106 protein-coding genes, 1 other RNA gene and 2 pseudogenes (2 of these 109 cut by a window edge) are annotated in these 115,343 nt (G+C 57.4%); 41 read left to right on the top strand and 68 right to left on the bottom strand.

Annotated elements, in window-relative coordinates; genetic code table 11:
• Nucleotides 1-1,904 carry the 5' portion of a DUF6351 family protein gene (locus tag ABNH18_RS00825; protein WP_349380990.1) on the bottom strand. Its footprint begins 718 nt before the window's first position, so 1,904 of the gene's 2,622 nt are visible here — the first part of the coding sequence; the start codon lies at nt 1,902-1,904; its stop codon lies beyond the left edge, outside the window.
• A gap of 281 nt (nt 1,905-2,185) precedes the next feature.
• Here ABNH18_RS00825 and ABNH18_RS00820 point away from each other — a divergent pair, with 281 nt between their 5' ends.
• Nucleotides 2,186-3,622 (top strand): phospholipase D family protein, encoded by a 1,437-nt coding sequence (locus tag ABNH18_RS00820; protein WP_349380989.1) that lies wholly within the window; start codon nt 2,186-2,188, stop codon nt 3,620-3,622.
• A 164-nt stretch (nt 3,623-3,786) separates the two neighbouring features.
• On the opposite strand, the gene ABNH18_RS00815 is transcribed toward ABNH18_RS00820, so the two are convergent.
• From ABNH18_RS00815 to ABNH18_RS00800, 4 genes are all read right to left on the bottom strand, one after another.
• Nucleotides 3,787-4,089 (bottom strand): hypothetical protein, encoded by a 303-nt coding sequence (locus tag ABNH18_RS00815; protein WP_349380988.1) that lies wholly within the window; start codon nt 4,087-4,089, stop codon nt 3,787-3,789.
• An 18-nt stretch (nt 4,090-4,107) separates the two neighbouring features.
• On the bottom strand, nt 4,108-4,497 hold the full coding sequence (locus tag ABNH18_RS00810) for an MmcQ/YjbR family DNA-binding protein (protein WP_349380987.1): 390 nt from the start codon (nt 4,495-4,497) through the stop codon (nt 4,108-4,110).
• 198 nt (nt 4,498-4,695) lie between these two features.
• On the bottom strand, nt 4,696-6,276 hold the full coding sequence (gene prfC / locus ABNH18_RS00805) for a peptide chain release factor 3 (protein ID WP_349380986.1): 1,581 nt from the start codon (nt 6,274-6,276) through the stop codon (nt 4,696-4,698).
• Nucleotides 6,277-6,343: 67 nt separating this feature from the next.
• On the bottom strand, nt 6,344-6,679 hold the full coding sequence (locus ABNH18_RS00800) for a DUF2834 domain-containing protein (RefSeq protein WP_349380985.1): 336 nt from the start codon (nt 6,677-6,679) through the stop codon (nt 6,344-6,346).
• A 153-nt stretch (nt 6,680-6,832) separates the two neighbouring features.
• Here ABNH18_RS00800 and ABNH18_RS00795 point away from each other — a divergent pair, with 153 nt between their 5' ends.
• Nucleotides 6,833-7,258 (top strand): hypothetical protein, encoded by a 426-nt coding sequence (locus ABNH18_RS00795; protein WP_349380984.1) that lies wholly within the window; start codon nt 6,833-6,835, stop codon nt 7,256-7,258.
• 164 nt (nt 7,259-7,422) lie between these two features.
• Here ABNH18_RS00795 and rimI read toward each other — a convergent pair whose 3' ends face one another.
• The 8 genes from rimI to ABNH18_RS00755 all read right to left on the bottom strand — a co-directional run bounded on the left by rimI (nt 7,423) and on the right by ABNH18_RS00755 (nt 16,000).
• Entirely contained in the window at nt 7,423-7,896 is a 474-nt protein-coding gene (gene rimI, locus ABNH18_RS00790) for a ribosomal protein S18-alanine N-acetyltransferase (RefSeq protein WP_349380983.1), read from the bottom strand.
• Entirely contained in the window at nt 7,886-8,695 is an 810-nt protein-coding gene (locus ABNH18_RS00785; protein WP_349380982.1) for a hypothetical protein, read from the bottom strand. Before ABNH18_RS00785 ends, rimI begins: the two co-directional genes overlap by 11 nt.
• Nucleotides 8,696-8,804: 109 nt before the next feature.
• Nucleotides 8,805-10,352 carry a 2-isopropylmalate synthase gene (locus ABNH18_RS00780; protein ID WP_349380981.1) on the bottom strand — a complete coding sequence of 516 codons (1,548 nt, stop codon included), beginning with the start codon at nt 10,350-10,352 and terminating at the stop codon, nt 8,805-8,807.
• Between the two features lie 103 nt (nt 10,353-10,455).
• Nucleotides 10,456-12,183: a DUF3592 domain-containing protein gene (locus ABNH18_RS00775; RefSeq protein WP_349380980.1), complete on the bottom strand. Its 1,728-nt coding sequence runs from the start codon at nt 12,181-12,183 to the stop codon at nt 10,456-10,458.
• Nucleotides 12,143-12,745: a rhombosortase gene (gene rrtA / locus ABNH18_RS00770; RefSeq protein ID WP_349380979.1), complete on the bottom strand. Its 603-nt coding sequence runs from the start codon at nt 12,743-12,745 to the stop codon at nt 12,143-12,145. Before rrtA ends, ABNH18_RS00775 begins: the two co-directional genes overlap by 41 nt.
• A gap of 305 nt (nt 12,746-13,050) precedes the next feature.
• On the bottom strand, nt 13,051-14,697 hold the full coding sequence (groL, locus tag ABNH18_RS00765; RefSeq protein ID WP_349380978.1) for a chaperonin GroEL: 1,647 nt from the start codon (nt 14,695-14,697) through the stop codon (nt 13,051-13,053).
• A gap of 114 nt (nt 14,698-14,811) precedes the next feature.
• Entirely contained in the window at nt 14,812-15,102 is a 291-nt protein-coding gene (gene groES, locus ABNH18_RS00760; protein ID WP_349380977.1) for a co-chaperone GroES, read from the bottom strand.
• Nucleotides 15,103-15,298: 196 nt separating this feature from the next.
• On the bottom strand, nt 15,299-16,000 hold the full coding sequence (locus ABNH18_RS00755; protein ID WP_349380976.1) for a HugZ family pyridoxamine 5'-phosphate oxidase: 702 nt from the start codon (nt 15,998-16,000) through the stop codon (nt 15,299-15,301).
• Between the two features lie 119 nt (nt 16,001-16,119).
• Between ABNH18_RS00755 and ABNH18_RS00750 the strand changes: the two genes are divergently transcribed.
• The 10 genes from ABNH18_RS00750 (at nt 16,120) to ABNH18_RS00705 (ending at nt 26,373) form a co-directional block, all read left to right on the top strand.
• On the top strand, nt 16,120-16,881 hold the full coding sequence (locus ABNH18_RS00750) for an SDR family oxidoreductase (RefSeq protein ID WP_349380975.1): 762 nt from the start codon (nt 16,120-16,122) through the stop codon (nt 16,879-16,881).
• A 130-nt stretch (nt 16,882-17,011) separates the two neighbouring features.
• Nucleotides 17,012-17,308 carry an MGMT family protein gene (locus ABNH18_RS00745; RefSeq protein ID WP_349380974.1) on the top strand — a complete coding sequence of 99 codons (297 nt, stop codon included), beginning with the start codon at nt 17,012-17,014 and terminating at the stop codon, nt 17,306-17,308.
• Nucleotides 17,309-17,389: 81 nt separating this feature from the next.
• Complete coding sequence (locus ABNH18_RS00740) at nt 17,390-18,934, top strand: AmpG family muropeptide MFS transporter (RefSeq protein ID WP_349380973.1); 1,545 nt, start codon at nt 17,390-17,392, stop codon at nt 18,932-18,934.
• A gap of 105 nt (nt 18,935-19,039) precedes the next feature.
• Nucleotides 19,040-19,990: a GGDEF domain-containing response regulator gene (locus tag ABNH18_RS00735; RefSeq protein WP_349380972.1), complete on the top strand. Its 951-nt coding sequence runs from the start codon at nt 19,040-19,042 to the stop codon at nt 19,988-19,990.
• Between the two features lie 72 nt (nt 19,991-20,062).
• The gene (locus tag ABNH18_RS00730; protein WP_349380971.1) at nt 20,063-20,938 is read left to right on the top strand and encodes a ketopantoate reductase family protein; all 876 of its coding nucleotides are present in this window, start codon (nt 20,063-20,065) and stop codon (nt 20,936-20,938) included.
• 69 nt (nt 20,939-21,007) lie between these two features.
• Entirely contained in the window at nt 21,008-22,969 is a 1,962-nt protein-coding gene (locus tag ABNH18_RS00725; RefSeq protein ID WP_349380970.1) for a TonB-dependent receptor plug domain-containing protein, read from the top strand.
• A gap of 92 nt (nt 22,970-23,061) precedes the next feature.
• Nucleotides 23,062-23,637, top strand: a complete 576-nt coding sequence (locus tag ABNH18_RS00720) for a cob(I)yrinic acid a,c-diamide adenosyltransferase (RefSeq protein WP_349380969.1) — start codon at nt 23,062-23,064, stop codon at nt 23,635-23,637.
• A 219-nt stretch (nt 23,638-23,856) separates the two neighbouring features.
• Nucleotides 23,857-25,212 (top strand): ATP-binding protein, encoded by a 1,356-nt coding sequence (locus ABNH18_RS00715; protein WP_349380968.1) that lies wholly within the window; start codon nt 23,857-23,859, stop codon nt 25,210-25,212.
• Nucleotides 25,209-25,892 (top strand): response regulator, encoded by a 684-nt coding sequence (locus ABNH18_RS00710; RefSeq protein ID WP_349380967.1) that lies wholly within the window; start codon nt 25,209-25,211, stop codon nt 25,890-25,892. The genes ABNH18_RS00715 and ABNH18_RS00710 overlap by 4 nt, the downstream gene beginning before the upstream one ends.
• A gap of 172 nt (nt 25,893-26,064) precedes the next feature.
• Nucleotides 26,065-26,373: a hypothetical protein gene (locus tag ABNH18_RS00705; RefSeq protein ID WP_349380966.1), complete on the top strand. Its 309-nt coding sequence runs from the start codon at nt 26,065-26,067 to the stop codon at nt 26,371-26,373.
• A gap of 157 nt (nt 26,374-26,530) precedes the next feature.
• Here ABNH18_RS00705 and aceF read toward each other — a convergent pair whose 3' ends face one another.
• The 5 genes from aceF to ABNH18_RS00680 all read right to left on the bottom strand — a co-directional run bounded on the left by aceF (nt 26,531) and on the right by ABNH18_RS00680 (nt 35,026).
• A complete protein-coding gene (gene aceF / locus ABNH18_RS00700) occupies nt 26,531-28,267 on the bottom strand; it encodes a dihydrolipoyllysine-residue acetyltransferase (RefSeq protein WP_349380965.1) in 1,737 nt (578 codons plus the stop codon).
• Nucleotides 28,268-28,319: 52 nt separating this feature from the next.
• A complete protein-coding gene (aceE, locus tag ABNH18_RS00695) occupies nt 28,320-30,992 on the bottom strand; it encodes a pyruvate dehydrogenase (acetyl-transferring), homodimeric type (RefSeq protein ID WP_349380964.1) in 2,673 nt (890 codons plus the stop codon).
• A gap of 325 nt (nt 30,993-31,317) precedes the next feature.
• The gene (locus ABNH18_RS00690; protein WP_349380963.1) at nt 31,318-32,166 is read right to left on the bottom strand and encodes a hypothetical protein; all 849 of its coding nucleotides are present in this window, start codon (nt 32,164-32,166) and stop codon (nt 31,318-31,320) included.
• Complete coding sequence (ampD, locus tag ABNH18_RS00685) at nt 32,163-32,729, bottom strand: 1,6-anhydro-N-acetylmuramyl-L-alanine amidase AmpD (RefSeq protein ID WP_349380962.1); 567 nt, start codon at nt 32,727-32,729, stop codon at nt 32,163-32,165. The genes ABNH18_RS00690 and ampD overlap by 4 nt, the downstream gene beginning before the upstream one ends.
• A gap of 50 nt (nt 32,730-32,779) precedes the next feature.
• Nucleotides 32,780-35,026 carry a DUF1631 domain-containing protein gene (locus ABNH18_RS00680; protein ID WP_349380961.1) on the bottom strand — a complete coding sequence of 749 codons (2,247 nt, stop codon included), beginning with the start codon at nt 35,024-35,026 and terminating at the stop codon, nt 32,780-32,782.
• Between the two features lie 229 nt (nt 35,027-35,255).
• Here ABNH18_RS00680 and ABNH18_RS00675 point away from each other — a divergent pair, with 229 nt between their 5' ends.
• Both ABNH18_RS00675 and nadC read left to right on the top strand, forming a co-directional pair.
• Nucleotides 35,256-36,593, top strand: a complete 1,338-nt coding sequence (locus ABNH18_RS00675; RefSeq protein WP_349380960.1) for an alanine/glycine:cation symporter family protein — start codon at nt 35,256-35,258, stop codon at nt 36,591-36,593.
• Between the two features lie 107 nt (nt 36,594-36,700).
• Nucleotides 36,701-37,561, top strand: a complete 861-nt coding sequence (gene nadC / locus ABNH18_RS00670) for a carboxylating nicotinate-nucleotide diphosphorylase (protein ID WP_349380959.1) — start codon at nt 36,701-36,703, stop codon at nt 37,559-37,561.
• Between the two features lie 57 nt (nt 37,562-37,618).
• Here the strand turns inward: nadC and ABNH18_RS00665 are convergent, their stop codons facing one another.
• Entirely contained in the window at nt 37,619-38,044 is a 426-nt protein-coding gene (locus ABNH18_RS00665) for a pilin (RefSeq protein WP_349380958.1), read from the bottom strand.
• 268 nt (nt 38,045-38,312) lie between these two features.
• Between ABNH18_RS00665 and ABNH18_RS00660 the strand changes: the two genes are divergently transcribed.
• From ABNH18_RS00660 to ABNH18_RS00640, 5 genes and pseudogenes are all read left to right on the top strand, one after another.
• Nucleotides 38,313-38,846, top strand: a complete 534-nt coding sequence (locus tag ABNH18_RS00660) for a nucleotide sugar dehydrogenase (protein WP_349380957.1) — start codon at nt 38,313-38,315, stop codon at nt 38,844-38,846.
• 29 nt (nt 38,847-38,875) lie between these two features.
• Nucleotides 38,876-39,541: a UDP binding domain-containing protein gene (locus ABNH18_RS00655; RefSeq protein WP_349380956.1), complete on the top strand. Its 666-nt coding sequence runs from the start codon at nt 38,876-38,878 to the stop codon at nt 39,539-39,541.
• Nucleotides 39,534-40,793, top strand: coding sequence for a lipopolysaccharide biosynthesis protein (locus tag ABNH18_RS00650; RefSeq protein WP_349380955.1), 1,260 nt, complete (start codon nt 39,534-39,536; stop codon nt 40,791-40,793). Before ABNH18_RS00655 ends, ABNH18_RS00650 begins: the two co-directional genes overlap by 8 nt.
• An 88-nt stretch (nt 40,794-40,881) precedes the next feature.
• Nucleotides 40,882-41,385 (top strand): annotated as a pseudogene (locus ABNH18_RS00645) (DDE-type integrase/transposase/recombinase); the annotation flags it as partial.
• A gap of 160 nt (nt 41,386-41,545) precedes the next feature.
• Complete coding sequence (locus ABNH18_RS00640; protein ID WP_349380954.1) at nt 41,546-42,709, top strand: glycosyltransferase; 1,164 nt, start codon at nt 41,546-41,548, stop codon at nt 42,707-42,709.
• Nucleotides 42,710-42,740: 31 nt separating this feature from the next.
• On the opposite strand, the gene ABNH18_RS00635 is transcribed toward ABNH18_RS00640, so the two are convergent.
• The 4 genes from ABNH18_RS00635 to ABNH18_RS00620 form a co-directional block, all read right to left on the bottom strand.
• Nucleotides 42,741-43,904: a glycosyltransferase gene (locus ABNH18_RS00635; RefSeq protein WP_349380953.1), complete on the bottom strand. Its 1,164-nt coding sequence runs from the start codon at nt 43,902-43,904 to the stop codon at nt 42,741-42,743.
• A gap of 117 nt (nt 43,905-44,021) precedes the next feature.
• Complete coding sequence (locus tag ABNH18_RS00630; protein WP_349380952.1) at nt 44,022-44,873, bottom strand: glycosyltransferase family 2 protein; 852 nt, start codon at nt 44,871-44,873, stop codon at nt 44,022-44,024.
• Nucleotides 44,836-46,788, bottom strand: coding sequence for a hypothetical protein (locus tag ABNH18_RS00625; RefSeq protein ID WP_349380951.1), 1,953 nt, complete (start codon nt 46,786-46,788; stop codon nt 44,836-44,838). The genes ABNH18_RS00630 and ABNH18_RS00625 overlap by 38 nt, the downstream gene beginning before the upstream one ends.
• Nucleotides 46,789-46,847: 59 nt before the next feature.
• Nucleotides 46,848-47,270, bottom strand: coding sequence for a pilin (locus ABNH18_RS00620; RefSeq protein ID WP_349380950.1), 423 nt, complete (start codon nt 47,268-47,270; stop codon nt 46,848-46,850).
• Between the two features lie 633 nt (nt 47,271-47,903).
• On the opposite strand from ABNH18_RS00620, the gene pilB reads away from it, so the two are divergent.
• The 5 genes from pilB to ABNH18_RS00595 all read left to right on the top strand — a co-directional run bounded on the left by pilB (nt 47,904) and on the right by ABNH18_RS00595 (nt 52,820).
• On the top strand, nt 47,904-49,613 hold the full coding sequence (pilB, locus tag ABNH18_RS00615) for a type IV-A pilus assembly ATPase PilB (RefSeq protein ID WP_349380949.1): 1,710 nt from the start codon (nt 47,904-47,906) through the stop codon (nt 49,611-49,613).
• Between the two features lie 2 nt (nt 49,614-49,615).
• Nucleotides 49,616-50,839 (top strand): type II secretion system F family protein, encoded by a 1,224-nt coding sequence (locus ABNH18_RS00610; protein WP_349380948.1) that lies wholly within the window; start codon nt 49,616-49,618, stop codon nt 50,837-50,839.
• Nucleotides 50,840-50,903: 64 nt separating this feature from the next.
• Nucleotides 50,904-51,713, top strand: coding sequence for a prepilin peptidase (locus ABNH18_RS00605; RefSeq protein WP_349380947.1), 810 nt, complete (start codon nt 50,904-50,906; stop codon nt 51,711-51,713).
• Nucleotides 51,714-51,789: 76 nt separating this feature from the next.
• On the top strand, nt 51,790-52,383 hold the full coding sequence (coaE, locus tag ABNH18_RS00600; RefSeq protein WP_349380946.1) for a dephospho-CoA kinase: 594 nt from the start codon (nt 51,790-51,792) through the stop codon (nt 52,381-52,383).
• Nucleotides 52,384-52,619: 236 nt separating this feature from the next.
• On the top strand, nt 52,620-52,820 hold the full coding sequence (locus tag ABNH18_RS00595; RefSeq protein ID WP_349380945.1) for a DNA gyrase inhibitor YacG: 201 nt from the start codon (nt 52,620-52,622) through the stop codon (nt 52,818-52,820).
• A gap of 143 nt (nt 52,821-52,963) precedes the next feature.
• Here ABNH18_RS00595 and ABNH18_RS00590 read toward each other — a convergent pair whose 3' ends face one another.
• The 4 genes from ABNH18_RS00590 to ABNH18_RS00575 form a co-directional block, all read right to left on the bottom strand.
• Complete coding sequence (locus tag ABNH18_RS00590) at nt 52,964-53,908, bottom strand: Nudix family hydrolase (protein WP_349380944.1); 945 nt, start codon at nt 53,906-53,908, stop codon at nt 52,964-52,966.
• Between the two features lie 318 nt (nt 53,909-54,226).
• On the bottom strand, nt 54,227-55,450 hold the full coding sequence (argJ, locus tag ABNH18_RS00585) for a bifunctional glutamate N-acetyltransferase/amino-acid acetyltransferase ArgJ (RefSeq protein WP_502876768.1): 1,224 nt from the start codon (nt 55,448-55,450) through the stop codon (nt 54,227-54,229).
• A gap of 200 nt (nt 55,451-55,650) precedes the next feature.
• Nucleotides 55,651-58,365, bottom strand: a complete 2,715-nt coding sequence (secA, locus tag ABNH18_RS00580) for a preprotein translocase subunit SecA (RefSeq protein WP_349380942.1) — start codon at nt 58,363-58,365, stop codon at nt 55,651-55,653.
• A gap of 173 nt (nt 58,366-58,538) precedes the next feature.
• Nucleotides 58,539-59,471, bottom strand: a complete 933-nt coding sequence (locus ABNH18_RS00575; RefSeq protein WP_349380941.1) for a M23 family metallopeptidase — start codon at nt 59,469-59,471, stop codon at nt 58,539-58,541.
• 100 nt (nt 59,472-59,571) lie between these two features.
• Here ABNH18_RS00575 and ABNH18_RS00570 point away from each other — a divergent pair, with 100 nt between their 5' ends.
• Nucleotides 59,572-60,015 (top strand): hypothetical protein, encoded by a 444-nt coding sequence (locus ABNH18_RS00570; protein ID WP_349380940.1) that lies wholly within the window; start codon nt 59,572-59,574, stop codon nt 60,013-60,015.
• 252 nt (nt 60,016-60,267) lie between these two features.
• On the opposite strand, the gene lpxC is transcribed toward ABNH18_RS00570, so the two are convergent.
• The 20 genes and pseudogenes from lpxC to rsmI form a co-directional block, all read right to left on the bottom strand.
• A complete protein-coding gene (gene lpxC, locus ABNH18_RS00565; RefSeq protein WP_349380939.1) occupies nt 60,268-61,182 on the bottom strand; it encodes a UDP-3-O-acyl-N-acetylglucosamine deacetylase in 915 nt (304 codons plus the stop codon).
• A 109-nt stretch (nt 61,183-61,291) separates the two neighbouring features.
• Nucleotides 61,292-62,458 carry a cell division protein FtsZ gene (gene ftsZ, locus ABNH18_RS00560; RefSeq protein ID WP_349380938.1) on the bottom strand — a complete coding sequence of 389 codons (1,167 nt, stop codon included), beginning with the start codon at nt 62,456-62,458 and terminating at the stop codon, nt 61,292-61,294.
• A gap of 143 nt (nt 62,459-62,601) precedes the next feature.
• Complete coding sequence (gene ftsA, locus ABNH18_RS00555; RefSeq protein ID WP_349380937.1) at nt 62,602-63,837, bottom strand: cell division protein FtsA; 1,236 nt, start codon at nt 63,835-63,837, stop codon at nt 62,602-62,604.
• Between the two features lie 13 nt (nt 63,838-63,850).
• Nucleotides 63,851-64,627, bottom strand: coding sequence for a cell division protein FtsQ/DivIB (locus ABNH18_RS00550; protein ID WP_349380936.1), 777 nt, complete (start codon nt 64,625-64,627; stop codon nt 63,851-63,853).
• Nucleotides 64,620-65,543: a D-alanine--D-alanine ligase gene (locus tag ABNH18_RS00545; protein ID WP_349380935.1), complete on the bottom strand. Its 924-nt coding sequence runs from the start codon at nt 65,541-65,543 to the stop codon at nt 64,620-64,622. Before ABNH18_RS00545 ends, ABNH18_RS00550 begins: the two co-directional genes overlap by 8 nt.
• Nucleotides 65,536-66,960, bottom strand: a complete 1,425-nt coding sequence (murC, locus tag ABNH18_RS00540; protein ID WP_349380934.1) for a UDP-N-acetylmuramate--L-alanine ligase — start codon at nt 66,958-66,960, stop codon at nt 65,536-65,538. The genes ABNH18_RS00545 and murC overlap by 8 nt, the downstream gene beginning before the upstream one ends.
• Complete coding sequence (gene murG, locus ABNH18_RS00535; RefSeq protein ID WP_349380933.1) at nt 66,950-68,023, bottom strand: undecaprenyldiphospho-muramoylpentapeptide beta-N-acetylglucosaminyltransferase; 1,074 nt, start codon at nt 68,021-68,023, stop codon at nt 66,950-66,952. Before murG ends, murC begins: the two co-directional genes overlap by 11 nt.
• A complete protein-coding gene (gene ftsW / locus ABNH18_RS00530) occupies nt 68,020-69,177 on the bottom strand; it encodes a putative lipid II flippase FtsW (protein WP_349380932.1) in 1,158 nt (385 codons plus the stop codon). The genes murG and ftsW overlap by 4 nt, the downstream gene beginning before the upstream one ends.
• Nucleotides 69,170-70,495, bottom strand: a complete 1,326-nt coding sequence (gene murD, locus ABNH18_RS00525; RefSeq protein ID WP_349380931.1) for a UDP-N-acetylmuramoyl-L-alanine--D-glutamate ligase — start codon at nt 70,493-70,495, stop codon at nt 69,170-69,172. The genes ftsW and murD overlap by 8 nt, the downstream gene beginning before the upstream one ends.
• Nucleotides 70,496-70,512: 17 nt before the next feature.
• The gene (gene mraY, locus ABNH18_RS00520) at nt 70,513-71,595 is read right to left on the bottom strand and encodes a phospho-N-acetylmuramoyl-pentapeptide-transferase (protein ID WP_349380930.1); all 1,083 of its coding nucleotides are present in this window, start codon (nt 71,593-71,595) and stop codon (nt 70,513-70,515) included.
• Nucleotides 71,595-72,956, bottom strand: a complete 1,362-nt coding sequence (locus tag ABNH18_RS00515; RefSeq protein ID WP_349380929.1) for a UDP-N-acetylmuramoyl-tripeptide--D-alanyl-D-alanine ligase — start codon at nt 72,954-72,956, stop codon at nt 71,595-71,597. The genes mraY and ABNH18_RS00515 overlap by 1 nt, the downstream gene beginning before the upstream one ends.
• On the bottom strand, nt 72,953-74,425 hold the full coding sequence (locus ABNH18_RS00510) for a UDP-N-acetylmuramoyl-L-alanyl-D-glutamate--2,6-diaminopimelate ligase (protein WP_349380928.1): 1,473 nt from the start codon (nt 74,423-74,425) through the stop codon (nt 72,953-72,955). The genes ABNH18_RS00515 and ABNH18_RS00510 overlap by 4 nt, the downstream gene beginning before the upstream one ends.
• On the bottom strand, nt 74,422-76,143 hold the full coding sequence (locus ABNH18_RS00505) for a peptidoglycan D,D-transpeptidase FtsI family protein (protein WP_349380927.1): 1,722 nt from the start codon (nt 76,141-76,143) through the stop codon (nt 74,422-74,424). Before ABNH18_RS00505 ends, ABNH18_RS00510 begins: the two co-directional genes overlap by 4 nt.
• The gene (gene ftsL / locus ABNH18_RS00500; protein WP_349380926.1) at nt 76,140-76,406 is read right to left on the bottom strand and encodes a cell division protein FtsL; all 267 of its coding nucleotides are present in this window, start codon (nt 76,404-76,406) and stop codon (nt 76,140-76,142) included. Before ftsL ends, ABNH18_RS00505 begins: the two co-directional genes overlap by 4 nt.
• Complete coding sequence (gene rsmH / locus ABNH18_RS00495; RefSeq protein WP_349380925.1) at nt 76,406-77,344, bottom strand: 16S rRNA (cytosine(1402)-N(4))-methyltransferase RsmH; 939 nt, start codon at nt 77,342-77,344, stop codon at nt 76,406-76,408. Before rsmH ends, ftsL begins: the two co-directional genes overlap by 1 nt.
• Nucleotides 77,344-77,784, bottom strand: a complete 441-nt coding sequence (mraZ, locus tag ABNH18_RS00490) for a division/cell wall cluster transcriptional repressor MraZ (RefSeq protein ID WP_349380924.1) — start codon at nt 77,782-77,784, stop codon at nt 77,344-77,346. The genes rsmH and mraZ overlap by 1 nt, the downstream gene beginning before the upstream one ends.
• 344 nt (nt 77,785-78,128) lie before the next feature.
• Complete coding sequence (locus tag ABNH18_RS00485; RefSeq protein ID WP_349380923.1) at nt 78,129-78,623, bottom strand: oxygen-binding di-iron domain-containing protein; 495 nt, start codon at nt 78,621-78,623, stop codon at nt 78,129-78,131.
• A 32-nt stretch (nt 78,624-78,655) separates the two neighbouring features.
• Nucleotides 78,656-78,919: pseudogene (locus ABNH18_RS00480) on the bottom strand (oxygen-binding di-iron domain-containing protein); the annotation flags it as partial.
• Nucleotides 78,920-79,075: 156 nt separating this feature from the next.
• An RNA gene (gene rnpB, locus ABNH18_RS00475) (RNase P RNA component class A) lies at nt 79,076-79,454 on the bottom strand.
• A 57-nt stretch (nt 79,455-79,511) separates the two neighbouring features.
• On the bottom strand, nt 79,512-80,339 hold the full coding sequence (gene rsmI, locus ABNH18_RS00470; protein ID WP_349380922.1) for a 16S rRNA (cytidine(1402)-2'-O)-methyltransferase: 828 nt from the start codon (nt 80,337-80,339) through the stop codon (nt 79,512-79,514).
• A gap of 79 nt (nt 80,340-80,418) precedes the next feature.
• Here rsmI and ABNH18_RS00465 point away from each other — a divergent pair, with 79 nt between their 5' ends.
• From ABNH18_RS00465 to ABNH18_RS00450, 4 genes are all read left to right on the top strand, one after another.
• Nucleotides 80,419-82,299 (top strand): penicillin-binding protein activator, encoded by a 1,881-nt coding sequence (locus tag ABNH18_RS00465; RefSeq protein WP_349380921.1) that lies wholly within the window; start codon nt 80,419-80,421, stop codon nt 82,297-82,299.
• Nucleotides 82,280-82,666 carry a YraN family protein gene (locus ABNH18_RS00460; protein WP_349380920.1) on the top strand — a complete coding sequence of 129 codons (387 nt, stop codon included), beginning with the start codon at nt 82,280-82,282 and terminating at the stop codon, nt 82,664-82,666. Before ABNH18_RS00465 ends, ABNH18_RS00460 begins: the two co-directional genes overlap by 20 nt.
• Before the next feature lie 67 nt (nt 82,667-82,733).
• The gene (locus ABNH18_RS00455) at nt 82,734-83,321 is read left to right on the top strand and encodes a phosphoheptose isomerase (protein WP_007150375.1); all 588 of its coding nucleotides are present in this window, start codon (nt 82,734-82,736) and stop codon (nt 83,319-83,321) included.
• Complete coding sequence (locus ABNH18_RS00450) at nt 83,321-83,908, top strand: BON domain-containing protein (protein WP_349380919.1); 588 nt, start codon at nt 83,321-83,323, stop codon at nt 83,906-83,908. The genes ABNH18_RS00455 and ABNH18_RS00450 overlap by 1 nt, the downstream gene beginning before the upstream one ends.
• Nucleotides 83,909-84,025: 117 nt before the next feature.
• On the opposite strand, the gene ABNH18_RS00445 is transcribed toward ABNH18_RS00450, so the two are convergent.
• From ABNH18_RS00445 to rplM, 7 genes are all read right to left on the bottom strand, one after another.
• Complete coding sequence (locus ABNH18_RS00445; RefSeq protein ID WP_349380918.1) at nt 84,026-84,433, bottom strand: ClpXP protease specificity-enhancing factor; 408 nt, start codon at nt 84,431-84,433, stop codon at nt 84,026-84,028.
• A 2-nt stretch (nt 84,434-84,435) separates the two neighbouring features.
• Entirely contained in the window at nt 84,436-85,074 is a 639-nt protein-coding gene (gene sspA, locus ABNH18_RS00440) for a stringent starvation protein SspA (protein WP_007148462.1), read from the bottom strand.
• Nucleotides 85,075-85,168: 94 nt separating this feature from the next.
• Nucleotides 85,169-85,825: a cytochrome c1 gene (locus ABNH18_RS00435; protein ID WP_349380917.1), complete on the bottom strand. Its 657-nt coding sequence runs from the start codon at nt 85,823-85,825 to the stop codon at nt 85,169-85,171.
• Complete coding sequence (locus tag ABNH18_RS00430; protein ID WP_463671046.1) at nt 85,825-87,108, bottom strand: cytochrome b; 1,284 nt, start codon at nt 87,106-87,108, stop codon at nt 85,825-85,827. Before ABNH18_RS00430 ends, ABNH18_RS00435 begins: the two co-directional genes overlap by 1 nt.
• Entirely contained in the window at nt 87,105-87,692 is a 588-nt protein-coding gene (gene petA, locus ABNH18_RS00425; protein ID WP_349380916.1) for a ubiquinol-cytochrome c reductase iron-sulfur subunit, read from the bottom strand. The genes ABNH18_RS00430 and petA overlap by 4 nt, the downstream gene beginning before the upstream one ends.
• Before the next feature lie 214 nt (nt 87,693-87,906).
• Nucleotides 87,907-88,302, bottom strand: coding sequence for a 30S ribosomal protein S9 (gene rpsI, locus ABNH18_RS00420; protein WP_007149663.1), 396 nt, complete (start codon nt 88,300-88,302; stop codon nt 87,907-87,909).
• An 11-nt stretch (nt 88,303-88,313) separates the two neighbouring features.
• Entirely contained in the window at nt 88,314-88,742 is a 429-nt protein-coding gene (gene rplM, locus ABNH18_RS00415) for a 50S ribosomal protein L13 (protein ID WP_349380915.1), read from the bottom strand.
• A 272-nt stretch (nt 88,743-89,014) separates the two neighbouring features.
• Between rplM and ABNH18_RS00410 the strand changes: the two genes are divergently transcribed.
• The 4 genes from ABNH18_RS00410 to ABNH18_RS00395 all read left to right on the top strand — a co-directional run bounded on the left by ABNH18_RS00410 (nt 89,015) and on the right by ABNH18_RS00395 (nt 93,227).
• Nucleotides 89,015-90,052 carry an aldo/keto reductase gene (locus ABNH18_RS00410; protein WP_349380914.1) on the top strand — a complete coding sequence of 346 codons (1,038 nt, stop codon included), beginning with the start codon at nt 89,015-89,017 and terminating at the stop codon, nt 90,050-90,052.
• A gap of 209 nt (nt 90,053-90,261) precedes the next feature.
• Entirely contained in the window at nt 90,262-90,888 is a 627-nt protein-coding gene (locus tag ABNH18_RS00405; protein ID WP_349380913.1) for a TetR/AcrR family transcriptional regulator, read from the top strand.
• Nucleotides 90,885-92,510 carry a phytoene desaturase family protein gene (locus ABNH18_RS00400; RefSeq protein WP_349380912.1) on the top strand — a complete coding sequence of 542 codons (1,626 nt, stop codon included), beginning with the start codon at nt 90,885-90,887 and terminating at the stop codon, nt 92,508-92,510. Before ABNH18_RS00405 ends, ABNH18_RS00400 begins: the two co-directional genes overlap by 4 nt.
• A 3-nt stretch (nt 92,511-92,513) precedes the next feature.
• Nucleotides 92,514-93,227, top strand: coding sequence for an SGNH/GDSL hydrolase family protein (locus ABNH18_RS00395; RefSeq protein WP_349380911.1), 714 nt, complete (start codon nt 92,514-92,516; stop codon nt 93,225-93,227).
• 258 nt (nt 93,228-93,485) lie between these two features.
• Here ABNH18_RS00395 and ABNH18_RS00390 read toward each other — a convergent pair whose 3' ends face one another.
• The 5 genes from ABNH18_RS00390 to ABNH18_RS00370 form a co-directional block, all read right to left on the bottom strand.
• Entirely contained in the window at nt 93,486-94,151 is a 666-nt protein-coding gene (locus ABNH18_RS00390) for an outer membrane protein (protein WP_349380910.1), read from the bottom strand.
• A 160-nt stretch (nt 94,152-94,311) separates the two neighbouring features.
• A complete protein-coding gene (locus ABNH18_RS00385) occupies nt 94,312-95,592 on the bottom strand; it encodes an OmpP1/FadL family transporter (RefSeq protein WP_349380909.1) in 1,281 nt (426 codons plus the stop codon).
• A 211-nt stretch (nt 95,593-95,803) separates the two neighbouring features.
• The gene (locus ABNH18_RS00380) at nt 95,804-96,949 is read right to left on the bottom strand and encodes an acyl-CoA dehydrogenase family protein (RefSeq protein WP_039926894.1); all 1,146 of its coding nucleotides are present in this window, start codon (nt 96,947-96,949) and stop codon (nt 95,804-95,806) included.
• A 165-nt stretch (nt 96,950-97,114) separates the two neighbouring features.
• Nucleotides 97,115-98,197: a cell division protein ZapE gene (gene zapE / locus ABNH18_RS00375; RefSeq protein ID WP_155133511.1), complete on the bottom strand. Its 1,083-nt coding sequence runs from the start codon at nt 98,195-98,197 to the stop codon at nt 97,115-97,117.
• Between the two features lie 111 nt (nt 98,198-98,308).
• Nucleotides 98,309-98,941: an alpha/beta hydrolase gene (locus ABNH18_RS00370; protein ID WP_349380908.1), complete on the bottom strand. Its 633-nt coding sequence runs from the start codon at nt 98,939-98,941 to the stop codon at nt 98,309-98,311.
• Between the two features lie 116 nt (nt 98,942-99,057).
• Between ABNH18_RS00370 and ABNH18_RS00365 the strand changes: the two genes are divergently transcribed.
• Nucleotides 99,058-99,582 carry a Z-ring associated ZapG family protein gene (locus ABNH18_RS00365; RefSeq protein ID WP_349380907.1) on the top strand — a complete coding sequence of 175 codons (525 nt, stop codon included), beginning with the start codon at nt 99,058-99,060 and terminating at the stop codon, nt 99,580-99,582.
• 120 nt (nt 99,583-99,702) lie between these two features.
• Here the strand turns inward: ABNH18_RS00365 and ABNH18_RS00360 are convergent, their stop codons facing one another.
• On the bottom strand, nt 99,703-100,578 hold the full coding sequence (locus ABNH18_RS00360; RefSeq protein ID WP_349380906.1) for a diacylglycerol/lipid kinase family protein: 876 nt from the start codon (nt 100,576-100,578) through the stop codon (nt 99,703-99,705).
• Between the two features lie 30 nt (nt 100,579-100,608).
• Complete coding sequence (locus tag ABNH18_RS00355; protein ID WP_349380905.1) at nt 100,609-101,364, bottom strand: Nif3-like dinuclear metal center hexameric protein; 756 nt, start codon at nt 101,362-101,364, stop codon at nt 100,609-100,611.
• Between the two features lie 311 nt (nt 101,365-101,675).
• Here ABNH18_RS00355 and ABNH18_RS00350 point away from each other — a divergent pair, with 311 nt between their 5' ends.
• Entirely contained in the window at nt 101,676-102,773 is a 1,098-nt protein-coding gene (locus tag ABNH18_RS00350; protein WP_349380904.1) for a trypsin-like peptidase domain-containing protein, read from the top strand.
• 155 nt (nt 102,774-102,928) lie between these two features.
• On the opposite strand, the gene ABNH18_RS00345 is transcribed toward ABNH18_RS00350, so the two are convergent.
• The 7 genes from ABNH18_RS00345 to ABNH18_RS00315 form a co-directional block, all read right to left on the bottom strand.
• Complete coding sequence (locus tag ABNH18_RS00345) at nt 102,929-104,524, bottom strand: DUF4139 domain-containing protein (RefSeq protein WP_349380903.1); 1,596 nt, start codon at nt 104,522-104,524, stop codon at nt 102,929-102,931.
• Nucleotides 104,525-104,771: 247 nt separating this feature from the next.
• Nucleotides 104,772-105,899, bottom strand: a complete 1,128-nt coding sequence (gene hisC, locus ABNH18_RS00340) for a histidinol-phosphate transaminase (RefSeq protein WP_349380902.1) — start codon at nt 105,897-105,899, stop codon at nt 104,772-104,774.
• Between the two features lie 65 nt (nt 105,900-105,964).
• Nucleotides 105,965-107,266, bottom strand: coding sequence for a histidinol dehydrogenase (gene hisD, locus ABNH18_RS00335; RefSeq protein ID WP_349380901.1), 1,302 nt, complete (start codon nt 107,264-107,266; stop codon nt 105,965-105,967).
• 178 nt (nt 107,267-107,444) lie between these two features.
• Entirely contained in the window at nt 107,445-108,089 is a 645-nt protein-coding gene (hisG, locus tag ABNH18_RS00330; protein WP_349380900.1) for an ATP phosphoribosyltransferase, read from the bottom strand.
• A gap of 17 nt (nt 108,090-108,106) precedes the next feature.
• Nucleotides 108,107-109,369, bottom strand: a complete 1,263-nt coding sequence (gene murA, locus ABNH18_RS00325; RefSeq protein WP_349380899.1) for a UDP-N-acetylglucosamine 1-carboxyvinyltransferase — start codon at nt 109,367-109,369, stop codon at nt 108,107-108,109.
• Nucleotides 109,370-109,424: 55 nt separating this feature from the next.
• Entirely contained in the window at nt 109,425-109,679 is a 255-nt protein-coding gene (locus ABNH18_RS00320) for a BolA family protein (RefSeq protein WP_349380898.1), read from the bottom strand.
• Between the two features lie 127 nt (nt 109,680-109,806).
• Nucleotides 109,807-110,463, bottom strand: coding sequence for an MlaC/ttg2D family ABC transporter substrate-binding protein (locus tag ABNH18_RS00315; RefSeq protein ID WP_349380897.1), 657 nt, complete (start codon nt 110,461-110,463; stop codon nt 109,807-109,809).
• 206 nt (nt 110,464-110,669) lie between these two features.
• Here ABNH18_RS00315 and ABNH18_RS00310 point away from each other — a divergent pair, with 206 nt between their 5' ends.
• From ABNH18_RS00310 to ABNH18_RS00285, 6 genes are all read left to right on the top strand, one after another.
• Nucleotides 110,670-111,638, top strand: a complete 969-nt coding sequence (locus ABNH18_RS00310) for a KpsF/GutQ family sugar-phosphate isomerase (RefSeq protein ID WP_349380896.1) — start codon at nt 110,670-110,672, stop codon at nt 111,636-111,638.
• Entirely contained in the window at nt 111,639-112,142 is a 504-nt protein-coding gene (locus ABNH18_RS00305) for a KdsC family phosphatase (protein ID WP_349380895.1), read from the top strand.
• Nucleotides 112,139-112,696 carry an LPS export ABC transporter periplasmic protein LptC gene (gene lptC, locus ABNH18_RS00300; protein ID WP_349380894.1) on the top strand — a complete coding sequence of 186 codons (558 nt, stop codon included), beginning with the start codon at nt 112,139-112,141 and terminating at the stop codon, nt 112,694-112,696. The genes ABNH18_RS00305 and lptC overlap by 4 nt, the downstream gene beginning before the upstream one ends.
• Nucleotides 112,671-113,255 (top strand): lipopolysaccharide transport periplasmic protein LptA, encoded by a 585-nt coding sequence (gene lptA, locus ABNH18_RS00295; RefSeq protein ID WP_349380893.1) that lies wholly within the window; start codon nt 112,671-112,673, stop codon nt 113,253-113,255. Before lptC ends, lptA begins: the two co-directional genes overlap by 26 nt.
• A complete protein-coding gene (lptB, locus tag ABNH18_RS00290) occupies nt 113,252-113,977 on the top strand; it encodes an LPS export ABC transporter ATP-binding protein (protein WP_349380892.1) in 726 nt (241 codons plus the stop codon). Before lptA ends, lptB begins: the two co-directional genes overlap by 4 nt.
• 361 nt (nt 113,978-114,338) lie before the next feature.
• Nucleotides 114,339-115,343, top strand: partial view of an RNA polymerase factor sigma-54 gene (locus tag ABNH18_RS00285; protein ID WP_349380891.1) — the 5' portion only. 459 nt of this gene lie beyond the right edge of the window; only the first 1,005 of its 1,464 coding nucleotides appear in the window; its start codon is at nt 114,339-114,341; the stop codon falls past the right edge of the window.

Genomic DNA, 115,343 nt, shown 5'->3' with positions numbered 1-115,343 from the left:
GCTTCGGTGGTATAAATCGTATCGCCAAACAGCGGGGCCGGACCGTACCAGATCACCTGGTTATCCGCGTGCCCCTGCGCCCTTTCCAGTCGCGCGCGCATCTGCCAGGAATGATAGGCATCGTGGGCAATGCCCGGATCCGGACCTCGCAAATCAATAATCGGTACATTGGCCAGATGCTCGGCCGTATTGATGGCACCGGTTCGGTAGGCATTTTTCAGTGTCCGGCTGTCGGCTACGGTGCGCTCCGGCTGATAATCGATATCCACGCTCAGCCCACCGATTTCACGATTCACTTTCAGGAACTGCTCACCGGTAATGACCCCGTTTTGTAAGGCGCCCAAACCGTACTGCACCCCCACGTTATCCAGCGGGATGCCACCGAACCCCCGCGATAGCATTTGTTCGTTGGCGCTCCAGACCGCCGCCTCACGCAGGCCAAACTGGGATTTCATGTAATCCAGCAAACCACAGCGTAATCCATCAGGCGCCTCTTGAGCGTCATACACTGTGACCCCATCTTGCAGACCCGGGCAGCTATCCTGATCCGGGTACGCCGCCGGGAAAAAGGCCAGGTCCGACACCAGCGGGTTCAACGGCAGATGGCCATAGAAAGCCGACCATTGCACAGCGGGAATCACCCCGGAACTCAACAGCTGGGTAACCACCTGCTGGAATCCCTGAGGGTCGCTGGGCAATTGGTTGCCAAAGTACTGGCTAAGCAAATTGTAATCGGCAAACTGGGTGGCGGTGGTCCACACATCCGGGTAAGAGCACTGCACAATCAACCCTTGGTAAATCCCCGGATAGGCATTGGCCACATGCTGCTGAGTGATCGAGCCACCGGAGCAACCGGTACCGATGGTGTACCGGATTTCACCGTACTGCTCGACAATACGCTCCTTCCCCATCATCAAGGATTCCGCTGCTGTGACCAGGTTGGCGTTGTGCCCAAGGTTGCCTTGCGCCGTGGACAGCGTCATAAAACCCCGCCCAAGGGCGGTGGTGATACTGTCGCCCAGTAACAACTCCGCCCCCTCTGGTGCGGTACCCGCGATATCCCCCTGAGGCGGGTTACCCATGCCATAACTCACCCCCACATTGCCGCCGTGGTGAATCAACAATTTTCCATTCCACTGAGGCTGGGGACTAACAGCGGTCCAGGGTTGGTCCGGTTGATAGAGCGACATAATCAGGTAACGATCACGGTTCTGCACGCCCTCTTCCATGCGAACAATGAACGGCACCTCTACTCCGGCATCGGTGGTGATTTGCGCAATCTCATCCTGTGCGGGTGGGTTCGCCGGGTCATAGGACTGAAACGCCCCTGGCAGCCCCGGGTTCTGTGGATCGAAATTGGTCAGCAGTGTCTGCAACTTGTCGGCTGGCACATACTTGAACCGGTATTCAGCCGGCTGGTTACACTGGGCGTCCACTGCTGCCGCATTGGTGCATTGCCAGGGCTGAATTTGGGGCCCGGAAATGACCGGTCCACCATGGGGGTGATTCATGATCGTCCGCTTCAGTACTGAGGCATCCGCCAGCTCAACGCTGAGCTGGTTGGCACCCAGCACCAACCCATCAATCAGGCCTTTCAAACTTCCCGCGTCGGTTACGCTCAGCTGGCCGGTGATCTCGTTATCGCCTAGCCGTACCACAGCACCCTCCAGCAAGGCCGGGTCCGCAGCCACCACTTCAACCAGAGCATCGCCACCGCTAATCAGGTCCGCCCTATTGGAAAGCACCCGAATATCTCCCTCACCGGCAACCGGCTCGGCGGGAGCATTGGGGGAAGGCTCAGCAGGAGGGTTAGTGGTCACGGGGATCGAAGACGAGCTTCCGCCGCCGCAGGCTGACAGCAACATGGCCAGGCTGGTGAAAAGAGAAATCGCAAAGGCTTTCATAACAGGCTCCTTCCGGGCGCCAGCGGTGGCGCACGGGAATCAGCGTGGGCGCTGACTGTTCTTGTTAAGATCCACGACATACGCACGGGTAGGCCTTGATTGTCAGAGAGATACGGACGCCACACTGTTGTGGCACCGTAGTGCCATAGTTACCGTGGCAGCGGCATTCTTTGCAGAATGTTGCACGATTGTGCCAAATCAAAGAAAAACAGATGACATGTGCGAATGGCGCCCCGCTTATTAGCTGATAAGGTAGCCCCATCGAATGCACTGGACTACCTATGACCCGCCTGAAAATCGCCCTGCTGATGTTGGTTGCCCTGACCGCCAGCACCGCCCTCTGGCACCGCTACAAACCGCTTCCTCCGGGATTGAATACGCAAGGGGAAACCCATGCGGTGTACGGGCTCAAGCTGCTGATAGACGACACCTGGGAAAGCGGCAACGGTGGCGAAAGCACCCGGCTTAGCCGACAACATATCTTCGACGAATTCTTCCGCTTAATCGGCCAGGCGGAAAAACTCATCGTGATCGACATGTTCCTGTTCAACGATTTCCAGGGCACCGCCACCGACAGTTACCGGGCACTGTCCAGCGAACTCACCGACGCGCTGCTGACCCAACGCACCCGCCACCCGGCCATGCCGATTATGGTGATTACCGATCCCATCAATACGTTGTACGGCGGACTCCGCAGCAAGCACCTTACCCGCTTGAAGCAAGCCAACATCACCGTCGTCACCACGCCCCTGCCAACACTGCGCGATTCCAACCCCAGCTGGTCCGGCCTGTGGAGAATGTGCTGCCAATGGCTGGGCAACAATCCCGATAAGGGCTGGCTACCCAACCCCATGGGACCAGGCACGGTGCCGCTACGTAGCTATCTTTCGTTGCTTAACTTCAAGGCTAACCACCGCAAGACCCTGGTAGTGGATGAAGGCAAACACTGGACCGGCCTGGTGACTTCGGCCAACGCCCACAATGGCAGCAGCGCCCACAGCAACATCGGGCTGCGCTTTCAGGGCAATGCGGTTAACGACTTGCTGGCCAGTGAATTAGCCGTGGCAGAACTGACCAATACCCCGCTGCCCAAGCTACCCACCTTGTCAGCGCAACCGGCTGACCCGGCCGCCGACGCGCGCCTGCAACTGCTGACCGAAGGCGCCATTCGCGATGCCCTGCTCGCCACCCTCAACCACAGCCAGGCTGGCGACCAGGTGGATGTGTCCGTGTTCTATCTGTCGCACCGCCCGCTGATGGAGGCCCTGCTCGCGGCGCAACAACGGGGCGTACAACTGCGCGTTCTGCTGGACCCCAACAAGGATGCCTTCGGGCGTGAGAAGAACGGGATCCCCAACCGCCAGGTGGGGAAGGAATTGCACAACGCAGGCATCCCGGTGCGCTGGTGCAACACCCAAGGTGAGCAATGCCACACCAAGATGCTGTTACGTCGCAGCGCGAACAGTGCCGAACTAATTCTCGGCTCGGCCAACTACACCCGTCGCAATCTGGATAACCTGAACCTGGAGAGCAGCGTTCGCCTGATCGCTAGCCCCGAGCACGCCATAATGCAACAGGCCAGCGATACCTTCGAACGGCGCTGGGAAAATCGCTACGACGAAAAGCACAGCACCGACTACGAGGTGTATGCGGATGACTCGGTGTGGAAATATTGGTTGTATCGGGGAATGGAATTCAGCGGCTGGAGCAGTTTTTAGGGGTAGACGCCGTAGGAGCGCCACTTGAGGCGCGAACGCTCAGGTCCGAGTGGCGAGAAACGAGGCACGAGGGGAAAAAACTTTTCGAAACTCGAACCTGGTCCCTCGCTGCTAATGCAATTCGGGTGCAAGCACGTTCTACAGTGGCAATAAAACGCTGGCGGTTATTCTGTCGCCGGAGATTCTTTCACCGGCCGATTGCGATGCCAGTCTAGGCCGGCGACGGCGCCATTGATCAACCAGGCCGCGGCAACCAGGCCACCGGCCATGGGCCAGCCCCAGTTTTTTGGCAGCAATTCGGTGCCGGGAACGAACAACAGAAACAGCACGGTTTCCAGTAACGCCAACAACACCGGCGCGGCTAATCGGGCCGGGTAGTGCAGCTCCACACCCAACCAGCGCAACCCCGCCGCGCCCATGCTCAGGCCCAGCCAGATAATAATAATGCCACCGATCACTACTGCCATTGCCGTCTCCCTGCCTGTTCAGTTCTGGCCGCCATAGAGTGCTTCACGTCCGTGGCGCACTTCCATGCCTTTACGCACTTTTTTCGACAAGCCGTTGATCACCAATGCGAAGGAATGGTCAATCATGCGCTGAATCTCCCCTTCAGGAATGGAGCCATCCAGCTTGATCGTATTCCAGTGTTTCTTGTTCATGTGGTAGCCGGGCAGCACGGCGGCAAAAATATCCCGCAACGCCAAGGCTTGGTCCGGATCGCACTTCAAATTCATGCGCCCTTCGCCACCCTCCCGCCCCAGCGTTGCGAACATCTTGTCGCGCACTTTCATCACCGCCACATCCGGGCCAAAAGGAAAGTCTTCTCGCGCCTCGGGCTTGCCCAACAGATAGGTTCGTACCGCTTCAACATCCATGTCGATCACCTTTTATGTAGAAGCGTCGTTGGCGGCGCGAAAAAATCAGGCCCAAGCGACAAGCTACAAGGCACGATCTATACATCCACAAACCCAAAGGCCGTGCCCGCGCGTATGGTTGCTACGCGAGATCAAGCCTTGAACATACACTGCGCTGTCTGGCGTTGTAGCTTGAGACTTGTCGCCTGTCTCTGCCCCTTAAATTTCCCGTGTTTCGCGGAAACGAATATCCGGATGACGTTCCTGGGCCAGTTGCAGATTCACCCGCGTCGGCGCCAGGTAGGTCAGGTGTCCGGCACCGTCACGGGACAGGTTGTCGTAGGCCTTGCGCTCAAAGGCAGACAGCTCTTTATCGCTATCCGCTTCCACCCAGCGAGCCGTAGCCACGCTCACCGGCTCATAACGGCAATCCACACCGTACTCGCCCTTCAACCGCGCCGCGACCACATCAAACTGCAGGGTCCCGACCGCACCAAGAATCACATCGTTATTACGCAGCGGGAAAAACACCTGAGTGGCGCCCTCTTCCGCCAGCTGGGTCAGCCCCTTGTGCAGCTGCTTGCTTTTGAGCGGATCATTCAAGACAACGCGCTGGAACAGTTCCGGGGCGAAGTGCGGAATGCCGGTAAAGGCCAGCTCTTCGCCTTCGGTGAAGGTGTCGCCGATCTGGATGGTGCCATGGTTATGCAGGCCGATAATGTCACCGGAGAACGCTTCTTCCACATTGTCCCGTTCGCCTGCCAAAAAAGTCAGCGCATCTGGAATCCGCACATCCTTGCCGGTACGCACCTGCTTGAGCTTGATGCCCTTCTGGTACTTGCCGGAACAAATGCGCATGAAGGCAATACGGTCCCGGTGACGGGGGTCCATGTTCGCTTGGATCTTGAACACGAAACCGGTCATTTTGCTCTCATCAGCCTGCACCGTGCGGGCGGTGGCATCGCGAGGCTGGGGCGGCGGCGCCCACTGCACCAAGCCATCGAGCATATGATCAACGCCAAAATTACCCAGCGCAGTACCAAAGAAAACCGGAGTCAATTTACCGGCCAGGAAACGCTCCAGATCAAACTCGTGGCTGGCGCCCTGCACCAGCTCCAGAGTGTCACGCAGCTCTTCCGCGTAGTCGGCACCCACGGCCTCATCCAGCTCCGGATTATTGAGTCCTTTCACTTCGCGCACGTCCTGTACGGTGTGACCCTGGCCGGTTTTGTACAGCACGGTGGTGTCAGTGAGCAGGTTGTAGACGCCCTTGAAGCTCTTGCCCATACCAATGGGCCAAGTGATCGGCGCGCACTCGATATTAAGCACGTCCTCGATTTCATCGAGCACATCGATGCCATCGCGCACATCCCGGTCCAGCTTGTTGATGAAGGTGAGAATCGGGGTATCGCGCAGCCGACACACTTCCATTAGCTTGACGGTCCGCTGCTCCACACCTTTGGCGGCATCGATCACCATCAACGCCGAATCCACCGCGGTCAGGGTGCGGTAGGTATCTTCAGAGAAGTCCGCGTGGCCCGGGGTGTCCAGCAGATTGACGGTGGCGTCCTTGTAGGGAAACTGCATCACCGAGGTGGTCACGGAAATGCCCCGCTCCTTCTCCATCTCCATCCAGTCGGAGGTGGCGTGTTTACCGGACTTCTTGCCTTTCACGGTCCCTGCGCTCTGGATCAGGTTTCCGTACAGCAGCAGCTTTTCGGTAATAGTGGTTTTACCGGCGTCCGGGTGCGAAATGATCGCGAAGGTGCGGCGCTTGGCCACCTGGTCTTGCAGGCTCATGGGGCTCAATCTCTGACTGGGTATTTCGAGGGCGCGAGTATAACAGCCTTCGCGGCCTCATTTCCCGTCAGACCAGCCCGGAGCCTTTCAGTTGTCGCTGGCGCATCAGCAGGTACAGGGCAAACCCCACCGCCACCCCGGGCACTACGCCCAACAGCAAGGCCAGCCAACCGCCGCGCACCTGATAGCGCTGGCGCTCAAACAGCACCCAGATCGCCAGAATCACCCAGCACAGGATCACGTCAGTGGAATAGCCGGCCGCATAGGGATTAACGAAGCCTCCCGCAGCCGCCGCCAGGATATCCGGGTTCGCCATGAGCGACGGGATGACCAGCACCGCAAAGGCACCGCAGAAGATCAGCGCCACCATGATCAGCAAACGGCGAAACAGGCTTTCGGACATGGGCAATCCCTCCTTGGTAAATTTTCCTGTTCCCCTATCGTTGGCATTCGTTGGCCCTGTGTCCAGCTTTTACATGGCTAAACATGTGCCCATTGGGTCAACGCCTAAAGCGATGCTAGAGTGAGCTTTCCTCTTTTCAATCAGGACAAAGCCATGCCTGCCACCGTTCGTTGCGTTCACATTGTGACAGCCCTGCTCGCCCTTACTTTATTGAGTGCCTGCAGCCGAAGCCCCGATGCCGGCGACGCCCAAAAAGCGCTGGAAGCGGAAATGCGCAACGCCCACCTGGACGGTCTGCTGGAGGTCACCGATGTGGAAAAACACAACGGCTATGAAGATGGCGATGGCCGCTACACCGTGGAAGTCAGCTACAGCCTGGAAGCACAGGAAGACCTGGAGGGATACACCAACCAGGTAAAAGGTAACGAAGAACTCTCCGGCCTGGACCGGTTCGCCATGATCATGGCCCTGAGCGCGTTGCGGGTGGAACACGGTAATTTCAAGAAAGGCGACACCTTCCAGCGCCAGCAGGTAATCCACTTCCGGGACACGGAAAAAGGCTGGATGCCGTTGAAATAAAACATCGCCTCACGCAACAAGCTTCACGCTGCAACGCGGTTTGGGAACGGTGCCACCCGGCAACCGCCCTGCCCGCGAGAATCAGTTCAAAGTGAAAAGTCGAAAAGAGTAAACCGGGAGCGCTTTTCCGGCCTCCCTATCGCAATTGTGTAGCGTGTAGCTGCTTATTTATGGCCCGAGGCCAGCAGGCACTGCATCAGCACCGCATCCTCGTGGCCATCCCCCCGGCGGTAATAATTTTTGCGTGTCCCGGATACCGTGAAATCCAGTGATTGGTACAGCGCTCGGGCACTGTGGTTGCTTTCCCGCACTTCCAGGTAGATCACACTCATGGCATCACGCTGGGCCGCCACAATGGCGTTTTCCAGTAGCGTTCGGGCTAGCCCTTGACGCTGGCGGGCGGGCGCCACGGCGATATTGAGCACATGGGTTTCATCGAGAATACGAGATAGCACCAGGAACGCCACCGGCTGCCCCGCCACCTCCAACACCTGGCACAGGTAGTGGGGGTTGCCGAGGCAATCGACGAAATGGTTGCGGCTCCAAGGCGTCAATTGCGCCGCCGTTTCAATTGCCAGCACGGCCTCCAGATCGGCCTCCTGCATGGCCCGCATGGGGCCGGCGTGATCAAACGCCATCGTAGCCGTGGGCCTGCATGGCTTGCCAGCTGGCTTTCTTGTGCTGCACCGGGTCTGCCAACATTTCTGCCAGGCTGCTAATCACCAGTGCCGGCAACCGGCCCAGCTCGAAAGGCTGGTACCGGGGCTGCCCGAACATCGCCTGAGCCACGGTTTCAGGCAGGCACAATAACACCCGCTCACCTCCACTTTGTTCACTAAGCCCGGCCACAAAGGCGGACAACGCCTGGGCAGCTTCCTCCGCCGGCATGGGCTGCTCCGTCAACGGACAGAAGAACCGGCGCGGACGTTGCGGGCGCCCCTGGAACAGGGCCAGCAGGTTCGCCATCAACGGGGCTTCGAAACGCCCCAGCCCCGGTGCCTGGCTGTCTTCCTGGGCACATAGCAACCAGGTGGTGCCGCCCAGGTGCGCTTCCAGCGTAAATGTCAGCCCTTTCACTTTCGCCTTGGCGGGCGCTGGTGCTTCCTCTGTAGCCACCTCCCTGCGAGACGGTTCCGCAGGCTTGGCAGACGGCGCTTTCGCCAATGCGGCGGCGGCCGACCCTTCAAGCGCTTGCTCAGCACTCGCTGGTGCCGAGCTGGGTTCAGCCGTAGAGGCTGGGGCGTGAGAGTCCTGTGCAGGCCCCCGAGACGGCACCGCCACATCAACGGCCAGGCCTGCCGATGCCGGTGCGCTGGCCGGCTCGTCCACCGGCCAGTCCAGCTCCGGCGACGCCGCCGCGCCAGGCAATGGCACACGGGCCACCCAGGGCGTCAGCCCCATGGCTTTGAGATAACTCTGCCGCTGCGCTTCGTTCATGGCGTACCTCCGGTGTCGCCAGACGCCGGACACACCGCGCCCCACGCAAGAAGAGCACCACCGACTTCCTTGCCGTCAGGCCTCAGGCATCCGGCATCCGGCAGCTTCTTCATACATCCGCCGCCTGCGGGTGGGCTCTTTCCACACCAGCTGCAAAATGGTTGAGGGCATTCAGGTAGGCCTTGGCTGACGCGGTAATGATGTCCACATCGGCACCATGCCCGTTAACGATACGACCGCCCTTTTCCAACCGCACGGTCACTTCCCCCTGGCTGTCGGTGCCAGCGGTAATGGCATTAACCGAATACAGCTGCAGGGTACTGTGACTGTCTGCCAGCTTCTCTATCGCCTTGAAGGCCGCATCCACCGGGCCGGCCCCGGTGGCCGTGGCGTCCTGCTCGGTGCCATCGATGGACAGCACAATACGCGCTTGCGGGGTTTCGCCGGTGCGGGCGGAGGCGTCCAGCAAAACCAGTTTGAAACGTTCCTGTTCCACTGCGCGCTTGGTGTCGCTAACCAGCGCCTGCAGGTCCTCGTCGAACACTTCGTGCTTCTTGTCCGCCAGATCCTTGAAGCGCAGAAAAGCTTCATTCATGGCTGTTTCCGACGCGAACACGATACCCAGTTCATCCAGGCGTGCACGGAAGGCTGCCCGACCGGAGTGCTTGCCCAGCACCATACGGTTGGTGTGCCAGCCCACGTCCTCGGCGGACATGATTTCATAGGTCTCGCGGTGTTTGAGCACCCCGTCCTGGTGAATGCCGGATTCATGGGCAAAGGCGTTGGCGCCAACGATGGCCTTGTTCGGCTGCACCGGGAAGCCGGTAATCTGCGACACCATTTTCGAAGTCGGCACGATTTCGCGGGTGTTAATACGGGTGTCCACATTGAACAGATCCTGGCGAGTCTTCACCGCCATGACGATCTCTTCCAGCGAGGCGTTACCGGCCCGCTCACCCAGCCCATTGATGGTGCATTCCACTTGCCGCGCGCCGGCCTGTACAGCCGCCAGGGAATTGGCCACCGCCAGCCCCAGATCGTTATGGCAATGCACAGAAAAGACTGCCTTGTCCGCATTGGGGATGCGCGTGAGCAGCTGGCTGATGGTATCGCCAAACTGCTCAGGAATGGCATAACCCACGGTGTCCGGAATATTGATCGTGCGTGCACCGGCATCAATCACCGCTTCGATAATACGGCACAGGAAATCAATCTCGGAACGGCCCGCATCTTCACAGGAAAACTCCACGTCGCCCATGTGATTGCGCGCATGCTTGACCGCCGCTACCGCATGTTCGATCACCTGATCCGGCTCTAGCCGCAGCTTGTGCTGCATGTGAATCGGACTGGTCGCGATAAAGGTGTGAATACGCCCGGACTCAGCTCCGGCCAGCGCTTCCGCCGCCCGGTCAATATCCGCCGCCTTGGCGCGGGCCAAGGAGCAAATAGTGGATTCACGCACGGTGTCAGCAATGGCTTTCACGGACCGGAAATCGCCCTGGCTGGCAATCGCAAACCCGGCTTCAATCACGTCCACCTGCATACGCTCCAGCGCTCGGGCAATGCGCAGCTTTTCATCCTGGTCCATGGTGGCACCGGGGCTCTGCTCACCGTCACGCAGGGTGGTATCGAAAATAATCAGGCGGTCTTTGCTCATCGGATCTCTCGCAAATATTCGGGACTAATCAAATAGCCCCTTTTCACTGCTGCAGGAGCGTGTACGCACACCTGCGCATCAAAGGGTCAGACAGGCCATCAGTCTACACCAGCCGCAGGGTACGCAGCACGGCCTCACGCAACGCTTCGCCCGCTTCCCGCCCGGCAATGCCTTCCGCCAAGCGCAGCTTCTTGCCATCCACCTTGGCATACAGGGTCATATACTCGGTTTTACGGCCATTACTGGTGCTGCTCATGCCGCTATCCAGCACTAACTGGTCGGCGTTCAGCAACCGCCCCTCACGACGAAACAGCGGGATCCCCAGCCAGCGGCGTTGGTTGCGCACCTCGCCACCGCGTACCCAGGCATCCAACCGGCGCGCCAGGGTATACAGGGTAGAAAAGACAATCAGGTAACCGATCAAGCCAAAAATGCTGCCCATGATATAGAGCATAAAGCCCTCTTCAGCAGCGAGTAGAAACAGAAAAGTCCCCACCCCGGCAAAAATACTGCCGAACATCAGCAGGCCTAATTTCATGCCCAGGTTGCGCCCGGCCCGGCTGATCAGGTGTAGACCCTCAGCGGTCTGCTGCACTTCAATTTGTTGATTGGCGGATTCCAGTGCATCCAGCTCACGCTCTCGGCGATCCGCAGTGCGATGGGATTCTGGCAGAGTAAAGCGGCTGGTATCGGTCCCGGCCTGCACAGGGATATCCCAGCTGCGTTTCAGCTCACGACCTTCCACCTGGCCTTCCAGCTCCACCCGCCAGCAGATGTAGTTGCGGCCACTACCGCTGCTGGGCAATTGCTCGGCCGGCACATCGAAGCAAAAGAGGATATCCGTGCCCGTTTGCGCCGGCTGACAATAGGCACGCTGCTCCGATTGCCAGAGCACGCTCTCCACGGTTTTGCGGTCTTTACCGCTGCCACTCTCGCGGCCACGAATACAGGACAGCCATACATCCAGATCCGCCTCCCGGGGCAACGACCGGCCCAGGTGAATCTGACCGCCCACCTGACCGCCGGCATGGCCCGGCTCCGGGTGCAACGCCAGCGGCGTGGGGCCAAAGAACTGGTACGCCCGGCGCATCTTCCAGCCGCCCAAGGCGACACCCACGCCCACCGCTGGGAACAGCAACACCAGCAGGATGGCGTAATCCCCGCGGCTGACTCGCTCCCACACCTCCAGATAGGCCGGCGACGGCAGCAGCACAAAAATGGCGCCAAAGCCGATCATGAACCAGTGCCCGGATTTCTGTTGGCTGGTGTAAAGGCCGGTTTCCGATACCGCAGACTTTTCCTTGCTGCCACGGGAAAACAGCACCATCAACCCGCCACCGACCAGAGCAAAGACGCCACCAAAGGCAAAACCAAACACCAGTGAGCCCCAGCGCAATGTGCGATCCAGATACGCCTGGCCAGGGTTGTCCGGGTTTACCCAGGCACTCACCGTGCGATTCTGCTGGCGTGCGGCTTTCAACTGGCCACCAAGGCGCTGCCAGTAATCATCAAAATTATCGCTACCGCCGTACTGGCTCACCGTGTCACTCGTGAAGGTTTGACCGTTATAGGTATAGCGATAACGCGCATCCACGCTATAGGTGGTCGACCCATCGGAGCGATGGCTGTTCAGGGTGCTGCTCAGCACCGTGGCGGGCACCCGATCCCAGCTGCCCGATTGCCAGTAATGGAACAACGGCTTGATACTCACAAACACCATGACCGCCAACCCGGCGACAAGAAACACCCCCGCGAAGCCGTACATCAGGCAACCGCTTTTACCGTCCTTGTTATTGTTTTGTGCGCCACCGGCGCTGGCTATATTCGACAATTCTGATTCCCCCATACAACATCACGCCCGACAGGGCGCCATAAAAATGGGCGTTGACATACACACGCCCGTCAATCCAGCCACGCAGATAATCCACGTCGTAACCGGCTTGCTGTTCCATGAAAATACGCCCGGCGATCACCAGAAGAACCAGTGAATGCAGCCAGGGATTCCCCCGCCACCCCAGCAGCAGGCACAGCACCAGCAGACCGTGAAGAATACCCGACAACCCCACATAATGCTGGAGCTGCGCGTCCAGCATCAGCAACGCTACGCCGGTGGTAACACCACAAAACCCTAACCATGCCCAAAACCGGGTGCGGTCCAGCAGGTCTTCAAAGAAATACCCGCACAGCAGCAAACCACTCAGGTTAAGCAGCATATGCCAGTAATTCAGGTGCACCAGATGACAGGTAAAAATCCGCCACCACTGCCCCTGCTCAATCGCCCCCCGATCAAACGCCAGCCAGGGGTTCACCCAAGAGTGTGCCAGCCCCAACACCACCATCATGGCCACCACCAGGGCAAACTGCGGGCGGAGTTTTCTGTCTCTGGGTTGCATGTGGCTGCCTGTCAGGGATGAAAGGAGATTATGGGAAGGGTGAGTTGAAAGTTCAAAGTGTAAAGTTCAAACGCGGTTAAAACTCGTGCCAATCGGAAAGCGCTTGAGCCGCGACGAGAGCGCCTTGTTATGGCGCCGCTTTGGCACAGGAATCGCGGCGGCCATCGGTTTTTCGGGTGGCACTTCCCGGCCCCGCGCTTCAACTTTACACTTTGAACTTTCAACTCGCTTCTGCCCCAAAAAAGAAAACCCCGCACAAGGCGGGGTTTTCTTTTAGGCTTTCAATGGTCGAATGACCGGCTGATTTACATCATGCCGCCCATGCCGCCCATACCACCCATGCCGCCCATATCAGGGGCGCCGCCACCGGCATTTTCTTCCGGCTTGTCCGCCACCATGGCTTCGGTGGTGATCATCAGGCCAGCGATGGAAGCCGCTGCCTGCAGCGCGGAACGGGTCACTTTGGCCGGGTCCAGAATACCCATTTCCAGCATGTCGCCGTACTCGCCTGTGGCCGCGTTGTAGCCGTAGTTGCCTTTGCCATTACGCACTTCTTGCACGATGACAGAGGCTTCTGCACCGGCGTTGTAGGCGATCTGGCGCAGGGGCATTTCCAGCGCACGGAAGGTCAGGGCGATACCCGCGTTCTGCTCATCGTTGTCACCCTTGATGGTGCCAACGTTGGCCAGTGCGCGAACCAGGGCAACACCGCCGCCCGGGACCACACCTTCTTCTACCGCAGCGCGGGTGGCGTGCAGGGCATCGTCCACGCGAGCTTTTTTCTCTTTCATTTCAATTTCGGTGGCAGCACCGATCTTGATTACCGCAACACCGCCGGCCAGTTTGGCTACGCGCTCTTGCAGTTTTTCCTTGTCGTAATCAGAGGAAGAATTCTCGATTTCCTTGCGGATCTGTTCCACACGGGCGTCGATATCTGCCTGCTGGCCAGCGCCATCAACAATGGTGGTGTTGTCCTTGTCGATGTTCACTTTCTTGGCAGTACCCAGATCTTCCAGGGACGCGCTTTCCAGGCTCAGGCCCACTTCTTCACTGATCACGGTGCCACCGGTGAGGATAGCGATATCCTGCAGCATGGCCTTGCGACGATCACCGAAACCCGGTGCTTTCACGGCGGCACACTTGATGATGCCGCGCATGTTGTTCACAACCAGAGTGGCCAGTGCTTCGCCTTCGATATCTTCGGCGATGATCAGCAGCGGCTTGCCTGCTTTAGCCACATTTTCCAGGGCCGGCAGCAGTTCACGGATGTTGGAGATTTTCTTGTCTACCAACAGGATGTACGGGTCTTCCAGCTCGACCTGCATCTTTTCCTGATTGTTGATGAAGTACGGGCTCAGGTAACCGCGGTCAAACTGCATGCCCTCAACCACGTCCAGTTCGTTCTGCAGGGACTGACCTTCTTCAACGGTGATCACACCTTCCTGGCCCACTTTTTCCATGGCCTGGGCAATGATTTCACCAACAGATTTATCGGCGTTGGCGGAGATGGTACCCACCTGCTCGATGCTCTTGGTGTTGTCACACGGAGTAGACAGTGTCTTCAGCTCTTCCACCACGGCGGCCACGGCCTGGTCGATGCCGCGTTTCAGGTCCATGGGGTTCATGCCCGCGGTTACGGACTTGAGGCCTTCGTTGACAAACGCCTGAGCCAGTACGGTGGCGGTGGTGGTGCCGTCACCGGCTTCGTCATTAGCCTTGGACGCCACTTCTTTTACCATCTGGGCGCCCATGTTCTCGAACTTGTCTTCCAGCTCGATTTCGCGGGCAACGGAAACGCCATCCTTGGTGATGGACGGTGCGCCGAAGGATTTTTCCAGTACCACGTTACGGCCTTTCGGGCCCAAGGTTACCTTAACCGCGTCGGCCAGAATGTTGACGCCTTTGGCCATACGTTGACGCGCTTCGTCACGGAACAAAATGTCTTTAGCCATGCTTCATTTACCTCTGCAATTCTTCGCCCGATTAGGGGCTGAATGCCCTTTCAGGGCGTTCGATATCTGTCTTGACCGGAAGGGTCTCAGCTTTCAACCCTTAGCCTTCAATGCTCAGCCTTCAACAACGGCCAGAATTTCAGCTTCGCTCATGATCAGCAGTTCTTCGCCTTCCACTTTTACGGTGCTACCGGCGTATTGGCCGAAGATCACCGTGTCACCGGCTTTCACGTCCAGCGGACGCACATCGCCATTTTCGGTGATTTTGCCATTACCCACGGCAATGACTTCGCCACGGGACGGCTTCTCGGCAGCGGAACCGGGCAGCACAATACCGCCAGCGGATTTGGTTTCTTCCTCTTCACGGCGAACCAGCACGCGATCATGCAAAGGACGGATGCTCATTTTTCCTTAAACTCCCAGTTAACTTTGACACCCAAGTCGGCCACAGCGGCCGGACTCGATAGTCTGAATTAGCACTCTAACGAGTGGAGTGCTAATCATAGTAATGACGCCAGAACAGTCAACAGGAAATACCGGCCATCGCCGACGCTCCCTGAGCCTGCTTGCTGAGCGTGGAATGGGGTCGTAACGGTGGGATTCAAGGGCGGGCGAGGAAAAAATCCTCCGGCGGGGTACGGGCCAGCATCACCAAGGTGTCACGCACTTGCCCGGCATCTTCCGCGCGGGCCGGAAACGGTAGCCGGCGCAACCGCGCCTCATGCCACAACCAGGCCCCCCAGGGGTCCACGGCCAGCATCTTCGCCCCCTCCCCGGGCGCGTCCAACAAGGCAAGATAGTGATCAACGGCATCGGCGTGGTCATCATTCATGTGCCCGACCATGGCCTGCTCACGGGCCAGGTCCCAGCCCCACGGCTGCACCAGCGCTTCCGCATTCAGCCACGCCTCCTGGGCAAAACCCGGAATCCAACGCGCCGTCAGCGGGCGCAGCGCCAGAAAGTGAAAATCCAGATGAAGGTACTCGCGAGTGTGGGGAAACACCTGAAAATAACGCTCCCCCTCTGCCGGAGGCACAACCACCACATCACCGGACACGGTCAGCCGTGTGGCCGCCTGCCAGTCGCTGTGCTGTTGCTCCACCCACACCAGTGACGCCGCCGGATTGGCCGACAGATTCACACTATGCGCAGCCAACGCGCTAACCAGCATCAACAAACGCCCTTCGTGGTCCGGCACTACATTCACTGCTGATGCAAAAGGCGCTCCCTGAGGATCCACGGTGGCCAGTGCCGCATGGCTGTGCTGATAGATAAACGACTGGGCTTCTGCTTCCTGATGCATGTAGCGTCCTGTTCTCCGTTTCCCGTTTTGCAGCAAACCTGAGCAATCCGGTCATTGGCCTGCCTGCTGAGCCTCACCATAATCCGTTGCAACGTGAACCGACAGTGCAAGGAACCACCATGGATCTGAACCAGAAAGTGATTGTTGTGACCGGCGCCGGCCGAGGCCTGGGCCGTGGCATCGCCACCTTTTTTGCCGGGAAAGGCGCCCGGGTGGCCTGTGTGGATCTGAGCCAGGAAGACCTGGATGCCACCGTAGCAGCCTGTGAATCTGCCGGCGGCGAAGCCCGCGCCTACCTGACCAACGTGGCCAAAGAGGAAGAAGTGGAAACCCTGTTCAACGATGTGGTGGCCGATTTCGGCGCCTTGCACGGCTTGGTCAACAATGCTGGTATCACCCGCGACGGGCTGCTGATCAAAGCCAAAGACGGCGAGCTGGTCAGCAAAATGAGCCTGCAACAGTGGCAGGCCGTGATCGACGTGAACCTGACCGGGGTGTTCCTGTGTGGCCGCGAAGCCGCCGCCAAAATGGTCGAGACCGGCGCCGAGGAAGGCGTGATCGTCAACATTTCCTCCCTGGCCCGCCAGGGCAGCTTCGGCCAGAGCAACTATTCCGCCGCCAAGTCCGGGGTGGCCGCCATGGCCGAGACGTGGGCGAAAGAACTGGCCCGCTACAACATCCGCACCGGTGCCGTAGCCCCGGGCACCATCAACACCGACATGCTGGCCGCCATGAAACCGGAAGCCCGCGACCGCTTGGTTCAGGCCGTGCCGCTCAAGCGTCTGGGCGAAGCCGAGCACATTGCTCGCAGCGTCGCCTTCATTTTCGAGACCGACTATTTCACCGGTCGCTGCATCGACATGGACGGCGGGTTGCGCTAATACGCCTGACGCCCAATGCCGAACGCACGACGGCAACCCAAAAGAGGAAATCGACTGGCACCGATTTCCTCTTTTTATGTGTTCTGCGTTTTTCCTTGAAGCTCAAAGCTAGTCGCTAGAAGCTGCCCTTATGAATCCTGAATTCCGAGATGCCGTTTACCAGATTGTCGCCGCTATCCCACCCGGATACGTCAGCAGTTATGGCGCCGTGGCTAAGCAGGCAGGGTTTCCCCGCCATGCCCGCTTTGTTGGCCGGCTGATGAGTCAGCTCCCCAAGGATACCCGCCTGCCCTGGCACCGGGTGTTGCGCGGCGACGGCCGTATTGCCCTTGCGGGTACACCCGTGGGGGAGATTCAGACGCAACGATTACTGGACGAAAATGTGCCGGTGCTAGGAGACCGCGTGCCCAGGCAACATTTCCTCTAGCCAATGAACCCACATCGCCCCCTGGGGACAAAGTGTCTATGATGAGCCTTTCGCCCATCGGCAATACCCGCTAAGAGACCTATGCCCCCACAACCAGCCAGCTGGCTACAAGCCCTGAAAGCCTTCAAGCACCCCCGTGTGGAGACCATGTTCTTTTACGGGTTTTCCGCGGGCATTCCACTGCTGCTGATTTTTTCGTCGCTGTCCTTGTGGCTTCGCGAAGCCGGCGTGGACCGCTCCACGGTCACCTACTTCAGCTGGGCGGCGCTGGCTTATTCGTTCAAATTTCTCTGGGCGCCGCTGATTGACCGCCTGCCCATTCCTGTCCTGACCCGCTGGCTTGGCCGCCGGCGAGCCTGGCTTCTAGTGGCACAGCTGGCCGTCGCCGCCTCCATTTTTAGTATCTCCCTGGTCGACCCAACCCAACCCGGCGCCCTGAACTTGATGGCTTTTGCGGTGGTACTGCTCGGCTTCACCGCCGCCACCCAGGATATCGTTATCGACGCCTACCGGATTGAATCCGCCGGGGCGGAACTGCAGGCGCTGATGTCCTCGTCTTATATCGCCGGCTACCGGATCGGCATGCTCACCTCCGGGGCCGGCTCCTTGGTGCTGGCCAGCTGGCTGGGCTCCACCAGCGAGGCCTACAGCTACGCTGCCTGGCAAAGCACCTATGCCATTATGGCACTGACCATGCTGGTCGGGGCCGTCACCACCCTGATCATTCGCGAACCGGAAAACCACCGGCCATCCAACTCGCAGTACACCAGCCGTCAGTACCTCAAATTCCTGACCCTGTTTGTGGTGGGCATAGCCGCCTTTGTGACTGTCTACATATTCACCGCCGACTCCGCCGCAGCCTTCCGCCAGACACTCACTGATGCAGTAAACAACGGAGCCTTATCCGGCCTGGTGGTGGAAACCCTGCGCCTGGCCCTGGCAATCACACTGGTGGCGGGGCTGTTAAAAATGCTCTCCCTGACCCCCCTGTACGACAAGCAACTGGTACAGGAAAGCTACCTGGACCCGGTGAAGGATTTTTTCCAGCGCTACGGCAAACGTCTGGCACTTCTACTGCTGGTTTTCGTGGGGTTCTATCGCATTTCGGATATTGTGCTGGGGGTCATTTCCAACGTCTTCTTTGAGGATATGGGCTTCACCAAGAACGAAATTGCCGGGGTGGTGAAAACCTTCGGGTTGTTCATGACCATTGCCGGCGGTTTTCTGGGTGGGCTGCTGGCCATGCGCCACGGCGTCATCCGGGTGCTTTATCTGGGCGCATTCCTCACCGTGGCCACCAACCTGCTGTTCCTGTGGCTAGCCTATGCGGGCCACGATATCCGCATCCTCTATGCGGTGATCTCGGCGGACAATCTCACCGCCGGCCTGGCCAGTGCCGCCTTTGTGGCATTCCTCTCACAGCTCACCAATGTATCTTTCACCGCCGTGCAATACGCCATCTTCAGCTCGCTGATGACGCTGCTACCAAAAACCATTGGTGGCTACTCCGGCAGCATGGTGGACAACTTGGGTTACCCAGGCTTTTTCCTGCTGGCCAGCCTGATGGGCGTGCCAGTGCTGGGGCTTATCTACCTGATCCAGCGCCACAGCGCCTTCCGAGACTGAGGTCCGGGCACAGAGCCACAAAGGATCGACCGGTTCACCGTATACTTTTCAATCAATTCACAAACCGGCTATAGTCGAGACTTACAAAAAACAACAAGAACGCCAATGACCGTCTCTGAACTCGATATCCTGGTGGTGGACGACGCCCGCTTTTCCGCCGCTGTGGTGAACCGTACGCTGGCCACCGCCGGCTATACCGGCATTCGCCACGCCCACAGCGCTGACGACGCCCTTGGCCAACTGGCCGAAAAACCGGCCGACCTGGTGGTGGCAGACTGGTTGATGCCCGGCATGGACGGCCTGGAGCTGACCCGTCGCATCCGCCAGAACGACGAGGCCAACAACCGCTATACCTATGTACTGCTGCTCACTGCCCGCGAAGGGGTGGACGCCCTGCAGCAGGCGTTCGATCAAGGCGTGGACGACTTCGTCTCCAAGTCCGCCATGACCGAACAACTGCAACACCGGGTAATGGCCGCGGACCGCATTATCCAGCGCCACAACCGGGTACAGACCGACTACCAGCGCATGCTGACGGTGAACCGCCAGCTCAAGCGCCAGGCTCTTATCGACCCGCTCACCGGTTTTGGCAATCGTCAGGATGCATTGCGAGCCCTGGACAGCACGCTCAAGCAAGCCCAGAAACGCGGCGGGGCCGCCTGCGTGCTGCTGATGCGTCTGGAAGACTTCGAGCTACAACAACGCCAACGCGGCAACAAGGTCATGCAGCAAGGCGTGCTGGCCTTCAGCCGCCGACTGCGCCAATCGGTCCGGCCCATGGATCGCCTGTGCCGTTTGCAGCAAGACCACTTCGCCCTGATCACCTACCAGCCACAGTTAAGCCATTGCGACCCGACCAGCTTTCGGCGCCTGTACGACAGCCTGAACCACCGCGCCTATCAGACCGCCGCGGGTTTTCTTAGCCTGCAAGTCAGCATTTCCCTGAGCGCATCAGCAGGCAATAACAGCGCGGACGGCATGCTGGAGCAGGCCAGCCTGGAGCTGGAACAAGCCCTGGCAGAAAAACGAATCGTCTCCGCTGCGGCGAGCGCCTGACAAGGCCAACCCGGAAACGCGCACACAGAAAAAGCCTCCTTTTCATGGCCCCAAGGGCTTACCATCCTCTGCATGACTGAATCCCTTCCTCACTGGTACCTGCTCGGTGCCGGCAACATGGGCACCCTTGCCGCTTGGTATTTGACCCGAGCAGGTCATGCCGTCAGCGTCGTGACGAACAGCCCGACACCGCCTCGCCACAAACAGCTAATCTTTTCTGATCAGAACGCATCCCTGACCCTGCCCTGCGTCAGCCCAGCACAATTGCCCGACACCATTGCGTATTTGCTGGTGGCCAGCAAAACGCCCTACACAGAAGCAGCCTTACGCCGAGTGAGCGGCCACCTGAACAGCACCACCCAGGTGTTGCGCTTCCAGAATGGCATGGGCGCACTGGATGGCCGCCTTCCCCCCGGCACCAATGTCTTGGAGGCCATCACCACCAGCGCGGTAAAAGGACAATCGCCGCAGCACACCATCGTGGCGGAAAACACCACCTGGCTCGGCGGTCTCTCGCAACCGCCAGAATGGCTTGCAGGCCTGCAGCGCCACTGGCCCGATCTGCGCTGGGAAGCAGACATACGCTTCGTGCAATGGAAAAAGCTGGTGGCCAATGCGGTGATCAACCCTCTCACCGCCCTGCACGATGTGCCCAACGGCGCCCTCGTTGACGATCCCGCATTGCAGCAGGCAGCCCGCGCGCTATGTGCCGAGGCAGACACCCTGCTAACCACACTGGATTCCAGCTGGCCCGGCAACTCGTTTTCCGCCGTGCTGCAGGTAGCGCGCGCTACCGCCGGCAACACCTCCTCCATGCGCGCCGACCGGCAGCGCGGTGCCATCACGGAAATCGAGGCCATCAACGGCTGGCTGTTACGCCAGGCACAACGCCACGGCATGGACCTGCCCACCCACCGCCGCCTGATTGAGGCCCTGACACCTACATAAACGCACAGGCCGTCAGCGGCTGGCTCTGGTAAGCTCCCCTGCGTGCAGACCCCATTGTTCGGAGGATGAATGTCGACTCGCCACGCCACTCACTACTACGCGGTTTTTTTACCCGCGGCTGCCTGCCTGTTATTGGCCACCCCGTTGCTGGGGAGCGCCAGTGAACCCGATGACACAGCGGACAAGGCCAACGATCGACACGCCCTGAGAACGGTCAAAGTCAGTGGCGCCCGCAACACCAGCCTTGCCGGCGAGTTGCCCACCGGCACCGTGGTGATCGACCGGGAAACCATCAACAGCCTGCCGGCGACCAACCTGGCGGATGTGCTGGACACCGTGGGTGGCCTGCAAAGCAGTCGCCTGTATGGCATCAACGGCAGTAACGCCAGCGTGGACCTGCTCGGCTTCGGCGCCACCGGCAACCAGAACACCCTGATCCTGCTGAACGGCCGCCGGCTCTCCAACATCGACCTGACAACCCCCGAACTGGCCGGTATTCCCCTGGCCGCCATCGAACGCATCGAGGTATTACCCGGGGCCGGGGCCGCCCTGTACGGTAACGGTGCCGTGGGCGGCGTGGTCAACATCATCACCCGTCGCAGCTACCGCAACAGTGCCGGGCTGGAAATCAACAGCGGCAGTTACAACAGCTTGGGCGGCAACGGCTACGCAACCGGCAACCACGGCAACCTGAGCGGTGCCGTGGCACTGAGCACACAAGACAGCGACGGCTACCGGGACAACAACGCCCTGCGTAACGACAGTGCCTTCGCCGACCTGCGCTACCAGCAAGACGGCGTGGAAGCCTACTTCACCGCCAACGGTACCCGGCAGTCCCTGGGTCTACCTGGCGGACGCGACCCCATGGAATTCAACAATGATCCGCAAGGCGCCGACACCCCCGACGACGACGCCGAACAAGACAGCTACTGGCTGATGCCCGGCCTGCGCATCGCCATGGCCGGCAACACAGCCCTGACCCTGGACGCCAGTCGCCGCCGTCAAACTCAGGAGTACCGCTACCCCTCCAGCGGCTTCAACGGCGAATCGGTGGTGGACAGCTACAGCTTCACCCCCAAGCTGGAAGGCCAGACGGCCACCGGCAGTGCCGTCCATAACTGGACGTTGGGGTTGGATCTGCACCAGTACGATTACACCAGCCGCACCAATTTTGGCGACCGGGACCTGGAACAGAGCCAGCGTGCCTGGTACCTGCACAACCTGGTCAGCCTGACGCCGAAACTCTCGGTCAGCGCCGGCGCTCGCCAGCTGGAAAGCACGCTCAGTGGCGAAGGGGCCGATAAAGAGCAGGATGGGGAAATGTACGAAGGCGGTATCCGTTATACCTTCACTGGCAATTTGGCCGTGTTCGCCGGCGCCCAACGCAGCGTGCGCGTCGCCAATGTGGATGAACTGTCTCCGTTCAACCCACCCATCGACCCGCAAACCGGCCGCGGCTACACCACCGGGGCCAGTTGGTCAGAAGGCCGCCAACACTCCACGCTGACCTTCTGGCGCGCCGAAATCGATAACGAAATCATTTACGACCCCATCGCTTTCGCCAACCGCAATCTGGACGACCGCACCGTGCACAAGGGGGTCAGCATCAACTCTCGTTGGCGGCTGGACAAGGACATCACCTTCACCGCCAACGCCAGCGCCCAGCAAGCCCGCTTTGATGGCGGCCCCTTCAGCGGCAACGACGTACCCCTGGTGCCCGAACACACCATGGAACTGATTGCCGATTGGCAGGCTCTCTCCTGGTTGTCCGCCCAGATCAGCCACCGCTACGTGGGCGATCGGCATTACGATGGTGACGTGAACAATGAGTACCGCAAACTGGATCACTACCGCACCACCGATCTGCAACTAACGGCCCGCTATCGCAAACTCTATCTCAAAGCCGGTGTCTACAACTTGGAAGACAACGTGAATGCGGACTACGGTAACTACAACCCGGGCAGCAGCAACGCGGTACTCTACCCGTTGCCAGAACGTCATTACCGAGCCTCGATCGGCATCAGTTTATAAATTCATTCTTTGTGGGAGCGTGCCTGCACGCGAAAAGCTCGGCGGCAGGCAGTCTCCTCACAGAGCAAAGCGCTCCAGCCAAGGAATGCACCATGTCAGAGAAAAAAACAGACAAAACGCGCATTAATCGGGTCATCACTCGCACCGGGGATGCCGGCGAAACCGGTCTGGCCGACGGTTCACGGGTGAGCAAGTTTCACCCCCGCATCGTGGTACTGGGCGAGCTGGACGAACTGAACAGCGCCTTGGGCGTACTGCGTGCGCGCCCGCTGGATAACGATCTGGACGCGATACTAGGCCTGGTCCAGCAGATGTTGTTCGACATCGGCGGCGAGCTGGCCATTCCCGGCCACCGCGTCATCGATGATCGCGACCTGGTGGAAGTGGAATCCCAAGCAGACACCATCAACGCCGAACTACCCCCGCTAAAAGAGTTTGTGCTCCCCGGCGGCCACCCGGATGCCGCTTGGTGCCACCACTGCCGTACCGTGGCACGCCGCCTGGAACGTCACGTGATTGCCCTTCGCGAAGCCGACGACGACGCCGTGAACCCGGTAAGCCAGGCATTGATTAACCGACTCTCCGACCTGCTGTTCGTCATGGCTCGCCTGATCAACCTGCGCCATGAGACCCCGGAAACCCTGTGGGTACAGAAGGCAGATCGGTAAGTAGTACAGCCCCTGTGGGAGCGGTCGTTCGACCGCGATTTTGATCTGAAGTATGCAATCGCGGTCGAACGACCGCTCCCACAGAACAGGGTCGGCCTGTTCCTATGTCTGTCGTCCGGCACCAGGCATCCGGCGTCGCATTATGGAAAGATTGTGCAAACCACCCCACAGCCCACCCCGCCGCGCTACACTGACCGTCCTCACTGAAGACGTAGCGCCATGGGCATTCGCAATAAACTGTTTCTGATCTTCCTGGGTACCTTTCTGGTCCTGATTGTGGCGGCCAGCGGATTCTATTACTTGTCTTTCGTGCGCAGCCTGGATACCTACCTGGACGAACGCCAGCAATCCCAGGTACAGCGCCTGGCCAATCACTTGGGCACTCTCTACCAACAGCAGAGATCCTGGCAGTTTCTGCGCGACGACCCCCGCCGCCTGAAGCGACTTTACTGGCTGGCCGGTGATCGAGAAGAGGGCAAAGACGACCGCGGCAACCACCGTCACCTGCAGCTGCTCGATGCCCGCAAGCGTGTGCTGCTTGGTCCGCATGCCCCGGAAAAATACCGTGTCGATGTGCCCATTCAGGATGGCCGCCGCATCGTGGGTTATCTGACTTACCCAGACCAGGAAGCCATACGCGACAAACTCGACCGCCGGTTCATCGACCGCCAGCTTCGCTTTGCCCTGTGGATGCTGTGCGTAGGGCTCGGCCTGTCTCTGCTGGTTTCCTGGCTGCTGGCTCGCCACCTGGTGGCACCGATTCTGGCGCTTTCCCGCCATACCGGTGAATTGCAGGAAGGTCACTACGACTCTCGCTTGGCCAGTGACCGCCGGGATGAGCTCGGCACCTTGACCCGCCAGGTTGACCAGTTAGCCGAGCGTCTTGACCAAGGCCAGCAGGCACGCCAACGCTGGTTCTCAGATATTGCCCATGAGCTACGCACTCCGGTGGCCATTCTTCAGGGCGAACTGGAAGCACTTTGCGATGGCATACGGCCCTTGAATCAGGAAAACCTGAAAGGGCTGGAAAGTGAAGTCGCTCAACTGACCCACCTGATTAACGACCTGCACGACTTGGCATTGGCCGACGGTGGCAATTTACGCTACCAGTTCCGTTTAGAAGACTTGAGCAGTCTGGTAGAAGAGGTGCTCGACAGTTACCGAGGTGCGTTCGCGCAGCGTGACATCACCTGCAAAACCATCCTGCCCAACCAGGCCCTGCTCCAACAGGATCCGGTGCGCCTGCGCCAGTTACTGGATAACCTGTTCCAGAACAGCCTCAAATACACCGCCGACGGCGGCGAGCTGGCCGTCTCCCTGAACCAACAGGAAGACAGCACCTGGTTATTAACGGTGGACGACAGCGCGCCCGGCGTCCCTGACGACGCCCTGCCCAAACTGTTTGATCACCTCTACCGCGTCGAAAGCTCACGCAACCGTCGTACCGGCGGCGCTGGCCTGGGTCTCGCCATTTGCCAACGCATTGTCGAGGCCCACGGCGGCACCCTACATGCGGAACACAGCCCCTTGGGCGGTGTACGCATCCTGATCACTCTCCCGGGAGTCGCCCAATGAGCCGCATCCTGATCGTGGAAGATGAACCGCGCCTGTCACAACTGGTGGCCGATTACCTGCACCACGCCCACTACCAGACCGAACAGACCGACAGCGCCAAAACCGCCATCACTCTGGCTCGCGAGCAATCTTTTCAGGCCGTGCTGCTGGATCTGATGCTGCCCGACGGCGACGGCATGGAAGTGTGCAAGGCCATCCGCCAGCACAGCAACGTGCCCATCCTTATGGTCACCGCCCGCGTGGATGAGGTGGACCGCCTGCTGGGCCTGGAGCTGGGCGCCGATGATTACATCTGCAAACCGTTTAGCCCCCGTGAACTGGTGGCCCGGGTAAAGGCCGTGCTGCGCCGCGCCAATCCCGAACCCACCGAGCAAGAACACGGATTGCAGCTTGATGAGGAGCGCTATGAAGCCATTCTCAAGCAGCCACAGGGCCAGCAACGCATCGCACTCACTGCCATCGAATTCGCACTGCTCGCCACTCTATCCCGCCAGCCAGGTCGCATCTGGTCACGGGACCAGCTAATGGACGAAATCTACAAGGATCATCGCGTGGTGTCCGACCGCACCATCGACAGCCACATTCGCAAATTGCGCCGCAAGCTCAGCGACCGCGACGAACAATCCCATGACTGGATTGGCAGTGTATACGGAGTAGGGTATCGGCTGGAAACGCCGTAACACCGCCTACAGCACGAATCAGGCGCCGTTGCGGTTTTGATTTTCCTTGCAGCTTGAGGCTTGAAGCTTGTGACTGCTTCTTCCACATTTCCTGCATATTCCTTGCACCTTGTTCCGTAATACTCTCTCCATCACATTCAAGGACTCAATGGAGTCACAAGGAGAGAGCCCCATGAAAAAGATCGCTATCGTTATTCTCGCTGTTTTTGCCACCTCCGCTTTTGCCATGGGTCCCGGTCACCGGGGCGGGGAAAAGATGGTTGAGCACATGACCAAAAAACTGGAATTGACCGATGCGCAAAGCGCCCAAATGACGACAGTCTTTGAAGAGCAGGGTAAAAAAATGAAAGCCTTGCACGATGAGACCCAGGCAAAAATCAATGCACTACTGACACCCGAGCAGCAAGAAAAGCTGGCCAAAATGCAAGAAGACCGGAAAGAGCGCAGTGACGACCGCCACGAAAAGCGCAAAGAACGTTAATCATTAACGCTGCACCACTAACAAAGAAGGCCTTCAAATGAAGGCCTTCTTTGTTTTCACATATCACACTATTTTCCATAAGTCGTGTTTACCCAAGGGCACAGAGAGCCTGAAAAGCGTAAACCGACATATTTTACCGTCTACTTCACACCGCTTTTCACAACAGCGCTTGGCGCATATCCGTCAACAACTGACTCAGGTAAGTCGTAAATCGCGCCGCGGCTGCACCATCAATAACCCGGTGATCGTAGGACAAGCTCATGGGCAACATCAGCCGCGGCTGGAACTGGGTCCCATCCCACACCGGCTGTGTGTCAGAACGACTCACACCGAGTATCGCCACTTCCGGCCAGTTCACAATCGGCGTAAATGCCGTGCCACCGATACCGCCCAGGGACGAAATACTGAAGGTCCCACCTTTCATGTCGGCGGGGGTCAGTTTGCGATTACGGGCTTTCTCTGCCAGCTCCCCCATCTCTAGGGCAATATCCTTCAACCCTTTCTTGTCCGCATCCTTGATCACCGGCACGACCAGGCCGTTGGGGGTATCCACCGCGATACCAATATTGATATAGCCCTTCTCAATCAAGGCTTCGCCACTGTTTTCCAGCGAGCTGTTGAAACGGGGGAATTCCTTCAAAGCTCGGGCACAGGCAGCCACCAGAAATGCCAACATGGTCAGCTTGACGCCTTCACGTTCAAGACGTTTGTTCTGGTTTTTACGGAATGCTTCCAGGTCGGTGATATCCGCATTGTCATGCTGAGTCACATGGGGAATGGTCAGCCAGGAACGCGTCAAGTTCTGGGCAGAAACTTTGCGTAGCTTATTCAGCTCAACTCGATCAATATCACCAAACTGACTGAAATCGATATCCGGCAAGTCTACCGCCAGCCCACCGCCAGCGCCGCCGGCCGGTTGCGACCCTTCCAGACGTTGTTTCACATAAGCATGCACATCGTCTTTGAGAATGCGGTCTTTCGGGCCTGTGGCGCTGACCTGGGATAAATCCACCCCGGTCTCACGGGCCAGCTTACGCACCGCCGGCCCCGCATGAACAGGCGTCGAAGGAGGAGCACCGGTATTGTCGGATTGCGCTCGGGAAGGTGAAGGGGAAGCCTCTTTCTCCGCTTCTCTCTTTGCTTTTTTCTCAACGTCTTTGCCAGCGCTTTCTTTGCCGGAGGCATTGGTCTTTCCTGCATCGCCACCTTCTTCACGATCAGGCTCTTCTTTGTCGTCTGCTGCCGAGGCAGAATCTGAACTACCGGCAACCGCCAGTGTAATCAGTGCATCACCAGTGCCAACCTTGTCGCCGACGCTAACGCTGACCGATTCCACCTTGCCGGCTTTCGGCGACGGAATTTCCAGCGACGCCTTGTCCGATTCCACCACCACGATGACTTGCTCTTCGTCGAGTTCGTCACCCACGGCCACATTCACTTCGATAATCTCAGCCCCATCAATATCACCGAGATCTGGCACTTTCACGGTTTCCGTGCTGCTTGCCGCCTGCTCTGTGGGCTGTTTGTCCTGCTCACTGGACGGCTTTGCCTGGGGTTCTTTTTCCTTATCTTTAGCCTGATTGTCAGCCGCTCTCTCAGCTTCATTTTCCTTGCCATCATCTCCTTTCGATTCAGAGTCCGAGGCGTCATCGTCCTCCTCGGCATCCAACTCCAGCACCACATCACCTTCCTTCACCCGATCGCCTACCTTCACACTGATAGAAGCAATGGTGCCGCCCTGAGGTGCAGGCACTTCCACCGTAGCCTTGTCGGATTCGATGACAATAATCGTATCTTCGGCGCTAATGGTATCGCCGACTTTTACGCTGATCTCGATGATATCAACAGGATCACTGCTGCCCACATCGGGAACATGAATTTGCGTTTTACTCACACCTTGACTCCTTATAGTGAGATCACTGATCGGTAATCAGTGACGGGTGCGATCAATGCATCACCGGATAGGGTTTATCCGTGTCGATGCCATATTTCTCGATAGCCTGCTTCACCACCGCAGCTTCAACTTTGCCCTCTTTGCGCAAGGCATTCAGTGCCGCCAGCACCACGAAGTAACGGTCCACTTCAAAGAAATGGCGTAACTTCTGGCGCGAGTCACTACGCCCGAACCCATCGGTGCCCAACACCGAGTACGGAGCTTTCACCCAAGGGCGGATCTGGTCCGCGAAAGCGCGCATGTAATCGGTAGACGCAATCACCGGGCCAGTACGACCCTCCAGGCATTTTTCTACCCAGTTTAGCGTGCGGTCCTTCTCCGGATTTAGCATGTCATCACGGTCCATCCGAAGACCTTCACGGCGCAGTTCGTTGAAGCTGGTGACGCTCCACACATCCGCCGCCACACCAAAGTCCTCTCGCAATAATTCTGCAGCGGCTTCCACTTCGCGCAGTATCGTGCCACTACCCAATAACTGAACCCGCGGGGTTTTCTTGGTTTTTGGCTTCCCTTCGCGCAGCAGGTACATGCCTTTGCGGATGCCTTCTTCCGCGCCTTCCGGCATGGCACCGTGCACGTAGTTTTCATTCATCAGGGTCAGGTAATAGAACACCTTCTCGTTGTCCTCATACATGCGTCTGAGGCCATCCTGAAGAATGACTGCCAGCTCATAGCTGTAGGCAGGGTCGTAGCTGACACAGTTGGGCACTGTGCTGGCGAGGAGGTGGCTGTGACCATCCTGATGTTGCAGGCCTTCACCGTTGAGGGTGGTTCGCCCGGCAGTGGCCCCCAGCAGGAAGCCCCGCGCTTGCGAATCCCCCGCCGCCCAAGCCAGATCGCCTACACGCTGGAAGCCGAACATGGAGTAATAGATGTAGAACGGAATCAACGTGAAGTCATGGACGCTGTAGCTTGTGGCCGCTGCCAGCCAACCGGACATGGCGCCCGCTTCGTTGATGCCTTCTTCGAGAATGCGACCCTTCTTGTCTTCCCGGTAGTACATCACCTGGCCGGCATCTTCCGGTTCGTATTTCTGACCACCGGATGAGTAAATCCCTAACTGGCGAAACAGCCCTTCCATGCCAAAGGTCCGTGCTTCATCGGGCACAATCGGCACCACGCGCTCACCGATCTGCTTGTCCTTGATCAGCGTGCTCATCATGCGCACGAAGGCCATGGTGGTGGAGATTTCCCGATCACCACTGCCTTCAAGGAAATTGGCAAACACATCCAGCCCAGGGATGGTTAATTGCTGACTGGCCTTCTGCCGACGCACGGGCATATAGCCGCCCAGCTTGTCGCGCTGCTCTTTCATATAACGCAGCTCAGCGGAATCCGGCGCCGGGCGGTAGTAGGGCACGTCTTCCAACTGTTCATCGGTGAACGGCATGTCGAAGCGGTCACGAAAATCCTTCAGGCTTTCCAGGTCCAGCTTCTTCATCTGGTGGGCCTTATTGACGGCTTCTCCGGCACCGGTCGCATAGCCTTTTACGGTCTTGGCCAGAATCACCGTGGGCCGCCCCGTATGTTTCACCGCCGCATCATAAGCCGCATACACCTTGAACGGATCGTGGCCGCCCCGGTTCAGGCGATACACGTCATCGTCACTCATATGCTCGACCAGTTTCTTTAGCTCCGGGTTCTCGCCAAAGAAATGTTCGCGCGTGTAGGCCCCACCGTTTTTCTTGTAGGCCTGATATTCGCCATCCACACATTCTTCCATGCGGCGGCGCAACAGGCCTTCGCTGTCTTTCTCCAGCAGCGGATCCCACAGGCGGCCCCACACGACCTTGATCACGTTCCAGCCGGCGCCACGGAACACGCCTTCCAATTCCTGGATGATCTTGCCGTTGCCGCGCACCGGGCCATCCAGGCGCTGCAGATTACAGTTCACCACGAACACCAGGTTATCCAGCTTCTCACGACCGGCCAGCGCCAAGGCGCCAAGGGATTCCGGCTCATCCATTTCCCCGTCACCCAGGAATGCCCAAACCTTACGGTTGTCCTGCTGGATCAATTCCCGATTCTGCAGGTACTTCATGATATGAGCCTGGTAGATGGCCTGAATCGGCCCCAGCCCCATGGACACGGTGGGAAATTGCCAGAAGTCCGGCATCAGCCAGGGATGGGGGTAAGACGACAACCCTTTGCCATCCACTTCCCGGCGAAAGTTATCCAACTGCTCTTCGCTGATTCGCCCTTCCAGGTAGGCCCGTGCGTACACGCCCGGGGCCGAGTGCCCCTGAAAGAACACCAGGTCGCCCTCGTTCTCGTCACTGGGAGCGCGGAAGAAATGGTTGAAGCCCACATCGTAGAGCGTGGCGGAAGAGGCAAAAGAGGCAATATGCCCGCCCAGCTCGTCGTCGTTATCCATGTTGGCCCGCATGACCGTGGCCAATGCATTCCAGCGCACCAAGGAACGAATGCGACGCTCCATGAACATGTCACCGGGGATAGCGGCTTCGTCCTTGGGTGCAATGGTGTTGAGATAAGGAGTGTTGAGATGGGTGCGATAAACGCCCTGTTCCTGGGCTTCGTTGGTGATGGCGTCCAGAAGCCAGGCGGCCCGCTCCGGGCCTTCACGCTCTACCACAGACTCCAGGGCTTCGAGCCATTCCCGGGTTTCAGCGGGATCAACGTCATCAAAAAAACTGCGTTTTTGCATGGGCTTGCGTCCTTTTTCGCGTTGCCATACGCCGCCGCAGGATCACTGCAACGGCGCTAAAAAGAGGCCCAAGGGTGGCTGGGCTTGAGACCTGCGGTCTCTCGACATCGGTGGCTGCGGCATAACTGCCGAACCCACGGTGCCCTTTAATACTAGCGCCGTAGACCGGTTGGCGGTCAAGTTGGCCAGTGACGAAAAAAATCAGCCGACACAACAGGTTGGCCATTTTTCCGGTTATTTCGCTATCGTGAACCCAGCGCCGGGGAATGAAAATTCGACCAACGTCGCCTCCCCTAAAACCCTATTTACTCCCGTAGATTTACACTCACAACAACATGATCCACAACGCTGCCATAATCAGCCAGATGGCCACGCAGCGCAGCAGTAGGCCCTGCAGACCTTCCAGATGGTCCATAGCGGTGTGCAAGGTGCCGGGGCTGGCGTCACGGTCTTCCTCCTGTGCCACATTGGTCACGGACAACATTAACGAGGAAGACGGTTGCAGCTGCCACCAGGCACCCCGCATGCGTTCCATTACCGCGGTAAAATCCCCCGCCAGCGACATGCTGAGTATCAGCAGTTGGCGGGCAGGCAGGCTCAGCCAGTCATCCAGAGTTCGCTGCCAGCCGAGGGAGTCTGATTCACTGCAATGACGCCGCTGGCGCTGCAGCCAGGCATGGTTCATAACAACCAGAAACGCCGCCCCGAAACCCAGCAACACAAGCCAGAAAATTGCCACGAACAGGCGCTCCTCCCGCGCCAGAATCTGCTCACTCAATTGTTGGTGGTAAGCCGGGTCGCCGGGCACGCCGTTAACGGAAAACTCATCCGTGGCCAGAGCAGCAAAACCATCCGGATCATTCATGCGACCACGCACCAACAGTTCATCCACGTGACGAAACTCGCTATGACTACCCAGCAACCACAGAAACAACAATGTGCCCAGGCCGAGCACCAGCAACTGTCCCCAGAAACCGGACAACCAGCACGCCGCCCAGGCGATCAACACCGCAGGCAGCAATACAGCAACCCACCACACGCGGCTGGGCTGGCCAATGCGGCTGCCGCAGCGTTGCAACCAGCGCTGGTGTCGCTCCTCGCCCGCCAGCAGAGGCGACCAACCGGCGTCCATCCGGCGTAACCCCATGACCACGATCAACACAATAAACTTCATGCCGTTTCCTCCCTGAAATCGGCCAGCTGCTGACGATAGCGCCGCCAGTCAAACGCGGGGCCGGGATCGGTTTTTCTCCCCGGCGCAATGTGCTCATGGCCGGTAATGCGGGCATCCGTAATGGCGGGATAATGATGCTGCAACAGCCGCGTCAACGCGGTAAGGGTGGCGTACTGGGCATGCTCGTAAGGGATGGTATCCGCGCCTTCCAGCTCAATACCGAGGGAAAAATCATTGCAGTTTTCCCGCCCCTGAAACGTGGACACACCGGCATGCCAGGCACGCTTATCGCACGGCACAAACTGTAGCAGGCTACCGTCGCGGAGAATCAGAAAGTGCGACGACACCGTCAATTGGTGAATGGTTTCAAAATAGGGGTGATCCGCCGGGTTCAGGCAGTTCTGAAATAACGCTTCGATATGGCCGCCGCCAAACTGGCTGGGCGGTAAACTGATGTTATGGATCACCAGCAGCGAGATTTCGGCCGGATCAGGGCGTTCGTTGCAATTGGGGGATGGGCACCATTGCGCCTGGTCTACACGATGTCCGGAAAGGGTAAGCACCCGCGCAAGCTCCTTTTGCCTGCGTCGGGACGAATACGGCAGGGTTAGTGCTACACGTTACCCTGCATGCGACGCAGATCGCCAATAACCGCTTCCAGAGCCCGATCAAACAGGGCTCCCTCTTCGATGAGTTTAACAGTCCCTTTATGCAGGGCAACGGCCAAGGTGTAAGCAGAAAACTCCTGCACCTTGATACCGCGACGGTTGGTGAACACCATTTTAACGCCAGCGCGAATGTTAGCCGCCAGCTTGGCCCGGCGAGGTTCGCCATCGTCCAGAATTTCAATCCACTGCCCGGGTGGCAGCTGGCTGCATTTCTTCACCAGGAAGTGGTTCTCCGGCAATTCCGGCACCGTCTCCGGCTGGGCCGGCTCGGCGGGCTGTTCCGGTTCCACCGCCACCCGCTCAGTCTGCAGGCCTTTGAGCAACTGCTGATGCACGTCGCGGAACTTCACCAGCAGTTGCTTGGTTTCCACCGCATCATAGTTAATCTGGCTCAGGCCATTGTGCAGGGTTTTCAGTAACTTCGGGCTCAAGTCCTTCAGTTTTTCCAGCGCCGCCTGTTCCCGGTGTTCCAGCACACTCCAGACCACCGCATCGACCACCTTCACCTGCTGCTGCCACAATCCGCTACCATCGCCTTCGCGCAGCCAGGTCAAGTACAACACCTGTTGCCAGCCTTGGCGCAGCAGGCGCACTACCACGTCCGGCAACTGCCGCCCGGCCATACGCTTATCCAGCACCGCCACCACTTCACTGCGAGCCTGTTCGGCACGGGCCTTGCCTTCTTCCGCTTCACGAACCCGTTGTTCTACGCGGTCGGAGCGGGTCTTCTGGTTGTCGAAAAACTGCTGAAACTCCTGCAACAGTGAGGAGAACAAGCTGGCATCATCTTCGTAATCATCAATGATGCGGTGTACGGCCTGGTTAATCCGCTGGTACAGGTCATCCTGAATGCCCTGCTGGGGATCCCACTGGCTGCCGGCTCTGGCGAGCATGTTCAGCAATAGACGGGCTTCATGATTGTCGTTGCTAAAGAAGGTTTTATCGATGATCGCTACTTTCAGCAGCGGGATCTGCAGGCGGCCAATCAGCGCCTTGATTTCCGAGGGCAGGCCTTCGTCATCCAGAATGAAATCGAACAGCAAGGCGACCAGGTTGATGACATCGTCATCGGCCTGATCCAGTGCGTGGATAGCTTCACCGTGTTCATTGTCCAGCAATTCAGACAGGTCGGTTTTCAGATCGGCCCGATCTTCACCCTCATCGTCCCCCAGGCTGCGCTCCACGCGCTGCAGGCGGTTCAGTACATCCAATAGATCATCGGAACTAACCTGGTGGACTGACGCCGCATTCGCCACCGGCGCGCCATTGATATAAGGCACACCGTTCTGCATGACGGCCATGGGCGCCTCGCTGGCAGCCCCCGAGGCGCCGCCACCGGCCCCGCCTCCACCTGCGCCGCCCTGCATGCCACGCATGGTCACCAACAGTTCCTGCAGCAGCCCAAACATCTGATCGTTGCTGGGGCCGCCGGCACTGCCGGCGGTGGGCATCACGCTATCAGAGCCCTGATTGGCCAGTGAGCGTGAGCCTGGCTTGCGTGCCGGGGCGATAGGCGCGGACTTCATCTCCGGCAGCACCCCAGCGTCGATCAATACCTTGTTAGCTTCACTGACCAAAAAGCCGGTTTCCGCCATCACTTCCCGTTCGAACAGCTTGAGAATGATCAGCCGGGCCTTGATATCCAGGGACAGCTTTTCCAGCCCTTCACTGAAGCAGGCCACCAGTTGGCGGGGCTCCAGAGGATTATTGTGTTCGTTCACTTCCCGCTTGCTTTCAAACAGGTATTCGATGCGGTGGCAAAGCACCTTGAGCTGCTCGTTACAGCCATTACGAGCCCGGCGCGCCATGTTGTCCAGGGCCACCGAGGTTTCCAGCTCATCCTCATTGACCAGCGTCAGGGAATCCAGATCTACTGGCGTTTTTTCCAGTGTCTCGGTTTCCGGGGCCCGGGCCAAAGTCAGAAATTGATGATTGATGGCCTGCTTGAAACTGCCCACCAGCCCAGCACGCTGAATACGCAGCTCGCGCATGGCCTCGAAATAACGCTCTCGCTCGCTATCGGTTTCCTTCTCGGCGAGGTCAAAAAGCTTGTCATCGGCGCCATCCAACATATCCCCAAGGTAGGCCGCACTCAGGGAAAGATAGCGGGCACACACCTTCTCAAGCGGCCGCGGCATACTGCCTGGCGCGACCTTCCCGGAAACCGGTTTTAGCTGTGTGACCTTGGTCATTTCTCCCCCGGCAGGCGAACCCGCGACAGGCTGGATGAGATATCGAAAACGAAGTGTATATGACGCCAACGTTTTAATACTTTAATACGTTACCACGCATCAACAGTAAGAATTTTGAACTAGTTGGCACTGAGGGAATAGTGTGCGAGTACTCACAAACAGGCACGCCACTTTCCCTACCCCAGAAATTCCCCTAGCCTAAGGCCTTTCGGAGCATTGGACGATAGTCATGGAACAGACGGTTACCATACTCAAACAGATTAGTGGTCTTCTGTGGGGATGGCCGGCGCTCATTCTCATCGCCGGCACAGGCATTTACCTGACCCTTATTCTTGGCTTTCTGCCCCTGCGCCAGCTGGGCTTCGGCTTTCGGCAAATGCTCGGTCCGCAACGCGGGGTCGGCACCATCGGCGCCGGCGCGGCCCTGGCCACCTCGCTGTCAGCCACCATTGGTACGGGCAACATTGTCGGCGTGGCTACCGCCATTCATTCCGGCGGCCCCGGCGCACTGGTGTGGATGTGGTTAATCGCCTTGGTGGGTATGGCCACCAAATACGCAGAAGCCGTACTCGCGGTCCACTTTCGGGAAAAAGATGCCGCCGGGCAATACGTGGGCGGCCCCATGTATTACATCAAGAACGGCTTGGGTAAGAACTGGCACTGGCTGGCCATCGCCTTTGCCGTCTTTGGCATGATTGCCGGCTTCGGCATCGGCAACAGCGTCCAAGCCAATTCCGTGGCCCATGGCCTCAATGACAGCTTCGGCTTGGCCCCCTGGATCACCGGCGTCACTCTGGCTGTGCTGGTGGGCATGGTCGTGCTGGGCGGCATGAAACGGATTGCCTCCGTAGCCACGTTTATTGTGCCTTTTATGGCGCTAGCCTATCTGTTAGCAGGGCTAGTGGTTCTGGCGGATCACGCCAGTGCCATTCCCGATGCCTTGGCCCTGTGTTTTGAAGGAGCCTTCAGCGGCACCGCCGCAGCCGGTGGCTTTGCCGGGGCACTGGTGAAAGAAGCCATCCGCTTCGGCATGGCCCGAGGCATCTTTTCCAACGAAGCCGGCCTGGGCAGCGCACCGATTGCTCACGCCTCCGCCAACACCGATCACCCGGCCCGGCAAGGCTCCATCGCCATGCTTGGCACCTTTATCGACACCATTATTGTCTGCTCGGTCACTGGCCTGGCCATTGTTTCCACCGGTGTGTGGGACAGCGGCGTCAAAGGCGCGCCGCTTTCCGCCATGGCGTTTTCGTCCACCTTCGGTAGTGCCGGTGATATTATTGTGGCCTGCAGCCTGGCCGTCTTTGCCTTCACTACCCTGCTGGGCTGGAGCTTGTACAGTGAACGCTGCACCCAGTTCCTGTTTGGCCCCAAAGCGGTTTTGCCGTTCCGTATTGTTTGGGTATTGGCAGTGCCGTTAGGTGCCATTGTCAGCCTGAACTTCGTCTGGGCGCTGGCCGATATCATGAATATCCTGATGGCCGTGCCAAACCTGATCGCTCTGTTATTATTGTCACCCATTGTGGTTCGGCTGAGCCGTGAGTTCTTCGCCAACCGCCCGGATTAACCGCTGACCGTTGACGGCCACGCCCGACAACGGTCACGATCACGCCCCGCCCGCGCCATGAATAAGCGTACGCGGGGCCGTGACCTGTAACCGTATTCAGAGATCCCATGACCTTCAGCACCCACCTGCCCGACTCTCTACCCGACTACGTCCGTGACGACATCGCCCGCAATGTAACCTTTGCTCTGGAAGAAGATATCCGCGATGGCGATATCACCGCCCAGCTCATCGACGCGGACAGCAGCAGCACTGCCACCATCATTACCCGAGAAGATACCGTCATGTGCGGGATTCCCTGGGCCGATGAAGTGTTCCGGCAATTAGGTGAGGTAAACGTTGAATGGCATGTGCAGGATGGCGATCGTCTCACTGCTGACACCACCCTCTGCACTCTGCGCGGTAACACCCGCAAAATTCTCACCGGCGAACGCACCGCCCTGAACTTCCTGCAAACGCTGATGGGCACCGCCACCACCGCCCGCCGCTATGCGGATGCCGTAGCCAACAGCCAAATCACCATCCTGGACACCCGCAAAACCCTGCCAGGCCTACGCGCCGGCCAAAAATACTCGGTCCTCTGCGGCGGCTGCCAAAACCACCGCATCGGCCTCTACGACGCCTTCCTGATCAAAGAGAACCATGTAGCAGCCTGCGGCGGCATAACCGCAGCGATTGAACGTGCACGGGCGCTGGCGCCGGACAAGAAAATTATTGTGGAAGTAGAGACATTGGCGGAGCTAGAAGAAGCCGCGGGGCTAACGCCGGATCAGATTATGCTGGATAACTTTAGTGTGGATATGTTGAAAGAAGCGGCCGATATGGCTGTTGAATCGGCATTAGAGGTGTCAGGTAATTTGACTCTAGATAATGCGGCAGGGCTACCAAAAAACAGACACTGGTTTTTGTCTTCCGGGGCGTTGACTAAGCATATTCAAGCCACGGATTTGTCTCTCAGGTTGCAAAGCTGATTATTTGGCCGAGATGGCCCCTTTGAATAAGGCGCCAGCCTTAAAGGTAGGGTTCGATCATCGGCAATTTTCTGGAACATAGCGTGGCGCCCCAGAGAACGAGCACAACCAAGCAATGGATCCAGCCGTTTGTACTGGTTGAAAAGCAAGCACCTCACCGGTTAAGTTTGCTGGCATTGCATTGCCTAGTCGCACCAAAATTTCGCCATCAGTTACCGTCACTTGATCAACATAGGTGCTTTGGATTGAAGAGGGGGAAGGAATGCCATAGGAACCACTATTAATACCGACAAAGGTGCCCGTATGCACAAATACCGTTCCTGCAATTTCTGCCTTTAGGCCTGCCGCTATACCAATCGCTTCCGCTACTTTTGCACGCAGCGTATAATCTTGATACGCAGGAATCGCCACTGCGGCCAAAATACCAACAATCGCCACCACGATCATTAGTTCAATTAACGTGAACCCTTTTTGTAACGACATTGTCCCGCCCCACCTTGTAACAAACCCGATAAGTCACTTCTGGTAACGCCCCATTCATAACAAATGCACAAACCAAGCCAATTAATGCAAAACAGACCCCAGTGGGCCGCTGGCGCCCCTCGCCGTCTCCACCTTTTCGCCAATACCACTCATAAGACATGACAAAAAATGTCAAAAACCGCCTTCGCGCGCCTCTGTTGAATTGCAAGAAAGCAAAGCAAATACAATTTGATCAAACGCTTACGCAACCCTCAACTGACAATGTAAGATGCAAGCACCAGCGATCAAAGGGATTGTTATTTATAACCGCACCAGGACAGGCGAGACAACCTTGAGTAACAAAGCGCAGTTAATCGAAAAACTGGAAAAACGCATCGCCTTGATTGACATTATCGGCCTTCGCCATATCTGGATCCCTCTGGCAATGGTTTACAGTAATGCCGGGTATATCGTGTGGGGTATTGATATCGATCTTAACAAGGTCGCCGTACTAAACCACGGTAAAACCTATATCGAGCGGATCACCGCAACCTCTATCCACAAAGCCCTCCAGCAAAACTTCTCTGCAACCAGCGCCTTTTCAGAAGCTCAAGAGTGCGATGCGCTTATTATCTGTGTCCCGACACCTCTCAGCCTGCAAAGAGAGCCGGATATTAGCTACATTGCCGACACCATGGATTCACTCACCAGAGCGAGAAGGCCCGGAAAACCTCAATTTCGACACTCACTCCATCCCCAAAGTCGTCGGTGGCCATACCGAACATTGCCTCCGCGCTGTATCGTCAATGCATCAACCGTGTAGTACCCGTTAACAGCACCCGTGTCGCAAAAATGACGAAACTATTGGAAAACATACATCGAGAAGTCAATATCGGACTGGTTAATAAAATGAAAATAGTGGCCGACAAAATGGGCATCGATATTTTTGACGTTATCAATGCAGCGACAACAAAACTCTTTGGCTTTACCCCTTACTATTCTGGGTCGGGCCGCGGCGGGCGCTACATCCCTATTGCCCCTTACTACCTGAGCTGGAAAGCCCGGGAACATGGCATCAACACCCGTTTTATTGAGTTGTCCGGTGAAGTTAACCAGGCCATGCCTGAATTTGTCGTCAACAAGATTATGGAAGGGCTCAATGAACACGGAAAGGCGCTGAAGGGCAGCCTTGCCCTTATTCTCGGAATTGCCTGCAAGAAGAATGTAGACGATATGAGGGAGTTCCCGGCCGAGGAAATCATGCAATTAATCGAGAAAAAAGACGAAACTCACGCCTACAGCACCCCTCACCTGCCGTCCTTTCCGCACATACGAAAGGGCCACTTTAATCTACAAAGCATTGAGCTGGGTGCGGAAACAGTTGGCCAATTTGATGCCGTGGTACTGACAACCCAGCATGGTGGGTTTTACTATAACCTGATATTCGAGTATGCAAATTTAACAATTGGCACTCGCGGCGTTCACCGCTCCCAAAGCGAACATATAACTCATGCATAGAAAATTTCTCGCATTATTAAAAGGTCCCATTGCCCGCAGCACCATCCAGACAAGTGGAGTGATGGGAGGGAGACTTTTAATACAAGCAGGCACACTACTTCTACTGTCTCGCCTTCTTGGCCCCCATCAGTTTGGACTTTTTTCTGGGCTTGCCTCACTCGCACTTCTGTTCGGAACAATGGCAACCTTCGGCTTACACATAACACTTCTTCGTGATCTATCTAGAACCCCAGAAAGCAGGCAACATATTTTACCAAAAACACTGGGGACCACTCTTTCATGTGGCACCATCCTTCTTTTTCTCTATTTTATCGTATGCAACGCACTATACAACTTAACAACACACCAGTGGCTAGCCGTATTATGTATCGGTTTGGCCGAAAATTTAATACAACCCTTTCTTCTCCTTTCAGTAACAGAGAGGCAAGCCAATGGGCGCGTAGCCAGAAGTCAATTCTACGCCTTAACTCCACTTCTTATACGTCTCGTATCAATAGTTGCTCTATATTTATCAGGCACAACTAATACACTCTTAATTTACAGTCTTTTGTACCTTATCAGCTCAACGGCTGCATTAACCTACAGCCTAAAAATGGCTAAAGAAAAATGGCCCTCCATTGTCCTCTGGCGAACATTAAAGAAAAGAGAAATATTAGACCCTGCAAAATACGCAGTTTTAGGCTTAACAAATAGAGCACCAGCTGAACTGGATAAAGTTCTTGCAACACAGCTACTCTCCGCTAGCGGGGCAGGTTTTTATGCCGCGGCATCAAGAGCACTTGGTGCACTAACAACACCTATAACCGCCCTCGTTCTTTCATCCCTGCCTAATATTTTTCGATTCACTGGAAGACGAGACAATAAAAGAACACACACAACAATATTCAATGCAGTACTGATATATGGGATAACATCAGGATTATTTCTTTATTTTTCCTCACCATTTATAGCATCGTTTTTCGGCAAACAATACTCCGATATTTCCGAATACTTTCAGTGCCTATCTTTTGCTGCACCGGGTCTGGCTTTGCGGCTATCTGGATGCAACATTTTAATGGCAGAAAACCACCCAACATTAAGAGCAAAAATAGAAGCTAGCGGCCTTTTTTTACTTATCCTTTCATCAGTTATTCTATCACCCACATATCCAATACTAAGTCTCCCAATAGCATATGCATTATCTGAATACTGGACGGGATCCATATGCTGGCTCTTCCTTTACAAGAAAAAAATAAAAAATAAAGCATTATAAATCTAACGAATATAAATACCGCGCATCACTACATTTATCGCGACTCTTAAAATAACCAATGACAAGCCAAGCAACCAGGGCCACTGCGGTGGCAAATCCTAATCAGGTGTGCTGCGGAGATATCACCTATATCTGGACGGTCAGTGCTGAGCTATCTGGCCATCGTGCTTGATCTCTTCGCACGACGGGTTGTTTGTTGGGCGATTTCCAGCCACCCTAATGCAGATCTTGTGGTAAAGGCCTTGGATCATGCTTGGGAACAGCGCGGTCAACCCGATAAAGTCATGCTCCACTCGGATCAGGGCAGCCAGTACGCCAGCCGCATGTTCCGGCAGAGTCTATGGCGCTATCGGATGCGGCAAAGCATGAGCCCACGGGGCAATGGGACAATTCGCCGATAGAACGGCTGTTCCGAAGTCTCAAGTCAGAGTGCACTCCTACGATGGGCTACCGTAAATTGCCCGAAGCAGAGAAAGATATCAGTGACTATCTAATGGGTTGCTACAATCACCACAGCCCCCCCCCCACAGCTACAAAGGCAGAATCGCACCCGCCATGGCAAAGGAAAACCGAAACCACTGTCCGGTATTAGTTGACCACTACACCAAGCACCTCGTTTATGGTGGCGATATTACCACCTACGTTGGTGTCCGGAACCATTGAACCACTACACACAGGCTCCACCTTGGTGCTGCTTGACCAGATGAGCAAGCGGCTATAGCGAGCCCAGGAACTCGGAAAACAGGTTTTTTATGGTAGTAGAATATTTAAGAAATGGTGACTTAGTACCGAAGCCACCCAAACCAAGAAAAGAGGGTGAGATTACAGCGCAATGGGCAGGGAGTTTTGATAAACCGCTAGCAAGTATTATTTGCATTACATATAACCATGCACTCTATATTGAAGACGCGCTAAACGGGTTTCTTATGCAGGAAACGATATTCCCGTTCGAAATATGGGTGCACGATGATGCATCTACGGATGAAACCCAAAAAATTGTTGAGCGCTACAGGAAAGAGTATCCAAATATAATAAAAACCGTATTCCAAGATGAGAATCAATATTGCAAAGGCAATAGACCTTTACAATATATCAAGGATTTAATTAAGGGTAAGTATTGCGCCCTTTGTGAGGGTGATGATTATTGGCTAGGTGCCTCCAAGCTGGATCAGCAAGTCAGTTTCCTGGAACGGCACACTGATATTTACTTAAGTGTTCATTCAGCATACGTTTTAAATGTAAGCAAAAGAAAGCTTCATAAGGGCTTTGAGCATGAACCGAAAAATGGAGAGATACTGCCGGTTAGTGACGCCATATCTTCGACCAAGCAGTTTGCGCCAACAGCATCTTACGTTTTTAGGGCAGATAAGTTTAAGTTGATGCCTTTCTGGTTTTTCTATGCGCAAGACCTACCGTTTGGAGATTATTTCATTGAGGCGATATTAGGTCGCAATGGGATCAATTATGTTTCGGCCGCTCATAGTGTTTATCGCCGAAATGTTCCTGGGTCATATACTCGTCGCACAGAAGAAGCATCTGATGATTATCTCTTTTTAAGGATGCTATCAGCCCTCAAGTACACTGCTAAAATTGGCGATTTTAAACAGATAACTCAGTCCGCAATTCAGCTCCGCCGCAAGAATATAGTAATTGACTATCAGACGATGGCTTTACTTAGGAATTCCATGACCTTATATAAAAGCATAGTTAATGCTGAACCGGAGCCATCCAAGCTTGGTGGGTTTTTTATTGATTTTGCCTTTTATAATAACTGGTCTTTTCAGTTATATAGAATATCAAAATTATTAATTTTGATATCAAAAAGGGGTTTCCTTTTTTTAAGGAACAAAACTATAAAATACATCCATTCCTGCCCTAAACAGGCCATCCTGACCGGAAAAGACCATCATGATTAATAAAATATCACTAAAATCCATTTAACATTTTTTATTTAAGCAAGTTACAATAATTTACCGCAACCTTATCCCAAGAAAACTTTTGTATAACCTTTGTTTTTTGCTCATTTGCTAATGCCTTAGCTATTCCTTGTTGCTCATAGCAGCGCAGCATGCACGACAACAAACTCTCAACATTCCCTGCGGAGAATTTCAAAAAAGGCTCGTTGTGTACATCATTGATTGCTGGCAAGTCAGATACCAAACTAATGCATCCAGAAGCTAAACTTTCTGCAGCAACCAAACCCAGACCTTCTTGGTCACCGTCAGCCGCAACCTTTGACGGCATCACAAAAAATCTAGCTTTGTTGAGGTATTCTGCAACCTCGTTAACTGGATGGGCTCCGGCAAAAAAGACGCTACTCCCTACCTCTAACTTTGCAGTGATCTTCTTTAGTCTCTCCATTTCAAAGCCATCACCGACAATCGTTAATTTTTCTTTCGGGTAATATACTAAAAACTGCTGAAAAGCATACAACAAGTCAGCGACGCCTTTTTTTTCTACCAACCTACCGACAAACAAAAAACCATTCCGGTCTTGAAAATCTGTTCTATCAAAAAACGAACACTCAGTATCAATCCCCATAGAGCTGACACTAATATCTCTATTTAAGTGCAAATCTTCCTGACAAAACAACTTCATTTCCTCACTAACAACCGACACCGCATCAGACTTTCTTAAAACAAAAATCTTCATTATTTTAAAAAAACGTCCCTTTAATGAAAACAAGTCCGCACCGTGTGAGGTTACCAATACCTTTATCGGCCTACACATTATTTTTTTTATAACAATAGCAATCAAGCCCTGAGGGATAACCCAGTGCGCATGAATATGCGTTATATTATTTTTCCTGATATCCGCAAGAGCAAATAAAAACATCGAAAAAAACAAAAAAGGCATTTGCCAAATAAGCCAAGGAGACCGTTTAAGCTTTGGCACAATGCCACCCTCATAGGCTAGACTTTCCAACCGATCAGGCAAATAACGAAACCGATGAACGGTTACACCATCAAGTTCCTCATAGCTTAAAGCACCTTTACAGTGAGGAGCTAATACGTGCACATCCAGGTCATGCTTTACTAGCTCACGACTCAAAAAATGAACAAAAGCTGGCTCACTGTCACCTTGCCAGCGCGGGTAAGTCGTTGTTAACACGAGAACTCGTCGAGTAGCCATTATTGACTTCCATAGCAATTTAAGAATTGAAGCTACAGCCCTTGTCTATTTTCTTTATAAACTGCCCGAAGATGCCACCAAAAACCCCAAACATTGTCACTTCTTATACATTAGATTTGTGATTTGCTCAGAAACCAGCCCGACTAGAAAAACCTGAACTGCAGAGACCATCAGTAGTGCAGACATATTTGTAAATGTACCCATTGCGATATAGGTATATAAATACCGAACTAGCCCTAACAAAAATAAAACAACTGCAATCGGAACAAAAACCTTTAATGGAGAGTAAAGAGTGGCCACCTTAAAGATAATAATTAAGAATCTAGCCCCGTCTTTCAATGGGTGAATATGGCTTTTCCCCGTACGTTTTTTCACTTCGACAGGAATGTATTTCACTGAATAACCACTTCGAAAAAAAGCCATAGTGCTGGTTGTCGGGTAAGAAAATTTATTCGGCAAGAGACTTAGGAACTCTCGAAATTTATCAGCCTTTACTATTCTAAATCCTGAAGTCAGATCCTCCACCTTGCTTTCTGTCAACAGACTGGCAAATCGATTATAAAACGCATTAGCTAGATGCCTTCCTTTACTGGCCTGCCCACCGGAATCCCGCGCCCCGACAACCATGTCAGCCTTAGACTCTCGCATGGCTTCCAGAAAATGGGGTATGTCTTCGGGACGATGCTGGCCATCGCCATCCATAAACAGCACCCAATCACTGGTTGCTTCACGAAAACCGTGTTTAATAGATGCGCCATTGCCCATACTTTGTTCGTGCCTAAGTACTTTGGCCCCATACTCTTTAGCCACCGATGCCGTCGCATCGGTGGAGCCATCATCCACAACGATCAATTCATCATAGCAATCCAGATCAACCAATCGGGGCAGCCACTGCCGCAGGTTCTCTGCCTCATTTTTCGCCGGCACCACGATACTTACTCTTGTCACGACTTCCCTCCACCGCCCCAATAAAGGCATTAACCTCTTCCAGTGCTGGAGACTCTGCTAACTCTCGCCTCCAAAGATCACCCTCTTCCAAGTCCGCTTTGACACTTAACGCTATCTGTAACGCTTCATCCAAGAAACCGTACGTGGAAAGGTACGACGCTATTCCCATTTTCCCATGCAGGCTTGCACCTTCATTAACCGCACTCAGCAAGGCTTCCTTGCCCGCCTCGTTTTGCCGGATAAGAAGCAATGCCACCCCCTTTATATAGGCCAACTGATGATACTCAACGGATTCTTTTTCATCGACTCTTGAGATAAAGTTATCCGCCACCTGCCACATAAAGTACGGCGTAAGCGCCTTGCAATCATTATTATTGGAGCGATTCAATCCATTTTGCATAGCTTCAATATAGGCTGATCGATAGTTTAACGTTTTCGATAGCCGTAACACTGCCGTGGGACTCTCTTTTGTCAAAGCACCGCGCTGACATTGAATAAGAGCCTGGCTCATTCGCAATACAAAATCATCGGGTATTCGCGCGCTTGCAATATTAAGGCGGCGAAGAGCTGCGCCCTGATCCCCTTTTTCATACAGCATTTTCGCAACTTCAAGCTGTGCTCTCGGAGACTCAGGTTTTTTATGCTCCCACACCATAATCATGGCTGGATAGTCTCCCCATAAGAGCGCACCTCTCCAGCAAAAGAGAGCAAGAATCGCAAGCCATACTGCGCCTGACATAAAGACCTTCCAGGAAGGGATAAATCGCATTCCATAATAAATCACTGGTAACAGCAAGAAGCCGCTACCCATGTACATTCGATGCTCAAACAGCAGCTCAAGGCGTATTGTGCTGGACTCCACCAACTGAGAAACAAAAAAGAATACGATAGCCAAACTGACAAGAGCCCAGCGGTTGCGACACACCCAAGCCAGCAACAGTAAACACACCAGCCCAAACAAACTCAACAGCGTTGTCACCGGCTGTAGAAAGCCAGTACTCACTGCTAGGGTATCGTTATATACCCCTGCGGTAAAAACATGAGGGACAAACCAGTTATACAAGTACACCCAGAGTACACGCCCCTCTGTGAGCACTCTCTGCCAGGGAGTAAAGTCTCGCCCTGAATACGGCTCAAACCAGCCATTAGCAAAAGGCACGTACAGAAGATAGAACACGATCAAGCAGGTCGGCACGGTCAGAAAAATATTTTTCCAAACACGATGCAACGGCCCAGCCAGGACACTTTTTCGCACGATGAAGGCCTCGCAAACCAAGGCCAACACCGGTAGCAAGGCGCCATTTTCTTTGGAAAAGGCGGCCAGCAGCCCAAACGCCCCCAAACCCACCGTCATCCACAAATACCCCGCTACGGGCCTATCGATGAGCAATCGCCGACCTCGCAGCCATGCAAGCAGGCCGCAGAACACAAACAGGGTTGCCAGCTGCGCCATCCGCTGCACCACGTACAGTGTGGTAGACACCAAATAGGGGTGACACAACCAGAGCATAGTCACCAGCAACGCAGCCCATTTTGCATTGTGACTGAGGCGTCGCTGCCCTTCATAAAAACGCAGTAAAGTGAGAGTAAGCGCAAACAGCAAGGTGCCGTTTAACAGGTGAACTAACACATTGGTATACTTGAAAGACTCAGGCTCGGAAGGCCAAGCATTATCATTCAACAGAAAGCTCAACAAGGCTACAGGTCGCCCGGTGGGCCCCGAGAAACCACTAAGCAGATAATGTTTCAGGCTGGCGAGATCATCAACTTCGCCCCGAGCACCCAGCGCGCCCAAGTTGTTAAAGTCATCAAAGATAAAACTACCGGACAGGCCTGACCAATAAATCCAATACACCAGAAACAGGCCCGCTATAAAAAACAGTCCTATCCATCCGTCCTCTTTATCGCTTTGCATAAATCCTACCCATAAAAAAGCCCGCCAACGGGCGGGCTTTTAAACTTCTTGCCTAAAGCTTAACGGCAGTTACCCGGACGGAAACGGCTGTCTACATTGCCAGTCTGACAAGTCCAAACAACAGAACCCGCGGTAGTTGCCGGTGTCAAGATCAACGTGTTGCCGTCAATCGGATCACCCGAGTATGTAATGGTGATTAAGCCAGTGCCGCTAACGCCAACACTTCTTACATTGTTACCAGTAATAGCGGTCGCAGCAGCCAAACCGGCACTAGTATTGTTACTAGGAAACGCACCGCTGGACAAATAAGTCTCAGATACACTGGTCTTTGCGCCGGACGCGAGACTCAGGCCTTCAGACACCTTGGCTCGCACAGTGTAATCCTGGTATGCAGGAATCGCTACAGCCGCCAGAATACCGATGATAGCGACAACGATCATCAGTTCGATAAGGGTGAAACCCTGTTGCATTTGCTTCTTCATTTTGTTTTCTCCAATCATTGGCAAACTTTTTGGAGCCCACCCTTGGCGAGCATCTGTGTTGTTTCTAAGCAGGGAGCGTGCCAACTTGATCCGGCTGAGGGAAAATCATTAGGGGGCAGGAGTTTCCTGCAGTCGAGGGATCGTGCTTCTCTCAGCCTTACAGGGAAACCACGCCGCCAGGGTCACTCTCAATGTCAGTTGCTGACACTTTGCGTCACCCTCCAGATAAGACTGACGGGATTCGTCGGCCCTAGAGCCCCGGCAACAATGCAATACGGCGGCAAGGCCATCACCGCAGACCTTTTACCTTACTAGGTGCGAGCACACCCTCTTCCCGGCCCGCACGCCTTCCTCGCGGTGGCAGCCATCGGGCATATCAAACCACCGCTCCCACAGAACAAGGGATATTAGCTACTCTGTAAAGTGACGCCCTCTGTGGTGAAAGCGTTTTGTGGCAGCGCCTAGCGGGCACTCTATAATTATTATTGCAACAAACCGTGGAATCGGTTGAGAAATCGGTGGCAAGGTACTGATTTTGCGACATTCGGCCTTCCCAGTCACCAATACACACGGTATGTTAGGAAAAAAGTGTTGGCCGCACCGACCATACTAAGCATAAACAAGCAGGTTGCCATGACTAGCCAAACCGCCTCATTCAGCGGGTTACCGCACCGATTAATACAGCAGGGCCTGATGGACGCTGAAAGTGCCCAGCAGATTCTGCAGCAAGCACGCCAAGAGAAGACCAGCTTGGTGCGGCAAATTGTTGCCAGCGGCAAACTCACCGCCAAGCAGGTAGCTGGCGCCGTGGCAGAAGAGTTCGGCGACCCCATACTTGACCTGAGCAGCTTTCAGCGCGACAGCCTGATCAAGGACCTGGTAGACCCCAAGCTGATCAACAAACACCATGTACTCCCACTTTATCGGCGGGGCAGCCGCCTGTTCGTTGCCGTTTCAGATCCCACCAACTTACCTGCACTGGAAGAAATTCGCTTTAATACCGGCCTGAACGTTGAGACAGTGATTGTCGAAGAGGACAAGCTGACTCAGTGGATCGACGCGGTGGAGTCGGACAATGAAGACGATTCCTTTGGCGACTTGGATGACGGACTGGACGACTTAGATGTTGGTGCCGCAGAAGACAAGAAAGACGAGACCCAGTCCGGCTCGGATGATGCGCCCATTGTCCGTTTCGTCAACAAGCTACTGCTCGATGCCATTAAGGGCGGCGCCTCTGACTTGCACTTTGAACCTTACGAAAAAACCTATCGGGTCCGCTTTCGTCAGGATGGCATTCTGGCCACTGTTTCTAAGCCACCCATCAATATCGCCAGCAAACTCTCTGCCCGCTTGAAGGTGATGTCGCGGCTGGATATCTCCGAGCGCCGGGTCCCCCAGGATGGCCGGATCAAACTAAAGATTTCAAAGACTCGCTCAATTGATTTTCGGGTTAGCACCTGCCCTACCCTGTTTGGGGAGAAAATCGTACTGCGGATCCTGGATCCGGAATCTGCCAAGATGGGCATCGAGGCACTGGGGTACGAAGACGAACAGAAACAAATGTACCTAGATGCATTACACAAGCCGCAGGGGATGATCCTGGTGACCGGGCCCACAGGCTCCGGGAAAACGGTCTCGCTTTATACTGGGGTGAACATTCTCAATACGCCAGAGCGAAACATCTCCACGGCGGAAGACCCAGTGGAAATCAATCTGGAAGGGGTCAATCAGGTCAACGTGAACCCGAAACAGGGCATGAATTTCTCGACGGCTCTACGGTCTTTCCTGCGCCAAGATCCCGATGTAATTTTGGTGGGCGAAATTCGCGACCTTGAAACGGCTGAAATTGCCGTAAAAGCGGCCCAAACGGGGCATATGGTCCTTTCCACCCTGCACACCAACAGTGCGCCCGAGACCCTCACGCGCCTTCGCAACATGGGGGTGCCATCATTCAACATTGCTACTTCAGTCTTACTGATTATTGCCCAGCGACTGGCCCGCCGCCTTTGTGAAAACTGCAAAGAGCCCGTGGATATCCCTAAGCAATCGCTGCTTGAGATGGGCTTCACGGACGATGATATCGCAAAAGGGTTTACTGTTTACGGCCCTAAAGGCTGTGATAAATGCAAAAATGGCGGCTATAAAGGCCGCGTGGGGATCTATGAGGTGGTCAAAATCACCGACGGCATCGCGCGCATCATTATGGAAGAAGGAAATTCCATTCAAATTGCCGACCAGTGCCGAACAGAAGGCTTTAATGACCTTCACCGCTCCGGCTTGGTAAAAGCCATGCAAGGGGTTACCAGTTTGGAAGAAATTAACCGTGTCACCAGCGGACATTAATTATGGCCACTAAAGCAGCACAACAAAAATCAGCCACGTTCACCTATGAAGGCCTGGACCGCCAGGGCAAGAAAGTCAAAGGGGAAACCTCCGGTAAAGGTGCCGCCTTGGTGCGCGCCGAACTACGAAAACAGGGCATCAACGCCAAGAAAGTGGTGAAGAAGCGGGAAATCAATTTGGGTGGAAAGAAGAAAGTCTCGCCCATGGATATCGCTATATTTACCCGACAAATGGCGACCATGATGAAAGCCGGCGTCCCCTTGGTACAGGCTTTTGAAATTGTTGCAGATGGCTTGGACAATCCCTCCATGAAGGACGTGGTGCTCAAAATCAAAGCCGATGTGGAAGGCGGCAACAACTTTGCCGGCGCACTACAAAAGCACCCACTGCTCTTTGATGACCTTTATTGCAGCTTGGTGGATGCCGGGGAGCAGTCTGGTGCACTGGAAACCATGCTAGACCGCGTTGCTTTGTACAAAGAAAAAAGTGAAGCGCTTAAACAAAAAATCAAGAAAGCAATGAAGTACCCTATTGCTGTTGTCTGTGTTGCCATTATTGTAACTGCAATCCTCTTGATTAAAGTTGTCCCTACTTTCCAGGAGCTCTTCCAAGGTTTTGGTGCCGAACTCCCGGCCTTTACTCAGTTTGTTATTAATCTGTCCGAATCACTCCAAGCCAACTTCCTTTTCATTGTCGTGCTGATAGTTGGTTTTGCTATCGCCTTCAGCGAAACACGAAAAAGGTCTGAGAGTTTCAGAAATGGAATCGACCGCACCTTATTAAAATTACCTATCATTGGGGATATTACCTTTAAAAGTACCATCGCGCGTTACGCACGCACCCTTTCCACCACCTTTGCTGCCGGTGTGCCGTTGATTGACGCCCTTGATGCCTGTGCCGGCGCCACCGGCAATGTGGTGTACCGAAGGGCAGTGCTACAGATCAAAGAAGACGTTTCCACTGGGCAACAACTTCAATTCGCCATGCGATCCACAGGCGTCTTTCCTGCCATGGCGCTGCAAATGACCGCCATTGGCGAAGAATCCGGCGCCTTGGATGCCATGCTGGAAAAAGTGGCCATCTACTACGAAGATGAAGTGGACAACGCAGTGGACGGCCTAACCAGTATGATGGAGCCGCTGATTATGGCAGTGCTGGGTGTGCTCGTTGGCGGCTTGATTGTCGCCATGTACCTTCCCATCTTCCAACTTGGCAACGTGGTATAACGTGTCTGAAACACTCAATCTTCTCTCTTCCAGCCCGACCCTTTTGGTCGGGCTTTGTGTTGTTATGGGGCTGCTGGTAGGCAGTTTTTTGAATGTGGTGATTCACCGCTTGCCGCTGATGATGGAGCGGAGCTGGAAGCAGGAAGCCCGTGAGATCCTTGAGCTGCCAGCGGAATACAGTGACGACATTTTTAACTTGGTGACGCCGCGTTCGCGCTGCCCGAAATGCAGCCATGCCATTGGCGCGCTGGAAAATATTCCGGTGCTTAGCTGGCTGGCGCTGCGGGGCAAGTGCAAGGGCTGCAAGACGCCAATTAGCAAGCGCTACCCCATTATCGAGCTGGTCAGTGGTGTACTCGCCGGGTTATGTGCTTGGCACTTTGGCTACGGCCCTTGGCTGGTGTTTACGCTTTTTGCTACCTGGGTATTACTGGCTGCCGCCATGATTGATGCGGACACCACGCTGCTGCCCGATAGCCTGAACTACTGGCTGTTGTGGGCAGGCTTGCTGGCTGCCGTTATGGGCGTGTCTCCGGTTTCACTGAGCGATGCCGTCATCGGTGCCATGGCCGGCTACCTATCGCTCTGGAGTATTTATTGGCTGTTCAAGCTGATCACCGGCAAAGAAGGCATGGGCTACGGCGATTTCAAGCTGCTGGCCGCGCTGGGCGCCTGGGTGGGCTGGCAATACCTGCCGGTGATTATTCTGTTGTCGTCGGTGGTCGGGCTGGTGTTTGCCATCGCCATGATGCTGTTCAGCGGTGAAAAACGCACTCAAATTCCCTTTGGCCCCTATCTGGCCACAGCTGGCTGGATTGCCCTGCTCTGGGGCGATAGTATCGTCAGCTCGTATTTGGGAATGTTTAAACTTTGATTACGCAAACACGCCCCACGCAACACGCAGATACCGCGTGATGCGGGCCGCGTAATACATGTAAGCGGGACTCACCATGTTTGTTGTTGGCCTGACCGGCGGAATTGGTAGCGGTAAAAGCGCAGCCACGGATTTTCTGGCTCACCAAGGGATTACCATTGTGGATGCGGATTTAGCGTCCCGGGTAGTGGTGGAACCGGGGCAACCCGCTTTGCTGAAGATAGCTGAGTACTTTGGCCAGCATGTGATCGCCGACGATGGCTCACTGGATCGCCGGGCGCTGCGCGAGATTGTGTTTGCTGACCCCAACGCACTGAAAACCCTGGAAGGCATCACCCATCCCGCCATTGGTGACGAGCTGCGCCGGCAGATTGCTGCCAGCCAATCTCCCTACACTGTTCTTGTCTCCCCGCTGTTACTGGAAACCTCGCAGAAAGCCCTGGTTGATCGCATTCTGGTCATTGATGCCTCTGCAGAGTTGCAGGTGGAGCGCACCATGGCCCGGGATCAGGTGCCGGAAGCACAAGTCGCAGCGATCATGAAAGCACAGCTGGCGCGAAGCACACGGCTGGACCAGGCGGATGATGTGGTGGAGAATCATGGCTCTCTGGAGGCACTCCATGAACAGCTGCAAGTGCTGCATCAGCACTACCTGACATTGGCAGAATGAATGTCGGGTTACGCCGACGACCTACGGCTCTTCGCGCGCAAGCACGCTCCTACAGCTATCTATTTTGTAGGTCAGATTAGCCTAAAGGCGTAATCCGACATGAAGGTTTGCCGCGGGCAACAGGCTTCGTTGCGGCACAAAACAGCACGCCTAACCACATATACGACTCGCAGTGGACATGAGAACATTCCCGCCCACACAATTCCCCGTAAATGGATGGATACGCGTACCCAATCATGACTGACAAAACCCCGGCCAAAAAAGCCACCCAGACATACCCCTGCCCGCAGTGCAAAAGCCTCACCCGGTGGAACAACAATCCCTGGCGGCCGTTTTGCTGCGAACGCTGCAAACTGATTGATCTGGGAGACTGGGCGGCAGAACGCCACGCGATTCCGGGGGACGATGATGCACCCGCAGACTTCGAGGAGTTTTAGTGAGCGTTCGCCGCAACGGATACAGTAAAGTGGCCCGTTGTTACCAATGAGATTGCAAGATGTCGGGTTACGCCGCTTCGCGGCTCTCTGTGCCCTAGGGTAAACACGACCTACGTAACAAGACCTATTTTTTAGCGTGCCAATCACGGCCAGAAAGCACGGATACCCGCGATGCCCACCGCGCCGTGATCACGGGCGTTAGCCAGATCATCTGGCGTTACTCCGCCCAGCGCGTAGCAGGCAAGCGGCGCGCCTTTCATTAATGACTCGGCCTGCGGCCAGCCCAGTGCCGGTCTGTCCGGGTGTGTTGGCGTGGGCAGGACGGGTGAAATTAGGGCCATATCCAGGCCCAGCGCCACCGCCTTGTCGCGAGCAGCCTGGTCGTGAACCGCCGCACTGATAATTCCGTCAAACGCGGGCGGCTCATTCAATTGAGCTAATGCTCGGCCCGGAAAATGCAGAGCAAAAACACCCAGCTCTGTCGCTGTCGTTACAGCCTGCGTACTCGCACGTAACCAGACCTTTATGCCCCGCTCATGACAGCGCGCCACGATTGTGGCCACCTCGGCATGGTCACTCCACTGACGAAAATACAGCCCTTGCTGGTCGGCATTCAATCGATCAATCCCGGACCATAATTCCCGCAAAGCGATTGCCTCCGGCGCGACCACCAACTGCTCCGGCAACCGTATGGCGTTCACCACTGGCTGATTGGCCGCCGGAAAGCGCAGGGCCGCCAGTTCCTCCGGGGCAAACCACTGCACCCGCTGCCCTTCTCGCCCTTGCGGCTCGCCTTGCCAGGCGCGCACATCACGGAAGTGCAAGGTTACATGGAGGTCATCATATTGGTGCGCAATGGTCATAAACGGTGCGGAAACCGCACCCACCATACCAAGCTCTTCTTCTAACTCGCGAGCTAGCGCTGCATCCAATGTTTCACCCTGCTCCACCTTGCCGCCGGGAAACTCCCAGAGACCGCCCTGATGCTTGTGATCCGCGCGCTTGCTCAGGCAGATACGCCTATCTTCGCCACGAATGATGGCAGCGACGACAGTGATAGCGGGGGTTGGGGTTGCCTGCATTGGCATCTTTGCGAACTCCTGTAGATACCCTGTTAAGAGCAAGCCTGCTGGGAAAAGCGTCACTGTGGGTGTGGTCGTTTGCTATGCCCTATGGGTACGGCCGCGAATCCTCGCACTCAGTGAAGGCTCTTTGCATCGCGGTGGAACCACCGCTCCCACAAAACAGGGAGAAATCGACTTTCTAGAGGCTGCTTGCGGGCGAACCGCTTGGCCGGTTCGCTTGCAAGCAAGCCTTTACAGATTGCGTTCTTAGTGGTTTGTCGGATTACGCCTTTCAGGCTAATTCGACCTACGGCCTACAGCGTTTTGCGTCAGGCGTTCGATCTAGGTCCGATACTCCGCATTGATCTTCACGTAGTCATAGCTGAAGTCGCAGGTCCACACGGTGCACTGCGCATCGCCGGAGGCCAGATCCGCGCGAATAGTGATTTCCGGTTTCGCCATCACGGCTGAGCCCTGGGATTCCTGGTAGCTGTCGGCTACGCCGCCGTCTTCTACCAGCAATAAATCACCCAGCCAGACGCTAACCTTGTCCACGTCCAGCACCGCAATCGGAGCACGGCCAATGGCAGCCAGAATACGGCCCCAATTAGGATCAGAGGCAAACAGGGCGGTTTTCACCAACGGAGAATGGGCGATGGTTTCAGCCACCGTGCGGGCATCGCTTTCGCTAGCTGCGCCGGTGACAGTAATTTCCACAAACTTGGTGGCCCCTTCCCCGTCACGCACCAGAGCCTGGGCCAGCTCGGTGAAGACCTCTTCCAGTGCCTGATACAACAGCTGGCTGCTCTCATCCAGCACGGTGATTTCGTCCATCCCGGCCTGCCCTGTACTGATCAACATGCAGGCATCATTGGTGGAGGTATCCCCGTCCACGGTCACCCGGTTAAAGGATTTATCTGCCAGCGCTTTCACCCACTCATCCAGCAATGGCTTGGCAATCGGTGCGTCGGTCGCAATAAACCCGAGCATGGTGGCCATGTTCGGTTTGATCATGCCCGAGCCTTTGGACATCCCCGTCACCGTCACCGGCACACCGTTGATTTCCACCCGCCGGCTAGTGAGCTTGGGATAGGTATCGGTGGTCATGATGCCTTCCGATGCTCGACCCCAGTGATGGGCATCCAATGCATCCAACGCCTTGGGCAACCCTGTTTCAAAGGGCGGCAGCGGGAACTGCTCACCAATCACACCGGTGGAATACGGCAGGATTTCATCCGCATCACAACCTGCTGCTTTCGCCAGCAACTCACAGCTGGCCAGGCAGTTTTCCAGGCCTTTTTTGCCGGTACCTGCATTGGCATAGCCCGTGTTGATCATCAGGTAGCGTGGCGTAGTGGCAGCCAGACGGGACTTGGCTACCTGTACTGGCGCAGCACAGAAACGATTAAGGGTGAACACACCACCGACTCGACTCCCCTGTGCCAGCTCCAGCACTACCAGATCCTTGCGATTGGCTTTTTTGATGCCCGCTTCGACGGCGGCAAGCCGCACGCCCGGAACCGGCAACCACTCAGACTGTGTCATCACACTTTTCCTGCTATCCATGTATTGAAAGCTTGCTATGAAACAAGCGCCCTGCCAAGCGTGGAGCTTTGTAGGGCTGCTCCCAGGCTGTTTGTCGGATTACGCCTTTCAGGCTAATTCGACCTACGAATTGAAGCGACAAGCCTAAACAAAGAAAGCACCGACTTTGCCGGTGCTTTTGGTTTTCCTTGCCGCTTGAAGCTTGTTGCTTGAGGCTGCTTTTATTCAATCTTTCCGTGGCACTGCTTGTACTTCTTGCCGGAACCACAGGGGCAAGGTTCATTGCGCCCGACTTTGCGGCCATCCCGGACCACGGTTTTAGGCTGCTCACCCTGCTGGCGGGGCTGGGCATCACCATCGGTGCCGGGCTCGGCCACCGCCTGCATCTTCATTTTTTCGGCTTGCAGGCGTGCTTCTTCTTCGCGCTGCTGCTCCAGGCGCTCCACTTCGTCATCGCGGCGTACCTGGAAGCTGTGCAACACACGGATCAGTTCGTGCTGAATCTGGTTAAGCAGCCCCTGGAACAGCTCAAAGGCTTCTTTCTTGTATTCCTGCTTGGGGTTTTTCTGGGCGTAGCCGCGCAGGTGAATCCCCTGGCGCAGATGATCCATGCTGGCCAGATGCTCTTTCCAGTGACGATCGAGAATCTGCAGCATCAGATGCTTCTCGATTTTGCGCAAATCCTCAGTGCCGATTTCCCCTTCCTTGCGCTGGTAATCCTCGTCCATGCTCTCAACCAGCTTTTCGATCAAACCCTCGATATGCAGCTGATTGTCTTCATTGAGCCACTGGCCAACAGGCGCATGACACTGGAATTCTGCGTCCAGGGTTTTCTCAAGGCCAGGGATGTCCCACTGATCTTCTACCGAACCCGGCGCCATATAATCGTGGACCACCTCTGTCACCACATCGCGGCGAATCCCCTTCACTGAATTCACCAGATCGTCAGCTTCCAGAATCTGGTCACGCTGCCCGTAGATTACCTGACGTTGGTCATTGGCCACGTCATCGTATTCCAGCAGGTTTTTACGGATATCAAAGTTACGCCCTTCCACTTTGCGCTGGGCGTTTTCAATGGCGCGGGTCACCCAGCGGTGCTCAATGGCCTCACCGTTTTCCAGACCCAAAGAGCGCATCAAATTACGGATCTTGTCTGAGGCGAAGATACGCATCAGGTCATCTTCCATAGACAGGAAGAAGCGGGTGTAACCCGGGTCACCCTGACGCCCCGCACGACCCCGCAGCTGGTTATCGATACGGCGGGATTCATGGCGCTCGGTACCGATAATGTGCAAACCGCCCGCTTCCATGACGGTATCGTGGTTCGCCTGCCACTCGGCGCGGATTTTCTCCGCTTCCGTTTCAGACGGGGTGTCCATGTGCTTGATCTGTTCCTCAGGATTACCCCCGAGCACGATATCCGTACCCCGGCCAGCCATGTTAGTGGCAATGGTCACCGCTCCTGGGCGACCGGCCTGGGCAATAATCTGGGCTTCGCGCTGGTGGAACTTGGCGTTCAGCACTTCGTGGGCAATCTTGTCCTGCTTCAAACGCTTGGACAAATACTCCGACGCTTCAATGGTAGCAGTACCCACCAGCACCGGCGCGCCCTTGGCGACCGCTTCAGTCACTTCCTTGACGATAGCTTCGAATTTTTCCTGCAGGCTCAGGTAGACCAGATCATTGGCATCGATCCGCACCATCGGCTTGTTGGTGGGCACCACCACCACATCCATGCCGTAAATCTGGCGGAATTCCAGTGCCTCGGTGTCCGCGGTACCGGTCATGCCTGACAGCTTGTTGTACAGGCGGAAATAGTTCTGGAAGGTGGTAGAAGCCAGCGTCTGGTTTTCCTGCTGGATATTCAGCGCTTCCTTTGCCTCAATGGCCTGGTGAATACCTTCGGACCAGCGACGGCCCGGCATGGTACGGCCGGTATGCTCATCCACGATCACGATCTGGTCGTTTTGTACGATGTAATCCCGATCGATATGGAACAAAGCATGGGCTTTCAGCGCCGCATGAACATGGTGCAGCAGCGCCAGGTTATGGGCTGCATACAGGCTCTCGCCCTGTTCCAGCAACTGGTTACTGACCAACAGCCCTTCAATTTTCTGGTGGCCAACTTCGGTCAGCTCTACCTGCCGCTGTTTCTCATCAACGAAGTAATCGCCTTCGCTCTCTTCCGTTTCTTTTTCCAGCTGTGGCATGAACTGATTCACCGCCTGGTACAGCTCGGAGGAATCGGCGGCAGGGCCGGAAATAATCAACGGGGTACGCGCCTCGTCGATGAGGATGGAGTCCACCTCATCGACGATGGCGTAATTCAGCCCGCGCTGCACCCGGTCTTCCAGGCGGAAGGCCATGTTGTCGCGCAGGTAATCGAAACCGTATTCGTTGTTCGTCCCGTAGGTAATATCCGAGGCATAGGCGGCACGCTTCTGCTCGGTGGGCTGCTGAGACAGAATGATACCCACAGACAAACCCAAAAATTCATACAGTGGGCGCATCCAGTTGGCATCACGCTCGGCCAGGTAATCGTTCACCGTGACCACATGCACGCCCTCACCGGACAGCGCATTCAAATACGCCGGCAGGGTTGCGGTCAGGGTTTTACCTTCACCGGTACGCATCTCGGAAATACGCCCTTCGTGCAGCGAAATACCGCCCATCATCTGCACATCGAAATGGCGCATCCCCATGACCCGGGTTGAAGCTTCACGCACTAGCGCGAAGGCTTCGGGCAACAATTCATCCAGGGTTTTGCCGTCTTTAAACGCCTGCCGGAAAGCGATTGTTTTGTGCTGCAAGTCGCCATCGGTAAGCTGCCCCATCGCATCTGCGTGGCTATTAATGGCATCGACCAGCTTTGCCATTCGCTTGATTTCACGATCATTCTTGGTGCCGATGATTTTTTTTACGATGGTACCCAGCATAAAACTTCCGGTTCAGTATAAAGTCAGGACAAACAGCCCCATGGCGGCAAGGTAATTCCCCGCAAGGCCAGACATTCTAAACACAATAGGATCAAGAGATAAGGTGGTATTGCCCGTTATCAAGGGTGCTGAAAGAAAAACGACCCCTTGCGGGGCCGTTTAAGGTCATTCAGTTACCGTCGCGCACGGTAAATGTACGGTTGCGGATTGATCTGGGCGCCATTTTTGAGCACTTCATAGTGCACATGCGGCCCTGTTGAACGCCCGGAGCTGCCCACTTTTCCCACAATATCACCAGTGCGAACAATTTCCCCCGGTTCAACCAATAGCTCCTTGGCGTGCCCGTAGCGGGTGGACAGACCGTTACCGTGATTGATCTCCACCATTTTTCCGTAACCGGAACGTTCACCGGAATAGGTCACAACGCCAGCGCCCGTAGCCACGATTGGCGTGCCTTCCTTCCCCGCGAAATCCACCCCTTTGTGCCAGGCAACACGGCCGGAAAACGGGTCAGAACGGCGCCCGAAGCGGCTGGACATCCACCCCTTGGTCAGTGGGCGGCCAGACAGATAGGTCTGGTCCTCCAGCTGCTTATCTGCCAACAAGTCTTCCAAAATGTCCAGCTGACGTTCGCGACGCTCCAACGTCGCGGTCATTTGATCCAGTGCGCCCATAAAGGACGGCAATTCGTAGCCCACACCCTCTTCAGAGGCTTCCGGGCCACCGACTCCGGGAACACTACTGAAATCAAATTCGTCGCCGCCGATATCGGCCACTTCCACCAACCGCTCGCCCAGCGCATCCAGACGAACAAGCCGAGCCTGAGCCTGCGCCAACTTAAGTGTCAGGGCCCGAAACTGCTCCTGACTCTGTTGATCAAGCTCGGAAAGAACCAGCTGTTGCTGTTCCAGCTGGCCAGCGAACCGTTCTGTCATTACTGGGGTAAATTCAGGCTGACCGCCCACACGATAGGCCAGAAGATAGGCACTAACGCCAATAATTGCAGGAAACACCACCAACGCCGTAGCCAATAACCAGGGCCAATGACGAGGAACGGGCAGTGTGCGCGAATGGCCGCGCTTGCTGTTAAGGACTATGATGTTCATAAGATTTCGTAACGCACCGGCTTAAAGTCATTTAAATCAAAGTGTTACGCTATTGCTTTATAATTTTTTTACAATCTGCAGGCTAGTCTAAGTAAAACTCATGAGCAAGACAACGTCGCCCAAAGCCCTTCTCGCTCTGCTAAGCGGTCACCCCGCTCTGTCAGCCTTGGCGAAAGAAGCCCGGAAGACCCCTGCACAGGAACAGAATGATCCTTTGCAATGCCTGCCACCTGCCCTGCGTGAGCGCGTCACCTTGGTGGAAGACCAGCATCGCTGGCTGGCCATCACGGAAACCAGCGCCACCGCGCAGCTTTTACGCTTTCACTTGCCGAAACTGCAACAGGCCATGCCCGGTCAGCAGATCAAGATCGTGGTGGGCGGCAAGCGCCAACCCATGCAAAGCAATCGCCATGCCAGTAAACCGGCAGGTCCCCATTTGGCCCAGGAAAGCGCCCGGCACATTGAAGCGGTGGCCGAGGCCATAGACGATGACGCGTTAAAGGCATCTTTGCAGCGGCTGGCAAGTCGCGGTGAACCTGACTGAATTGAAAATTTAAAGTGCAAAACTGAAACGCGCCCGTTGCTGGCGCCACCCTTGATTCTGCCTTTCAGCTTTAAACTTTAAACTTTAAAAGCCTCCACCCTTGAAACGAAAAACCACCTGACTGCGGGAGACAGCCAGGTGGCCAACAGGGCTTCGACGTACAGCCGAATCGCTTCGGCCAAGGTCAGCAGCACTTCAGGGTCATCCTGACCCGACGCGGCCAACCCACGTTCTGTACTACTTTGCCGCCACTTATTCTGCTGCCAGAACAGGGCGCATATAGGACACAGGCGCATCGGTGGCGTCTTCAAACGTCACCACTTCGTAGGAGTCCTCCTGGCGGAGAATTTCCCGCAACAGCGCATTGTTGAGTGCATGGCCGGATTTGTGGCCGATGAACTCGCCAATCAGGCTGTGACCCAGCAGATACAGGTCGCCAATGGCGTCCAGCATCTTGTGTTTGACGAACTCGTCGTCATAACGCAGGCCGTCTTCGTTGAGGATACGGTACTCGTCCACCACGATGGCGTTATCCACACTGCCACCCAAGGCCAGATTCTGGCTGCGCAGAAACTCGATATCGCGCATAAAACCAAAAGTCCGGGCACGGGCCACTTCTTTCACGAACGAGGTCGTGGAGAAGTCGATACTGGCCAGCTGATTACGATCTTCAAACACCGGGTGATCGAATTCGATGGAAAAAGTCACCTTAAAGCCGTCAAAAGGCACGAACGTCGCCGTTTTGTCGCCTTCACGCACCGTCACTTCTTTCTTGATGCGGATAAACTTCTTGGCGGATTCCTGTTCCTTGATACCGGCAGATTGCAGCAGGAAGACGAACGGACCGGCACTGCCATCCATGATCGGCATTTCCGGGGCTGACAACTCCACAAAGGCGTTATCAATCCCCAGGCCCGCCATGGCGGACAGGAAGTGCTCCACCGTACCCACTTTCACGCCATCCTGTACCAACGTGGAAGAGAGCGTGGTTTCGCCCACCGCGTCCGCGGCAGCCTTGATCTCCACCACCGGGTCCAGGTCCACACGCCGGAACACGATACCGGTGTTCACCGGTGCCGGGCGCACGGTCATGTAAACCTTTTCGCCCGTGTGAAGGCCTACGCCAGTGGCGCGGATCACGTTTTTTAGCGTTCGTTGTCTGATCATCAGTCTGTCACACAGCTGCGGGTACCCTAAGGATACCGCTTTCCTCAACACAAAATTAGGGCGCGATTATACTGAAACACCCCGATTTTGCACCAATCTCACCTGACCGTTAGTCGGCCTGGCGGCGCAGGAAGGTCGGAATATCAATGAAATCCAGATCTTCCGCGGTGCTTACCGCCTGCTGGCCACGGCCACCGGCGGCCTGCTGGGCGGCGCGTTTGCGCTCCACTGCCGGGCGATCCAGGTCGCTGTAGTCCACCCGTCCGTCTGCCGCGACAGGAGTCTGACGGCCACGCACCACTTTTAGTTCCTGTGCCTCCGCGCCCAAGCCCGTTGCCACCACGGTAACACTGATGCTGTCGCCCATATCCGGGTCGATGGCGGTACCGATGATGACATTGGCGTCATCTCCAGCCAGTTCGCTGACGATGTCACCCACTTCGGAGAACTCATCCAGAGCGATGGACTCGTTGGCGGTGATGTTGATCAGGATACCCCGCGCGCCGCGCAAATCCACGTCTTCCAGCAGCGGGCTGGAGATAGCAGCCTGTGCGGCTTCCGCTGCACGGCCATCGCCGCTGGCGGTGCCGGTACCCATCATGGCGGTGCCCATTTCGCTCATCACGGTGCGCACGTCAGCGAAATCCACGTTGATCATGCCGGGCCGAACGATCAGATCGGCAATCCCTTTCACTGCGCCCTGCAGTACCTCGTTGGCCGCCTTGAAGGCGTCCAGCAGGCTGGTGGAGCCACCCAGTACCGCTTGCAGCTTCTCGTTGGGAATGGTGATCAGTGAATGAACGTGCTCTTTCAGATCATCAATCCCCTGCTGGGCAGAGCGCATGCGCTTCTTGCCTTCGAAGGGGAACGGCTTGGTAACCACGGCCACGGTGAGAATACCCAGTTCCTTGGCGATTTCGGCCACCACTGGAGCGGCACCGGTACCGGTACCACCGCCCATGCCGGCGGTTACGAAGACCATATCGGCGCCGTCCAGCAGCTCGGCGATACGATCGCGGTCTTCCTGTGCAGACTGACGACCAATTTCCGGATTCGCGCCAGCACCCAGACCCTTGGTCACCTGGCTACCCAGCTGAATCACGGTTTTGGATGAGGCATTACGCAGGGCCTGGGCATCGGTGTTGGCGCAGATGAAATCTACCCCTTCCACACCGGAACGCACCATGTGATCCACGGCGTTACCGCCGCCACCACCGACACCTACTACTTTAATTACCGCACCATGCGGCACGCTGTCTTCCAATTTGAATTGCATGGTTGATCTCCCGTTGTTGCTTCCCTGTTTACTACTCATTACGTCGAAGTGTTCCGGTCATCTTGCCGCGGCCCGGAACAACCGCTTGCTCGGTTTACGCTGCACGCGTGTTGCCTGATGCGTGCAGCGTGTTGCATCTCTTGTCAAAAATTCCCTTTGAACCAGCTTTTGATACGTTCCAGCCAGTCCACATCACCGCCGCCGGCCTGGGCCTTGGCGCTGGTGCCTTCCTTCTCCATGCGCTGGCCATATAGCAGCAGGCCCACAGAGGTGGAATAAATCGGGTTCTTCACCACGTCGATCAGCCCGGAAATGCCCTGCGGCGCACCCAGGCGCACCGGCATATGAAAGATTTCCTCGGCCAGATCGATTGCCCCTTCAATCTTCGAAGAACCACCGGTGAGCACGATGCCCCCGGGAATCAGGTCCTCGAACCCGGAACGGCGAATTTCTGCCTGCACCAGGGTGAACAGCTCGTCGTAACGAGGCTCCACCACCTCCGCCAGGTTCTGGCGGCTGAGAGTGCGCGGCGGACGATCGCCCACGCTGGGCACCTTGATGGTTTCGTCTGCCCCAGCCAGCTGGGTCAGCGCACAGGCGTACTTGATCTTGATTTCATCCGCATGCTGTTTGGGCGTGCGCAGGGCCATGGCGATATCGTTGGTCACCTGATCCCCGGCAATGGGAATGTTGGCCGTGTGGCGAATGGCGCCTTCGGTAAAGATGGCGATATCCGTGGTGCCACCGCCGATATCCACGATGCAAACACCCAGTTCCCGCTCGTCTTCGGTGAGTACGGCGTGAGCACTCGCTAACTGCTCAAGAATGACGTCGTCGACTTCCAGGTTGCAGCGGCGCACGCATTTCTCGATGTTCTGGACCGCATTCACCGCGCAAGTCACCAAGTGCACCTTGGCTTCCAGGCGCACACCACTCATGCCGATGGGCTCACGCACCCCTTCCTGGTTGTCCACCACGTATTCCTGCGGCAGCACATGCAGGGTTTTCTGGTCCGCCGGAATCGCCACCGCCTGCGCCGCATCGATCACCCGATCGATATCGGCCTGGGCCACTTCCCGGTCGCGAATGGCGACGATGCCGTGGGAATTGAGGCTACGCACATGGGAGCCGGCAATGCCTGCGTACACCGTGTGAATATGGCAACCGGCCATCAGCTCCGCTTCTTCCACGGCGCGCTGAATAGAGCGCACGGTGGCTTCGATATCCACCACCACACCCTTTTTCATGCCCCGCGACGGTTGCGAGCCCAGGCCGACGATTTCCAAGGTGCCATCGGCTGCTGTCTGGCCGACGATGGCAACCACCTTGGAGGTGCCAATATCGAGTCCGACAATCATGTTTTCTGTTGCTGTCGCCATGTCACCTTTTCTCCTAACTTTGCTGCTCGCGCCAGGTCACTGCCATGCCGTCTGCATAACGCAGATCGACCCGAGCTACCTGGCGGCTATCCGTGCTCAGCACGCCACGATAAAGCCGCACAAAACGGCGTAATTTGGTGGTGTAATGCTCACGGTCAACCACCAGTTCCATGTCGTTATTTAGTGTCAGGCGCGCGGTCAGGCGCGCGTTGACTTCCATGCTGCGAATGGTCAGATCCACATCCGCCAGCGTTTTGCCCATGCTGTGGTAGAAGCCCATGACTTCTTCCAGCCGCTGCTCCGGGCCACTCAGGTGGGGCAGATCGGTCAGGTCGTACTGCTTGAGCGCCTTGAAAGGCTGCCCGCTGTCCGACACCAATACCGCCTCGTTCCACACTGCCACCGGGTGACGCTCTTCCACTGTCAGCACCACGGTATCGGGCCACTGACGGCGGACGGAAACCTCTTCCACCCAGCTCAACCCCTGCGACTGCTGGTAGATATCCTCCAGCGGCACAGAGAAGTAATTTTCTTCGCGCACCAGCGCCGCCAATGCGGTCTGAATCTGCTGCTGGCGACGCACATCGGTCACGCCATCCACGCCTACCTTGCGGATGGGGTAGCCATCCAGCGCGGCGGGCAGGTAAATCACCGCCAGCAGGATGACCAGCGCCACCGAACTCACCAGCATCCACGGCACCGCCGCTGCCACCCGCTCGCGCAGGGGAACACCGGCCTTTTTTACCGGCTTGCGACGAGCGCCGCGCGGCGCGGGGGCGTTTCTAGCCACGACCCCGTTCCAGTGCGTCCAGCAGAATTTCGCCCACCAGCACGTCAAAATCGCGGCCGGTGGCTTTCGCTGCCATGGGCACCAGCGAATGATCCGTCATGCCCGGCACCGTATTCACTTCCAGCAGCTGCCACAGGCCCTGCTCATCGCGCATCACATCGACCCGACCCCAGCCACGGCAACCGGCCACCCGAAAGGCGGTCAGCGCCAGCTGCCGCAGCGTCTGCTCGTCGGCGTCATCCAGCCCGGCTGGGCACAGGTACTCGGTACTGTCGGATTGGTACTTCGCTTCAAAGTCGTAAAACGCATGGGGCGTTTGCAGGCGAATGGCCGGCAAGGCTTCGTCCCCCAGCACTGCCACGGTGTATTCCGGGCCGTTGACCCAGGCTTCCACCAGCACGTCCTGATCGAATTTTTCTGCGGCCACCAGGGCCTCGGCCAGCTCTTCAGCGTTATCCGCCTTGGCCATACCGATGGAGGAGCCTTCGTGGGCCGGTTTCACAATCACCGGGAAGCCCAGGTCTGCCTCATCACGACCGGACACATAAAACGCCGGCGTCGGCAAACCCGCTCCTTTCCATAATTGCTTGGTGCGTACCTTGTCCATGCCGATGGCAGACGCCATCACCCCGGACCCGGTGTAAGGAATCTCCAGATGCTCCAGCACGCCCTGAATCACACCGTCTTCGCCGCCGCGACCGTGCAGGGCAATAAACGCCGCATCAAACCCTTTCAGGGTGTCCACGCTCTTGTCCGCCGGGTCGACCAGCTCTGCGATCAGGCCCAGATTGCGCAGGCCTTGATGCACCGCTGCGCCGCTTTTCAGCGACACTGGCCGTTCTGCAGATTTCCCCCCGGCCAGCACCGCCACTCGGCCCACCCGGCTCAATCGTTGTTTCAATGCACGCTTATCCATGGCTGCCTCCCTGAGCGGCCAACTGCTTGGCGATGGCGCCGACGTTACCGGCACCCTGCGTGACGAGAAGATCACCGTCCTGAAGCTGGCTGGCCAACAGGCCCGGCAGCTTATCCGGGTCATCCACAAACACTGGCTCCAGGCCGCGCTTGCGCAAGCTGCGGCACAGCGCCCGGGCATCGGCACCGGGAATCGCGTCTTCGCCGGCGGCATACACTTCCAGCATCAGCAACACATCCACCCCGGAGAGCACTTCCACGAAGTCCTCGTAGAGGTCCTGGGTGCGGGTATAACGGTGCGGCTGAAACAACATGGCCAGGCGGCGGTTCGGCCAGCCGTCGCGAATGGCGGCAATGGTGGCGGCCACTTCACGGGGATGGTGACCGTAGTCGTCCACCAGGGTCGCGCTACCGCCCTCGAAGTGGTACTCGCCCTGTACATCAAAGCGACGCCCCACCCCGGTAAAGTTATTCAGGCCACGGATAATGGCTTCATCGTCTGCGCCTTCATCCGCGGACACCGCGATGGCAGCCAAGGCGTTCAAGACGTTATGGCGACCCGGCATGTTCAGGGACACTTCCAGTGGCTCGCCTTCAGCACGCACTACCCGGAAATGGGTCACCATGCCGTCCTGGCGCACGTTCTCGGCACGCAGGTCTGCATCCTCGCTGAAGCCGTAGCGGATCACCTGACGGTTGACCCGCGGCAACAACTTGCGCACCACCGGATCATCCACACACATCACCGCCACACCGTAGAACGGCAGGTTGTGGAGAAACTCGATAAAGGTGTTCTCCAGCTGGGCAAAGTCGCCACCGTAGGTGTGCATGTGGTCCGCATCGATATTGGTGACGATGGCACTCATGGGCTGCAGATGCAGGAAGCTGGCATCGGACTCATCCGCTTCCGCCACCAGATAACGGCTCTGCCCCAGACGTGCATTGGTGCCAGCGCTATTCAGGCGCCCGCCAATGACAAAAGTCGGATCCAGTCCGGCCTCGGCCATGATCGCTGCGGTCAGCGACGTCGTGGTGGTCTTGCCGTGGGTGCCGGCCACGGCGATACCGTGGCGAAAGCGCATCAGCTCTGCCAGCATCTGGGCACGGGGCACCACGGGGATACGGCGCTCATGGGCCGCCGCCACTTCCAGATTCTCGGTATTCACCGCGGTGGAGGTCACCACCACATCCGCGCCATCGATATTTTCAGCACGGTGGCCAATGTCTACCCGCACACCCAAGCTTCGCAGGCGCTCTACCACCGGCGATTCCTTGATGTCGCTGCCGCTGATGGCATAGCCCTGGTTGGCCAGCACTTCGGCAATGCCGCACATGCCCACACCGCCGATCCCCACAAAGTGGATCCCGCGAATGCGGCGCATTTCCGGCACCGTATGAATGTTGTCGTTATCGGCCATTGGCCACCTCCTCACACAGCGTGGCGGCGCGCTCTGCGCTGTCCGCCATCGCCTGCTCACGGGCCCGCTCGGCGATTTGCGCCAGCAGGCCACGCTCTGCAACTGGTTTCAGGGTGCCGGCAAGGCTTGCCGCACCCAGGTCCCGCTGGGGTAGCAGCAGCGCGGCTCCGCGCTCTGATAACCAACGGGCATTCAATGTCTGGTGGTCATCCACTGCACTGGGCAGGGGAACAAACATGGCGGCCACGCCCGCCGCCGCCACTTCGGCAACGGTCAGCGCGCCGGCCCGGCAGATCACCAAATCTGCCCAGCCGTAGGCTTGTGCCATGTCATCAATAAATTCACTCACCTGAGCCTGCAGGCCCAGCGCCTGATAAATCGGTGCGGCCTCAGCGGTACGCCCGGCGCCGCACTGATGGCGCACCTGTATATCGCGACCCAGCACCGCCAGCAGCAGCTCCGGCAGATCCTGATTCAGTACCAGCGCCCCTTGACTGCCACCCAGCACCAGCACGCGCAAGCCGCCCTGATGTTGGGCATAACGGCGAGCCGGCTCATCCAGGGCGGTAATCTCCGGGCGTACCGGGTTGCCCACCCAGCAAGCACGCGGGTTACCGAAGGCACCCTGAAAGCCCTCTAGGGTCACCGTGGCCAGCTGGGACAACAGGCGATTGGTCAAGCCGGGAACCGCATTCTGTTCATGCACCACCACCGGCACCTTGCACAGCCGCGCTGCCAGGCCACCGGGGCCACTGGCAAAGCCACCAAAGCCCACAGCCAACACTGGCTGACGGGCACGAATCAGCTGACGCGCCTGCAACACGGCGCGCAACAGATTGAAGGGGGCGGTCAGCTTGCGTTTGATCCCGCCACCGCGCAGACGGGACACGGACAGCTCGGCGATTTCGTAGCCGTACTGGCGCACCAGCTTGCCTTCCATGCCGTTTTCCGCGCCTAGCCAGAGAATGTCGAAACCGCGCGCACGCAGTTGATCGGCCACTGCCATTGCCGGGAACACATGGCCGCCGGTGCCGCCAGCCATAATCAGGACGGTGCGACTCATCGTGCAGCCCTCCCTCTGGCTTTCAGGTGATCGGCTTCTGCCCCGGCCCGCAAGATCAAGCCGATCATGGCGGCGGAGATCAACAACGAGGAACCGCCATAGCTGATAAACGGCAGCGTCAGGCCTTTAGTGGGCAGCAGGCCCATATTCACACCCAGGTTAATAAACGCCTGGGAGCAGAAAACAAAGGCGCAGCCATAGACCACATAGGCGTGATACAACAAACCACGCTCTTCCAACCGATGGCCGACGCGGAATACACGCCAGCCCAGCAAAATAAAGCCGCTGATCAACGCCACATTACCCAGCAGGCCCAGTTCTTCGGACATCACCGCATAAACGAAATCCGTATGCGCCTCGGGCAGGTAAAACAGTTTCTGCACGCTGTTACCCAAGCCCACGCCCAGCCAGTGACCACGACCAAACGCGATCAGGCTTTGGGTAAGCTGGTAGCCGGAACCGAACTGGTCTGCCCAGGGGTCGGTAAAGGTCATCAGCCGCGCCACCCGGTAGGGTTCCGCGAAAGCGATCAAGCCGCCCAATGCCACCGCAATCAAACCAATCAGCAGGAAACGCAGGGTCGGCACACCGGACAGAAACAACATCCCCATGGCGGTAATACCCAGCACCACCACTGCACCGAAATCCGGTTCCAGCAACAGCAGCAGCATCAATACGCCCAGCAAGCCCAACGGCAGCAAGAAGGCTTTCCATTCGGTTTCCAGCGCCGCCTTGCGTTGCGCCACGTAGCCGGCCATGTAAAGCACGAAGCACAACTTGACGATTTCCGAGGCCTGAATGGTCAGGCCCGGCAAGGCAATCCAGCGGGTGGAGCCATTCACGGTACGGCCCAAACCCGGAATGAAGACCATCACCAGCACCACCAGCGCCACCGGCAACATCACAAAACGCAGGCGCTCCAGCAGGGCCAGTGGCACCGCGTAATACACAAAGGTGCCGACACCCAATCCCAGCGCCAGATAAATGCCATGGCGCATGGCGTAATAGAAGGGGTCACCCAGGCGCGTTTCCGCAATCTGCAAACTGGCGGAAGACACCATCACCAGACCGGCCAGCGAGAGCAAAATGGCCGTCCACAGCAACGGCTTGTCGATGCCAGTGTGGTCCACTTTCAGGATCATGCGCTCAGTCATGGCACACCTCCCGAGCACGGGCGGTAAAGTCGTCGCCGCGAGCAGAGAAACCGCTGTACAGATCAAATGATGCGCAGGCCGGCGACAGCAAGATCGCATCACCCGGCTGTGCCAGCGCATGGGCACGGGCAACGGCGGCAGCCATGTCGGCCACCAGCTCGCAGGGCGCGGCGGACATACCCTGGGCCACGGCATTACGGTCTTCGCCCATCAACAGGGCGGCACGCAAATATTGGCGAGCCGGTTCGGCCAGGGGGGAAAAGTCCTGCCCCTTGCCTTGACCGCCAGCCACCAGAATCACCTTGCCTTCAATGCTTTCACCAATGCCGGTCAGCGCGGCCAGGGTGGCGCCCACGTTGGTGGCTTTGGAATCATTGAACCAACGCACCCCACCAGCTTCCGCCACCAACTGGCAACGATGCGGCAGGCCGGTAAACGCTTTCACCGTGGCCAGCGCCTTGTCGCGATTGAGCGACAGTGCATCGCTGATCGCCAACACCGACAAAATATTCATCGCATTGTGGTGACCGGTGAGGGCCAACTCGGACAGCGACAGCAACGGCTCGCCCCGGCACAGCAGCAGGCCTTTTTCGCTATCCAGACGGTAATCCGCTTCCGGGTGGGCACCAAAGCTGATCTGCCGCGCCACCGTGGCCGGCGGACGGGTGGCCAGGTCATCACGGTTCCAGACCGCCACCTGACAACCGTCATAGACGCGCTGCTTGGCCGCCAGGTAATCGGCGAAGCTGGCGTAACGGTCCAGATGGTCCTGGGACACGTTGAGCACCGTGGCCACTTCTGCGCTCAGGCTATAAGTGGTTTCCAGCTGGAAGCTGGACAATTCGAGCACATACAACCGGGCCTGATCGTCCAGCAATTCCAGTGCGGCCACACCCAGGTTGCCGCCGATGCCCGGGTTCATCCCGCAGGCATCCGCTACCTGACCCAGCAAGGTCGTTACCGTGCTCTTGGCGTTGGACCCGGTGATCGCTACCAGCGGTTCACTGGCGGCACGGGCGAACAGCTCAATGTCGCCAATGACTTCTTTGCCATCCACTACCTGCTCGGCAATCGCCGGGGTGGACACTGCCACACCCGGGCTCACGATCAGGCGGCGGGCTTTGTTCATCCAGCCTTTTTTGAAGCTACCGGTGTGCACTTTCAGATCTGGAAATTCGGCACACAGGGCATCCAGCCCGGCCGGTTCAGCACGGGTGTCAATGGCGCGCACGGGCATCCCCTGATCCGTTAGATAACGGATCACGGAGCGGCCTGTTACACCCAGACCAATGACCAGATCAAACCCGTCTTTCGCCATATCCTTGACTCAATCCCCTATCGAATTTTGAGGGTCGCCAGACCCACCAGCACGAGAATCACAGTGATAATCCAGAACCGCACAATGATCTTCGGCTCCGGCCATCCCTTCAGTTCAAAATGGTGATGAATGGGAGCCATGCGAAAAATTCGCCGGCCGGTGAGCTTGAACGAGCCCACCTGCAACATCACCGATACCGTCTCCATCACGAACACACCGCCCATGATGAAAAGCACAATTTCCTGGCGCACGATCACTGCCATGACGCCCAGTACCGCGCCCAGAGACAGCGCACCTACATCGCCCATAAACACCTGGGCGGGATACGCGTTGAACCACAGAAACCCGAGACCAGCACCACACAAAGCAGCGGAAATAATCACCAGCTCACCGGCACCCGCCACGTAAGGAATCTGCAGGTAGGTCGCAAATTCCGCATGCCCCCCGGCGTAGGCAAAAATGCCCAAAGCGCCACCCACCAGCACGGTAGGCATGATGGCCAGGCCATCCAGTCCGTCGGTGAGGTTCACCGCGTTACTGGTGCCGTTAATCACAAAATAGGTCAGCACGATGTAGAACCAGCCCATGTTGATGGCCACGCTCTTGAAGAACGGCACGATCAACTGGGTCTCCACCGGGCTTTGTGCGGTGAAGAACAAAGCGCACCCGGCGCCCAGTGCGCCGACAGACAGCCACAGGTATTTCCAGCGAGCAGGCAAACCGCGCGGGTTCTTTTCCACCACCTTGCGCCAATCATCCACCCAGCCCACGGCACCAAAAATGAACAGCACACCCAGGGTGATCCAGACGAAACGGTTTTCCAGGTCGCCCCACAGCAGAGTGGAAATAACGATGGCCACCAGAATCAGCGCCCCGCCCATGGTCGGAGTGCCCGCCTTGCTCAGGTGGCTCTTCGGACCATCATCACGAATAGCCTGACCCACCTGTTTTTCCTGTAGCTTGCGGATCATGATTGGGCCGACCCAGAAGGCGATAAACAACGCCGTCAGCACACTCAAGATGCCGCGCAGGGTGATGTACTGCACCACCAGAAAACCGCTGTGGTATTGCGCCAGATAGTCCGCCAGCCAAAGCAGCATCAGTGTGCCCCCCCTGTGTGTGTGCGTTCCTGTGTAAGCCGCTGCACCACCGCTTCCATACCGGCGCTACGGGATCCTTTCACCAACACCGTGCCGCCTTGCGCCAGCACCGGGGCACTCCAGCTCGCCGCCTGTTGATAGTCCTCTGCAATTTTTGCTGCTTCGCCATAACCCCGCGCCGCTGCCGCCGCACCTGTCATGACCACCAACTCGGAAAGTCCGGCCTGACGAGCGTATTCACCCAGCTCCTGCACCAGACTTTCGGCCTGTGGGCCCAGCTCGCCCATGGCGCCCAGCACCAGCATTTGTGGCGCCGGCTGTGCGGCCAGCCAATCAATGGCCACACGCACCGAACCCGGGTTGGCGTTATAGGTATCGTCCACTACCGCGCCGGCGCCGGCGGGCTGAATATGCATCCGTCCGGGTACCGGTTTCAGTGCCGCCAGGCGCGGCAAGACCGGAGCCAGCGACACACCCAATGCCCGCACCGCCGCACAGGCCATCAAGGCGTTACTCACCTGATGCACACCGGGCAGCGGAACCGTAACGGCTTCGCCCAGCGGCTGAAGCACAAACTCTGCGCGATCGCGATGCAGGGTGATATTTTCGGCATACAGGTCGGCACCGGTTCGCGTGCTTTCATTCATGCTGACCCGCACCACCGTCAAACCAGCAGCACGGGCTTTTTCGGCGAAGAAATCCGCGAAGCTGTCATCGTTGTTGATGATCGCCTGACCACCCGGCGTGCAGCCGCCAAAGATTTCCGCCTTGGCATCGGCAATGCCCTGCATGGAACCAAAGCCTTCCAGATGCGCACCGGTCACGTTGGTCACCAGCACCACCTGCGGGCGCGCCAAAGCGCTGGTCCAGGCGATTTCGCCCGGGGCATTGGCGCCCAGCTCGATTACCGCGAAACGGTGCTCTGCCCGCAGGCGCAACAGCGTTAGCGGCACACCTACATCGTTATTAAAGTTGCCTGCCGTGGCCAGCGTGTCACTGCCCAGCATGGCCGCAGCCATTTCCTTCACGGTGGTCTTGCCGGCATTGCCGGTCACCGCCAGGCGGGGCATGTCGAACTGGGCGGCATACCCACCGGCAAGACGGCCCAGCCCTTCGCGGCTGTCGGCTACGCGCACAGCGCTTTCGAAACAGTCCTGTTCACACTCCACCAGCGCCGCAATGGCGCCACCGGTTTTGGCGGATGCCAGAAAGTCATGGGCGTCAAAACGGTCACCACGCAATGCCGCAAACAGGCAACCGGGTTCAATGGCACGGGTATCGGTGGCCACGGCATTGACCTTCAGGTCTTCACCCTGCAAAGCGCCGCCGGTCCACTGGGCGATCTGTGACAGCCACATCATTGCGCACCTCCCCGGGCGTTGAACGCCTTGCGGGCCAAGTCGCGGTCATCACTGGGGTAACGCACGCCATCCACTTCCTGATAATCCTCGTGACCCTTGCCGGCGAGCAGAATCACATCGCCGTCACTGGCCGCCTGCACGGTATCCATTACCGCTTGGGCACGTTCAACAACGGCCTTCACCGTCGCCGGGTCAGTAAGACCTGCGCGCATGTCGTCAATAATTTGTTGCGGGTCTTCGCTGCGCGGGTTATCGCTGGTGAGCACCACCCGGTCGGCGCCGCGCTCTGCGACAGCGGCCATCTGCGGGCGCTTGCCGGTATCCCGATCTCCGCCACACCCCACGATGCAGAACAACCGGCCGTGAAAATGGGCACGGCACGCCTGCAAGGCTTTTTCCAGCCCGTCCGGAGTGTGGGCATAATCAACGATCACGGTGGGACAGCCCGGTTGCTGTACCGGTTCCATGCGACCGGGCACCGGTGTTACCGCCGCCAGCGCACCGCCCAATGACGCGGTGCTGACGCCCTGACCGTGCAAGATGCCGGCAACTGCCATCACGTTGCTGAGGTTAAAGCGGCCAAACAACGGCAGCGTGACCACCAGAGGATCGCCACCCACGGCCAGTTCGGCGCGCATACCGTCGGCGGTAAAGGCGACTGCGGCACAGCGCACAGTGGCGCCCGGCTGATCACCGAACGTCACGCAACGCACACCATCGGCTAGACAACCGATCAGCGAGTATGCCGCCGGATCGTCACAATTGATCACCGCCAGCTTGACGCCGTCACGGGTAAACAGCACAGATTTGGCCGCCAGATAGGCTTCCATGTCACCGTGGTAGTCCAGATGATCCCGGCTCAGGTTACTGAACACGGCCACCGGCACCGGCGTGGAGCCAAGGCGATGCTGGTCCAGCGCGTGGGAAGACACTTCCATGGCCACCGTATCAGCGCCCGCATCACGCACCCGGGCCAGGCCGGCCTGCAAGGTAATCGGGTCCGGCGTGGTATGACCAGTGGTTTGCTCGCTACCTTTCAAGCCCAGGCCCAAGGTGCCGACCAAGGCACAGCGGTGACCCAATGCATTGAGAGCATCACGCAGGAACCAGGTGATGCTGGTCTTACCGTTGGTGCCGGTCACACCGACCACACTCATGGCCGCACCGGGCTCGCCATACCAGCGAGCCGCCAACGCACCCACGCGACGGCCAAGCTGTGGCAACGCCACACAAGGCACAGGCTGGTCCTGCTGAATCTCAAACGTATCTGCGTCCGCCAGCACCGCCACCGCACCGGCGGCAATTGCCTGGCTGACAAACTGGCGGCCATCGCTGGCCACGCCCGGCACGGCTAAAAAGGCATCACCCGGCGCCACCTTGCGGCTATCGAGCTGTAGCCCGGAAAGTACAACACCCGCCGCAGAAGCAGGCAGGGTGACATCGGGTAGCAGTTGCTGGAGGGTCATCATGAGCGATCCTCCGCATCCGGGCCGCCGGCCAGCAGCCCGTCAGGCTTGTCCGGTGGCACATGCAGCGAGCGCAACACGCCACCCATGATGTTGGAAAACGCCGGTGCCGCAATCAAGCCGCCGTAATAGGCATCGCCGCCCGGATCATCAATGACCACCACCGTGACAATGCGCGGATCCGTTGCCGGGGCCAGCCCGGCAAACAAACCAATGTAGTTATCGTCGGCGTAGCCGCCGTTCAACACCTTGTGCACGGTGCCGGTCTTGCCGGCAACCTGATAGCCCGGCACCTGAGCGCGGCGTGCGGTACCCACACGGCTCACCACGGTTTCCAGCATTTGCACCAACTGCCGGGCCGTGCCCTTGCCGATTACCTGCTCGCCCTGCGGCACACCATCCACCTTTTTCAGGGTCAACGGCACTTTCACACCATCGTTGGCGATCACGGCATAGGCTTGGGCCAATTGCACCGCAGACACACTCAGGCCGTAACCATAGGACAGTGCCGCACGTTCCACATCGCGCCACTTGCTGCGCAGCGGCAGCAACCCGTTGCTCTCACCGGGGAACGCAATATGCGTGGACTGACCAAAACCGAAGCGCTCCAGATACCCCGGCAGAGCCAGCGGATCCATGGCCAGCGCCAGTTTGCTGGTGCCCACGTTGGAGCTCTTGGTGAGCACCGTGGTGATGTCGATAACACCGTAATCACGGTGATCGCGAATCGTTTTGCTACCCACCCGCAAAGTACCCGGGTGGGTATTGATGGTGGTGGACGGCGTCACCATGCCCATCTCCAGGGCCGCCGCCACAGTAAACGGCTTCATGGTAGAGCCTGGCTCGAACAAGTCCGTCACCGCCCGGTTACGCAGCGCGCCAGTATCCAAATTGCCACGATTGTTGGGGTTATAAGCTGGCTGGTTAACCATGGCCAACACTTCCCCGGTGTGCACATCCAGCACCACAGCACTGCCGCCCTTGGCCTTGAATTTCTGCACCGCACCGAGCAATTCCCGGTAGGCCAAGTATTGCAGGCGCAGGTCGATGCTCAGAGTGACGTCTTCACCGGGTGCAGCCGGCTCCAGCACCTCGATATCCTGAATCACCCGGCCCAGCAGATCGCGCACCACTTTCTTGCGACCGGAATGACCGGACAGATGATCCTCCATGGACAGCTCAATGCCTTCCTGGCCCTGATCATCAATGTTGGTAAAGCCCACCACATGGCTGGCCACTTCACCGGCCGGGTAATAGCGGCGGTATTCCGTCAGCGAATAAACGCCAGGCACATTCAGGTTCAACACTGCCTTGGCGGCTTCCGGGGCCAGGCCGCGTTCCAGATAAATAAACTCGCGGGATTCATGCCGGCGCACTTTGCGGGCAAACGCTTTTTGGTCGATCACCGGGTTGCCAGCCAGGCGGCCCCACTGATCTTGATGCTCCATGGCTTCGCGGGGGTTCACCCACAGCGTCACCACCGGCGTGCTCACGGCCAAGGGCTTGCCGGCACGATCACGAATCACGCCTCGATGCGCCGCCAGCGGCTCCACCCGCAGATTGCGGATATCACCCTGATGAGCCAGGTAGTCGTGCTGAATCACTTGCAGATCCACCGCCCGAACCAGCAACAGACAGGCACACACCGCCCAGAAGCCCAGCACAAAGCGCCAGCGCATCGGGTGATTCGGTTGCCGTGTCTTGCGGGCCTGTTTCTTCATGGCCGGATCAGCACTCTCTCATCGGTCTTGGGTAATTTCATGCCCAGCTTTTCCCTGGCCAGGCGCTCCACCCGGGCGTAGCTGCCCCAGGTGCTGTGCTCCAGCAACAACTGACTCCACTGGCTTTCCAATCGAGTCTGGCGTTGCTGTAAACGTTGACTTTCATCGGTGAAACGACGCGCCTGATGCACGCTGTAACTCACGGCCAGCGCCGACATGACCACCAGCACCACCAGGATGCGAATCATCCACGGGGCAGCCATCAGGCCACCTTCTCCGCGATACGCAGCACCGCACTGCGAGAACGCACATTCACTTTCAGCTCGGCCTTGCCGGCATGCAGGGCCTTGCCCACCGGCTCCAGCCGCAAGGGCAGCTCATCACCCAACGGCAAACCGCCACGCCCTTTCGGCGCCCGGCCGGAATGGTCACGAATAAACAGTTTCACGATCCGGTCTTCCAAAGAATGGAAGCTGATAATGGCGAGACGCCCGCCGATGGCGAGCGTCTCGAGGGACTGTTCAAGCACTTGTTCCAGCGCATCCAGTTCCCCGTTTATATGTATCCGTAGCGCCTGAAAACTGCGCGTGGCCGGGTGCTTTCCCTTCTCGTTACGCCCCAGCACCGACTCAATCAAATTGGCCAGCTGCAGGGTGCGGGTAATCGGCTGCTCTTTGCGGGTTTCGCAAATACGCTTGGCGATCCAGCGGGACTTGCGCTCTTCGCCATAGCGATACAGCACATTGGCGATGTCTTTTTCCGCCGCATGGGACAGCCACTCGGCCACGCTTTCGCCCTGGGTCGGATCCATGCGCATGTCCAATGGGCCATCACGCAGAAAGCTGAAACCGCGCGCCGCATCGTCCAGCTGAGGCGAAGACACCCCCAGATCCAGCAACAACCCGTCAATCGGCCGACCCGCCTGCTCCACCACTTGCGGCAAGCAATCAAAACGGTTGGCGACCATATGAAATCGGCTATCGCTGGCGGCGAGCTGCTGCCCGGCGGCGATGGCTTGTGGGTCACGATCAATACCGGTCAGGCGACCGTTGTCGTCCAAGCGCGCGAGCAAGGCACGGCTATGGCCACCACGGCCAAACGTACCATCCACATAAAAGCCTTCGCTCTGGCTGAACCACATATCCAGCACCTCTTCCAGCATGACCGGCTGGTGTGCGTACTGCGTGTCTTTGGTCGTCATCAGAACGACAGCTCCTGCACACTTTCCGGCAACGCCGCCGGATCCAGGGTGCCATCCACGTCGGACCAGCTTTCCTCTTTCCAGATTTCGAAGCGGTGCATCTGACCGATCAGCATGGCGCGCTTCTCCAGACTAATGGCCGCCCGCAATTCCGGCGGCACCAACAAACGACCGTTACTGTCCATCTCGATTTCCGCAGCCTGACCCAAGAAGCGCCGCTTGAGCTGACGCACCTGCGGATTGGAATCACGCTGCTCAGACAGCTTCCTGGCGGTATCCATGAATTCTGCACGCGGGTAAAGCGCCAGGCAGTCATCGAACGGGTGCAGCGTAAGCACAAGCTGGCCGCCGCACGTGTCGATTAACGACGCACGGTACCGGGTCGGCATGGTTAGCCGCCCTTTGGCATCCAGATTGAGTGCTGCGCTCCCAGTAAACACTGGCCGTCCTCTTGCTCTTGGTTATGCGGTTCCTTCCTGGGGCTTTTCGCCCCACTTCGTGACACCTGTCACGACGGAATTCCCACTTTTTCCCACTTTTCACCACATTGAGACACTCTAGGGCCACTGCAAAGCCCAAGTCAAGCGTGACAGCACAGGGAAACGTAAAAGAATTTCCAAACAAATCAGCCTGTTAGCGGCCTATTTGAGCAGAAAAGAGGAAGCAGGGAAGCGATAAACGGAAGGAGTTCCGTGATGAATCAGAGCGCTGGGACGCGCAGGTGAGAAAGCACTTTAAGTGTTAGACAGATTAGTTATTACTAACTTTATTTATATACCGATATTCACGAAATGCATTGCCAATCCACCGTGGGAAGCCGGTAATGACGACTATCCAGCAAGTCCACGCCGCACTCCAGCGTCGCCAACCAGTCAAGAAAGCGGCCCACATTCTCGCCCTCAAAGTACCCGCCATGCTGAGGCACGATCATGCGCGGCGACAGCTTGCGCACCATCGCCACCCACAACCGGCATGCCCGATTACTGGCCATGTACCGCCGGTGAAATCCCTGCATGCTGTGACAATGGTCTGCAAAATTATCCACCCGCCCTTCTTCCCCGCCAAGGCTGGCGCCCACGTCGCCGGAAAAAAGGATACCGCTGAGAGGATCATAGAAACTGAAGTTGCCCACGGAATGCAGAAAATGCGCCGGCAATACCCACAGCTCGGTTCCCGCAAACGGCAGCACCTTCCCTTCGTCGGCAATACCCAGAATGCGCGCCTGCAGCTGCTCGCCCATCTTGCCAGTGACATAGGACGACGCCAGAAGCGAGACCACAGGCGGCTGACCACCACCTGGCAGCGAGTGTGCATCAGCCAGCGCGGCAGCGACGCAATAATGTCCGGATCCTGGTGGGACGCCAGAATATACTCCAACCCGTCCAGATTAACGCGACGGCTGAGCGCAATGGTTAACGGGGTATAAGTGAGGTCGCCACCGGGATCGATCAGCGCCGCCCGGTCGTTATGGCGGATGCAGAACTGGTTGGCCTGCACGCCCTCACCCACCACCAGGTCAGCAAAGCGCAGCACTTCATGGCCATTTTCACTGAAGAGGGTATCCACCTGTGCCATGCCGAGCTCCGAACTGCGTGAGCGGGCAAGCCTAGCGGCACACCATTATTGAGCCATGATCCAGATCAACAAGGCGGATGATCGCGAGAAACAAGCAACGAGACACAAACACCGTTTCGGTCTTCGCTTCTCGTCACTCGCAACGCGTATTGGAATAAGGTGGACCGGTCGATAAGCCGGGTTCTGTCGTGGACAGTCATTCATCTCGGGTTTGCGTCGCCACAAACCTCTAGCAACCTACCCGGATCCAGCGCGGGCCACGCCAACGGATCCCTATTTGGTCTTGCTCCGGGTGGGGTTTACCCTGCCACCGCTGTTGCCAGCGGCGCGGTGCGCTCTTACCGCACCTTTTCACCCTTACCGATTCCGACACAAGGACGGAACAGGCGGTATCTTCTCTGTGGCACTAGCCGTAACCACACCGTTCCCAGTGTGGCCCCCAGGCGTTACCTGGCACCCTGCCCTGTGGAGCCCGGACTTTCCTCCAACGGCAACTCTTAAAAGAACTGCCGCCAGCGACTGCCTAACCGGTCCGGGCGGGATTCTAATCGTATGGGCGCCGGTAAGCCAGAGATACAGGGAAGTTGAGCGTTCAACTCATCTTTTCCAGCAGCGCATACAGGTCCTGCCGCTTCAACCCGGTATGGGCCGCCATAATTTTTGCCACCCGCGACACTGGCAACTCCGCCAGTAGCGTTTTCGCCAACGCCTCGTCCCTGTCTGTCCACGACGAGGACTGCGCCACCGGCGACAGCACCAGCACCAGTTCACCGCGTCGCTGATTGCTGTCCGACGCCACCCAGTCACAGATTTCACTCACCGGACCACGCCGAATCGTTTCAAATTGCTTGGTCAGCTCACGGCACAGGGTAATTTCACGATCTTTTTCAACCAGCCCTGTCAGGGCCTCCAGGAAGGACAGCACCCGGTGAGGCGCCTCATAAATAATACTGGTGACTGACAGGGCCGCCAGGCGCTCAATGGCTTGCTGACGCGGCGCGCCCTTGGCAGGCACAAACCCTTCAAACAGAAAACGATCAGAAGGCTGACCAGCAGCGGCCAGCGCGGCCAGCAACGCGGACGCACCGGGAATGGGCACCACATTTACTTGGGCCTCCTGACAGGCGCGAACCAGCCTGTAACCGGGATCACTGATCAACGGCGTCCCCGCATCACTGATCAATGCCCCCTGCTCACCACTGTTCAAACGTGCCACTAACTCATCACTGCGCTGGCTTTCATTATGATCATGGCAACTGATCATGCGGCTGCGAATACCCAACTGATCAAGCATCCGCTGACTGTGCCGGGTATCCTCCGCCGCAATCCAGTCCACTGCTGCCAGTACGTCAATTGCCCGACGGGTAATGTCATCCAAATGACCGATCGGAGTACTGACAATAAACAAAGTCCCGCTCATATTCGTGCACTACTCAAGTGTTAAGACGCCCGGAAAGCGCCTACAATAGCCGCTTCATTCTGGTAATACGAACCTCGCCATGGAATTTAGAAAGGCTTATCTGGCAGCATTTCTCGCTGCCGCTGTTGTGGCCGGCTGCTCCACCACTCCTTCATCAAAGACCAAGGTCTATGAAACACCCGCCGTTGCCACGCCCCGCGCACCGACAGAGGCACCCGCTGTGCTTTCTGCCGCCCGCAACCAACTTGCCGGCATGGATGCCGACGAACGCAATACCTCTACGCTGTCCTGGGCCTCTACCTATCTGGGCGAAAAACGGGCTGCCGATGCAAACCAATTGCTCGCCGACCTGAACCCCGGACAACTCAGCAGTGAGCAGCGTTTCACCTGGTTGCTACTCAGTGGCCGCGCCCAGCTCGGCCAACAGCAAGCGGACAAGACCCTGACGCTGCTGCAGCAATACCAGGACGAAATACTGCAATATCCCGCCGAGCATCAGGCCCAACTGGATCTGTTGCGCGCCGACGCCTTGGCCATGCAAGGCAAGCTGCTGGACAGCCTGCAGCAACGCGTCGCCGCTCACCCGCTACTCAGCGATGACGATCAGGGCTACAACCACAACATGATCTGGCAACTGCTGATGCAGCTGCCCAACACCGATCTGGCCGACGCCATTGACGGTAGCAGTGGCGACCTGCGTGGCTGGCTGACACTGGCTCAACTGTACCGCGACCCCATTGCCGACCTGGATGCCCAGGTGACCCGCCTGAATCAATGGAGCGCCCAGTGGCGCACCCACCCGGCCATCGACGATGTGCCACAAATGCTGGAAGCGCTTGAAGAAGCCGCCAGCCAGCGTCCCAGCCAGGTTGCCATCCTGCTGCCAACCTCCGGCACACTGCAAACTGCCGGCAAGGCCCTGCAGGAAGGCATTATGACCGCCTTTTACCAACAGCAGAAAAACGGCCAGCCGCCGACCTTGCGTTTCTATGACTCCGGTGGCGACGATGTCCTCGCCGTGTACCAGCAGGCCGTGGCCGATGGCGCCGATTTCATTCTTGGCCCCCTGGCCAAGGACAAGGCAGCCACCATTGCCGCCCAGGGCACACTGCCGGTGACCACCTTGGCACTGAACTACATCGACACCGACAACCGCGCCGACAACTTTTTTCAGTTTGGCCTGGCACCGGAAGATGAAGCTCGTCAGATCGCTAATCATGGCGCCCGCAGTGGCGCCTTGCAGGCTGGCATCCTCTACCCGGAAGGGGAATGGGGCGACCGCGTTGCCCAGGCCTTCGTCGATCGCTGGCAGGAACTGGGCGGCTCAATCACCATCACCCGCACCTACCAGGAAGGGCCCAGCATCGGAGAAACCGTCGAGGAAATGCTGCTGGTGGCACAAAGCCAGAAACGCGGCAATGCGGTCAGCCGTTTCACCAGCCTGAAGATGGATAACCAGCCTCGCCGCCGCCAGGACATGGATTTCCTGTTCCTGCTCGCCGATCCCAATCAGGGGCGCCAGGTGAAACCAGCCCTGAACTTCCACTACGCCAAAGACTTGCCGGTCTACTCCACCGCCCTGATCTACAGTGGTGAAGACAATCCACGCCGGGACCAGGACCTGAATGGCATCCGCTTTGTGGATATGCCCTGGATTCTCTCCGACGATAACCAGGCCCTGCACGACGCGGCCAACGAGCAATGGCCAGACGGCCACGGCCGCTACGAGCGCCTGTTTGCCATGGGCATCGATGCCTACCGGCTGCAAGGCCGCCTGTATCTGCTCAACGCCCTGCCCTCCAGCGAGCTGCCCGGCGTTACTGGCCGCTTGCACATGGAGAACCAACGCATTGTTCGCGAACTGAACTGGGCAGTTTTTGTGGGTGGCAAGGCACAAACGCTGCCACAAGTGACCGAGACAGGCCAAAACAGCCTTCCCCGTGCCGCTACTTCGCAGTAAGAAAAGCAAGAATGACACCGGCCGTGACGCGGAAAAGCTGGCCGCGAAATGGCTGATCGACCAGGGGCTGACCGTGGTGGAACGCAACTTCCACTGCCGTCAGGGGGAAATTGACCTGATCCTGCTGGATCACGACACCTTGGTCTTCACCGAAGTCCGCTGGCGCAAACACCAGAGTCATGGTGGCGCGCTCGCCTCGGTGGATCACCACAAACAACGGCGATTAATCAACGCGGCCCAGCACTTTCTGGCCCGCCACCCGGAACATCATCACCGGCCTTGCCGCTTCGATGTACTGGGCATGGAACCGGACAGCCAGCAGACTGTCCTTTATCAATGGATACAAAACGCCTTTTATAGCGAATAAGCTACACAGCAGAATGTGAAAGATTGAGCGACCCGAACTCAGCGAACAGGACATTGAAGGGACAATTATGAGCGTGGACCGTATCCGGCAACTGTTTGCCGAAAGCATCGAAACCAAAGCAAAGGCCGGCGAAGTACTGCCTACCGTGATTGAAGCCGCAGGCCAGGCCATGGTCGAATGCCTGCTCAACGGCGGCAAGATTCTCACCTGCGGCAACGGCGGCTCCGCTGGCGACGCCCAGCACTTCTCTTCCGAGCTGCTCAACCGTTTTGAAATGGAGCGCCCAGCGCTGCCTGCTATCGCGCTGACCACGGACTCGTCTACGCTGACCTCCATCGCCAACGATTACAGCTACAACGAGATCTTCTCCAAGCAGGTCCGCGCCCTGGGTGGCAGTGGCGATATTCTCTTGGCGATTTCCACCAGCGGAAACTCCGCTAACGTGATTCAGGCCATCCAGGCCGCCCACGACCGGGAAATGCGCGTAGTCGCCATGACCGGCAAGGAAGGCGGTGAAATGGTCAATCTGTACGGCCCCAATGATATCGAAATTCGGGTGCCCGCCACCTCCACAGCCCGCATCCAGGAAGTGCACCTCCTGGTCATCCATTCGCTGTGCGATTACATCGACCAGCAGTTGTTCGGAGGCCAGTAATGGTCGCACGCTTTACCCGCTTACCAGCCCTTGCGGCTCTTGCACTGCTGCTCTCCCTGACTACAGGGTGTGCATCACTGTCCAAGGGCATGTCCGACCAGCCCACTGATCAGGACCACGGCTCACGCACCTTTGGGGCGTTTGTGGAAGATGGCAACATCGAACGCAAAGTCGCCGTCAATCTGTCACGCACCAGCGCCGAGCTGGACGAGTCCCGCATCGTGGTGGTCAGCTACAATGGCAACGTTTTACTTGCGGGCCAGGTAGCCAGCGAAGATCTGAGCACCCAGGCGGAAAATATCGCCAGCCAGGTACGTCATGTGCGCAATGTGCACAATGAGCTGCAGGTGGTGGGCTCTGGCTCATTCCTGGCACGCACCAATGACACTTGGCTCACCAGCAAGGTAAAAAGCCGCCTGCTGGTCAACGGCGACGCGCCAGGCTGGCGCACCAAGGTGGTCACGGAAAACGGCGTGGTCTACCTGATGGGACTGCTCACCCATGCCGAAGCCGACGCAGCGGTCGCCCAGGTACAGAAGGTGTACGGGGTACAGAAGATCGTGAAGATCATTGAATATATCGATTAGGCGCTCCGCGCCGGCAACACGCTTCACGCGTCACGCCCCACGGAAAACAAAAAGCCCGCTCAATGAGCGGGCTTTTGCGTGTTGCATGCAGCGTGAGGCGTGCTGCGTCTCACTTTCTCACTTCACCACTTTCAAGTGACTGACTTTTCCGCCCTTACCTTCCTCTTTCTTCTCAGGCTCCGGCGTGGTCGTCGGTGGCTCCGGCGGATCGACGGGATCAAACGCCATACCCTGCCCATTCTCACGGGCAAAGATCGCCACTACCGCGTTCACCGGCACCCGAATGGTCATGGGCATGCCACCAAAGCGGGCAGAAAAGGCTATTTCATCGTTATCCGCCACAAACTGGGTGACTGCGCGCGGCGCAATGTTCAGCACGATCTGGCCGTCCTGCACAAAGTCCTGCGGTACTTCCACACCCGGGAAACTGGCATTCACTGCCAGGTGGGTGGTCAGGCCGTTATCGCAGATCCACTCGTGGATCGCCCGTATCAGATACGGGCGATTGGAGGTCATTTCGGACATAATTACAGCGGGTTACGCAGTTCGCGCTCAGCGTCGGTCAGGCTGGCCTGGAACGCATCACGGTCAAACAGACGCTCGGCGTAATCCAGCAGCGGCTTCACCTGCTTGGCAGGCAGCTCAATCCCCAGAGCGGGCAACCGCCACAGAATCGGCGCCACCACACAATCCACCAAGGTGAACTCTTCGCTCATGAAGTACGGCAGCTCGCTGAAGATCGGTGCGGTGGCGATGATCGCCTCGCGCAGCTCCTTGCGGCGCTTGTTCAGGCTGGCCTCTTTTTCTTCACCGGCCAGGATCGCGTCCACATGACCACACCAGTCACGCTCCACCCGATGAATCAACAAGCGGCTCTGGGCACGTGCCACCGGGTAAACCGGCAACAGCGGCGGATGCGGGAAACGCTCGTCCAGATATTCCATGATCACCGTGGACTGAAACAAGGTCAGCTCACGGTCAACCAACGTGGGCACTTCGTTATACGGGTTCAGCGAAGCCAGATCTTCCGGCTTATTACTGCTGTCCACATCAACGATATCGACCGTGACCCCTTTTTCTGCCAGCACAATACGCACGCGATGGCTGTAATGATCTTCCGGGGAAGAAAAGAAAGTCATTGAAGAACGCTTGGTCACCACACCCATTGTCGAGTCATCTCCGCACTAGTGATCTATAACAGAAACAGGGTAACCGCTTACGCGGATACCCTGTTCAACGCTGGAATCCTACACTGAAGGATCAGTGTATGTCTTTCCAGTATTCCTTTTTGAGCAGGTAAGCCGGGATCAACAGGATGCCCAGGAACAGCAGCACATACACCCCCAGACGTTCACGCTGCGGGCGAATCGGCTCCGCGGTGTAAGTCAGGAAGTTAGTGAGATCGCCCATGGCCTGCTTGAACTCGTCTTCGCCCAGCTCTTCTTCCAGGCCCGCCATCACGTGGGGCATGCCCACGCTCGGGAACACATGGTTGTTGTAACCGAACGGACGGGACTCATCTTCGTAGAAGTTGATCAGGTAAGAATACACCCAATCCGAAGAACGGTACCGGGTCACCATGGTGAGATCCGGCGGCGCGTTACCAAACCACTTCTTCGCGTCGTCTTTGTCCATGGCGTTATGCATCTGGTCACCGAACTTGTCACTGACGAAGTTCAGATTCTCCATCACCAGCTCTTCTGGCATTTCCAGATCTTCCGCCATGCGGCTGTAGCGCTGGTACTGCAGGGTATGACAACCCAAGCAGTAGTTAACGAACAGCTTGGCACCATTCTGCAGGCCAACCTTGTCTTGCAGGTTTACCGGCGCTTTAACCACGTACTCGTTGTGGCCACCGCCAGCCGCGAACGCGACCAACGGCAGGCAGCTGAAAAGAATAACCGCTAGCTTCTTCATCAGTGTCCCCCCGTTACCCGTTCCGGAACCGGCTTGGATTTCTCGAATTTATGCACGAACGGCATGATCAGCAGGAAGTAGCTGAAATAATAGATCGTGCCGAACTGCGCCATCATGGTCTTGCCCGGTGTTGCCGGCTGGGTACCGAAATAACCCAGCATCAGGAAATCCAAGACGAAGAGCGTCATGAAAATCTTGCTCCAGATACCGCGATAGCGGATGGACTTGACCGGGTGACGATCGAGCCACGGGATCACAAACAGGATCACAATTGCACCGCCCATGGCCACCAAGCCCCATGCCTTGGAAGACATGATGAAATCGATGGTTGTGGCACGCAGCATGGCGTAATACGGACCGTAATACCAAACCGGCGCAATATGGTCCGGGGTTTTCAGCGGGTTGGCCGGCTCAAAGTTCGGCTTCTCCAGCAGATAACCACCACCATCCGGGAAGAAGAAGATCACCACGGCAAAGATCATCAGGAACACGATCACGCCCGGCAGGTCCTTCACGGTGTAGTAAGGGTGGAACGGGATGCCGTCTACCGGTACACCGTTTTCATCCTTGTTCTGCTTGATTTCCACGCCATCCGGGTTGTTGGAACCCACTTCGTGCAACGCCAGAATGTGCAGCACGACCAGAGCAAGCAACACAATAGGAATAGCCACAACGTGCAGCGCAAAGAACTTGTTCACCGTGGCAGTGGACAGCAGGTAATCGCCTCGCACCCAGGTCGTCAGGCCTTCACCGATTTCCTTGGCGTCTGCCGCGCTAATGAACGGCAGCAAATCAAACGGGATCGCACCCGCCAGGGAGATAATTACCTGGGCACCCCAGTAGGACATGTTGCCCCAAGGCAGTACGTAACCAAGGAAACCTTCAGCCATCAGCGCCAAGTAGATCAGCATACCGAAGATCCACACCAGCTCGCGCGGCGGCTTGTAGGAGCCGTACATGAGGCCACGGAACATGTGGAGGTACACCACGGCAAAGAACGCGGACGCGCCCACTGCGTGCATGTAACGGATCAGCCAACCCCACTCCACATCACGCATGATGTATTCAACGGAGGCAAAACCTTCGTTTGGAGAGAAGAACATGGTCAGCCAGATGCCGGTGAGCAGCTGGTTTACCAGTACCACGATGGAGAGCACACCAAAGTAGTACCAGAAGTTGAAGTTCTTCGGCGCATAGTATTCGGACATGTGACGCTTGTAGGCGTCTACCACGGGCAGACGGGCATCTACCCAATCGACAACGCGATTCACCATTCCCATCATGCCTTGGTCTCCCCTTCCTCAGAGCCGACGATAACGACAGCTTCGCTCAGGTAAGAATGCGGCGGAACCACCAGGTTGGTGGGTGCCGGAACGCTCTTGTACACCCGACCAGCCAGATCGAACTTGGAACCATGGCAAGGGCAGAAGAAGCCACCATGCTCAAGCTCTACCGTCGGCTGCTCTTCAAACAGCGGCGAGCAGCCCAGGTGGGTACAGGTACCGACCAGAACCAGGTATTCCTTCTTAATCGAACGCCATTCGTTCTTGGCGTATTCCGGCTGCTGATCCGCGTCGGACGCAGGGTCACGCAGCTTCTCATCCAGCTTTGGCAAGGTATTCAGCATATCTTCCGTGCGACGCACCACCCAGATAGGCTGGCCCCGCCATTCTTCTACTACGCGCTGCCCTGCTTCCAGACGACCAATATCCACTTTTACCGGCGCACCGGCATTTTTGGCTTTGGCACTGGGTTGCCAGGACTTAACGAAAGGTACAGCCACGCCAACGGCTCCTGCGGCACCAATCGCCGAAGTCAAGCCGATCAGGAAAGTGCGGCGGCTGCTATTAACGCCGTCGTTGCTCATTGAGATGTTCTCCCCTTAGATCCCACGCTCGGGGTTAGTCCGAGACTCGAGGTTTATCCTCGCGTTACGGGCGGAGTAAGGCGGCGCAAATGGTAAAGAAAAAGCCCACACCTGACAACCGGTTATTATCCCGCCAGAATCGCTAAACACCTGATTTGAACACAAAAAAGCCCAGCAATGCTGGGCTTTTTTGTGTAACTGTAGTGCTTGAAACTTAACGCTTGGAGAACTGCGGACGACGACGTGCCTTGCGCAGACCCACTTTCTTACGTTCAACTTCACGAGCATCACGGGTCACGTAACCGGCACGACGCAGCTGGCCACGCAGCTCACCGTCATACTCCATCAGTGCACGGGTAATACCGTGACGGATGGCGCCAGCCTGACCGTTGTTGCCGCCACCGCTAACGGTAACCAGCACATCAAACTTATCAGTCGCCTCTACCAGTTCCAGCGGCTGACGAACAACCATCTGATTGGTTTTACGACCGAAATACGCATCCAGCGGGCGACCATTAACGCTGATCTTGCCACTGCCCGGACGCAGAAAAACGCGAGCGGAAGAGGTCTTGCGGCGACCGGTTCCGTAGTTGGTTTCTACAGTTGCCATCGACAAACCCCTTAAATTTCCAGCTGCTGCGGCAACTGAGCGGTATGCGGATGCTCAGTGCCTGCGTAAACTTTCAGTTTGCGGAACATGGCGCGACCCAGTGGGTTACGCGGCAGCATGCCCTTGACCGCCTTCTCGATGATCATCTCAGGCTTTTCTGCCTGCAGAGTCGCAAAGTTGGCTTGTTTCAAACCACCCGGGTACCCGGTGTGGCTGTAATAGATCTTGTCTGTCGTCTTTTTGCCGGTAACGGTTACTTTGTCGGCATTAATCACGACAATGTAATCACCGGTGTCGACATGTGGCGTAAACTCCGGCTTGTGCTTACCGCGCAGACGGGTGGCGACTTCAGTAGCCAACCGACCCAACGTTTTGCCGGTAGCGTCTACCACATACCAGTCGCGCTTTACGCTTTCCGGTTTTGCGCTGTAGGTCTTCATGGGATTCTGCCCTAAATTCAATATGTTACGGGTAGTAAACACCCGCCGGCGACGGTTACGCCGGGCAAGAGAGCGCGAATTCTACCCAAGCCCCCAAAAGAACACAAGCCATTCAGGGGCATTTGTTGTCATGACACCAAATGGTCGCCTGCCAGGCCAGTCTCGCCTTTGTTCCCGCCCCAATAAAACGGGGCATTGTGCAGCGCCCGGCGCCATGTTGAGATTGAGCGCAATTCTACACCCTTGCACGACCCCCTTTAAAGGAGCAGACAATGCAGTACCGTCGTCTCGGACGTACCGACCTCGAGGTAAGCGCCCTGTGCCTGGGCACCATGACCTGGGGAAGCCAGAATACCGCCGAAGAAGGCCATGCCCAGATGGACATGGCCCTGGAGCATGGGATCAATTTTTTTGATACCGCCGAAATGTACGCCGTGCCCGCCAGCCCGGAGACCTCTTTTCGCACCGAAACCATTATCGGTGAATGGTTCGCCCGGACCGGGAATCGCGACAAGGTGGTGCTCGCCACCAAGGCTGCCGGCCCCGGCGAGTACGTGAAGCATATCCGTGGCGGCCCGCGCTTCAACGCTGACAGCCTGCAAAGCGCCGTGGAAGGTAGCCTCAAGCGTCTGCAAACCGAGGTGATCGACGTCTACCAACTGCACTGGCCAGAGCGCACCACCAACTTCTTCGGCCGCCTGGGGTATAAACATCGGGACGGCGAGGACGGTATCGCCATCAGCGAAACCGTTGCCGGACTGAAGGCACTGGTGGATGCAGGAAAAATTCGCCACTGGGGCCTGTCCAACGAAACCCCCTGGGGCACCATGCGCTTTATTCATGAAGCGGAGAAAATCGGCCTGGCGCCACCCGTCAGCATCCAGAACCCCTATTCACTGCTCAATCGCAGCTTCGAGGTCGGCCTGGCAGAAGTGGCCCACCGCGAACAGGTGGGCCTGCTGGCCTATTCGCCACTGGCATTCGGCATGCTCAGCGGCAAATACCGCAACGACCAATGGCCAGAAGGTGCACGCCTGACCCTGTTCAAACAGTTCGCCCGCTATACCAACCCCCAGGCCATCGCTGCCACCGAGGCTTATTGCGCACTGGCCAATGAGCGAGGCGTCAGCCCGACCCAACTGGCCTTGCAGTTCGTCACCACACGTCCCTTCGTCACCAGCAACATCATTGGCGCCACCAACTTGGCACAACTGGAAGAAAACCTGAAAAGTGTCGATGTGGCCTGGGACAAAGAGCTGGAGAAAGCGCTGGAGGCCATCCACACCCGCTTCCCGTACCCGGCGCCCTGAGAACGCCTGACGCAACACGCCCGATGCATGACGCCAAAAGAGCAGGCTCCCCACTGTAGGAGCCTGCGGCCGCCTTCATGGCATGCCTGCAGCCAGGCTTCCACAGAACCCAAAGCGCAGCCGAGCCCACAACCCATCCCGCCAAACCTTGACGACAACGCTCGTACCGTGCCAATGTTAACACTGTTAACTTGGAGCAACGAATCAGTATGGCACGCACCGCATATCACCACGGCGATCTCCACCAGCAGGCCCACGATCAGGCCCTGGCCGTCCTGCGCCTTGAAGGCGACGGTGCCATCAGCCTGCGTGCCATTGCCAAGCAGATTGGCGTCAGCGCCCCTGCGCTTTATCGCCACTATGCGGACCGGGAAAGCCTGCTGGCTGAGCTCGCTATCAGTGGCTTTGCCGCTCTGCGCCAGCAGCTGCTTAGCGTGGATCAACATGCACCCCGCGCAGCGCTGATCGGCATCGGCCTGGCCTATGTGGCGTTTGCCCAATCCGAGCCCAACCTGTACCGGCTGATGTTTGGTGGCCGGGTACTCCCCAAAGGCGCTCACCCACGGCTCGACCAGGCCGGGCTCGGCGCGTTCAACGTATTGCAAGACACCATCGCCCAAGGCCAACGGGCGGGCTATCTAAAGCCCGCACCGCTCGCACTGATGACCGCCACCGCCTGGTCGCTGGTTCACGGCCTTTCACAGCTGACTATCGACGGCCATCTGCCCAATGCGGATGCCGAGCCCCAACTCGCCGAAGGCATCACCAGCCTACTGCTGGAGGGTGCCATTGCCCCCACTCATAAGCATATTGATAACAACGAGGACACCCCATGAGCAGCCCAACTCCCAGCACCCTCCGTGTCGGCCGCCGCTACCGCGCCAAACGGCTCAACGGCCCCTACGATGTCATCGTCATCGGCTCAGGCATCGGCGGCCTCAGTGCTGCCGCCAACCTGAGCAAAATGGGTAAGAAGGTGGCGGTGTTTGAGCAACACTACACCGCTGGCGGCTTCACCCACAGCTACGACCGCAACGGCTACGAATGGGATGTGGGCGTGCACTACATCGGCGACATGGGTGCCGACCACACCATGGCCAAACGCATGTTCGATTACGTCACCAATGGCGAACTGAAATGGGCGCCCATGGACGCCAATTATGACCGCCTGTTTATCGGCGAACGCCGCATCGACCTGATGGCCGGCCCCGAAGCGTTCGTGGCCAGCCTGAAAAAGGATTTCCCGGAAGAGCACAAGGCCATCGACGCCTACATGGGCTACCTGAACCAGGTGGCCAAGGCCTTGCCCGGGGTGACCCTGGCCAAAGTATTACCCAAGCTGCTGGCCGGCCCTTTCCGGCGCCTGGCCAACCGCAAGGCGCCCGCCTTTTTAAATCGCCCCACGCAGGAAGTCCTCGAAGGCCTGACCCGCAACCGGGAACTGATCGCCGCACTCACCGGCCAATGGGGCGATAACGGCCTGGTACCCACCGAATCCAGCTTTATCATTCACTCGCTGATTGCCCGCCACTACCTTTATGGCGGCTACTACCCGGTGGGTGGCGCCTCGGAAATGGCCAAGACCATCATTCCGGTGATTCAGCAAAGCGGCGGCGAGGTATTTACCTACGCGGACGTGAAAGAGGTTCTCATCGAGAAGGGCCGAGCCGTGGGCGTACTCATGGCCGACGGAGAAACCGTCCGTGCCCCTGCCATTATCAGCAACGCCGGCGTCTACAACACTTTCGGCACGCTTCTGCCCGACAACGCCCCCCACAAAGCCTTCTACCAGATGAAACTGGGCAATGTGCAGCGCTCCATGGCCAGCGTGTGCCTATACATCGGCATCCAGGACACTGCCGAGAATCTGCAATTGCCAAAGACCAACTTCTGGATTTACCCGGGCAGTGACCACGCACAACAGGTAGACAACTTCCTCAAAGCCCCGGACGAGCACGACATTCCGCTCACCTACATTTCCTTCCCGTCTGCCAAGGATCCCAGCTTCGAAGCACGCTATCCCGGCCGGGCCACTGTGGAAATCGTCGCTCCCGGTCCGTTCGAATGGTATGCCGACTGGGCAGACAAGCCCTGGGGAAAGCGTGGCGACGATTACGAAGCCAAAAAGGAAGCCTACTCCCAGCGACTACTGGAAAAGCTGTACGAGAAGATGCCGCATCTGCGCGGCAAGGTGGACTACTACGAACTGTCCACACCGCTCTCCACCGACTACTTCTGCCGTTACAGCACGGGTGAAATATACGGGCTGGACCACACCCCGGAGCGATTCGAACAGGACTGGCTGAAACCGAAAACGCGCATCCCCGGCCTGTACCTTACCGGGCAGGACGTAATGACCTGCGGCGTGGTCGGTGCCATGGTTGGCGGCCTGCTTACCACGGTGGCAATCAGCGGCCTGAAGGGCCTGCCGTTGGCCAAGAAAATGTTTGTAGGCTGAGCCATGCATTTACCGTTCTGGTTCAGCGTTGGCGCGCTCAGTCCTGTGGTAATACCGCTAGCCCTCTACACCCGCCGCACCACCGTGCGGCTTCCGGAGGCCAGCGGCGAACCCCGAGGGCAATGGGGCGAGGGCAGGCCCGCAACACGCTTGCTGGTCGTGGGGGAATCCACGGCGGCCGGTGTGGGCACCCTGCATCATCGCCAAGGGCTGGCCAGCCAGCTGGCCCTGCAGCTGCACCAGCACTCCGGGGAAACGGTCGCTTGGCACACCCTTGGCGTTAACGGCATTCGCCTGGACGCACTACTCGCCAGCCTTGCCGATATCGCTTTGCCAGAGGTGGATGAAGTTTTCATCAGCATGGGCGTCAATGACACCACCGGACTCACCTCCCGCCGGCGCTATCGCGCAGGGCTTCTTCACTTGATTCAGGCGCTGCGCAAGCAACACCCTGCTATCCGGGTCACGCTGCTGGCAGTCCCCCCCATGCACCGGTTTACCGCTCTGCCCACCCCATTAAGGCAATTGCTCGGGTGGCGCGCCAGGCAACTGGATCAACAACACCGCCATGTAGTCGCCAGCGATAACACCTTGCTCTACCTAGGCTACCCTGCCCTGCAAGATCCGGCCTTGCTCGCCGGAGACGGCTACCACCCCAGCGCCAGCGGTTACCGCGCCATGGCGATCGCGCTAGCCGAGCAGCTGTATTGCAACTAAGAGCCCTAACATCGAAAGGCCTGCGAGGGTGGCCTTGCCCAACGGCCTGGGTCAAAAGCAATATCACTCGCTATTGCGTAGATACCGGCTTTTCTGGCCAAGGACGACTACCACCCCAGCACCCGTTCAAGTAGGTCGAATTAGCCTAAAAGGCGTAATCCGACATTGTCCGCACAGGGAGGATCTCAGTGAGAGTGTTGCCGCACCGCGCGGCCTGTCGGGTTACGCCTACGGCTAACACGACCTACACGACTATTACTACTGGAAGAGCATCCCGAAGCCAACGCGCCACAGGCCCTGGTCGACCGTGCCCGCACTGCGGTCCACGTCCAGCCATTGCTGGCTGTAACCACCACGCATGAAGAATTGATCATTCACATCCAGGCGCACACCTGCGCCCACTTCATAACTGAACACCGTATCGTTCAGAGTCGGCGTATCCAGCCCGCAGTAATAACCCCACCACGGATCCCACCAGCACACCGGCGTCGACGGCCCAGTGGGCACATTGGTATCCAGGTAAGTGGCACCCATCGCCCCATGCACATAGGGCGTTAGCGCCTTGCGGAAAAAATGGTAGGTGCCGTTCACGTTCATGGTGGTCATTTCCAGGTCGCCACGGCCATCAAAGGCGCTGCCCCCGGCCACCGGTTGCGTGGTAGTCCTGAAATCCGTATCCACCCACTCCAGCGCAAACCCCAGCGACAGCTTTTCATCCAGGTTATAGGCCATATCAAAACCAAACCCGATATCGTCATCCACCTTCGCTTGAGACCCGCCATCCCCCGTGAATGACTGCCCCTCAAGGCCGATTACACGGAAACTGCCCTCCCAACGCTCTGCTCGATAGCTATTGGGAATCTCTGCCCACGCCGGCAAAGTGAGAAAGCAGGCAGCGCCCGCGCACACTATTCTTTTCATCATCGCCCCCCCCTGATTCATCAACCGTTGCCTGGCAGCATACCACTGCCTACGTTATTCGCGTAAAACCTCAGACAAAATCAAAACGCTCTGCCTCTGTTTTAAAGACATAAAAAAAGCGAACCCGAAGGTTCGCTTTTCTGCTTTCACTATTGCGCTTGATTTAGAAGCGATAGCTCAGCTGAGCGCCGATAACATCGGCATCCAGCTCGTAGGTGCCCTTGAGCTGCGCACCTTTTTCATCTCTATTTATATCCGCATCATCAACAAACACATGCGCATAACCCACATCAATGGTCATGTTGTCCATCGGCGTGAAGCCTGCACCCAAGGTTGCCCAAACACGATCAGAGTCTGGAGAAATTGCGGAGCGATTATCAGTGCCCTGAGTAGACTCTTCCTGGGCCACACCGAAGCGCAATACCGTATTTTCATTTAGTGAATGACGAACACCCAGCGAATACCGGACTGCATTTTCCCAATCGAAGGTTTCCGTCGGCTGGTAAGGATCTAAAGCATCGCTCTCAATAACCAACGCATCTAGGCTGCTCCACTCCATCCATTCAACACCCAATAGAACTTGGGTTTTATCAGAAAGATCGCCAGCATAAGAAAGCTGCAATGAAGCAGGAAGATCAATATCAGCCGAGCCAGAATATGCTCCAGGCGCAGGGGCTGGAGTCAGCCCCGCACCTAATGGCGAGAAGGAAATATCACCTTCTACCTCGTAGGACATCTCCGACCGATAAGCGGCACCAAAATGGTTATTATCGTCTGGACTATAGGTCATCCCTACATTCCAGCCATACGCATCATCATCACCTTCAAGGCGAGTTAGTGCATTCTGAATATCCGCATCTAGCTTCTGGTAGCTAACACCGACACCTACGCTCAAAGAATCGGTTACCTGAATCCCAAGCGAAGGGTTAATGTTATAGGTTTTCAGGTCAGATTCAGTGGCATAGAAATCACCTGCTGTTGCCGTACCAACCCCTGGAACACCAACATATTGATTACCCCAGCCACTCTCATACTCAATCTTTGTACCAAATGGTGAAACAACGCTCAAACCGAAGGTCATAGACTCGCTGATTGGCACAGCAAGAAATGCACTCCCCACAAAGGGCTCCACATCATCAAAATCACCAAGGCCATTACCATTTTGAGGAATAGCGCCAGAAAACAATCCATCAGAATCGGACTCAAAAGTGGTATCCACCCACACCTGATGCACAGCCACAGAAAGCTCAGTCTTTTTCAGACCGGCCAGTGTTGCCGGGTTGTACCATTGATTTGAGGCATTTTCGCTGAGTACCGCGGCACCCGCATAGGCCGTACCCATCGCAGAGACGGACTGATAAGACACACCAAAACCACTGGCCATGGTCTGGCCGGCTGCCAGCCCCAGAGCGGAACCGATAAGTAGCGCACCTGTTTTTTTCATTGTTGCTCTCCCTCTTCCTGAATGTCCTAAAATTATGGGCGTACACGCCAGATCATTCCTCGATCTGATTCCACTTATACACAACTTAGGCCAATAACAGCAAGGCCGGAAAAAGGCTCATACTTTTCCATTAGCCCCAGTATTTGTAAAATCTTCAGCCACAAAAAAAGGGCTGCCGAAGCAGCCCTTTTTGTGAAACACCGGCATCCCTCTAATCGGCCAACACCGCCTTGGCAACAATGCCCTTCATGATTTCATTGGTGCCGCCATAAATCCGCTGAACCCGAGAATCCGCAAACATGCGGGCAATCGGGTATTCCCACATGTAGCCGTAACCACCGTGCAACTGCAGGCACTCGTCGATCACTTCGCACTGCAGGTCGGTAATGTAGTATTTGCCAGCCGCCGCGGTAGGAATATCCAGTTCTTTCTTCAGGTGCAGTTCCAGGCAGCGGTCCACGTAGGCGCGGGCCACTTCAAGCTTGGTGTGCATCTCGGCAATCTTGAACTGGGTGTTCTGGAAGCCGGCGATAGGCTTGCCGAAGGCCTTTCTTTCCTTCACGTATTCGATGGTGTGAGCCAGAGCGGACTCGGCCATGGCCAGGCCGCCGATGGAGATACCCAGACGCTCCTGAGGCAACTCTTTCATCAGGTAAACAAAGCCCATCCCTTCTTCACCCAGCAGGTTCTCTGCCGGTACGCGCACGTCCTGGAAAAACAGCTCGGAAGTGTCCTGGGCTTTCATGCCCACTTTCTTCAGGTTCTTGCCTTTCTCGAACCCTTCGGAATCGGTTTCCACCACAAACAGGCTGATGCCCTTGGCGCCTTTGGTGGGATCGGTTTTTGCCACCACAATCACGATATCCGCATTCTGGCCATTGGTGATGAAGGTCTTGGAACCGTTCAGCACGTAATGATCGCCGTCTTTCACCGCGGTGGTTTTCACCCCTTGCAGGTCGGAGCCGGCGCCGGGCTCGGTCATGGCGATGGCACCAATCATTTCACCGGTCACCATTTTCGGCAGGTATTTCTGCTTCAGTACTTCAGAGCCATTATGCTCAATGTAGGGGGCGACGATTTCAGTGTGCAGCCCCCAGCCGATACCGGTGAGGCCCAGCTTGGAAATTTCTTCGTTGATCACCACGCTGTACAGGAAGTCAGCGCCGATACCACCGTACTCTTCGCCTACCATGGGGCACAGGAAACCCTGCTCGCCAGCTTTTAACCATACGTCTTTGGGCACTACGCCCTGCTGCTCCCACTCTTCATTGAAGGGAACGGCTTCGTTTTCCAGGAATTTGCGCACGGTATCGCGGAAGGTTTCGTGGTCAGAACTAAACAGCGTACGGGGAATCATCATGCTCTCCGGCATCAGGTTATCGGGAGTGGCCCCAACGCCGGACTGGCAGGGGCACAGAATACCCCATGATGTTCACTGTCGCTGCCATCGGGCAATGACCGAAACGCTCAGGCCCCGGCCCGGCTGTGAAACCTGGCCAATGACCCTCCTGCCGGAAACTGATCAGGCGCGGTGTTCACGACCCAGATATTCAGAGGATTGCATCTCTTGCAGGCGTGAACGGGTGCGCTCAAATTCGAAATCCAACCGTCCACCGGCGTAGATATCTTCGATGGGTACTTCGGCGGCAACCACCAGCTTGACGGCCCGATCGTAGAACTCGTCCACCAAATTGATGAAGCGCCGGGCCATATCGTCCTTGCCCGCCCCCATCTGCTCCACATTGGCCAGCAGTACGGTGTGGAACTCCCGGGCTATTTCGATGTAATCGGTCTGGCTGCGCGGGCCATCACACAGCTCCTTGAACTCGAACCAGACCACGTCATCCGCACAGATGACGGTGGCAATCTTACGGCCTTCAATAAGCACATTGCCACGATCCCGGTGACGGGAATGATCCGGCTCCAGGGTCTGAAACCGTTCCTGCAGAAAGGCATCGGCCCCTTTCCCCAACGGACAGTGGTAAAGCTCGGCCTGTTCCAGCAGACGAAGACGGTAGTCATTCCCCCCGTCCACATTCATTACCTGGGTGTGTTCTTTCAACAGCTCAATGGCGGGGAGGAAACGGGCTCGCTGCAGGCCATCCTTGTACAAACCATCTGGCTCAATATTGGAGGTGGCCACCAGGGTAACGCCGTTAGCAAACAGCTCCTGCATCAGGCCGGCCAAAATCATGGCGTCGGTGATGTCGGTAACAAAGAATTCGTCGAAACACAGCACCCGGGCCTGGCTGGCGAACCTGCGGGCAATGCTGATCAGCGGATTTTTTTCCCCCTGGCGCTCGCGCATTTCTCGATGCACTTTCTGCATAAAGCGGTGAAAGTGCATGCGGCGCTTTTCCTTGAACGGCAGCGCCTGGAAGAACACGTCCATCAGGTAGGTTTTGCCTCGCCCCACGCCGCCCCACATGTACAACCCTGTCAGGGGACGGGGTTTGCGAAAACGCCCGAACAGGCCGCCCGATGCAGGCTCCGCCAGCAAACGATGGTACAAGTCATCCAGCGCGGCGACGGCACGCTCCTGGGCCGGGTCCTGGAAAAAATCATCGCGCTGAAGGTCGGCCTTGTATTGCTCAAGAGGGGTCATGGGTCGCGGACCTGCCACTGTGTAGTTAAAACCGGCTCAGGGCCTGAAACAGGCCCGGCAAGGGCGAGCCAATGTAGCGCCGGGATCGCCGGCTGACAACCAGTGCGGCCGCTAGCCGGGCAAGTGGCTGGCCGCAACCTGCTTCAGGTCTACCAACTTACCGTGAAAGAAGTGCCCGCAATCCGGGAAGCGCACCAGATCCGGTGCCAGCGGGGTTTGCTCTGCCCAACGAAACACCTGGTCAGCGGGCACCACCTCGTCATCGTCGCCCTGCACCACGGTCACCGAGCAGCCGGTGCCTTCAATCTCGTCAAACGGGTAATGGTGCACCGGCGGCGCCACCAGTAGCAGCTCACGCGCCGGCATGCCGTTAGCCTTGAGAATTTCAGCGCCTCGGGCCGCCACAAAGCTGCCGAACGAAAAACCCGACAACCACAACGGCAGCAGCGGATACTGCTGCGTCAGCCAACTGTGGACGGCCAACAAATCTTCGGTTTCACCGATGCCGTCGCTGTAGGCCCCCTGGCTTTCACCGACACCCCGGAAGTTGAAGCGCACCACCACAGCCCCTTCGTCCCGAGCCAAGCGCGTGAGGGTGGTCACCACCTTGTTATCCATGGTGCCACCAAACAAGGGATGCGGATGGCAGACAATGGCCACGAACGGCGGCGCGTCACTGCCCTGCTCCACAACTGCCTCCAGCTGCCCTGCTGGCCCGGATAAGGTTTGCCGTTGTGCTGCCATTTTCTACTCCTATCGCATCCTGTTACGCCTTTCACCCTTGGCGACCGCGCAGCTCTGTGCTGCAATAGCCACAGTGTTATCGCCAGCGTCTTGGCGATACCTTACAGGAGTATGCCATGGATATGCTGACAACTGGGGTGCTGTGCTTTGCTGCCGGCGTGGTAGTAGGTGCAGGACTGCTTTTCTGGTTGTTACCGGCGCGGCGGCAAGCCGGCCAACTGATTCGCGACCGTGACGAGGCCCGTCAGGCGCTGAATCATTACCGGGACAAGGTGGACGATCATTTTCTCCAGACCGCCGATCTGGTCAACGATATGACCCAGGCTTATCGCTCTGTGCATGAGCATTTGTCCAAGGGAGCTCAAGTACTCTGCTCCGAAGTAGGCCGCAAACGGGCCGTGGCCAAATCCCTGGATTCCGCACCGGACAAAGAAAAAAACGAACCCATGGCGCCCCCGCTGGATTACGCCCCAAGCGCCAAAGGCACGCTCTCGGAAGACTTCGGCCTGCAGCAAAAACCCACAGGTCCCTTTGCACCGGTGGATGTGGCAGATAACCCGATTCCTGACACCGTGGTCGAACCACCCCGAGATTATGCCTCAGAAGATGACGACATCACGGATGGCAAGAAACCCGACTAATCGCATCCTCAGCACGGCAAGCAGACACAAAAAAGCCCGCATCAGCGGGCTTTTTTGTTGGTCTCAGGTCTCAGCCGAGTGTTATCTGGCTGAGACCTGTTCAAGGCTGATTGCAAAGCCTTATGAATCAAACAGAACGGCCACTCGCATGGGCACCGGCGCATCCTCCACTTCAATCTCGGCGGGCAAATTGCCCGCCGGATCGCCGTCCGCCTGAATCGGCTCATCACCGCTTTCGCAGCGAATATGCACCCGCTGGGCACGCAGGCTGGCCACGCCATCCACCCGCTCCATGCGACCGAACGGTAATGCAATCAGGCAACGGAGCAAGAACCGCACACCCGGCTTCTGAAATAACAGCACCTGCACATGCGGTCGCAGAATATTGGCGTCTTTGCTCAGCACAAAGCTGCCACCGTAGTGGCGTCCATTGGTGATGATGGCCGAGAAACAATCCAGCGGACGACCATCCACTTCTACACGGTAGTGGTGCTGGCCATAACGACGAATTTGCCCAAGCATGGACTGTACATAGGCCAGCTTGCCGAACTGTTTTTTGATAGCCAGATTCACCCCATTGACCACCCAGGCGTCATAGCCGATGCCGCACATCATAATAAACCGCCGGCCGTTCAGGCGGGCCGGTGTCACGGACACGCTCTTGCCCTGCACTACCACTTGCGCGGCTTGCTCCGGCTTTTTCGGCAGTGCCAGCTCTTTGGCCAACACATTGGCTGTGCCGGTGGCGAAAACGCCCAGCGCCACGCCGACAGCCAGCCCGTTAAGCACTTCATTGGTGGTGCCATCACCGCCCACGGACACCACGCAGTCGCCCTGGTCCGCCAGTCCATTCAGGTAGTCTGTGGCGTCATTGGGGCCTTTGGTGTAGTACAGGCGCACAGCTGCCCCCTGGCGCTCCAGCTCGGCCACAAAACGGCAAAGCAACGCCTCCCGGCCACCGCCGGCGGCCGGGTTGTAAATCACAGTGACTTTCATCAGACAGGAAACCCTCGTACTGCTCCCGGTTTAAGCCGGGTTATCGATATCAATAAAGGTATGTTCAATGCCGTAATGGTCGCTGAGCCACTGCCCCAACGCCATGGCACCGTAACGTTCCGTGGCATGGTGGCCACAAGCGAAATAGTGCATACCGGTTTCCCTGGCAAAATGGGTGGTCGGCTCGGAAATTTCACCACTCAGGTAGGCATCCACGCCCTTGGCCTGGGCCTTTTCGATAAAGCCCTGAGCCCCGCCGGTACACCAGCCGATGGTTTCAATCTCATCGCCAGGATCTCCGATATGCAAGGGCGTACGCCCCAGCACGGCTTCCACGTGAGCGGCAAATTCCGACGCACTCATGGGGCTATCCAACCGACCCACATTGCCGATAGGCCGGGGCGAATCATCCAGTCCGCCTTCGGTAGTCAGCCCCAGACGGAGCGCCAACTGGGCATTGTTACCCAGCGTGGGGTGGGCATCCAGCGGCAGGTGGTAGGCAAACAGATTAATGTCGTGGTGCAGCAGTGTCTGCAGGCGCTGCTTCTTCATACCCCGAATCTGCTGGCTTTCGCCTTTCCAAAAATAACCGTGGTGCACCAGAATTGCATCCGCATCTTCCACGATAGCCGCATCAATCAAGGCCTGGCAGGCGGTAACACCGGACACCACTCGATGGATCTGTTCCCGGCCTTCCACCTGCAATCCATTGGGGCAGAAATCCTGAAACTGACCCGCAGCCAGCTCCTGATCGAGCAGAGACAACATGTAATCGCGCTTGAGCATGACACCTACCGAATAAAGGTCGGAACAACGAAACGTGTTCAATTTGGTCGCAAAACCCGTGAACCCTGATCACCGCGCCAAGCCGGTCAGGGGGGGTGTGGTGTATCATGCTACTCACTCAAACCACAGGTGAGAGCCGCGCCACGCCTTGCAAGGTGGCCATCGCCTACAGCCAAGTGGCAGTAGCAATCAGTATTCACAGGTTCTACTATTGCGCGCAGTTTACCTATCTGACCCCGCATTTGTCTCGCCAGAGGCCCTTCACCAGGCCCTGACGAAAACGGGGAACAGCACTAACGGGGGCATTACCGGTGATCAAATTGCTTCGTTTTCTGGCCGGCCCGGTGATTACCGGCCTGGCCGTCGGCCTTGTCGCCCTCTGGTGGTACCAGTGGGGTCCCAACGCCGAGCCCGCACAACATGACACCGGCGTTGCCAGCTATTCCGGCGCGGTGAACCATGCGGCCCCGGCGGTGGTGAACATCTACACCACCCAGATCATCACCAACGAAGACGTGGCCGAAGACCCGCTGTTCAACCGTTTCATGGAGCAACCCCGCCGCGAACGCGCCCTGAGCAGCCTGGGTTCCGGGGTGATCGTCGATGATGGTGGCTATGTGCTGACCAGTTACCACGTGATCCGCGATGCGGATGAAATCCTGGTGTCTCTGCGTGATGGACGGGATGTACCGGCCCGGGTGGTCGGCACGGATCCGGAAACCGACCTGGCGTTGCTGCACATTGCCCTGGAGGGGCTACCGGAAGTGGAACTGAACGGCAACGGTCCGGTGCAGGTGGGCGATGTGGTCCTCGCCATCGGCAACCCGCTGGGCGTGGGCCAGACCGTGTCCATGGGCATTGTCAGTGCCACCGGCCGCAGCCATCTTGGCATCGCCACCTTTGAGAACTTTATCCAGACCGACGCGGCGATTAACCGAGGCAATTCCGGCGGCGCGCTAATCGATACGCGCGGCCACCTGATCGGCATCAACACCGCCATTCTTTCTGCCGATGGCAGCTGGCAGGGCATCGGCTTTGCCACTCCGGCATCCATCGCCAAAGAAGTCATGAACGACCTGATCGAGCATGGCCGGGTGATTCGCGGGTACTTGGGCGTCACCGTGCAGGACATGACCCCCTCATTGGCCGACACCTTTGGCATGGAAGACGTGCGCGGCGGCGTAGTCACCGAAGTGGTGGTCGACAGCCCGGCCCACAAGGGCGGCCTGCAGCCCGGCGATGTACTAGTGGGCATCAACGGGGACATGATGGCCGACGGCTACGAAGCCATGAACCGAATCGCCGGCATGAAGCCTGATGACAAGGTGACACTGGAGGTGATCCGCAACCGTCAGCCCCTGTCTGTGGACGTGGTCATCGGCACCCGCCCGCCCGCAGAAACCGATTAAGAGACGCAACACGCGGCAGGCTTCACGCAACAACGCGCAAAGCCTGTCTTTGAGCCGATAGCAAGAGGCCGCGCCCAACGTTTGGGCGCGGCCTCTTCGGTTAAAAACAACACGGCATAGCTCTACACGTTTAAACTTTCAACTTTTAACCCCGCTCACAATCCCTCTACACCGCTCAGCGTTGCCTCTTCAGGGTAGCGAATTTCGAAGCCTTGTTTGAAACTTTCCTCACCCCCGGCGGGCAAGGTGAACTGCCAGCGTTGCAACCCTTTCACGCTATCCACATCGCGAGCATCAGCGGCCTTGCCCTTGGCCGTAACGGTAATATCCTCATTACCGGCGACGGGGAGGCGATCCAGCAGGTTCACTGTTACCGCCTTATCGTAGTGGGACGACAGGGTGATATTTTTCAACGCAGACAGGGTGCTTTCCTTGCTGATCAGACCGACCTCGCCTTGCTGAGACGGCTCACGAACCACATCAATGTGCAGGCGAGGGTCATCACCAAAACTCATCTTCACCGGCTCACCCTGCTTGATACTGTCGCCACGGTGATAACGGGTCAAACGCTGACCATCGCGCAGCAGGGTGACACGCCCGGCGAGCCAGGGCAGTGGGCTAGTGTTCTTCCATTCGCCCACCAACAACACCGCCGGCTGCTGCCAGAGGTAACTTTCTCGGCTGAGTGTTACCGGCAATTCAGCCTGTTGGTAAGGAATACGCGCAGTGGCGTCACCACTGGTCAGCGACAGTGGCACCGAGAGCGGCACACGCATATCAAACCCGTGCGCCACAGGCGCCGCCACCGGCATCGACTGCACCTCTGCCAGGTCCGCCTCGTAGGCCGCAGGCTCCGCCATCACGGCGCGTAATGAAGATTTGCTCCTTTTCGGTTGGGGTGTCGCCAGCCGTACAATCCAGGGTTGCGGGTCTGGCAGGTGACGATAGCCGGCCGGCACCAGCCCCAGGGTGGCACTGACATTCTGCCAATCCTCTCCGGTGTGGTTGCGGATCAAGGCAATCCCCGTCACCGCCACGGTCTCGTTGCCGCTATCCAGATCGACGCGTAACTGATTCTGCCAGCCGGCCTGGCCGGTAAAATACTGCAGTTCAACCTGCGCGGTGGAGGCGTTATCGGTGGCGACGGTGAGCACCAGTTGTTGGCTGCGCGTTTGGCCCTGCCCCAATTGCTGGCGCTCCTGTCGCAGTGCGTCCAGTGTCTGTTGCTGCTCGTGGTGACTCACCGCTCGCTGGTTGATAGCTGCCTGCCGTTGCGCCACCGCCTTGCCGATGGATTCCCACGCACTGGCCCACTTTTCCACCGGCACCTGGGCAAACACCGCCTCACCTTGTGGCGCCTGCCCCATCAGGGATTGCAGATGATTGATCTGTTGCTGGTCCAGGCTATCTGCCGCCCGGGCGGCGGCCATGGCCTGCTCCAGTTCGAGAATCGCCGCATCCAGCTCGGCACGACGGTCCGATACATCTTCTTCACCAATGGCAAACCCTTGTCGCATCCCCAGCAACTCAGCGCCTTTCACGGCCACCTGCAGGCTATCCAGATCCAGTTCCGGCAGACCTTTCACCACCAACTGGTGCTCGCCGGCGGGCAAAACCTGGGAGAAAGTACGACTGAGATGGGCCTGGGCGGGAAACAGCACGGCCTTGTTCACCGGGGCGGTGACAGCAAAGTCAGCGGCAAAAAGGGGCATCGGGATCAGGGCACAGGCAAGCAGTAACGAACGTTTCATTATCAGGGGGCCTTTGCGTTGGTCTAATGCTTGTTAGTACAGCAGGTATGGGGAAAGGTTCAAGCCCGTGAGGTCACATTCCGGGCCAGTGGCCGGCACAGGAGGGGGCGATGAGTTCAAAGTTGAAAGTATAAAGTTTAAATGCGGAGAAGCATCGGCTTTACCTGTGAACGCAAGAGGCCGCGCCCAGAGTGTAATCTGGGCGCGGCCTCTTTGCCTCAATGTGATAACACTTATCCCGCGCTTTTCAACTTTCAGCGCCCAGCTTTGCACTCAACCCGTCCAGAGCCGCAATCAATGCCTGATTCTGTTCAGCCGTGCCAACAGTGATACGCAGATAATCAGCAATTCGCTCGGGTTTACCGAAATGGCGCACGATAATGCCTTGCTCGCGCAGCCCTTGGGCCAGGAACGTCCCGCTATGCTGCGGATGTCGGGTAAACAGAAAATTGGCCGCCGACGGCAGGCTTTCAAAGCCCCGCTGTGCAAGCTGCTCATTGAGCCACTCCCGTTGCGTAACCACCTGCTCACAGCCTTTTTCAAACCATTCCTGGTCCTCAAACGCGGCCACCCCGGCGGCAATGGCCAGACGATCCAGTGGATAGGAATTGAAGCTGTCCTTGATGCGGTTCAGACCATCAATCAAGGCCTCATCACCCACTGCCAGCCCGATACGCAAACCGGCCAGGGAACGGGATTTTGACAGGGTCTGGGTGACCAGCAAATTGGGGTAGCGATTTACCAGCGCGATTGCCGTGGCACAGCCCTGCTCCGGGTTGCCGGCAAAGTCGATGTACGCCTCGTCGATCACCACCAGGGATTCCGTATTCGCCTGCAACAGGCGCTCAATGTCACTCAGCGGCAATAGCTTGCCGGTGGGCGCATTGGGATTGGGAAAGATAATACCGCCGTTGGGGCGCGGCTTACCGCCGGCGAGATAGTCATCCACAGCAATGCCCAACTCATCATCGAGCGGTACCGGCTGGTAGTCGATCTGATACAGGCCGCAATAGACCTTGTAGAAGCTGTAGGTAATATCCGGAAACAGCAGCGGCTGATCTTGTTTAAAAAAGGCCATAAACAGGTGCGCCAGCACTTCGTCGGAGCCATTACCGACGAATACCTGCGAGCGTTTGATCTCGTAGCCTTGGCTGGAATAGTAATCGGCGATGGCCTGCTTGAGCAGGCTGCTGTCCGGATCCGGGTACAGCCGCAGCCGGTCATCGGCTTCGGCGCGGATCGCCTCGATCACTTTCGGCGACGGCCCGAGCGGATGCTCGTTGGTGTTCAGCTTTACCAGCTTGTCCATCTTCGGCTGCTCGCCGGGCACATAAGGCTCCAGCCCATGGACGAAGTCGCTCCAGTATTTACTCATAGTGATTCCGCCTGCATGCATCTGGCAACACGCAACACGCGTGAAGGCGTGGTGCGTGAGGCGTGTTAGCGTTTCTTGATTCTATATTCCGCACTGCGCGCGTGGGCTGTCAGGCTTTCGCCGCGGGCGAGAGGAGAGGCGATCCTGGCCAAGGTGTCGGCACCTTCCGCGGAGCAGCCAATCAGTGAGCTGCGCTTCTGGAAGTCATACACACCCAGCGGCGAGGAGAAACGCGCGGTGGCGCTGGTGGGCAGGACGTGATTTGGCCCGGCACAGTAATCACCCAGTGCCTCCGGGGTGTGGCGCCCCAGAAAGATGGCACCGGCATGACGAATTTTTTTCGCCCACTGCTCCGCATCATCGATGGATAATTCCAGATGCTCAGAGGCAATGCGGTTGGCGATCTCAATGGCCTGATCCAGATCGTCCACCTGAATCAATGCACCGCGATACTTCATGGATGCACGAATAATGGTTTCACGTTCAAGGGTCGCGGCCAGGGTTTCCATGGACTCGGCAACCTGTTTCAGAAACGCCGCATCCGGAGACACCAGAATTGCCTGGGCTTCCTCGTCGTGCTCCGCTTGCGAAAACAGATCCATGGCGATCCAGTCCGGATCGGTCTTGCCGTCGCAAACCACCAGAATTTCAGAGGGGCCGGCAATCATGTCGATACCCACTTTACCAAATACCTGCCGTTTGGCTTCGGCTACGTAGATATTGCCGGGGCCGACGATCTTATCCACCCCCGGCACAGTCTCAGTACCGTAAGCCAGCGCCGCCACGGCTTGCCCGCCGCCCAAGGTAAAGAGCTTGTCGACCCCGGCGATGGCCGCTGCCGCCAGCACCATGTCATTGATGATGCCGTCCGGGGCCGGCGAAACCATGATGATCTCACCCACGCCCGCCACCTTGGCCGGCAAGGCATTCATCAATACCGAACTGGGGTACGCCGCCTTGCCACCGGGCACATAAATGCCCGCGCGATCCAGCGGAGTCACCTGCTGGCCCAGCAAGGTGCCATCCGCTTCGCGGTAGTGCCAGGAATCCTGTTTCTGCTTTTCATGGTAAAAACGCACGCGCTCGGCGGCGGCCTCCAGCGCCTCACGCTGCTCGGCAGGAATACGCGCCAGTGCCGCCTGCAATTGGTCATGCCCCACCACCAGTTCAGCCATGCTCGCCACGTCACGACGGTCAAAGCGGTTGGTGTATTCCACCAGCGCTGCATCGCCACGCTTGGCCACATCCTTAAGGATGCCGCGCACGCGATCCGCCACTTCTTCATCACGCTCTTCCGACCAAGCGGTTAGCGCGGCGAGCTTGGCATCAAAATCAGCGTCTTGGGCATTTAGCCAGGTGGTTTCCATGATCGGGTACCGGTTAAAAATCAGAATCTATTTTTTACCACAGAGGGCGCAGAATTCACCGAGGGAAAGGCCGGTTTTTTTCTATCACACAGATCAACAAAACCTCTGTTCAACACCACACCCAATAAGTGCGGGCGCCCCACTTTGTGCGCTCTGTGCCCCCTGTGCTGAAAGGCTTTTAACCCGCTTTGCGAGACGCAACCGCCTCGGTCAGCTTGTCCAGAATCGTTTGGATGTCACTGTGACGGGTCTTCATGCTGGCGCGGTTAACGATCACGCGGGTAGAAATGTGGGCGATCAGTTCGGTGGGCTCCAGGCCGTTGGCGCGCAGGGTGTTGCCGGTATCGACGATATCCACAATGCGATCCGCCAGCCCCACCAACGGGGCCAATTCCATGGCGCCGTACAGCTTGATCACTTCTGCCTGCTTACCCTGCTGGGCGTAATACGCCTTGGCCACATTCACAAACTTGGTGGCCACGCGCAAACGGCTGCCGGTATCTGGAGCATCCTTCATGGCTGCTACCATCAGCTTGCAGCGAGCGATGTCCAGATCCACCGGCTCAAATACGCCATCGCCGCCGTGCTCCATGAGCACGTCTTTGCCGGCCACACCAATATCCGCCGCGCCATGCTGTACATAAGGCGGCACGTCCGTGGCACGAATGATGATTATTTTCACATCGTCACGGGTGGTGTCGAAAATCAATTTGCGCGAGGCCGCCGGATCTTCCAGCAGCTCAATGCCCGCCGCTTTCAGCAGCGGCAGGGTGTCCTTGAGAATGCGCCCTTTGGAGAGGGCGATGGTCAATGGCTTACTCATCACAGGTCCCGATCCGATCAGCGTGGTACGCGACGGATAACCGCGCCCAGCGATTGCAGTTTCTCTTCGATGCACTCGTAACCGCGATCAATATGGTAGATGCGGTCTACGGTAGTCTCACCGGACGCGGCCAGTGCCGCGATCACTAGTGAGGCCGAGGCGCGCAGGTCCGTGGCCATCACCGGTGCACCAGTAAGCTGCTCCACACCCCGGCAAATGGCGGTATTGCCCTGCACTTCGATGTCTGCGCCCATGCGGTTCATTTCCTGCACGTGCATGAAACGGTTCTCGAAGATGGTTTCGACAATGGTGCTGGTGCCTTCGGCCACCAAATTCAGAGCCATAAACTGGGCCTGCATATCGGTAGGCATGGCCGGGTATGGGGCGGTACGCAAGGACACAGCCTTCGGGCGGCGCCCTTCCATGTCCAGCTCGATCCAGTCGTCACCGACGGTGATTTTCGCGCCGGCTTCTTCCAGCTTCTGCAACACCGCATCGAGAATGCCCGGCACGGTGTCCTTGGTCTTGATGCGACCACCGGTAATGGCAGCAGCAATCAGGTAGGTGCCGGTTTCGATCCGGTCTGCAACGACCTGATGATGGCAACTGGTAAGGCGCTCCACCCCTTCAATAACAATGGTGTCAGTGCCAGCACCGCTGACCTTGCCGCCCATGGCATTGATGAAATCGGCCAGATCCACCACTTCCGGCTCGCGGGCCGCGTTTTCCAGGTAGGTGGTACCCTCGGCCAGCGCGGCTGCCATCATCAGGTTTTCGGTGCCGGTCACGGTGACCACATCCATGACGATGCGAGCGCCTTTCAAGCGCCCGTCCACGCTGGCATTCACGTAGCCATTGGCCACTTCGATATCCGCGCCCATGGCCTCCAGACCACGCAGGTGGATATCCACCGGGCGCGAGCCAATAGCACAACCGCCAGGCAAGGAAACCGACGCCTTGCCGAAATGCGCAAGCATGGGGCCCAGCACCAGGATCGACGCGCGCATGGTTTTCACCAGCTCGTAGGGGGCGGTCAGCTCTTTGATGGTGGTAGCGTTTACTTCCACATTCATGCGGTCATCGATCACCACATGGACGCCCATCCTGCCGAGCAATTCGATCAGGGTAGTCACGTCCTGCAGGTGCGGCAGATTTCCCACCGTCACCGGCTCATCGGCCAGCAACGTGGCGGCCAGAATCGGCAACGCCGCATTCTTGGCCCCGGAAATACGAATGTCGCCGTCCAGCCGACGGCCGCCGGTGATGATCAATTTATCCATGAACTGTCTCTAGATGATTGCGTTCTTCCAACCCGTTTTCGGCCTGTGGCCGGGGTCAGGACAGGCCCTGATTCTGGGCTTTTTCCCACTCCGCCGGAGTAAAGGCAAGAATCTGCACGGCATGGATGGTGTTGCTTTTAATTTGCTCGTCGATGGTGGCGTACACCAGCTGCTGGCGCTTCACCGGCATCAGGCCAGCAAAGGCCTCTGACACCACACGAATCTGGAACCGATCACCGCCGCCTTCCACTGCCACGTCAGCATTGTCAAAACCGGCTTCGACCAGTGCCTGTACTTCTTCCGGGTTCATTTTTGCTCCTCAGCAGGGCCCTTGGCAGGCCCAAACAGCACTGGAGCGGCCTGTAGCCGCTCCATCAAATCGTCATCAAGGGCATAATAATACGCGAGCACGCGGCCCCTTACCACGGCAGGCGACCTCACTCGCCCTGCTTCGCCTCGTCGATACCGGCATCAATCTTGGCATCCGCAGACCAGTTATCGATCACTTTGTCGATATCGTTGTACTGCTGCATGCCCTGGGCGAACTGGCTCTTGAAGGTATCGCGCAAATCCAGGCCATTCACATACACATTAATGACCTTCCACTGATCATCGCGCAGGAACAGGGTGTAGTAGATCGGCACGACTTGTCCGGAGTTGGTTTTCACCTCCATGCGCACCCGTGCATAGTCACCTTTGCGGTCACCGTCCTGCATGGGCAGGGTCTCGATTTTCTGGCCATCATACAGGGTAATGCCAGACGCATAGGTGTTGATCAGGCTGTTTTTGAACACATCCAAAAAACGGTATTTCTGCTCTTTGCTCGACGGGCCAAAGTAGTCGCCCATCACCATACGGGTGATGCGCTTGAAATCCACCAGATCAGCCAGCTCTTCACGCACCAGCGCCTTGGCCTTGTCCGGGTCCGCTTCGAGCGCCTCGCGCTCCGCCTCGATGCGGGATGTCATGCGTTCCACGGCGTCCGACACCACTTGGCGCGGGTCGCTCTCGGCGTGGGCCAATGTGGCCATCCCTGCCAGCAGAACCACCAGGCCGGCGTGCAGCCACGTTCGAATATACCGTTGCAAATGCATAAATTACTCCCTGTTAGTCTCCGGCGGTTTTACGGTGTTCTTTACCCCCTGTCCAGTCATCAACAGCGGCAACACCGTGAACCTCGATTGTTTTATTGGAGTCACAGAGAACGATACGGTTCCCGCCAGGGAGACTCGATTACCGATTACGGGTCAACGCGAAGGGGCAACCGGTGTATAATCGCCGCCAACGTCAAGGAGAGCGCATGAGTCACAACCATATCAGCGTCGGCCAACGGGTACTGGATATCGAAGCCCGAGCCGTGGATGCCCTGAAAGACAGCCTGGACGCCAGCTTTTCCGCTGCCTGCGACCTGATGCTGAATGCCAAAGGCCGAGTGATCGTCACCGGCATGGGCAAAAGCGGGCATGTGGGCAGTAAACTGGCCGCCACCCTGGCCAGCACCGGCACGCCCTCTTTCTTTGTGCATCCCGGCGAAGCCTCCCATGGCGACCTCGGCATGATCACCCCGGACGATGTGGTACTGGCGCTCTCCAATTCCGGCGAAACCGCCGAAGTGCTGGCCATTTTGCCGGTCATCAAGCGCAAGGGCACTCGCCTCGTCGGCATGACCGGCCGCCCGCAATCCGCGCTGGCCCAACTCTCTGATGTACACCTGACCGTGGCGGTCACGGAAGAGGCCTGCCCCCATAACCTGGCGCCCACCTCGTCGACCACCGCGGCCCTGGCCATGGGCGACGCCCTGGCCATCGCCCTGCTGGAAGCGCGCGGCTTCACCCCGGAAGACTTCGCCCTCAGCCACCCCGGTGGCAGCCTGGGCCGGCGCCTGCTGTTGAAAGTGGATGACATCATGCATGCCGGCGAGCAACTCCCCCTCGTCAGCGCCACCACCTCACTCAGCGAAGCCCTGCTGGAGATGACCCATAAAGGTTTGGGCATGACCGCCGTCACCAACGACGACGGCACCCTCGCCGGGATCTTCACTGATGGTGATTTGCGCCGCATTTTCGACCGGGACATCGATATTCGTCAGGCCACCATTTCCGACGTCATGGTCACCAACCCAATCACCATCGCGCCGGGCCACCTGGCGGCAGAAGCCCTGCAAGTCATGGAAACCCGCAAGATCAACGGGCTGATGGTGTGCGATGAAGCCGGCAAACCCCTCGGCGCCTTCAACATGCAGGACCTGCTGCGCGCGGGGGTGGTGTAAATGCCCATGCAATTTTCATCCATTGATGCCCAGAACCTGCGCCTGATGGCCTTTGACGTGGACGGCGTAATGACCGACGGCCGCTTGCTGTTCGGCCCCCAGGGCGAAGAACTGAAGGTCTTCAATACCCTGGACGGCCACGGACTGAAAAAGCTGGCTGCCAGCGGCGTCACCCTGGCCATTATCACCGGGCGCAACTCCCCCATGGTGGCCAAACGCGCGGCAGATCTGGGCATTGAACACGTCATTCAGGGCCGCGAAGACAAAGGGGTCGCACTAGAAGCACTGGCTGACTCACTGAGCATCGCGGCCCACGAAACCGGCTATGCCGGCGACGACGAACCCGACGTAAGCGCCCTGCTCTGGGCCCGGTTAAGCTTTGCCCCGGCTAACGCCCACGACTGCGCCAAGACTGCGGCCGATCACGTTACCGAGCGCCGCGGCGGCGAAGGGGCAGTACGGGAAATTTGCGATGCTATTCTCGCCCTGCGGAGCCAGGCATGAAACGCCAGGGACTATTAAGCGCAACCGGCATCTTGATGCTGGGGCTGGTCATGCTTATGACCCTCCACGAGTGGGACAGCACCCTTCCCGGCCAGGATAACGCCGTGATGCAGGCGCCGGCGATCATTGCCGACGAGGTGACGGCCCGCGCTTTCAGCGAAAAAGACGGCACCCTGCAATACCATCTCACCGCCAATAACCTGGTGCAGTTTGACCACAATCCGCTCACCGAAATGGAAGCCCCTGTGCTGGTCATGGCCAACGACAAAGGCAGCTGGACCATCACCAGCGATCACGGCACCGTGGAAGAAGACGGCAACCTGATTACCTTTCTCGGCGAGGTCAACGTGGATAACCCCACCCAGAAAGTGAACCTGGATACCGACGAACTGCGCTTCAACAGCGACACCAATATCGCCACCACCCCCGGCGATGTAGAAATGACATTCGACTCCGGCCAAACTCGTGCCGGCGCCCTGGAAGCCGATCTCGACAAGGGCATTCTGAATCTGAAACAAGGAGTAAAGAGTGAGTTTGAAGCACCGGCTTCTTAGCACCCGCCGCCTCGCCACACTGGCATTACTGGCGACGCTGCCTCTAGGCGCTCAGGCCGCCCCCATGGAAGGCCCCATTCAGGTCACGGCAGACAACGGCCGGTTCGAACAGGATGCTGGCAGCGGCCTGTACAGCGGCAACGTGGAATTAATTCAGGGCAAGCGCAAACTATTCGCCGACGAAATGCGCATGTTCACCAAAAATGGTGATTTAGTAAGAGTAGAAGCCACCGGCACCCCGGTACGCATGGAAGAAGGCGAAGGGCTAAATGCCCACGCACAAAACCTGGTCTACGACATCAATGCGCGCACTTTGGTCCTCACCGGCGACGCTTATATCGAGCACCAAGGCAATACCTTTGAAGGCGCCAAGGTAGAATACAGCCTGGATTCCAAGCGCGTGGACGCCAGCAGCGAAGGCGACCAGCGGGTACGCTTGGTGATCCCCGCCGCGAACCAGCCCGGCGAGGCCAGCGAAGACGCCTCCGATAACGAACAAAACACCCCCAGTGAGGACAGCGACACCGCCTCACCCGATGCGGAGCCCAGCACGCCATGAGCCATTTACGCGCCCACCACCTGGCGAAAAGCTACAAGGGCCGCCGGGTCATCGAGGATGTCTCCCTGGACGTGGAAGCCGGCCAAATTGTCGGCCTGCTGGGCCCTAACGGTGCCGGCAAGACCACCTGCTTTTACATGATTGTGGGGCTGGTTGAAGCCGACGCCGGACGCATCGAAATTAATGACGGCGACATCACTCACCTGCCCATGCACGGCCGCGCCCAACGCGGCATTGGTTACCTGCCCCAGGAAGCCAGCATCTTCCGCCGCCTGACGGTGGAAGAAAACATCATGGCGATCCTGGAAACCCGCAAAGAGCTGAGCAAGGCGGAGCGCCACGAGCGCATGGAAAGCTTGCTCAAAGAATTTCACATTGGGCACATTCGTGATTCACAGGGGATGAGCCTGTCCGGGGGCGAGCGGCGCCGTGCCGAAATTGCCCGCGGTCTGGCCACCGACCCGGATTTCATCCTGCTGGATGAACCCTTTGCCGGCGTGGACCCGATTTCGGTCAACGATATCAAAGGCATCATTCGCCACCTGAAAGAGCGCGGCATCGGCGTCCTGATCACCGACCACAACGTGCGCGAGACCCTGGATATCTGTGACACTGCCTATATTGTCAGCGCCGGCCACATCATTGCCTCCGGCGATGCCGACATCATCCTTGCCAACCAGCAGGTGCGGGATGTGTACTTGGGGGCCGATTTCCGACTTTAAAAAAAGCAGTGAAAAGCTCAAAGTGTAAAGTTGAAAGCGCGGGGCAGGCCACTTCCCAACGGCTAGGCCCTGCCCGCGATACCGCCAATGAAACACGGAAAAAATGGCAAAGGCTGGTCGCCAGCTAAAGCCGCGCATCAATTAATCTGTTGAACTTTCAGCTCGCCTCGCACGTCCTCCACCTTAATCGCGGCCACGGCACAATCCCCAACCCCGACGCCCAACCGCGTTTTAACTTTACACTTTGAACTTTCAACTCCACCCAGCCCGTACCACACAAGAACCACTGGCACAAATATTGCTTGCCTTATAGGTAGGCTGCTATTCTCGTGTTTTGGGGATCCACAGAATACCGAGCAGTATGAAACCCACACTACAATTACAAATTGGCCAGCAGCTCACCATGACGCCGCAGCTGCAGCAGGCCATCCGCCTCTTGCAACTGTCCACGCTGGACCTGCGCCAGGAAATCCAGCAGGCCGTGGAGAGCAACCCGCTGCTGGAACTGGCCGACGATTTCGGTGACGACAGCCTGCCTGAACATGACGAAGAACGTCAGGACGAGGAGCTGGACACCGAGCGTGACGACGCCATGGAAGAGCTGGTGCAGGATGAACCCGGCGCAGAAACTGAATGGGATGACGTCTATTCCGGTCAGACCAGCAGCGCCACCGCCTCCCTCCCCGACGACGCCGATGAATGGCAGCAACGCCATGCCGTCTCCGGCAACCTTCAGGACCACCTGCTCTGGCAGCTGAACCTGACCCCCATGAGCGATGTGGACCGCATTATCGCCATCACCATCATCGAATCCCTGGACGACCGCGGTTACATCACCGTACCGCTGGACGACATCGTCGACATGGTGAATGCTCAGCCCGAGCTGCTAACCGAAGGCGATGAACTGGAGCGCGACGAAGTGCTCGCCGTACAGCACCGCCTGCAGCAGTTCGACCCCGTCGGCGTGGCCAGCATCGATCTGGCTGACTGCCTCGGCGTGCAACTGCGCCAGTTACCCGCAGAGACCGCCCTGCGCGACGAAGCCAGCGCGCTTCTGGCCCATCTGGATCTGCTGGAAAAACACGACTACACCGCCCTGCGCCGCACCCTGCAAATCAGCGAAGAGCTCCTGCTGGAGGCCCTTTCCCTGCTACGCACCCTGGATCCTGCTCCCGGCGAACAAATCGGCGAACCCCAGGTAGACTACGCCGTTCCCGACGTAATCGTCCGCCAGCACCAGGGCCGCTGGCAGGTCAGCCTCAACGATGACGTGCTGCCCCGAGTCAACCTGCAGCAGCAATACGCCAGCATCGCCCGCACCACCAGTGGTGAAGACGGGCAATATCTGCGCAATTGCGTTCAGGAG

The organism is Alcanivorax sp., from assembly GCF_040118815.1.
In the GTDB taxonomy this organism is placed as follows: domain Bacteria; phylum Pseudomonadota; class Gammaproteobacteria; order Pseudomonadales; family Alcanivoracaceae; genus Alcanivorax.
This window is presented reverse-complemented; position numbering and strand designations above follow the sequence as displayed.

What these genes read in the sequence shown, in the direction of transcription:
- ABNH18_RS00820 (WP_349380989.1), top strand. Translation starts at nt 2,186, where the DNA reads ATGACCCGCCTGAAAATCGCCCTGCTGATGTTGGTTGCCCTGACCGCC.
- ABNH18_RS00815 (WP_349380988.1), bottom strand. Translation starts at nt 4,089, where the DNA reads ATGGCAGTAGTGATCGGTGGCATTATTATTATCTGGCTGGGCCTGAGC.
- ABNH18_RS00810 (WP_349380987.1), bottom strand. Translation starts at nt 4,497, where the DNA reads ATGGATGTTGAAGCGGTACGAACCTATCTGTTGGGCAAGCCCGAGGCG.
- prfC (WP_349380986.1), bottom strand. Translation starts at nt 6,276, where the DNA reads ATGAGCCTGCAAGACCAGGTGGCCAAGCGCCGCACCTTCGCGATCATT.
- ABNH18_RS00800 (WP_349380985.1), bottom strand. Translation starts at nt 6,679, where the DNA reads ATGTCCGAAAGCCTGTTTCGCCGTTTGCTGATCATGGTGGCGCTGATC.
- ABNH18_RS00795 (WP_349380984.1), top strand. Translation starts at nt 6,833, where the DNA reads ATGCCTGCCACCGTTCGTTGCGTTCACATTGTGACAGCCCTGCTCGCC.
- rimI (WP_349380983.1), bottom strand. Translation starts at nt 7,896, where the DNA reads ATGGCGTTTGATCACGCCGGCCCCATGCGGGCCATGCAGGAGGCCGAT.
- ABNH18_RS00785 (WP_349380982.1), bottom strand. Translation starts at nt 8,695, where the DNA reads ATGAACGAAGCGCAGCGGCAGAGTTATCTCAAAGCCATGGGGCTGACG.
- ABNH18_RS00780 (WP_349380981.1), bottom strand. Translation starts at nt 10,352, where the DNA reads ATGAGCAAAGACCGCCTGATTATTTTCGATACCACCCTGCGTGACGGT.
- rrtA (WP_349380979.1), bottom strand. Translation starts at nt 12,745, where the DNA reads ATGCAACCCAGAGACAGAAAACTCCGCCCGCAGTTTGCCCTGGTGGTG.
- groL (WP_349380978.1), bottom strand. Translation starts at nt 14,697, where the DNA reads ATGGCTAAAGACATTTTGTTCCGTGACGAAGCGCGTCAACGTATGGCC.
- groES (WP_349380977.1), bottom strand. Translation starts at nt 15,102, where the DNA reads ATGAGCATCCGTCCTTTGCATGATCGCGTGCTGGTTCGCCGTGAAGAG.
- ABNH18_RS00755 (WP_349380976.1), bottom strand. Translation starts at nt 16,000, where the DNA reads ATGCATCAGGAAGCAGAAGCCCAGTCGTTTATCTATCAGCACAGCCAT.
- ABNH18_RS00750 (WP_349380975.1), top strand. Translation starts at nt 16,120, where the DNA reads ATGGATCTGAACCAGAAAGTGATTGTTGTGACCGGCGCCGGCCGAGGC.
- ABNH18_RS00745 (WP_349380974.1), top strand. Translation starts at nt 17,012, where the DNA reads ATGAATCCTGAATTCCGAGATGCCGTTTACCAGATTGTCGCCGCTATC.
- ABNH18_RS00740 (WP_349380973.1), top strand. Translation starts at nt 17,390, where the DNA reads ATGCCCCCACAACCAGCCAGCTGGCTACAAGCCCTGAAAGCCTTCAAG.
- ABNH18_RS00735 (WP_349380972.1), top strand. Translation starts at nt 19,040, where the DNA reads ATGACCGTCTCTGAACTCGATATCCTGGTGGTGGACGACGCCCGCTTT.
- ABNH18_RS00730 (WP_349380971.1), top strand. Translation starts at nt 20,063, where the DNA reads ATGACTGAATCCCTTCCTCACTGGTACCTGCTCGGTGCCGGCAACATG.
- ABNH18_RS00725 (WP_349380970.1), top strand. Translation starts at nt 21,008, where the DNA reads ATGTCGACTCGCCACGCCACTCACTACTACGCGGTTTTTTTACCCGCG.
- ABNH18_RS00720 (WP_349380969.1), top strand. Translation starts at nt 23,062, where the DNA reads ATGTCAGAGAAAAAAACAGACAAAACGCGCATTAATCGGGTCATCACT.
- ABNH18_RS00715 (WP_349380968.1), top strand. Translation starts at nt 23,857, where the DNA reads ATGGGCATTCGCAATAAACTGTTTCTGATCTTCCTGGGTACCTTTCTG.
- ABNH18_RS00710 (WP_349380967.1), top strand. Translation starts at nt 25,209, where the DNA reads ATGAGCCGCATCCTGATCGTGGAAGATGAACCGCGCCTGTCACAACTG.
- ABNH18_RS00705 (WP_349380966.1), top strand. Translation starts at nt 26,065, where the DNA reads ATGAAAAAGATCGCTATCGTTATTCTCGCTGTTTTTGCCACCTCCGCT.
- aceE (WP_349380964.1), bottom strand. Translation starts at nt 30,992, where the DNA reads ATGCAAAAACGCAGTTTTTTTGATGACGTTGATCCCGCTGAAACCCGG.
- ABNH18_RS00690 (WP_349380963.1), bottom strand. Translation starts at nt 32,166, where the DNA reads ATGAAGTTTATTGTGTTGATCGTGGTCATGGGGTTACGCCGGATGGAC.
- ABNH18_RS00680 (WP_349380961.1), bottom strand. Translation starts at nt 35,026, where the DNA reads ATGACCAAGGTCACACAGCTAAAACCGGTTTCCGGGAAGGTCGCGCCA.
- ABNH18_RS00675 (WP_349380960.1), top strand. Translation starts at nt 35,256, where the DNA reads ATGGAACAGACGGTTACCATACTCAAACAGATTAGTGGTCTTCTGTGG.
- nadC (WP_349380959.1), top strand. Translation starts at nt 36,701, where the DNA reads ATGACCTTCAGCACCCACCTGCCCGACTCTCTACCCGACTACGTCCGT.
- ABNH18_RS00665 (WP_349380958.1), bottom strand. Translation starts at nt 38,044, where the DNA reads ATGTCGTTACAAAAAGGGTTCACGTTAATTGAACTAATGATCGTGGTG.
- ABNH18_RS00660 (WP_349380957.1), top strand. Translation starts at nt 38,313, where the DNA reads ATGCAAGCACCAGCGATCAAAGGGATTGTTATTTATAACCGCACCAGG.
- ABNH18_RS00655 (WP_349380956.1), top strand. Translation starts at nt 38,876, where the DNA reads ATGACGAAACTATTGGAAAACATACATCGAGAAGTCAATATCGGACTG.
- ABNH18_RS00650 (WP_349380955.1), top strand. Translation starts at nt 39,534, where the DNA reads ATGCATAGAAAATTTCTCGCATTATTAAAAGGTCCCATTGCCCGCAGC.
- ABNH18_RS00640 (WP_349380954.1), top strand. Translation starts at nt 41,546, where the DNA reads ATGGTAGTAGAATATTTAAGAAATGGTGACTTAGTACCGAAGCCACCC.
- ABNH18_RS00625 (WP_349380951.1), bottom strand. Translation starts at nt 46,788, where the DNA reads ATGCAAAGCGATAAAGAGGACGGATGGATAGGACTGTTTTTTATAGCG.
- ABNH18_RS00620 (WP_349380950.1), bottom strand. Translation starts at nt 47,270, where the DNA reads ATGAAGAAGCAAATGCAACAGGGTTTCACCCTTATCGAACTGATGATC.
- pilB (WP_349380949.1), top strand. Translation starts at nt 47,904, where the DNA reads ATGACTAGCCAAACCGCCTCATTCAGCGGGTTACCGCACCGATTAATA.
- ABNH18_RS00610 (WP_349380948.1), top strand. Translation starts at nt 49,616, where the DNA reads ATGGCCACTAAAGCAGCACAACAAAAATCAGCCACGTTCACCTATGAA.
- ABNH18_RS00605 (WP_349380947.1), top strand. Translation starts at nt 50,904, where the DNA reads ATGGGGCTGCTGGTAGGCAGTTTTTTGAATGTGGTGATTCACCGCTTG.
- coaE (WP_349380946.1), top strand. Translation starts at nt 51,790, where the DNA reads ATGTTTGTTGTTGGCCTGACCGGCGGAATTGGTAGCGGTAAAAGCGCA.
- ABNH18_RS00595 (WP_349380945.1), top strand. Translation starts at nt 52,620, where the DNA reads ATGACTGACAAAACCCCGGCCAAAAAAGCCACCCAGACATACCCCTGC.
- ABNH18_RS00590 (WP_349380944.1), bottom strand. Translation starts at nt 53,908, where the DNA reads ATGCCAATGCAGGCAACCCCAACCCCCGCTATCACTGTCGTCGCTGCC.
- argJ (WP_502876768.1), bottom strand. Translation starts at nt 55,450, where the DNA reads ATGGATAGCAGGAAAAGTGTGATGACACAGTCTGAGTGGTTGCCGGTT.
- secA (WP_349380942.1), bottom strand. Translation starts at nt 58,365, where the DNA reads ATGCTGGGTACCATCGTAAAAAAAATCATCGGCACCAAGAATGATCGT.
- ABNH18_RS00575 (WP_349380941.1), bottom strand. Translation starts at nt 59,471, where the DNA reads ATGAACATCATAGTCCTTAACAGCAAGCGCGGCCATTCGCGCACACTG.
- ABNH18_RS00570 (WP_349380940.1), top strand. Translation starts at nt 59,572, where the DNA reads ATGAGCAAGACAACGTCGCCCAAAGCCCTTCTCGCTCTGCTAAGCGGT.
- lpxC (WP_349380939.1), bottom strand. Translation starts at nt 61,182, where the DNA reads ATGATCAGACAACGAACGCTAAAAAACGTGATCCGCGCCACTGGCGTA.
- ftsZ (WP_349380938.1), bottom strand. Translation starts at nt 62,458, where the DNA reads ATGCAATTCAAATTGGAAGACAGCGTGCCGCATGGTGCGGTAATTAAA.
- ftsA (WP_349380937.1), bottom strand. Translation starts at nt 63,837, where the DNA reads ATGGCGACAGCAACAGAAAACATGATTGTCGGACTCGATATTGGCACC.
- ABNH18_RS00545 (WP_349380935.1), bottom strand. Translation starts at nt 65,543, where the DNA reads ATGGATAAGCGTGCATTGAAACAACGATTGAGCCGGGTGGGCCGAGTG.
- murC (WP_349380934.1), bottom strand. Translation starts at nt 66,960, where the DNA reads ATGGCCGATAACGACAACATTCATACGGTGCCGGAAATGCGCCGCATT.
- murG (WP_349380933.1), bottom strand. Translation starts at nt 68,023, where the DNA reads ATGAGTCGCACCGTCCTGATTATGGCTGGCGGCACCGGCGGCCATGTG.
- ftsW (WP_349380932.1), bottom strand. Translation starts at nt 69,177, where the DNA reads ATGACTGAGCGCATGATCCTGAAAGTGGACCACACTGGCATCGACAAG.
- murD (WP_349380931.1), bottom strand. Translation starts at nt 70,495, where the DNA reads ATGGCGAAAGACGGGTTTGATCTGGTCATTGGTCTGGGTGTAACAGGC.
- mraY (WP_349380930.1), bottom strand. Translation starts at nt 71,595, where the DNA reads ATGCTGCTTTGGCTGGCGGACTATCTGGCGCAATACCACAGCGGTTTT.
- ABNH18_RS00515 (WP_349380929.1), bottom strand. Translation starts at nt 72,956, where the DNA reads ATGATGTGGCTGTCACAGATCGCCCAGTGGACCGGCGGCGCTTTGCAG.
- ABNH18_RS00510 (WP_349380928.1), bottom strand. Translation starts at nt 74,425, where the DNA reads ATGATGACCCTCCAGCAACTGCTACCCGATGTCACCCTGCCTGCTTCT.
- ABNH18_RS00505 (WP_349380927.1), bottom strand. Translation starts at nt 76,143, where the DNA reads ATGAAGAAACAGGCCCGCAAGACACGGCAACCGAATCACCCGATGCGC.
- ftsL (WP_349380926.1), bottom strand. Translation starts at nt 76,406, where the DNA reads ATGGCTGCCCCGTGGATGATTCGCATCCTGGTGGTGCTGGTGGTCATG.
- rsmH (WP_349380925.1), bottom strand. Translation starts at nt 77,344, where the DNA reads ATGACGACCAAAGACACGCAGTACGCACACCAGCCGGTCATGCTGGAA.
- rsmI (WP_349380922.1), bottom strand. Translation starts at nt 80,339, where the DNA reads ATGAGCGGGACTTTGTTTATTGTCAGTACTCCGATCGGTCATTTGGAT.
- ABNH18_RS00465 (WP_349380921.1), top strand. Translation starts at nt 80,419, where the DNA reads ATGGAATTTAGAAAGGCTTATCTGGCAGCATTTCTCGCTGCCGCTGTT.
- ABNH18_RS00455 (WP_007150375.1), top strand. Translation starts at nt 82,734, where the DNA reads ATGAGCGTGGACCGTATCCGGCAACTGTTTGCCGAAAGCATCGAAACC.
- ABNH18_RS00450 (WP_349380919.1), top strand. Translation starts at nt 83,321, where the DNA reads ATGGTCGCACGCTTTACCCGCTTACCAGCCCTTGCGGCTCTTGCACTG.
- ABNH18_RS00445 (WP_349380918.1), bottom strand. Translation starts at nt 84,433, where the DNA reads ATGTCCGAAATGACCTCCAATCGCCCGTATCTGATACGGGCGATCCAC.
- sspA (WP_007148462.1), bottom strand. Translation starts at nt 85,074, where the DNA reads ATGGGTGTGGTGACCAAGCGTTCTTCAATGACTTTCTTTTCTTCCCCG.
- ABNH18_RS00435 (WP_349380917.1), bottom strand. Translation starts at nt 85,825, where the DNA reads ATGAAGAAGCTAGCGGTTATTCTTTTCAGCTGCCTGCCGTTGGTCGCG.
- ABNH18_RS00430 (WP_463671046.1), bottom strand. Translation starts at nt 87,108, where the DNA reads ATGATGGGAATGGTGAATCGCGTTGTCGATTGGGTAGATGCCCGTCTG.
- petA (WP_349380916.1), bottom strand. Translation starts at nt 87,692, where the DNA reads ATGAGCAACGACGGCGTTAATAGCAGCCGCCGCACTTTCCTGATCGGC.
- rpsI (WP_007149663.1), bottom strand. Translation starts at nt 88,302, where the DNA reads ATGGCAACTGTAGAAACCAACTACGGAACCGGTCGCCGCAAGACCTCT.
- rplM (WP_349380915.1), bottom strand. Translation starts at nt 88,742, where the DNA reads ATGAAGACCTACAGCGCAAAACCGGAAAGCGTAAAGCGCGACTGGTAT.
- ABNH18_RS00410 (WP_349380914.1), top strand. Translation starts at nt 89,015, where the DNA reads ATGCAGTACCGTCGTCTCGGACGTACCGACCTCGAGGTAAGCGCCCTG.
- ABNH18_RS00405 (WP_349380913.1), top strand. Translation starts at nt 90,262, where the DNA reads ATGGCACGCACCGCATATCACCACGGCGATCTCCACCAGCAGGCCCAC.
- ABNH18_RS00400 (WP_349380912.1), top strand. Translation starts at nt 90,885, where the DNA reads ATGAGCAGCCCAACTCCCAGCACCCTCCGTGTCGGCCGCCGCTACCGC.
- ABNH18_RS00395 (WP_349380911.1), top strand. Translation starts at nt 92,514, where the DNA reads ATGCATTTACCGTTCTGGTTCAGCGTTGGCGCGCTCAGTCCTGTGGTA.
- ABNH18_RS00390 (WP_349380910.1), bottom strand. Translation starts at nt 94,151, where the DNA reads ATGATGAAAAGAATAGTGTGCGCGGGCGCTGCCTGCTTTCTCACTTTG.
- ABNH18_RS00385 (WP_349380909.1), bottom strand. Translation starts at nt 95,592, where the DNA reads ATGAAAAAAACAGGTGCGCTACTTATCGGTTCCGCTCTGGGGCTGGCA.
- ABNH18_RS00380 (WP_039926894.1), bottom strand. Translation starts at nt 96,949, where the DNA reads ATGATTCCCCGTACGCTGTTTAGTTCTGACCACGAAACCTTCCGCGAT.
- zapE (WP_155133511.1), bottom strand. Translation starts at nt 98,197, where the DNA reads ATGACCCCTCTTGAGCAATACAAGGCCGACCTTCAGCGCGATGATTTT.
- ABNH18_RS00370 (WP_349380908.1), bottom strand. Translation starts at nt 98,941, where the DNA reads ATGGCAGCACAACGGCAAACCTTATCCGGGCCAGCAGGGCAGCTGGAG.
- ABNH18_RS00365 (WP_349380907.1), top strand. Translation starts at nt 99,058, where the DNA reads ATGGATATGCTGACAACTGGGGTGCTGTGCTTTGCTGCCGGCGTGGTA.
- ABNH18_RS00360 (WP_349380906.1), bottom strand. Translation starts at nt 100,578, where the DNA reads ATGAAAGTCACTGTGATTTACAACCCGGCCGCCGGCGGTGGCCGGGAG.
- ABNH18_RS00355 (WP_349380905.1), bottom strand. Translation starts at nt 101,364, where the DNA reads ATGCTCAAGCGCGATTACATGTTGTCTCTGCTCGATCAGGAGCTGGCT.
- ABNH18_RS00345 (WP_349380903.1), bottom strand. Translation starts at nt 104,524, where the DNA reads ATGAAACGTTCGTTACTGCTTGCCTGTGCCCTGATCCCGATGCCCCTT.
- hisC (WP_349380902.1), bottom strand. Translation starts at nt 105,899, where the DNA reads ATGAGTAAATACTGGAGCGACTTCGTCCATGGGCTGGAGCCTTATGTG.
- hisD (WP_349380901.1), bottom strand. Translation starts at nt 107,266, where the DNA reads ATGGAAACCACCTGGCTAAATGCCCAAGACGCTGATTTTGATGCCAAG.
- hisG (WP_349380900.1), bottom strand. Translation starts at nt 108,089, where the DNA reads ATGAGTAAGCCATTGACCATCGCCCTCTCCAAAGGGCGCATTCTCAAG.
- murA (WP_349380899.1), bottom strand. Translation starts at nt 109,369, where the DNA reads ATGGATAAATTGATCATCACCGGCGGCCGTCGGCTGGACGGCGACATT.
- ABNH18_RS00320 (WP_349380898.1), bottom strand. Translation starts at nt 109,679, where the DNA reads ATGAACCCGGAAGAAGTACAGGCACTGGTCGAAGCCGGTTTTGACAAT.
- ABNH18_RS00315 (WP_349380897.1), bottom strand. Translation starts at nt 110,463, where the DNA reads ATGCATTTGCAACGGTATATTCGAACGTGGCTGCACGCCGGCCTGGTG.
- ABNH18_RS00310 (WP_349380896.1), top strand. Translation starts at nt 110,670, where the DNA reads ATGAGTCACAACCATATCAGCGTCGGCCAACGGGTACTGGATATCGAA.
- ABNH18_RS00305 (WP_349380895.1), top strand. Translation starts at nt 111,639, where the DNA reads ATGCCCATGCAATTTTCATCCATTGATGCCCAGAACCTGCGCCTGATG.
- lptC (WP_349380894.1), top strand. Translation starts at nt 112,139, where the DNA reads ATGAAACGCCAGGGACTATTAAGCGCAACCGGCATCTTGATGCTGGGG.
- lptB (WP_349380892.1), top strand. Translation starts at nt 113,252, where the DNA reads ATGAGCCATTTACGCGCCCACCACCTGGCGAAAAGCTACAAGGGCCGC.